The sequence below is a fragment of the Telluria sp. PB2R4 genome (assembly GCF_059685695.1).
The window spans coordinates 55,434-166,660 of the sequence record NZ_JCASIC010000006.1 but is presented as its reverse complement, the minus strand read 5'-3'; the positions used below and the strand labels follow the sequence as shown (position 1 = coordinate 166,660).

Genomic DNA, 111,227 nt, shown 5'->3' with positions numbered 1-111,227 from the left:
GCCATGGCAGGGCGAGCATGGCACTGACCGGTCTTGCGCCGGACAGACTGAATTGATCGCCGTACCGGCTTTCAACCGGCCCAGGTCCTTGTCAGCCTGCCGTGCCGAACACCGCCCCCGCCCCATCCAGGATCCGACGCACCGCCGGATGCCGCTCCCGCCGCTCCACCGACACCGCATAGAAATGCTCGACGATGCTGTCGATCGTCCCGATGGCCTCCAGCCCGTTCTCTGAGCGCACGATATCCAACAGCACCGTCGGCGCCACCATGAAGCCGGCGCCGGCGCGGGCAAACGACTTCAGCAGCGCGCCGTCATCGAATTCGCCCACCGTGATCGGGCGCAGCTCGTGGCTCTCGAACCAGCTTTTCAGCTGGGTGTGGATGGCCGCATCCTGGCCCGGCAGCAGGAAGGGCGCGCCGCGCAGGCGCTGCGGGAAGGCGCCGGGCCAGGCGGCGCACAGCTCGGGATGGCCGAACACGGTCAGGGTGCTCGAACCCAGCAAATGGGTGAAGCCGCGTACCGCGCCGCCGGTCGGCAGGCCCTGGTCGGCGATGACGAGGTCGAGCTTGTGCGCAGTGAGCTCGAGCAGCATGTCCTCGAAGCGGCCTTCGTGGCAGATCAGGCGCATCGCCAGGCCGGCTTCGCGCGCCGGCTGCAGCAGGCGGAAGGCGAGCGTCTTGGCGATCACGTCGCAGATGCCGACCCGCAGCGTCTCGTCGCCGTTGAAGGCGCCGCGCCGCACGGCCTGCTCCAGCTCGTTGCCGAGGTCGAAGATCTGCACGGCGTAGCGCAGCACGGTCTTGCCGGCCTCGGTCAGTTCCAGCACCCGTCCCTTCTTCTTGAACAGCTCTTCGCCAAGCTGCTCTTCCAACACCTGCAGCTGCATGCTGATCGCCTGCGCCGTCACGTGCAGCTGCTCGGCCGCGCGGGCCACCGTACCCAGCGTGGCCACGGCGTGAAAATAATGCAGGTGCTTATAGTTGATCATGGAATTCTCAATTAAAACTTACGCTTTACGAAAGATTAATCGATTTTACTTTAGATACGCGCGCTTCTATAGTGACTTCACTACTTTTACAGCGAGGTCCACCATGCACAGTTATCACACCAATAGTCCCGAAGCCGTCAGCCGCATCCTGGCCCTGACCATGATCGTCGATGGCCACGTCAGCCCGTCCGAAGTCCGCGCCATGCACGCATCCCCGTATCTGCAGCAGGTCAGGATCGACGACGACACCTTCGATCGCACCCTGCGCGAGCTGTGTGAAGACTTGCTCGATGCGGCGGTCAACCGGCCTGCCGGCATGGTCGAGATCGACCCGAGGCTGATGGACGCCTTGTTGCAGGATATCCGCGACCCGCTGCTGCAGATCCGCATGTGGAGGACCATGGTCGACATCGTCCATGCCGACGGCCACCTGGACGGCCGCGAGTCGACGCTGGTGCGGCGCGCGGCGCGCGCCTGGTTCGGCCAGGACCGCGCCGAGGATGCCTTCACCACGGCGGCCTTCGCCGCCTGAGGCAGCGAAGCTTTCATCCCCATGTAAACGGAGTCCATCATGGAATTCCTTCACGTACTCTGGTTGGGTACGCCAGCCTGGACCTGGCTGGTGTTCCTCACGATCGTCGTGGTCCTGCTGGCTTTCGACCTCGGCGTCCTGAACAAGAAAGACCACGTCATCGGGGTCAAGGAAAGCCTCAAACTGTCGGCGCTGTACCTGACGGCGGGCCTGCTGTTCGGCCTGTGGGTCTGGCATGAGCTCGGCAGCGAGAAGGGCTTGCACTTCTACACCGGCTTCCTGATCGAGAAGAGCCTGTCGCTGGATAATATCTTCGTGATTTCGCTGATCTTCGCGACCCTGGCCATCCCGCCGCTCTACCAGCACCGCGTGCTGTTCTGGGGCATCATGGGGGTGATCGTCACGCGCGGCATCATGATCGGCGCCGGCACGGCCCTGGTGGAAAGCTATTACTGGACCCTGTACCTGTTCGGCGCCTTCCTGGTCATCACGGGCATCCGGATGTTCTTCGTGGACACCAGCGGCGACGACATCCGCGAAAGCAAGGTGCTGTCCTGGCTCAAGCGTCACCTGCGCGTCACGCCCGAACTGCATGGCAACCACTTCCTGGTGCGCCAGCCAGACCCGGCCCAACCCGGCAAGACGCTGCTGTGGGCAACGCCGCTGTTCCTGGCGCTGTGCATGGTCGAAATCACCGACATCGTGTTCGCGGTGGACAGCGTGCCGGCGATCTTCGCGATCACCAGCGACCCGTTCATCGTCTACACCTCGAACATCTTCGCGGTGCTGGGCCTGCGTGCGCTGTACTTCGCGCTGGCCGCGATGGTGGCGCGCTTCCACTACCTGAAGTACTCGCTGGCCGCGGTACTGGTGTTCATCGGCTCGAAGATCTTCCTGGGCGACTTCGTGTTCGGCGGTAAGGTGCCGCCGGCCCTGTCGCTGGCCGTCACCGGGCTGCTGATCGCCTCGGGCATCGCCTACTCGCTGTGGAAGACCCGCAAGGACCCGCCGGCAATCGTTGGCTAAGTGATCCACCATGGCGGCACCGGAACGGCAGGTTCCGGTGCCGCTAAGCAGTTGACTCTGTACTAAGCCTCAGCCATACTCGGATAAATGCTAGCGCTATCATTTATTGATATATGAATGGTAGTGACTGGTTTCGGCGCGCAAGACGCCTGACGTATAACGATAACCGAGACGACATGAGCAATCAGAGAACGACACCTCCACGGCTGGGAGTCATTGAAAAACTCGGCTACAGCCTTGGCGACCTTGCCGCCAACCTGATCTTCCAGACCCTGCTGACCTTCATCGCCTTCTTCTACACCGACGTGTACAAGGTTCCCCCCAGCGCCGCGGCCTCGATCATCTTTGTGGGCGGCATCGTCGGCGCCTGCTTCAATCCCCTCATGGGCCTGCTGGCGGACCGCACCCATACACGCTGGGGCAAATTCCGTCCCTGGATCCTGTGGACCTCGATTCCGTTCGGACTCACCGCGCTGCTGGCATTCAGCACGCCCGACCTCGGCGAACGCGGCAAGATCATCTATGCCCTGCTGACCTACATCCTCCTGATGCTGGTCTACTCGGCCAATAACCTCCCCTATTCGGCCCTGAGCGGCGTCCTGACCGGCAATATGGCGGAGCGCAACAGCCTGTCGGCCTATCGCTTCACCGCCGTGATGGTGGCCCAGTTCATCATCCAGGTGCTGCTGCTCCCACTGGTACTGATTTCGGGTGACGGCGACAAGGCGCGCGGCTTCGAGAACGTGATGACCGTGTTCGCGATCGTCGGCACCATCTTCTTCCTGGTCACCTTCTTCACGACGCGCGAGCGGATCGTCCCGGCGCCGTCGCAGCGTTCCACCATCCGCCAGGACATCGCCGACCTGCTGGGCAACCGTCCGTGGGTCGTGATGCTGGTGCTGACCATCCTGGTGTTCGTGACGCTCGCGCTGAAAGGCGGCATGTATGTCTTCTACTTCAATGCCTACCTGAGCGAAACGCACGTGGCGGCCTTCCTGAACGACATCGGGTTCAATGCCTTCATCGGCGGGCTGAACGCCCTACTCACGGGCGTCGGACTGACGGCCTTCCAGTGGCCGGAAGACGCCGCCACCTCGGGGTTCAGCCTGTTCAATGCCGTCGGCATCCTCATGATGATCATCGGGATCGGTTTCTCCAAGTCGCTGGCGGACCGTTTCGGCAAGCGCGACGTGTTCGGCGCCGCGCTGCTGGTCTCGACCCTCTTCATGCTGGCCTTGTATTTCTTCCCGCCCGAGTCGATCGGCCCGGTGTTCCTGTGCCAGCTGCTGCACGGCTTCTTCTACGGCATTACGATCCCGCTGCTGTGGGCCATGATCGCCGACGTCGCCGACTACTCGGAATGGAAGAACAACCGGCGCGCGACCGCCCTGCTGTTCTCGGCGATGATCTTCGGCCTCAAGGCGGGCCTGAGCATCGGCGGCGCCCTGGTGGCCGGCCTGCTCTCGCACTACGGCTACGAGGCCTCGCTCGCGGACCAGTCGCGCGAGACGGCGAACGGCATCCTGCTGTCGGTCAGCGTATGGGCCTCGATTCCTTTCCTGCTCGGCGTCGCCATCCTGGGCCTGTACCACATCAGGAAGCCGGTCGAACTGCAGATCGAGCGCGAACTCGGCGAGCGCCGGGCGTCGGTGCAGCACTGAATCCCTTCAACGACAAACCAGGTCAACCATGTCCGAAATCATCGACAAGGAGCGCGTGCGGGAACTGCGCGCGCGCGCCATCTCCGCACCGCTCGTCACGCACCTGTATACCGCCGACCCCTCGGCCCACGTCTTCGACGGCAGGATCTACATCTATCCGTCCCATGACATCGAAGCCGGCATCCCCTTCAACGACAACGGCGACCATTTCGCCATGGAGGACTACCACGTCCTGTCGCTCGCGCATCCCGGCGCGCCAGCCGTCGACCATGGCGTCGCCCTGCATGTGAAGGATGTGCCCTGGGCGCAGCGCCAGATGTGGGCGCCGGATGCCGCCTGCAAGGATGGCAAATACTACCTGTACTTCCCGGCCAAGCGCCCCGACGGCATCTTCCAGATCGGCGTCGCCGTCGGCGACCATCCGGCCGGCCCCTTCGTGCCGGAGCCGCAGCCGATCGAAGGCAGCTATTCAATCGATCCGGCCGTGTTCGAAGACAGCGACGGCCACTTCTACATGTACTTCGGCGGCATCTGGGGCGGGCAGCTGCAGAAGTACCGCGACAACGTGCATGACGCGGCGAACGAAGAGCCGGCGCCCGACCAGGCGGCGCTGGCGCCGCGCGTGGCGCGCTTGAGCAGCGACATGAAAGCGTTCGCCGAAGCGCCGCGCGCGGTGCAGATCCTCGACGAAGACGGCCAGCCCCTGATCGCCGGCGACCACGCGCGCCGCTATTTCGAGGCGCCCTGGCTGCACCGGCGTGACGGCAAATATTATTTCTCGTATTCGACGGGCGACACCCACCTGCTCTGCTATGCGGTCGGCGACAGCCCCTACGGTCCCTTCACCTACCGCGGGCAAATCATGAGCCCGGTGATCGGCTGGACCACGCACCATTCGATCTGCGAGTTCGAAGGCCGCAGCTACCTGTTCTACCACGACAGCAGCCTGTCGGAAGGCGTGACCCACCTGCGCAGCGTGAAGCTCACCGAGCTGCACTACGACGAGCAGGGCAACATCCTTCCGATCTCACCCTACGACGAGCGCTAAGGTGCATTCAATTACCCCGCAAACCGCAAGACCGTCGCACCTGGGGAGGCGCGAACGATGCCGCCGGCATCGTTCGCCCAAGTCATTTACCTAGTAATAACGACCGCAAAATCAAGCGGAGCGGTACCAGCCACACTGCTCCACGCTTCTCCAGACCTTTGCGCTTCAGTGGAGCGTGCGAGGTATTTCGCCGTGCGGAACTGACGCTACGAGCAGCTCATCCGAAATCCTCCCTGCTCTTCGAGCAACAAGCCCCATGCACTGAGCCTGATAGACGTCCGCGTTCGGGTCGGAAGCGGACGCCATGACGGGTTCGCTATCCGCATAAGCAATCCTTCCACCTAAAAGCTTGCCCTGCAAGAATATTCAACCAACATGGCACCATGCTCAAGCTCTTGGTCTCGTAGAGATGTTGCTGCTCTTCTGCAGAAGATAGACAGATAGTGAAGCGATTGGGGTTACTATTCCTTTCGGATTGATCTTTCGCTAGTCTGCGCGTAGTCCCGATCATTGCTACGGAATGATTGCTTACTTTTCGACCAGAAGGCGCATCTATGCTAAGTAGCTTTCTTGCCAATAACCGAGCCGATTTGATCGCTCGATGCGCAGCCAAGGTCGCCGTACGCCCGGCGCGAAATGCCTCTCAAGAACAGCTTGAGACTGGTGTTTCGATGTTTCTTGAGCAGCTGATTCAGACACTCGACGCCGAAGACGAGGGCGATACATCGGAGGGTGTACGAATTTCCGGACCGGCAGGAGGCGATCACGCAGCCGTTTCGGAAATACGTGTGACAGCCTTGGCACATGGTAAAGCGCTCCTCTTGCTTGACTATACCTTCGACCAGGTCGTACACGACTACGGCGATTTATGTCAGGCGGTCACGGACTTGGCCGTTGAACGCGACGCTCCATTCTCGATCGAAGAATATCGAACGCTCAACCGTTGCCTCGACAACGCAATCGCGGCCGCAGTGACGGAGTTCAGTGTGCAGCGCGACATCGCAATCCAGCTGCGTCAAACGAGTGAGGGCAACCAGCGTCTAGGCTACTTGATGCATGAGCTTCGGAATGCGCTGAGTTCCGGCATGCTGGCCGTGGAGGCCATGAAATCAGGAAATTTGTCAGTCAGCGGCGCTACTGGCTCCGTGCTTCAACGTAGCCACGCCGCCATGGCTCGAATAATTAAACGAGCTTTAGATGAGGTGAAAGCCGACAATGCCCAGCTGGAAACCCCGTCCATTTTCCCTGTCGACGAGTTTATTCGCGAAGCCCATGAGGCCGGGCAGCTCGACGCCGAAGCGCGGGGACTTCAACTCGTCGCGTTAGAGGTCGACCCACATCTTGCAGTAGAGGCCCATCGGGATCTTTTGCTTGGGGCGTTGATCAACCTAATTGGCAATGCCTTGAAGTTCACGTTGCCAAATACGACGGTAACATTAAGGGCACATGCGGTGACCGACCGCGTTTTCATCGAGGTGAGCGACCATTGCGGTGGACTGCGCCAAGGCGACGCAGAACGCATATTTGTGCCATTCAGCCAGCGTGGGGACGACAAGACAGGCGTTGGTTTAGGCCTGTCCATCGCAAGAGAAAGTGTGTGTGCCGATGGCGGAACCTTGACTGTACGTAACCTACCCGGTCACGGATGTGTTTTCACGATCAGCCTTCCTATACGTCTGCAACGCCCTGCTAGTACTCCCTGACGTCGCTAATACTACTGATGGTTTCACTTCCACAAAAGTCGTGGCTACATCCGCATGTATCCGGATGGACGCTCACTGAATGCATTGATTAAGTTCAACTTCAATCTCGTCGCCAAGTGCCCGGCGCAGCAAATCCGTCTAGCTACACTGGTCCCCGCAGGATGATCCCCTGAACGATCATCTCGAGAACCCGACGGCGGGGCTGCGCCGGCGGGGTTGGGTTAGCAAGTGTGCAAGGCCGTGCGCATTAGAACTTCATGCGCATGCCCACCGAGAAGGTGCGGCCCGGCTTGTAGCTGGTGAAGGTCGCGTTCGTGAACTGGAAGTAGGTGCGGCGCACGGTGTCGGTCGCATTCACCACGTCGAAGCTCAGGGTCGGCAGGCCGTCGCGATCCAGCAGCTTTTCCAGGTCCAGCTGCGAGGAGAAGTCCAGCTGCTTGAAGTCGTCGCTGTACAGTGCGGCGGCGGCGATACCGTTCTGGTTCAGGCCGGAGACCTGGCTGCCCTGCGAGTAGGAGTGCGACAGGCGCGCCATGAAACCGCGGTTCTCGTAGTAGAGCTGGAAGTTGTTGCTCTTCTTCGGCACGCCCAGCGCGACGAAGCCCTGGGTGCCCTCGCCGGTCGCCTTCTGGTCGATCAGGGTCAGGGTCTCGGAGAAGCCGAAACCGCGCCACGGCAGCAGCTTGTCGAGCGGCTGCACCCAGCCCAGCTCCAGGCCGGTGATCTTCAGCTGGCCGCCCGCATTGCGCTGCGAGGTCATGACCACGTTGGCGCTTGATGGGCCGCCTCTAGCGTCGAGCGCCTGCTGCATGGTCGGGGTGATGCTGTCGTAGGTGACGCCGTACTGCGCAAGGGCGCTGAAGGGCAAGGTGTTGTTCTGGTTGACCGTGAAGCCGTTCAGCTTTTTCTGGAATACCGTCGCCGACAGGTAGCCCTCGCGGCCGGTGTACCACTCCACGCCCAGGTCCAGGTTATCCGAGATGTACGGCGCCAGGTCCGGTGCACCCAGGCTGCCGATGTCGGCCGACGGGTTGGAGAAGTTGATGCCGGGACGCAGGGCTTCCGGGTTGGCGCGGGTCATCGAACGCGAGGCCGAGGCGCGCAGCACCACGTTCTTCGCCAGGTCCAGCGCGGCGCTGGCCGAAGGCAGCGTGTTGTTATAGGTCTTGTCGACGTAGACCCACTGGTTCACGTTCGGGAACGGCGTGGCCCCTAGCGGCAGGCCGGCATTGCGCGGATCGGCCACCGAATTGTAGGCGCCCACGCTCTGCTCGGTGCGCACGTAGCGCACGCCGGCGTTGTAGCGCAGCTGGAAGCCTGCCAGCTGGCTCACGCCGTCGGTCTGCAGGAACACGCCCTTGGTCTTCTCCTGGATGAAACCAGTGGCCGCGCCGGTGTTGGCCGCACCCGTGATCGGCGCCTGATTCAGCAGCTGCTGGTAGTTGGTGTCGCCCGCGAAGCGCTGCCAGTCGACCTCGATCAGGCCGTTCGGGCCGTTGCGCAGGTAGTCGCCGACGCGCGCACCGACCGTGCCGGCGCCCTGGCAGCCAGCGACACCGCCGCAGATCAGGTTCTGCCAGGCGGTCGAGTTGTCGCGCGCGGTGATGCGGCGCAGGATGTCGTCGTAGGCAAAGCCGCCCTTGATGCTGAATTCACGGTCGCCCCAGGTCAGGTCGCTGCGCAGACCCTTGGTGCTGGTCTCGCGCAGCTCCTGCTGCAGGTTGACGCGTGCGCCGTTGGCGGTGTCGAGCCGGTAATTGGCCGGGTTGCTGACGTCGATCGAACTGACGATGCTCGGGACCGGGCCGTTGGTGAAGCTCACGGTATTGCCCGAGTTAACCTGCGTCACCGGCAGCACGGTCGGCGACTCGCGCGAGAATTCGGACTTCGTGTAGTTCAGCTGGGCGTTGAGCTTGAGGCGGTCGCCGAGTTGCCATTCCATGCCCGGGTTGATGCCCTTCAGGCGCACCTTCTCCATGTAGGGGCGGTATTCGGCGAAGAACTGGGCGTTCGCGAAGGTGCCGCTTTCGACCACGCAGCCGGCCGCGCAATCGCTGCGGTCGACCTTCAGGCCGAGCGGGATGATGGCGCCGTTGCGGCCGATCCAGTTGGTGTCGATCCGCTGCAGGTCGTTGTCCTTCTCGCTGTACATCGTGTCGACGTAGAAGTGCAGGTCGGCGCTGGGACGGAATTCGCCGGACAGGATCGCGGTGACCTTGTCCTTGTCGCCGTACTGCGCCATCTGGCGGCCCAGGCGCGGGATCAGGGCGTTGTCGATCTGCTGGATGCTCAGGCCCGGGTTACGCGCCAGCAGCAGGGCCTGGTCGATGGCGGCGCCCGGGGTCAGGCCGTTGCCGGCGTTGCTCGGGACGGTGGCCGGGATGGTCCAGTTGCCGCCGCCGGTATTGTTGCGGGTCGGGCTGTTGCTCTGGGCCGCGGTCAGGTTCGGGTTGGTGAAACCGATGGTCTCGTAGCCGGTGGCCTGCACCTTGGACTTGTTCCAGGCGACGCCACCCAGGATGCCCCAGGTGTTATTGAAGGTCTTGCTGGCCAGGACCGAGCCGCGGTTGCCCCACTTGCCGGCGACCTGGTTGCGGGTGCCGCCCACGTTGGCGGCGACATAGCTGCCCTTGCGGTCGAACGGACGCGCGCTGCGCATGTCGACCACGCCGGCGGCGCCGCCTTCGATCAGCGAAGCCGTCGGGCTCTTGCTGACGGTGAGCTTGGTGAACAGGTCGGTCGGCAGGAGGTCGAGGTCGACCTCGCGGTTGGTGTTCTGGCTGTCGGTGCTGCCGGTGGAGGCCACCGCGATCGGGGAGCCGTTGAGCAGCACCTTGGTGAAGCTGGTGCCCAGCCCGCGGATCTGGATGTTGACGCCCTCGCCCGTGATCTCGCGCGATACCTGCACGCCCGGGATGCGGTTCAGCGATTCGGCGATATTCGTGTCGGGGAATTTGCCGAGGTCTTCGGCGAAGATCGAATCCTGGAAGCCGGTGGCTTCGCGCTTGTCGCGCGCCGAGGTCTCGAGGCTGCCGCGGTAACCGGTCACCTGCACGGTCTGGATCGGGCCGGCCGGTGGCGCCTCCTGCGCGTACGCTGCCGAGATCAGGCTGGCGAGGATCGTCAATTGAATGAAGCGGCCGCCGGAATGCCCGGGGCGCAGGAAGGTGCTGCCTCGCTGCTGGTGCATGGATCGTCTCCTGAATTTATGTAGAACATCTATAGATGATGCTTCCAACGCTTCAATAACATAAATGTTATCGCAATCATTTTTAGTCTAATCCCGGGCTTTTATACTTGTCAACTAATATATTTGCGGCACTGGAAGGCACATGAAAAGGCTGGGAACGCGTGAAAAATCGTTTTCCATTTGAAAACGATTGCGCTAACATCGGCGCTCCCACATACGTTCGGCGCTGCTGGCCGACCTGAAAACGATGGAGACAATCTTGCAGCGATCCCTTGCATTCGTGCTCGTTCGCGTCCTGGCAGCCTTGCTGCTGGGCGCCCTGTTCGCGACCGCCGCGCGCGCCGACGAAGACGGCTACCAGCTCTGGCTGCGCTACCGGCCGCTGCCGGCGGCGCAGGCAGCCTCTGTTCCTGCGTCGGCGATCGTCACGCTGGCGCCCGACACCCCGACCGTGCTGGCGGCGCGCACCGAACTGCAGCGCGCCCTGGGCGGCATGCTGGGCCGGGTCCCGCCGGCCGCTGCGGCCATCCGCGCCGGCAGCGTGGTGCTGGCGCGGAGCGACCGCCTTCCCGCCGGCCTGCCTGCTGCGCTGCGCGCGTCCCTAAGCCGTGTCGGTCCCGAGGGCTACCTCCTTGCACGCACCCGCCTGCAGGGACAGGACGTCACCCTGGTCACGGCAAACACCGACATCGGCCTGCTGTACGGCAGCTTCGCCTGGCTGCGTGCCCTGCAGGACGGCAGTGCCGCCACCCTGGCCCACACCCCGTTGGTGTCGAACCCGGCCCTGCCGCTACGCGTGCTGAACCACTGGGACAACCTGGACCGCAGCGTCGAACGCGGCTACGCCGGCCAATCGATCTGGAACTGGTGGGAGCTGCCGGCCATCGTCGATCCGCGCTACCTGGACTATGCGCGCGCCAACGCGTCGCTCGGCATCAACGGCACGGTGCTGAACAACGTCAATGCCAAGGCCGAGGTGCTGAGCCCCGCCTTCATCGCCAAGGCGGCGGCAGTCGCGAAAGTGCTGCGTCCCTACGGCATCCGGGTGTTCCTCTCGGTGCGCTGGTCGACCCCGCTGGACCTGCGCGAAACCGCCAGCGCCGACCCGCTCGACCCGACGGTGGCAAGCTGGTGGCGTCGCAAGACCGACGAGATCTACCGCAGCATCCCCGACTTTGGCGGCTTCCTGGTGAAGGCCAACTCCGAGGGCCAGCCCGGTCCGCAGGACTATGGCCGCAACCACGTCGACGGCGCCAACATGCTGGCGCGCGCGCTGGCGCCGCATGGCGGCACCGTGATGTGGCGCGCCTTCGTGTATGAACCGCCGCAGGCGAACAAGCGCGCGGATGGCAGCCCCGACCTGAAGCACGACCGCGCGGTCCACGCCTACGACCAGTTCCAGCCGCTGGACGGCAAGTTCGATGCGAATGTGCTGGTGCAGGTGAAGAACGGCGCCATCGACTTCCAGCCGCGCGAACCCTTCCATCCGCTGTTCGGCGCGATGCCGGACACGCGCCTGATGATGGAATTCCAGATCACCAAGGAGTACCTGGGCTTCGCCACCCACCTGGCCTACCTCGGCCCGATGTTCCAGGAAGTCCTGCGCGCCGACACGCGCATTGGAAACAAGGCGCTCACCGTCACCCAGGTGCTGCAGGGCGCCCAACAGGGGCGCGTCGGCGGCATCGCCGGCGTGGCCAACATCGGCAGCAGCCGCAACTGGAGCGGCTCGACCTTCGACCAGGCCAACTGGTATACCTTCGGGCGCATGGCCTGGGACCCGATGCTGGACGCGGGCGCCGTCGCGCGCGAATGGTCGGCCCAGACCTTCGCGCCAGGCCCACGGGTCAGCGATCCGGTGGTGACCATGATGATGGCGTCGCGCGAGGCCGTGGTGGACTACATGACGCCGCTCGGCCTGCATCACCTGATGGGCACCGGCCACCACCATGGCCCGGCGCCGTGGGTGGACAACCTGGAACGCCCGGACTGGAATCCGGTCTACTACCACCGCGCCGGCCGCGACGGCATCGGCTTCGACCGCACGGCGCGCGGCAGCAATGCCGTGGCCCAGTACGCGCCGGAGGTCGCGCGCCGCTTCGCCAATCCTGCCACCACGCCGCCCGAGCTGCTGCTGTGGTTCCATCACCTGCCCTGGGACTACCGCATGCCTTCCGGCCGCAGCCTGTGGGAAGAGCTGGTCGCGCATTACGACCGCGGCGTGCTGGAAGTCGCGCGCATGCAGGAGCGCTGGAACGGCCTGCGCCACGTGGTGGACGCCGGGCGCTGGAACGACACCGCCCAGCGCCTGGCCCAGCAGCGCGTCGAGGCGCAGTGGTGGCGTGACGCCTGCCTGGCGTATTTCATGCACGTTTCGGGACGGGCCTTGCCGGCTGGCGCCAAGCCGCCGGCGCAATCGCTCGAGTATTACCGCGCGCTGAGTTTCCCTTACGCGCCGGGGAATGGCTGACCCAGTGTCTGGTTTTTCGTAGGGTGGGCGGCTATGCCGCCCACGCGTTCAAACCGAGCACGAACAAATGTAAGGGTCCTTTGGAAGCTGGTTGGACGCGTGGGCGGGAGACCCGCCCACCCTACCGTCGGCAGTCCTTCAGCAACTCGAGGGGCACCGCCTCCGCCATCGCCTTGTACCCTTCCATGTTCGGATGCAGCCCATCGTTGTCGTAAGCCTTCAGCAGATGATCCGGCCGCGCCGGATCGCGCAGCGCCGCATCGAAGTCGATCACCCCGTCGAACACGCCCGAGCGGCGGATCCAGTCGTTGTAGGCCTGGCGATCCTGCTCGTTGGGCGCTTTCGGGTGGTAATACGCGCTGCCGGCATACGGCGTGATGGTGGCGCCGATCACGCACACGCCGCGCGCATGGGCGCGCGCCACCGACTGGCGCAGCGCTTCCTGCATGTCGGCCAGCAGCCGCCCGCGCGCGGCCGGGCTGTCGTCGGTGTTGCGGTGCAGGGTGCCGAAGTCGTTCACGCCGATCAGCACGATCGCATGGCTGACACCGGGCCGATCCAGCACGTCGCGACCGAAGCGCGCCGCCAGGTTCGGGCCGAGGCCATCGCGCAGCAGGCGCCCGCCGCCGATGCCCGCATTCACCACCCCGACGCCGGTCATGCCGGCCTGGCGCAGCCTGGCCGCCAGGCCGTCGGTCCAGCGCAGGTTGGTGTCGGGTGCGACGCCATAGCCGTCGGTGATCGAGTCGCCGATGGCCACCACGGCGTGCGTCCCAGCTGCGGCCTGGACGTCGATGCCGGCCAGCTGGTACCAGCGCGTGAAGCTGGCAGCCCCGGGCAGTTCGGCCGCAGCCAGGTGCTGTCCCGGCGCGATGAAACTGGTGGCGCGTGCGCCCGGATGGCTGGTCTGCCGAGCCGGCGCGGCCGGGAAGTGGATCGATACCGCCAGGTCGCTGCCGGCTGCGTGCGGCAGGTCGACCGGGTCGCTCAGGTACTCGGCGCCGGCCGGGATCGAGACCGAGGCCGCGCCGCCGAAGCGCAAGGGACGGCTGCTGGCGGAGTCGATCGTTGAGCGGCCAGGCCCGTTCGAGATGGCCACGGCGGCGCCGCCAATCACCAGGGGTTCGGTGCCGAAGACATTGCTGAGCCTGACGCGCAGCCGCTCGCCGCCCAGCGACACCCGCACCACCTGGCGCATGGTGGCGTCGCGCCACTGGGCAGGCGCCAGCTCGTGCTCGGCGCCCGGCGCCATCTGCGCCGTTCCCCACGATGCTACCCAGCGTCCTTCCTGCGTCGACGGCAGGCTGGACGTGGCACATCCTGCCAGCAGGATGGCAGCCAGGACGGCTGCCGGAATCGATTGACGCACCATCGCAAATCCTTCACACTCGTTATGTTAGCGCAATCATTTTATTTGATACCAATGTTACGAGCAAGCTCCCTCCTTGCTCGCACGGAGACCCCCCCCCCATGATTCCCATCCAGCGACATGCAAGCCCGACCATCACCGAGATGCGGGTGATCCCGGTGGCCGGCATGGACAGCATGCTGCTCAACCTGTGCGGCGCCCACGCGCCCACCTTCACGCGCATCCTGGTGCTGCTGAAGGACAGCGCCGGCAACACCGGCATGGGTGAAGTGCCGGGTTCGGATGGCATCCTGCGGGCGCTGGAGCGCCTGGTGCCGCTGGTGACCGGCAGCCCGATCGCCCGCTACCACCACACCTTGAACACGCTGCGCGCGGCAATCGCAGGGCCGAACCACCAGGTCACATCAAGCGCGGAAGCGGCCGTCCTCGCCCAGCCGCACGAGATCAACCTGCGCCTGGAGAACGTGATCACGGCGGTCGAAGCCGCCCTGCTCGACCTGCTCGGCCAGCACCTGGGCGTGCCGGTCTGCGAACTGCTGGGCAACGGCCAGCAGCGCAGCCATGTGCCGATGCTGGCCTACCTGTTCTACATCGGCGAGCGCCGCCGTACCGACCTGCCCTACCTGGCCGGCAGCGGGTCAAGCGACTGGTACGGCTTGCGCACCGAAGAAGCGCTCACGCCGGAGCAGATCGCCGACCTGGCCGAGGCCAGCGTCGACAAGTACGGTTTCCGCGACTTCAAGCTCAAGGGCGGCGTGATGCGTCCCGACGAAGAGATCGCGGCGGTGGCGGCCATCAAGCGCCGCTTCCCGGATGCGCGCGCAACGCTGGACCCGAACGGCGCCTGGTCCTTGGACGAGGCGATTGCCGCCTGCCGCGGCCAAGGCCACATCCTGGCCTATGCCGAGGACCCATGCGGGCCGGAAGCGGGCTATTCCGGACGCGAGATCATGGCCGAATTCCGGCGCGCCACCGGCATCCCGACCGCTACCAACATGGTCGCCACCGACTGGCGCCAGATGGGCCACTCGCACCTGCTGGGCGCGGTCGACATCCCGCTGGCCGATCCGCACTTCTGGACCATGGGGGGTTCGGTGCGCCTGGCCCAGCTGTGCCACGACTGGGGCCTGACCTGGGGCTCGCACTCGAACAACCACTTCGACGTGTCGCTGGCCATGTTCACGCATGTCGCCGCCGCCGCGCCCGGCGCCATCACGGCCATCGACACCCACTGGATCTGGCAGGAAGGCTTGGCGCGCCTGACCGTCGAGCCGCTGCAGATCGTCGGCGGCCAGGTGGCGGTGCCTGAGCGCCCGGGCCTGGGCATCGAACCGGACATGGCGCGCATCGACGCGGCGCACGACCTGTACAAGAAGGTGGCGGCGGGCGCGCGCGACGACGCCATGGCGATGCGCTACCTGTTCCCGGACTGGCGCTACGAGCCGAAGCGCCCGAGCTACGCGCGCTGAGTTCTCCGGACGGCGCCAAGGACGGCACTCAAACAGCGTTCAGCGCAGCGCCGCCTGCAAGCGGCGCGTCATCCGTCCGACCAGCGCGCGCCACAGGTAACCGCCCATCTTCAGCGGCCGGTGCCGGTCGGCCCCGCGGCGGCCCATGCGCTGCGGCAGGAAAAAGCGCCCGAAGCTCGACAGGCCGCTGCGCCGCAGCGTCCAGAAGCAGCCGCCCGCGTACACGGTGTCGAAACCGTCCTCGGCGCGCAGCAGCTGCAGCGCGGTTCCCGAGAACATCGCCACATGCGCGGCGGTTTCACGGGGCCGCAGGCGGAAGCCGCGCCGGTAGGACAGTTCGACGGTCTGGCGCAGGTCGGGCAGGTGCACCAGCAGGGGCTGCAGCAGCCCGCATGCCTCCAGCAGCCGCGGCAGCACGTGCACCGCCGTGGTGACCCGCTCGTGGTAGCGGGAAAAAGCGGCCTTCAGTTCGCCCAGCGAAGCCTGCGGCAGGCGCGGCAGGGGCGGCGGACGGTTGCGCCAGCGCTCGGTCCAGTGTTGCAGCGCCCGCTCGTGCACCGACGCCAGCGTGCCCGGCGTGTCGCGCTGCAGGTCGATGCTGTTGCCGGGCGCCAGGAAGCGGATCACGCCGCGTACGTTCTCCAGCCGCGACAGCTCGATCAGCTCCGCCGGCGCCAGCCTGCCGCCGTTGAGCCAGACATTGTCGACGCGCGCAAAGCGTGCGAACGAGGCGATCGGCACCACCAGCTTCGGCCGGAAGCACTCGACCTGCAGCGCCAGCCGCTCCACCGCCGCCTTGGCCGCGGCTTCGCGCACCGCGAAGCCCTCCGGGTTGCCGCACCAGCCCATGCTGCCGAAACCGGTGAGCAGCAGGTCGATGCGCGACGCGGCCTTGCCGATGCGCGGCGCCGCCGCATGGCAGGCGGCCGCGGTGGCGAGCGCGCGGTCGCCCAGGTTGAGGATGCTGCGCCCGCCGCAGCCGATCAGGCAGGCGGTGTCGCCGTCGCCGTTGGCAAGCGCGGTCAGGCGCAGGTCGCCGGCCAGCGCCACGGTGACGCCGTCCGGGCACTCGGCCACCGGCAGCCGCTGGCGCCGCAGTTCCTCGGCGATGCGCATGTCGCGCCCCGGGCGGTAGAGAAATGTAGCGATGCCGCGGAAATCGGACCGGAAACGCCGCAGGAAAGCCGGCGAAAAGTGGTCGGGCTGGGCGCGCGAACACCATATATAGACGGGCACCCCGGCGGCGTTGAGCGTGTCGAGCAGGGCTGCGTTGCAGGTGGCGCCGTCGACCAGGTTCCAGGCGCCGTCGAGTACCGCGCCCTCCATCCATGGATCGGACACCAACAGGGCGCCCTCGGTACGCACCATGAAGCTGGCATGGTTCAGGAAAGTCAATGTAGTGCGTGGCATCGCAAGACCCCGGCAGTGGCTGAAGATGGATGGTTTGACCCAGCCTAGCCGCGCGCCACGGCGCGGGCATGATCCCTCACAATCGTGCGCCGGGGCCGCATGTGTCGCAAAAACGCCGGCCCCGTGCCGAAGCTTCGCCAAATCGCAGGAAAGCTCTACAATAGGTTGATGTAAAGAATCTTTTCCTGATCGGACCTCCCTGCCATGCCCCTGGAATCCTTCCTGTTCGCCTCGCCGGCTACACTCGGCGCCACCCTGGTGGCGGCCCTGTTCGGGCTGCTCGTCGGCAGCTTCCTGAACGTGGTCATCCACCGGATTCCGAAGATGATGCAGCGCGAGTCCGACAACTATGTGGCGCAGGAAAGCGGCAAGGAGCCGCCCCATACCGACCGCTACAACCTCATGGTGCCCAGGTCAAGCTGCCCGCACTGTGGCCACCAGATCACGGCCATGGAAAACATCCCGGTCGTCAGCTGGCTGGCGCTGCGCGGCAAGTGCCGCAAGTGCAAGGCGCCGATCTCGTCGCGCTATCCGGCGGTCGAACTGCTCACCGGGGTGCTGGCGGGCGTGCTGGTCTGGACCTTCGGCAGCGGCGTGGCCGGCCTGGCCACCCTGCTGTTCCTGTTCCTGCTGGTGGCGATGACCTTCATCGACATCGACACCCAGCTGCTGCCGGACGACCTGACCTATCCGCTGCTGTGGGCCGGCCTGCTGGTGAACCTGCAGGGCACGTTCGTGCCTCTGCAGGATGCCGTGATCGGCGCCGCCGCCGGCTACCTGGTGCTATGGTCGGTCTACTGGCTGTTCAAGCTGGTCACCGGCAAGGAAGGCATGGGCTACGGCGACTTCAAGCTGCTGGCGGCCCTGGGCGCCTGGCTCGGCTGGCAGATGCTGCCGACCATCATCCTGCTGTCCTCGGTGGTCGGCGCGCTGGTGGGGATCAGCCTGATCGTGTTCGCCAAGCGCGGCCGCGACAAGCCGATTCCCTTCGGCCCCTACCTGGCGGCAGCCGGCCTGATCGCCTTGCTCTACGGCAGCCAGATCAGCGACCAGCTGCAGGCCGTGGTTACCGGCTGAGATCGCCGTGCCCACCCAACTTGCCTTCTCGGTCGGCCTCACCGGCGGCATCGGCTGCGGCAAGAGCACCGTGGCCGACATGTTCGCCGCCCGCGGCGCCTCGGTCATCGACACCGACCAGATCGCCCATGCACTCACCGCCCCGCAGGGCGCGGCAATGCCGGCCCTGCTTGCCGAGTTCGGGGACGATTTCGCCACGCCTGACGGCGCGCTGGACCGGGCCAGGATGCGCGCGCTCGTCTTCAGCGACCATACGGCGCGCGCACGGCTGGAGGCCATCCTGCATCCGCGCATCCGCGACGCCACCGCGGCGGCAGCCGGCATCGCCACCGGCGACTACGTGATCTTCGTCGTGCCCCTGCTGATCGAGTCCGGCACCTGGCGCGAACGCGTCACCCGGGTGCTGGCGATCGATTGCCCGGAGCAGGTGCAAGTGGCACGGGTGATGGCCAGAAGCGGCCTGGCGGAGGCCCAGGTGCGCGCCATCATGGCGGCCCAGGTCACGCGCGAAGAGCGCCGGGCGGCGGCCGACGACATCATCGTCAATGACGACGGACTGGCTGCGCTGGGCCCGCAAGTGGACAATTTGCACGCAATGTATTTATCCCTGAGCAAAAAAACGTAAAAGTACATTGAATTAAGTCAATGCGGGATTTGTAATTTTGCGCAGCATGGTTCAGAATCATGGGGTTGCTCGCCAGCCTACATTCAGAGGAATGTCATTTTGATCGTCTACGAATATCCTTTCAACGAGCGGATTCGCACGTTGTTGCGGCTGGAAGACCTGTACGACAAGTTCAAGTTCTTTGTGCAACAAGAACACCCGATGCAGCACCACGTGGCCCTGGCCACGATCTTCGACATGCTGGAAGTGGCCGGCCGCGCCGACCTGAAGTCCGACCTGCTGCAGGAACTCGAGCGACAGAAGCAACACCTGCTGTCCTACCGCAGCAATCCCAACGTCGCCACCGAGATGCTCGACGCCGTGCTGGCCGAGCTGGACGCCGTGAGCGGCGCGCTGGGAGCAAGCCAGGGCAAGACCGGCCAGAACGTGCGCGACAACGAATGGCTGATGAGCATTCGCGGCCGCACCATCATCCCGGGCGGCGCCTGCGAGTTCGACCTGCCTTCGTATTACGCCTGGCAGCACCACCCCGCGCAGCAGCGGCAAGCCGATATCATGGGCTGGTTCGCCCCGCTGGCCCCGCTGTTCGAGGCGCTGGCCCTGGTGCTGCGCCTGCTGCGCGATTCCGGCGGCCCGGTCAAGATGATCGCCACGGGCGGCAGCTACCAGCAGATGCTGCAGGGGAAGGTGTACCAGATGCTGCGCCTGTCGATCGACGAATCGGTCGGCGCGATCCCCGAGATCTCGGCCAACAAGTATATGCTGTGGGTGCGCTTCACCTCGCACGGCGGCGACTGCAAGCCGAAGGCGCTCGAGGAAGACGTGCCCTTCGACCTGACCCTCTGTAATTTTTAAGTATTGAGTGATTCAGACATGACTGTTGTAGCCTGCCCGACCTGCGGCAAGAAGGTCGAATGGACCCCGGCGAACACCTACCGCCCGTTCTGCTCCGAGCGTTGCAAGCAGATCGACCTGGGCGCCTGGGCCGAAGAGAAGTACACCATTCCCGGCGCGGCGCCGAGCGATCCGCAGGACGACAAGCTGGCCGACGACTGAGGTCCCGGGCGCTTACGCGAAGCGCACTTTGTCCAGCCACTCCAGCAGCGGTATCGTCGCCGGCAGCAGCGGACTGACGCTGTACCCGCCCTGCCACGCAAAGGCCTGCCCTTCCAGGCCTTGCGGCTCGCCCGCCCACTCGCGGCAGATGTAGAAGTAGAGGCGCACGTGGGCGTGCTCGTACACGTGCTCGACGCAGCACCAGGCTTCGCCGCCGAGCACCTTGATGCCCAGCTCTTCGACGAACTCGCGCTGCAGCGCGTGGAAGATATCCTCGCCCGGCTCGACTTTCCCGCCCGGGAATTCCCAGTAGCCGGCATAGGGCTTGCCGTCCGGTCGCTGGCCCAGCAACACGTCGCCGTTGGGTCGCATCAGGATGCCGACTGCGACGTCGACCGGTTTTTCCTTCACTTCTTTATCCATGGGGTGCGCTGTCCGGCAGTCTGCCGGCGTAGTCCTTCGCAAACTGCCACGCCACCCGGCCCGAGCGCGAGCCGCGCTGGAGCGCCCATTGCAGGGCTTCCATGCGTGCGGAGCCGATCTGTTCCGGGGTGCAGCCGAAGCTGGCCAGCCAGTGCCCCACGATGCCCAGGTAGTCGTCCTGCCGGAACGGATAGAACGACAGCCACAGGCCGAAGCGCTCCGACAGCGAGATCTTCTCTTCGACCGTCTCGCCGGGATGCAGGTCGCCATCGTCGCCGTGCGTGTAGCCGGCATTGTCCGACATCTTCTCCGGCATCAGGTGGCGCCGGTTCGAGGTCGCGTAGATCAGCACATTGTCCGACGCTGCCGCGATACTGCCGTCCAGCGCCACCTTGAGCGCCTTGTAGCCCGCCTCGCCCTCCTCGAAAGAAAGGTCGTCGCAGAAGATCACGAAGCGCTCGGGCCGGCCGGCCACCAGCTCGACGATGTCGGGCAGGTCGGCCAGGTCGGCCTTGTCGACTTCGATCAGGCGCAGGCCTTCGCTTGCGAAGCCGTTCAGGCAGGCCTTGATCAGGGATGATTTACCGGTGCCGCGCGCACCGGTCAGCAGCACGTTGTTGGCCGGACGGCGCTGCACGAACTGGCGGGTGTTGCGCTCGATCTGGCGCTTCTGCGCGTCGACGTGCTGCAGGTCCTCTAAGCGGATGGTCGACGCATGCAGCACCGGCGCCAGGTAGTTCCCTCCGCCGTTGGCACGCTTGCGCCAACGGAAGGCAAAGCTGCGCTTCCAGTCCGGCTCGCGCGGCACGGCGGGCGGCAGCACCGCCTCGACCCGCGCCAGCAGGGCTTCGGCGCGGTGCAGGAACTGCTCGAGAGGCGTCACTCGCTTACCCCGGCTTACGAGCGATAGTCCGCGTTGATCGAGACGTAGTCGTGCGACAGGTCGCAGGTCCAGACGGTGGCCGCGGCCTCGCCCCGGCCCAGCGTGACGCGCACGGTGATCTCGGCCTGCTTCATGACGCGCTGGCCGTCTTCTTCCTTGTAGTCAGGATTGCGGCCGCCACTCTTGGCCACCCACACGTCGTCCAGGTAGAGATCCAGCTTGCTCGTGTCCAGGTCGTCCACGCCGGCGTAACCGATGGCGGCCAGGATGCGGCCCAGGTTCGGGTCGGACGCGAAGAAGGCGGTCTTGACCAACGGCGAGTGCGCGATCGAATAGGCGATCTTGCGGCATTCCTCGACATCACGCCCCTGCTCCACCGTGATGGTCATGAACTTGGTCGCGCCTTCGCCGTCGCGGATGATCTGTTGCGCCAGGTTGCGCGAAATGTCGGTCACGGCCGCCTTGAGCGCTTCGTATTCGAAACCGCTCGCGCTGTCCACGTTCAGGCCGCCGGCGCCGGTGGCGACGATGATGAAGGAATCGTTGGTCGAGGTGTCGCCGTCGATCGTGATGCTGTTGAAGGAATGGTCGGCCGCGTGCTTGACGAGTTCGTCCAGCACCGGCTGCGCCACCCGCGCGTCGATCGCCAGGTAGCCCAGCATGGTCGCCATGTTCGGCTTGATCATGCCGGCGCCCTTGCTGATGCCGGTCATGGTCACGCTGTGCTCGCCGATGGTGACCGTACGGGAAGCCGCTTTCGGCTGGGTATCGGTGGTCATGATCGCCTCGGCGGCGTTGAACCAGTTGTCCGCCTTCAGGTTCGCCACGGCGGCAGGCAGTCCGGCCACGAGCTTCTGGATCGGCAGCTGTTCGAGGATCACGCCGGTGGAGAACGGCAGCACCTGCTGCGCTTCCAGGCCGAGCAGCTTCGCCGCTTCAAGGCAGGTGGCCTGCGCGTTGGCCAGGCCCTGCTCGCCGGTGGCGGCGTTGGCATTGCCGGTATTGACCACCAGCGCGCGAATCGGCTTGCCGCCATGCGCAACCGCTTCCAGGTTGGCCTTGCTCACCTGGACCGGCGCGGCGCAGAAGCGGTTCTTGGTGAAGACGCCGGCCACGGTCGCGCCTTCGGCCAGCCGCATCACCAGCAGGTCCTTGCGGTTGGGCTTCTTGATGCCGGCTTCGGCAAAGCCGATTTCAATGCCGTTGACGGGTTTCAGGTCGGCTGCGACTGGAAGTGGGGAATTGACGGCCATGGCGATCTCTTGAAAGAAAAGATAGGTAATCCGATATTGTACGCCGGGCGGCATTTTTCTTTGCTGCCAGCTGTGCGAAGATCGCTTGACCCTCACGCCACGTGAGGCTCCAGACTGCAGCCACGCTCGAAGAACAGGAGAAGCCTCGATGTTGAAAGTGGGAGAACTCGCGGCGCGCGCCGGCCTGACGGTCCGCGCGCTGCACCATTACGACGGCATCGGGCTGCTCTCGCCTTCGGCGCGCTCCGATGCCGGCTACCGCCTCTACAACCGCGACGACGTGGCGCGCCTGCATCAGATCCAGGCCCTGCGCGCGTTCGGCATGGCGCTGGCCGACATCGGGGCTTACCTGGACAGGCCGGATGCCTCGCCTCTGGCCGTCGTCGAACGCCAGCTCGCCAAGCTTGATCGGCAGATTCTCGAGGCGGCGCACATGCGCGATCAGCTGCTGCGCCTGCGTGCAAGGCTGGCCGCCGGCGAGGAAACCGACCTGTCCATCTGGCTAACCACTCTGGAGCAGATGAACATGTACGAAAAATACTTTTCGAAAGAAGAACTGGCGCGGCTGCCGCTGTATCGGAACCGCGAAGCGCAGGCCGAATGGAAGGAGCTGGTGCGGGAGGCGCAGTCGCTGATCAACCGTGGCGTCGCCCCGGATGCGCGCGAGGCCAAGGCCTTCGCCGAGCGCTGGCTGGGCTGCGTGGAGCGCGACAGCGGCGGCGACCCCGCCTTCATCCTGCGCCTGACCGCCATGAGCGGGCAGGATCCGGAGGCGCAAAAAGAAATGGGCTTGACGCCTGCCCTGCTGGCCTACATGCGCACGGCAATCTCCGAACTGCGCTTCGCCATCTACGCGCGCTATCTGCCGGAAGCGACACTGACGCGCATGCGCCGCCACGAAGCATCCCATTCGGACGAGTGGATCGTGCTGGCGATGCAGATTCGCGAATGCATGCAGGCCGACCCGGAGGCGCAGTCCAGCCAGGCCCTGGCGCTCACGCGGCAGTGGTTCGCGCTGTTCCACGACATGGTCGGCGACGATCCCGAGGTGGTGGCGCAGTTCCGCCGCGCGGGCAGCACGGAGCCGATGCTGCACCTCGGCACCGGCATCGGCGACGACCTGGTCGGCTTCTTGCGCAAGGCCATGGGACGCATCCAGGCGCAGGCGCACGCCGGCTGAGCTCTAGCGCGGAATCGACAAGGCCAGCGTTTCCTTCAGCTCCTCCATCACCACGTAGCTCTTCGACTGGCCGGCGTCCGCCACGTGCAGGATCTCGCCCAGCAGGCGCCGGTATTCCGACATTTCCGGGATGCGGGCCTTGATCAGGTAGTCGAAGTCGCCGGATACGAGGTGGCACTCCATCACTTCGGGAATGCCGAGCATGGCGCGGCGGAAGCGGTCGAAGGCTTTTTCCGATTTCTGGTGCAGGGTAATTTCGACGAATACCAGGATCTGCAGGCCCATGGCCTGCGGATTCACGCGCGCGTGGTAACCCGCGATCACGCCGTCGCGCTCCATCCGCCGGACCCGTTCGATGCAGGGTGTCAGCGACAATCCGACCTGCTCGGCCAGGTCCTTCATGACGATGCGGGCATCATCCTGCAAGATGGATAAAATGTGCAGGTCGATCTTGTCGAGCACGCGATGGGAATTTTTCTGGACGCGCATGATTTTTCACTGAAAACGGGCGTAATAACAGAAACCATTATTCCACCCGCGACTGTATCATGGCAATCTTTTCTAAATCCGCCTTTTTTACTTCATTCAGGAGCCAGGAACATCATGCGCGTTCTCGTACTCGGCAGCGGCGTTATTGGCGTCACCACCGCCTACTACCTGGCCAAGGCTGGCCACGACGTCACCGTCGTCGACCGTCAACCCGGCCCCGCCCTCGAGACGAGCTTCGCCAATGCCGGCCAGATCTCGCCGGGCTACGCCTCGCCGTGGGCGGCGCCGGGCATCCCGCTGAAGGCCGCGAAATGGCTGTTCCAGAAGCACGCGCCGCTGGCGATCCGTCCGGACGGTTCGCTGTTCCAGTTGCAGTGGATGTGGCAGATGTACCGCAACTGCACCGCCGACCGCTACGCCGTCAACAAGGAACGCATGGTGCGCCTGGCCGAGTACAGCCGCGATTGCATCCGCCAGCTGCGCGCGGACACCGGCATCGAGTATGAAGGCCGCAGCCTGGGCACGATCCAGCTGTTCCGCACCCAGCAGCAGCTGGACAGCGCGGGCAAGGACATCGAAGTGCTGAAGGACGCCGGCGTCGACTACGAGCTGCTGCTCGGCCATGACCTGGGCAAGGCCGAGCCGGCGCTGGGCAAGCACGGCACCCTGGTGGGCGGCCTGCGCCTGCCGAACGACGAGACCGGCGACTGCCAGCTGTTCACCACGCGCCTGACCGCGATGGCGCGCGACCTGGGCGTGCGCTTCGAATTCGACACCGACATCCAGGCGCTCGACATCAGCGCTGGCCAGATCACCGGCGTACGCACCGGCAAGGGCCAGCTCAGCGCCGACCGCTACGTGCTGGCGCTGGGCAGCTACTCGCGCCTGCTGCTGAAAGACCAGTTCACGCTGCCGGTGTACCCGCTGAAGGGCTACTCGATTACCGTGCCGATCACGGACGCCTCCCGCGCCCCGGTGTCGACCATCCTGGACGAGACCTACAAGATCGCCGTCACCCGTTTCGAAGACCGCATCCGCGTCGGCGGCATGGCCGAGATCGCGGGCTACAGCAACTACCTGAATCCGGCGCGCCGCAAGACGCTCGAGATGGTCGTCAACGACCTGTTCCCGGGCGCCGGCGACACCCGCCAGGCATCGTTCTGGACCGGCCTGCGCCCGATGACCCCGGACAGCACCCCGGTGGTCGGCGCCACCCCGCTACGCAACCTGTTCGTCAACACCGGCCACGGCACCCTGGGCTGGACCATGGCCTGCGGTTCGGCCAGCGTCATCGCCGACCTGGTGAGCGGCAAGAAGCCGGCCATCCGCGCCGACGACCTGGCGGTGTTCCGCTACGCCGGCACGCCGCAGCGCGGCGCGCAGCCGGAACTGGTCAAGGCGTAAGACAGGCATGGTGGATTCGGTGGATGCGTCCCGGGCCGGGGCGCGGTTGACGGTCGACCTGGGCGCGGTGCGCGCCAACTATCGCGCGCTTGCCGACATGGGCAAGGCGGCCTGCGCGGCCGTGATGAAGGCCGATGCCTACGGACTCGGCATGGAACAGGTGGCGCCCGCGCTGGCGCTCGAAGGCTGCCGGGTGTTCTTCACCGCGCACCTGGAAGAAGCCATCCGCCTGCGCCAGCTGGTGCCTGACGATGCCGTCATTTATGTACTGCATGGCCCGCCGCCGGGCACTTCCCGCGACTGCTTCCAGTACGACCTGCGGCCGGTGCTGAACGATCCGGGGCAACTGCAGGAGTGGCGCGGGCTGGCGCGCACGCTCGGGCGCGAACTGCCGGCCGCGATCCAGCTCGATACCGGCATGTCGCGCATGGGCATCGCTCCGTCCGATCTCGCGGCGCTGAGCGCCAGGTCCGACTGGCTGGACGGCGTGCGCCCTGCCCTGGTGATGAGCCACCTGGCCTGCGCCGATGAAGCGGCGCATCCGATGAACGAGGCGCAGCGCCGCAAGTTCGACGAACTGCGCAACCTGTTACCGGGCGTGCCGGCGAGCCTTGCCAACTCCTCGGGCACCTTCCTCGGCCCTGCCTACCACTACGACCTGCTGCGCCCGGGAGCGGCGCTGTACGGCATCAATCCGCAGCCGGGCAATCCGAATCCATTAACGCAGGCGGTGTCGCTGCATGCGCGCGTGGTGCAGGTGCGCAGCGTGTGCGAGGGCGCCGTGGTGGGCTATGGCGCGCATCACGCCTGTGTAGGCGAACGGCGCATCGCGACCGTGGCGGTCGGCTATGCGGATGGCTGGCTGCGGTCGCTGTCGGGGCGCGGCTGCGCGTTCGTGGATGGCGTCAAGGTGCCGGTCGTCGGGCGGGTGTCGATGGACAGCATGGGGCTGGACGTGACCGGGATCGCGCCGGAGCGCGTCGTGCCGGGAGCGGAGGTCGAGCTGATGGGGGCGTCGCACACGGTCGATGATGTGGCGGCGCTGGCAGGAACGATCGGGTATGAAGTGCTGACGCGGCTGGGTGGCCGGTTCAATCGGCGCTACGTGTAGGCATTCAAGATTGGCCGAAATGATGCTGGGGGCATCATGTCGGCCTTCGCCGGAACGAGCTTGTTTTTAGACTGCCGGAGTATCTGGCTACGTGATTTCTACCGCGCCTTTTGAACCGTTCTTTGTTGCTGTGACTGCAAGACCTGACTTCAATCGCTGACGCGGTTTCCATCATTGCGATTTCTCCCACGGATTGATGAGGGGCACCCCGGTTGACTCAAAATCAGCAGTGTTTCGAGTGACCACCGTCATGCCATGCACAAGAGCGCTGGCAGCGATGAGCGCATCGCGCTCGCCGCGCTTGTCGGGGACATGCAGCCGGGCGCAGCGTTGTGCCACGGCGGTATCGACAGGCAGCGTGCGTCCTGAGAACTCAGGCAATACATGCTGCTCCAGCCAGGAACGCAACATGGCCCCCTGGGTGGCGTCCTTTCTCTCGATCGACAGGACGCCAAGCTCCAGTTCCATGACCGTGATAGCCGACACAAAGAGGTCGGCAGCATCGACGCTTTCCGCCCATGCCGTCACATTTGTATCGGCCTTGCCTGCACGCACCTTGCGGAGCTCTGACACCACGTTGGTGTCGAGGACAAACATCATGAGAAATCAGCCGGCCGTGTTCCGATGGTCACACGCGGAGGCTCAAACTCGATGTCGGCACCAGCCGGCATTGCAAGCGCGTCGGCAATGTTGCGACGCTGTTTCGTCAGTCGCTGATAATCCTCAAAGCTCATCAGCACATGGGCCGGCCGGCCGCGGTCCGTGATGAATACCGGCCCCTTGGTTGCGGCACGTTTTGCTTCGCTCGCGCCCTGGTTGAACTCGCGGCTTGATATGGTGGTGATGGTCATGGCAAGGCCTCTTGCACCCAAATGATGTAGTCAGGTTACTACATCGATCGAGCGGGTGCAAGCGTTGTGGACAAACCATTGGTACATCGCTTGTTGCTCGGACGCAGTTGTCCTATTAGTCCATCGACACGCCAAGGCCGCGGGCGCACCCACAACAAAAAGGCCGGGCTTCCACCCGGCCTTTTCATTCTTGCTTGAAGCAGCTTACGCCAGCCTGCCGTGGCACTGCTTGAACTTCTTCCCGCTGCCGCACGGGCAGGGATCGTTGCGGCCGACCTTCACGCCCATATAGGTGCTGTGGTCTTCCGCCGATACCGCCTCGGCGCCGTCGCGGCCCACCGGGTTCGGGTTGAGCAGCTCTTCCGGCGCGGCCGCCGGATTGAAGTCCGCGTGCTGGAAGTTGAGGTTTTCCAGCTGGGTCGCCTGCGCCGCCATTGCCGCTTCGGCCGCCTCGACTTCCTCGCGGGTCTGGATGCGGACCGTCATCACGGTGCGGATCACTTCGTTCTTGATCAGGTCCAGCATGCTGCTGAACAGCTCGAAGGCTTCGCGCTTGTACTCCTGCTTCGGGTTCTTCTGGGCGTAGCCGCGCAGGTGGATACCCTGGCGCAGGTGGTCCAGCGCCGCCAGGTGCTCGCGCCAGTGGGTGTCCAGGCTTTGCAGCATGACGTTGCGCTCGAAGCCGCCGAAGGATTCGCGGCCGACCACGGTTACCTTGGTTTCGTACGACTCCTCGGCCGCCTTGAGCACGCGTTCGAGGATGTCGTCGTCGTTCAGGTTCGGATCGTCGGCCAGCATCTTCTGCAGTGGCACGCTCAAGCCCCACTCGGCAGCCATGGTCGATTCCAGCGTCGCGATGTCCCACTGCTCTTCCACCGATTCCGCCGGCACGTACTGGCGCACCAGGTCGGTGAACACGCCGGCGCGCAGCGAGGAGATCAGCTCGGCCATTTCGATTGACTCGAGCAGCTCGTTACGCTGGGTGTAGATCACCTTGCGCTGGTCGTTGGCGACGTCGTCGTATTCCAGCAGCTGCTTGCGGATGTCGAAGTTCCTGGCCTCGACCTTGCGCTGGGCGGTCTCGATGGAGCGGGTCACGATGCCCGCCTCGATCGGCTCGCCTTCCGGCATCTTCAGGCGTTCCATGATCGCGCGGACGCGGTCGCCGGCGAAGATGCGCAGCAGCGGATCGTCCAGGCACAGGTAGAAGCGCGAGGAACCCGGATCGCCCTGGCGGCCCGAACGGCCGCGCAGCTGGTTGTCGACCCGGCGCGACTCGTGGCGCTCGGTGCCGATGATGTGCAGGCCGCCCGCGCCCACCACGTGGTCGTGCAGCGACTGCCATTCGTCGCGCAGTTGCTGCGACTGCGCCGCCTTGTCGGCGTCCGCCAGCGCGGCGTTCGCTTCGATCAGCTGGATCTGCTTCTCGACATTGCCGCCCAGGACGATGTCGGTACCGCGGCCCGCCATGTTGGTGGCGATGGTGATCATCTTCGGACGGCCCGCCTGCGCGATGATTTCCGCTTCGCGTGCGTGCTGCTTCGCGTTCAGGACGTTGTGCGGCAGGCTGGCCTTGGTCAGGATGCCGGACAACAGTTCCGAGTTCTCGATCGAGGTGGTACCCACCAGCACCGGCTGGCCGCGCTCGTAGCAGTCGCGGATGTCGTTCAACATCGCGTTGTACTTCTCTTCGGCCGACTTGTAGACCTGGTCCTGGCGGTCCTTGCGCTGCGACGGCTTGTTCGGCGGGACGACCACGGTCTCGAGGCCGTAGATCTCCTGGAACTCGTAGGCTTCGGTGTCCGCGGTACCGGTCATGCCGGCCAGCTTGCCGTACATGCGGAAGTAGTTCTGGAAGGTGATCGAGGCCAGGGTCTGGTTCTCGTTCTGGATGCGCACGCCTTCCTTGGCTTCCACGGCCTGGTGCAGGCCGTCGGACCAGCGGCGGCCCGTCATCAGGCGGCCGGTGAATTCGTCGACGATCACCACTTCGTTGTTCTGCACCACGTAGTGCTGGTCCTTGTGGTACAGGACGTGGGCGCGCAGCGCCGCGTACAGGTGGTGGACCAGGGTGATGTTGGCGGCGTCGTACAGCGACGCGCCTTCCGGCAGCAAGCCCCATTCGGTCAGGATCTCTTCGGCGCGCTCGTGCCCGGTCTCGGTCAGCAGCACGGTGTGCGCTTTCTCGTCCTTGGTGTAGTCGCCCGGGACTTCGATCTTGCCCTTGCCGTCCGGGGTCTCTTCGCCGATCTGCTGGGTCAGCAGCGGCGGCAGCGCGTTCAGGCGCTGGTACAGGTCGGTGTGGCTCTCGGCCTGGCCGGAAATGATCAGCGGGGTACGGGCTTCGTCGATCAGGATCGAGTCGACCTCGTCGACCACCGAGAAATTTAGGCTGCGCTGCACGCGTTCGCGCACGTCGTAGACCATGTTGTCGCGCAGGTAGTCGAAACCGAATTCGTTGTTGGTGCCGTAGGTGATGTCCGAGGCGTAGGCCTTCTGCTTGCTGTCGTGGTCGAGCTGCGACAGGTTCACGCCGGTCGTCAAACCGAGCCAGCCGTACAGGCGGCCCATCGATTCGGCGTCGCGCTGGGCCAGGTAATCGTTGACGGTAATGACGTGCACGCCCTTGCCGGACAAGCCGTTCAGGTAGACCGGCAGGGTCGCCATCAGGGTCTTGCCCTCGCCGGTGCCCATTTCCGCGATCTTGCCCTCATGCAGGACCATGCCGCCGATCAGCTGCACGTCGAAATGGCGCATCTTCATGACCCGCTTGGCGGCTTCACGGCAGACGGCGAACGCCTCCGGCAGGATGCCGTCGAGCGTCTCGCCCTTGGCCAGGCGGTCCTTGAATTCGGGCGTCTTGGCTTGCAGTTCGGCGTCAGACAGCTTTTCCATCTGGGGCTCGAGCGCGTTAATCTGACGCACGGTCTTTTGGTATTGCTTGAGCAGACGCTGGTTGCGGCTGCCGAAAATCTGGGTCAGGAATGACATTGCTGTGTTCTAGAAAATTACGCCGCAAAAAGAGCCCGGGGAGAGTCCTTATCAGACCCGCCGAAGACCGCCTATGGCAAAAAGCTACTGATTTTATCATGCGATCCGGCCACACTTGGGGACAATGGGCAGGATAACAAGGCTGCTGGACCGCACAATGTTATCAAATTGCATTTAACGCCACCACTTCGCGACAGTCGCGATGGCTTGCGCCAGGTTGAAACGCGCATGATGCACATTTGATGCGCAGCGCTGGCGCTTTGTGATATGTTGCGGGCATACGCATTCCCGCCTGTTGGTTTTCCTGTTGGCCTTCCTTTTGCTTCCCTGAACCCCTTGCATATCTACGGCACCAAAAACCGGCAGACGTCGATCGTCGCGACCGATTTCCTGCGCAAGAACGACCGCATGGCCAGTCTGCTGCCCGTGGCGATGCGCATGGCGCGCCTGCAGACGGACTGCGCCGCCATCCTGCCCGTCATGGCCGGCAATACCGATGTGATCTCGTTCCAGGACGGGGCACTGGTGCTGGCCGTGCCGAGTTCGGCCGTGGCGGCCAGGATGAAGCAGATGCTGCCCAAGCTGCAGTCGGCGCTGGTGCAGCGCGGCTGGGTGGTGGAGTCGGTCAAGCTGAAGGTGCAGGTGGCGCGCGCGATGCCCGAGAAGCCCGAGATGCGCGTCCTGGCGCTGCCGAAGACGGCGGTGCAGGCTTTCGAAGAGCTGGCGGAATCGCTCGAGGACACCAGCCAGAACAAGGACCTGGTGGCGGCGCTCAGGCGCTTGGCGGAGAAGCGGAAGTAATTTTAGAGCGCTACGCGCCTCACATCTGCGCCCACTCGCGCGTCATCTGCCGCAAATAAGAAGGCGGCGCCTCGCTCAGCGACTCGAACTCCACCCATTCATAGGCATCCGGCGTCGCCAGCAGCTTGCGCAGCAGTTCGTTGTTGAGCGCGTGGCCCGACTTGTGCGCCGTGTAGCTGGCCAGCAGCGGGTGCCCGACGATGTACAGGTCGCCGATCGCATCCAGGATCTTGTGGCGCACGAATTCGTCTTCGTAACGCAGCCCGTCCGCATTCAGGATGCGGTACTCGTCCATCACGATCGCGTTTTCCAGCGAACCGCCGCGCGCCAGGCCCATGCCGCGCAGGGTTTCCACGTCCTGCATGAAGCCGAAGGTGCGCGCACGCGCTACGTCGTGCACGTAGGAGACGTCGCCGAAATCCACGGCGGCGCGCTGCATGGTGCCGTCCACGGCCGGGTGGTTGAATTCGATGAAGAAGTCGAGCTTGAAGCCGTCGTAGGGCGACAGGCGCGCCCACTTCTCGTTGTTGCCGCTGCCCTGGCGGATCTCGACGTCTTTCAGGACGCGGATGAAGCGCTTCGGCACGTCCTGCTCTTCGAGGCCCGCCTGCTGCAGCAGGAACACGAAGGAAGCCGCCGAACCGTCCATGATCGGGATTTCTTCGGCGGTCACGTCGACGGTCAGGTTGTCGATCCCCAGGCCTGCGCAGGCCGACATCAGGTGCTCGACGGTGGAGACGCGCGCGCCATCCTTGATCAGGACCGTGGCCATGCGGGTCTCGCCGACCACGTCGGCCGCGCTCGGGATGGCGACGATCGGGTCGTAGTCGACGCGGCGGAAGGTGATGCCGGCGCCCGGCGGCGCCGGACGCAGGGTCAGTTCGACCTTGGTGCCCGAGTGGACGCCGACACCGGTGGTGCGGACGACCTGTTTGATGGTTCGTTGTTTCAGCATCCGGCGATTATAGCCCAGCGTTTTCAGCTGCGCTGATGGCCCCCGCCAGTTACGGGTGGTCCGACTCCACGTGCACTTTTTCGTGGCGAATCAGATACATACCGCTACCGATGATGATCGCCGCCCCCACCACCGTCCAGCCGTCCGGCAGGGTTTGCCACAGCAACCAGTCCAGGCCCACCGCCCAGGCCAGGGCCGTGTATTCGAAGGGCGCCACGCTCGAGGCGTCGCCCCTGGCGAATGCTTCGGTGATGGCCAACTGGCCGATGAAGCCGCTCAGGGCCAGGCCCAGCAGCAGCGGGATGTCGCCCGTTTGCATGCCGACCCAGCCCGGCGCCGCCAGCAGGCCGGCGCCGATCGACATCATGACCATCAGCCAGAACACCATGTGTTCGCTGCGGTCGGTACGGGCCAGGATGCCGACCGTGATCGCCGAGACGGCGTACATCGAGGCCGCGCCCAGCACCGCCAGGCCGCCGATGGTGAGGAATCCGGCGCCGGTCGGGCGCAGCACCACCAGCACGCCGCACAGTCCAACGGCAATCGCGATCCAGCGCGGCAGGTTGACCCGCTCCTTCAGGAACCAGACCGACAGCGCGGTGATGATCGCCGGTGCGATGAAGAAGATCGTGTAGGCCTCGGCCAGCGACAGCTTGCGGATGCCGAAGGCGAAAAAGCTCAGCATCGCAATGCCCAGCACCGCGCGCAGCAGGTGCAGCGGCCAGCGGATGCGGAAGATATCGCCGTAGCCGACCTTGATGCCGACGTAGATGACGATCAGCGGCAGCGAGGTGAGCGAGCGCAGCGCGGCTACCTGGATCGCCGGGTAGCGCTGCGACAGCAGCTTCATCACCGTGTCCATCAGCGCGAACATGAACACGGCCAGCACCATGGCGTAGATGCTGTACAGGTTACCGGCGGGTCGTTTCAAAGGGTCTTTTCCATGAACAGGCTGAGCGGATCAAGCCTGTAGTCGCTAAAGGGTTCGCAGCGCGTGAAGCCGGCGCGCTCGTACAGGCCGATCGCTTCCGGCTGGTGGATGCCGGTTTCCAGCTTAAGCGCCTGCAGGCCCGACATGCGGGCGAACATCGCCAGCTGGTCGAGCAGCTGGCGGCCCGTGCCGGCGCCGCGGCGTTCCGGGTCGACGAACATGCGCTTGACTTCACCGTAGCCGCCGCGGTTGACCAGGGCCGCGCAGCCGACCGCCCTGCCCTCCACGTCGCGGGCGACCAGGAACAGCACATCACCGGCCAGCAGCGAAGCGATGTCCATCAGGTGGTTCGATTCGGCCGGGTACAGCGACGCGCAGTAGGCGTCGAGCTGTTCCAGCATGGCCCGCACTTCGGGCTGGTCGGGGGATTCGGCGTTGATGATCATGATTGAAAAACGGCGCCGCAGCGCCGTTTGCACAGGGTAGCGGGCAGTTTAGCCCAGTTGTTCCAGCATCTTTTCGGCGCTCGAGACTTCGAAGCCGGCGGTTTCCACGTTCAGCTGCTTGACGACGCCGTCTTCGACCAGCATCGAGTAGCGCTTGCAGCGGGTGCCCATGCCGTGCTTCGAGAAGTCGGCGTCCAGGCCCAGGGCCTTCGAGTAGTCGGCGTTACCGTCGGCCATCATGCGCACGATGCCGGTAGCCTTCTGGTCGCGGCCCCAGGCGCCCATCACGAAGGCGTCGTTCACCGAGATGCACCAGATCTCGTCGACACCCTTGGCCTTCAGCGCCTCGGCGTTCTGGACGAAGCCAGGCACGTGCTGGGCCGAGCAGGTCGGGGTGTAGGCGCCCGGCAGGCCGAAGATGACGATCTTCTTGCCCTTTGCCAGTTCGGTAACCTGGAACGTGTTCGGGCCCAGCGAGCAGCCTGCGGTTTCGGTTTCGATGAATTCCGACAGGGTGCCTTCCGGCAGGCGGTCGCCGATCTGGATGGTCATGAGCTGTTCCTTTATGTGTTTTGAGAATCCGGCAATTATCGCCGATGTCGGACGAGTCTGCAGACGCGCCGGTTTACCGTAGCGTGGGCGGGTCTCCCGCCCACGCGTACAGCCAGTGCAAGCGTCGTCGCGAATCGACCATGAGTTGAACGCGTGGGCAGGAAACCTGCCCACCCTACGAAAAGAAAAAGGCCAGCTTGCGCTGGCCCTTGGGAGTTCACTTCAAACCGGCTTAGTCAGCCTGCTTGCGCAGGAAGGCCGGAATGTCATAGGTCTCGACACCATTGCGCTGCATCGCCTGCACCTGCTCCGATGCCTGCTCGCGGCGCCACACGGCCGGCTGCTTCATGCCGCCCATGGCGTCGCCGCCTGCCTGGCCCATGGTCACGTTGCCGGTCATGGCCTGCGCACCCTGCATCACCGGGGCGTTGTAGGTGCCGGTCTTGAGCATCTGCTGCGGCTGCACCAGCTGCATCTTCTTGTTCTTGCCCAGGCCGGTCGCGACCACGGTCACGCGGATCTCGTCGCCCATCGCGTCGTCGTAGGCGATGCCCTGTGCGATCGACGCGTCCGGTGCGGCGAAGGCGCGCACGGCGGCCATGACTTCCTTGATCTCCTTGCCTTTGAGGCCGCGGCTGGCGGTCACGTTGACCAGCACGCCCTTGGCGCCCGACAGGTCGATGCCGTCCAGCAGCGGCGAAGCCACGGCCTGCTCGGCGGCGATGCGCGCACGGTCCACACCCGCGGCGGTCGCGGTGCCCATCATGGCCTTGCCCTGCTCGCTCATGATGGTCTTGACGTCGTTGAAGTCGACGTTGATGTGGCCCGGGACGTTGATGATCTCGGCGATACCGGCGACGGCGTTGTTCAGGACGTCGTCAGCGTGCTTCATCCACTCCAGCATCGATTCGTCTTCGTAGATGTCTTCCAGCTTTTCATTCAGGATGACGATCAGCGAGTCGACGTGCTTGCTCAGCTCTTCCAGGCCCGCTTCGGCAACCTGCATGCACTTGTCGCCTTCGTAGGAGAACGGCTTGGAGACCACGGCCACGGTCAGCGCGCCCATGGTCTTGGCCACTTCGGCCACGATCGGTGCGGCGCCGGTACCGGTGCCGCCGCCCATGCCGGCCGCGATGAAGACCATGTGCGCACCGCGCAGCGCGTCTTCGATGCGCGAGCGCGACTGCTCGGCGAGCTGGCGGCCCACTTCCGGACGCATGCCCGCACCCAGGCCGGACTCGCCGATCTGGATGATGTTGTTGGCGCCCGAAACCGCCAGCGCCTGTGCATCCGTGTTTGCGGCGATGAACTCGACACCGGACACACCCTTGTTGATCATGTGCTGAACCGCGTTGCCGCCTGCGCCGCCGACGCCGACAACTTTGATCACGGTCCCCAGTGCTGCGTTATCGACCATATCGAACTCCATATGAACTCCCAATTTTCAAGATGCCGCTTCCGTTTCAAGGCTGGTGCCAGGCCCCTGGCAGGGCCCTGAAAACCGGAAGTAGCGATTGTATTTAAAAAAGCTTTACCCGTGGACGATTTGTTGCTGCCGTGCTTAAAAATTTTGTACTAAATGCCCTTGCCTGCTGCCCTGCTTAGAAGTTCCCCGCTATCCATTCCTTCATGCGTTGCCAGACTGCCTTCACCGAACCATCCTGACGCGTGACGATGTGCCCGCGCAGGTACTGCTTCTTTGCTTCCAGCAGCAGGCCGAGCACCGTGGCGTAGCGTGGGCTGCGCACGACGTCGGCCAGCTGGCCGCGGTACTCCGGCGTGCCGAGGCGCGCCGGTTTGAGGAAAATGTCTTCGGCCATTTCGATCATGCCCGGCATGATCGAGCTGCCGCCGGTGAGCACGATGCCCGACGAGAGCACGCCCTCGTAGCCCGATTCGCGCACCACCGTGTGCACCATCGCGAACAGTTCCTCGACGCGCGGCTCGATCACGGCCGCCAGGGCCTGGCGCGACAGCGCGCGCGGGCCGCGGTCGCCCAGCCCCGGCACTTCCAGCGTCTCGCCCGGATCGGCCAGCACCTGCTTGGCCACGCCGTAGCGGATCTTGATGTCCTCCGCTTCGCCGGTCGGCGTGCGCAGGGCCATCGCAATGTCGCTGGTGATCTGGTCGCCCGCGATCGGCAGCACGGCGGTGTGGCGGATCGCGCCGTCGGAGAACACGGCGATGTCGGTGGTGCCGCCGCCGATGTCGATCAGGACCACGCCGAGTTCCTTTTCGTCGGCGGTCAGCACGGAGTCGGCCGATGCCATCGGCTGCAGGATCAGGTCGGACACCTCGAGCCCGCAACGGCGCACGCACTTTACAATATTCTGGACCGCAGACACCGCACCGGTGACGATGTGGACGCGCACTTCCAGGCGGATGCCGCTCATGCCGATCGGCTCGCGCACGTCTTCCTGGTTGTCGACGATGAATTCCTGCGGCACGGTGTGCAGCAATTGCTGGTCGGTCGGGATGTTCACCGCCTTGGCGGTCTCGATCACGCGCGCCACGTCGGTGGCGGTGACTTCCTTGTCCTTGATCGCAACCATGCCGCTCGAATTGAACGAACGGATATGGCTGCCGGCGATGCCAGCATAGACATTGCGGATCTTGCAGTCGGCCATCAGCTCCGCTTCTTCGAGCGCGCGCTGGATCGACTCGACGGTGGCCTCGATGTTCACGACCACGCCCTTCTTCAATCCTTTCGACTCGTGCTGACCGAGGCCGATCACCTCGTGGCGTCCGTCGGACATCACTTCGGCCACGACCGCCACCACCTTCGAGGTGCCGATGTCGAGGCCGACGATCAGGTTCTTCGCGTCTTTAGTCATTGCTGTTGCCTGCTTATGTTTGCTTGGTTGTTTTGTTGGGTTGATTCGGTTTTTTCTTTGCCGGCTTCACCGGCTTGGTGGCGTCTTCAGGCACCGCCAGCGCCGCCGAGGACAGCGCCAGGCCATTCGGATAACGCATGTCGATGGTGTCGATGCGCCCCTCCTGCAGCCGCGCGACCAGCTGCGGGTAGACGCCCACCAGCCGCTGTACGCGTTTTTTCAGCGTATCCCTGTCCTGCTCGCGCCCCAAAGCCACGCTCATGCCGTTGTCCAGCTTCACGGTCCAGGCATACCGGTCGGACAGCGACAGCGCCTGCGGCGCCAGCTCCACTTTCGCAAACAGCGAACGCAGCTCGGTGAAGCGCGCCAGCACTTCCTTCTCGCTGCCCTTCGGGCCCTCGAAGGCCGGCAACGCGTGGTCGTCGTCCGCCTCGGCCAGGTTGGCGGTAAATACATCGCCCTTGACCGACAGCAGGCGGCCATCCTCGCCCCACGTGCCGAGCGCCTCGTGCTCTTCGACCTCGACGATCAGCTGGTCCGGCCATTCGCGGCGCACCGTGGCGCGCCGAACCCAAGGTACCGTCTCGAAGGTGGCGCGCACGCCCTCCAGGTCCGTGGTGAAGAAGTTGCCGCGGATCTTGCCGATCACGCCGTTGCGCACCGTGAGCTCGTTCACATGGCGCAGCGGCAGCTGGTACATGCTTTCCACCGTCACCGCGCGCAGCGAGAACATCGGACGCTGCGACAGCCACCACACGCCGGACGCCAGGACGGCGAGCACGGTCAGCGCCACCAGGCTGCTGGCGCTTGCGTTGAGGGCGCGGACGTCATGCCACATCTGTGCTTATTCCTTTGCTTTTGCCATTTTCAGGCGGGCCGATGCCAGGATTTCCAGGCACAGGTCTTCGTAGCCGATGCCCACCGCGCGCGCGGCCATCGGCACTAGCGAGTGCGAGGTCATGCCCGGCGAGGTATTCACTTCCAGCAGGAATGGACGCATGTCTTCCTTGCGCACCAGCACGTCGATCCGGCCCCAGCCTTCGCAGCCGAGCGCGCGGTAGGCGTGCACGGCGTGGCGCTGGATCTCTTCGGTCAGTGCCGGGTCCAGTTGCGCCGGGCAGTGGTATTTGGTGTCGTCGGTGAAGTACTTGTTCTGGTAGTCGTAGTTGCCTTCCGGGGCGACGATCTCGACGATCGGCAGGGCGCGCGCGGTCTTGCCGGTGCCCAGCACGGCGACGGTGAACTCGCGGCCGGTGACGAATTCCTCGGCCAGCACCACGGGGTCGAAGCCGATGGCCAGGTCGACCGCGGCCTTGAGTTCATCGGCCTTGTTCACCCTGGTGATGCCGATGGTCGAGCCTTCGAGCGGCGGCTTGACGATCAGCGGCAGGCCGAGTGCGACCAGCACTTCGTCGAGGTCGGTGGACGCATCGATCGCCATGTAGTCGGGCGTCGGGATCTCGTCCATCTTCCAGATCTTCTTGGTGGTGATCTTGTCCATGCCGACGGCGGATGCCATCACGCCGCTGCCCGTGTAGGGAATGCCGAGCTGCTCGAGCGCGCCCTGCAGGCTGCCGTCTTCGCCGTAGCGGCCGTGCAGCGCGATGAACACGCGGTCGAATTTCTGCTCGGCCAGCTCGGCCAGGCTCTGGGTGCCCGGGTCGAAGGGATGGGCGTCGACGCCGCGCGATTTCAGGGCGTTGAGGACACCGGTGCCGGACATGATCGAGACGTCACGCTCGGCGGAACGGCCGCCGAACAGCACGCCGACCTTGCCGAAGGATGCCGGGTCGAAGGTAGAGGTGGGAACGTTCTGGGTCACGATGATTCAAGCCTTTGCATTGGTCAGTTGGTGCGGGACGCCGCTGATCGAGCCGGCGCCCATGGTAAGGACGACGTCGCCGTCGCGCGCCACATTCATGATGGCGGCGGGCATGTCGGCAATCGCCTCCACGAAAATCGGTTCCAGCTTGCCGCCGGTGCGCAGCGCACGCGCCAGGGCGCGGCCGTCGGCGGCCACGATCGGCGCTTCGCCGGCGGCATACACGTCGGCCAGCAGCAGCACGTCCGGGGTCGCCAGTACTTTGACGAAGTCCTCGAACAGGTCGCGCGTGCGGCTGAAGCGGTGCGGCTGGAAGGCCAGCACCAGGCGGCGGCCCGGGTAGGCGGCGCGCGCCGCGGCCAGGGTCACCTCGGTCTCGACCGGGTGGTGGCCGAAATCGTCCACCAGGGTGAAGCTGCCGCCCGCGGGGATCGCCACTTCACCGTAGCGGGTGAAGCGGCGGCCGACGCCGCGGAATTCGAGCAGGCCCTGCGCCGTGGCCTCGTCGGGCAGGCCGATCTCGCGCGCGATCGCGATCGCCGAGCAGGCATTGAGCACGTTGTGCATGCCCGGCTGGTTCAGCACGAACTTCGTGTCCGGGTAGCCTTGCTGGCGCACGCTGAAGTGCATGTGCACGCCCTCGGCATGGGCATCGAAGGCTCGCACTTCGGCGTCCGGCGAGAAGCCGTAGGTCGTCACCGGCTTGGTCACCTGCGGCAGGATGGCTGCTACGTGAGGATCGTCGACGCACAGCATCGCGCGGCCGTAGAACGGCAGGCGGTGGGTGAAGTTCACGAACGCCGCCTTCAGCTTTTCGAAGTCGTGCTCGTAGGTCTCCATGTGGTCGGCGTCGATATTGGTGATCACCTCGATCATCGGCGACAGGTTCAGGAAGGATGCGTCCGACTCGTCGGCCTCGGCCACGATATAGTCGCCCGAGCCCAGCTTGGCATTGGCGCCGGCGGCGGTGAGCTTCCCGCCGATGACGAAGGTCGGGTCCAGGCCGCCCTGGGCCAGCACCGAGGCCACCAGGCTGGTAGTGGTGGTCTTGCCGTGGGTGCCGGCAATCGCGATACCGCGCTTCAGGCGCATCAGTTCACCGAGCATGATCGCGCGCGGCACCACCGGCACCTTGGCGGCGCGGGCCGCCACCACTTCCGGGTTGGCTTCGTTGACGGCGGTCGAGGTCACGACCACGTTGGCGCCGATCACGTGTTCGGCCGAGTGGCCGGTGTAGACGCGCGCGCCCAGGTCCGTCAGGCGCTGGCTGGCGGCATTGCTCGACAGGTCCGAACCGGACACGTTGTAGCCGAGGTTGAGCAGCACTTCGGCGATGCCGCTCATGCCGCTGCCGCCGATACCGACGAAATGGATGTTCTTGATCTTATGCTTCATGCGGCCGCCAGTCTTTCGAGTTCATTTGCAATTGCTTCGTTCGCGTCGCGCTTGCCCACCTTGTGCGCCGCCTGCGCCATCGCCAGGCAGTCCGCACGCGTCGTCGTTTGCAGCAGGCTTGCCAGCCGCTGCGGATTCAGTTCGCCCTGCGGCAGGTGCACGGCCGCCTTCTGGCCCGCCATCCAGACCGCGTTGTCGCGCTGGTGGCTGGTGGTGCTGGCCACAAAAGGCACCAGCACGCTGGCCACGCCGGCCGCGGTCAGTTCGGACACGGTGATGGCGCCGGCGCGGCAGATCACCAGGTCGGCATTCGCGTAGCTTGCCGCCATGTCGTCGATGAAGTCGACCACGTTGGCTTCGACGCCGGCCGCGGCATATGCGGCGCGCAACGCATCGATGTTCTTCTTGCCGGACTGGTGGGTGACGACCGGACGCAAGGCCGGCTCGAGCATCGCGAGCGCGGCGGGCACGCTGTCGTTCAGCACCTTGGCGCCCAGGCTGCCGCCGACCACCAGCACGCGCAGCGGGCCGCTGCGGCCTTCGAAGCGTGCGGCCGGCACAGCCAGGTCGAGGATCTGCTGGCGCACCGGGTTGCCGGTAACGACCGCCTTGCCGGCCGCCTTGCCGAAATCGGCCGGGAAGCCGAACAGCACGCGGCCGGCGATCGGGGCCAGGGTCTTGTTCGACAACAGCAGTGCGGCGTCGGCATTGACCAGGGCCAGGGGAATGCCGCGCGTGCGCGCCATCATCCCGCCCGGCACGGTCACGTAGCCGCCCATGCCCAGTACCACGTCGGGCTTGCGCCGGCCGAGGATGCGGCGGCAGGCCAGGAAGCTCGCCGCCATCTTGAAGACGCCGCTGACGGTGTGCATCAAACCCTTGCCGCGCAGGCCGGCGAAGTCGATGCTGTCCATCGGGATGCCGGCTTTCGGCACCAGCTCGGTTTCCATGCCGTGGGCGGTGCCCAGCCAGGACACGTCCCAGCCGCGCGCACGCATGGTCTGCGCGATCGCGATGCCGGGGAAGATGTGGCCGCCGGTGCCGGCCGCCATGATCATCAGCTTCTTCATGTGCGGCCTCCCCGCATGCGCACACGGTTCTCGTAATCGATCCGCAACAGGATCGCCAGGCCGACGCAGTTGAACAGCACGCCCGAGCCGCCGAAACTCATCAAGGGAAGGGTCAGGCCCTTGGTCGGCAGCAGGCCGAGGTTCACGCCCATGTTGATGAAGGTCTGCGCGCCGATCCAGATGCCGATCCCCTTGGCTGTCAGTCCCGCGAAGATCTGGTCGAGGGCGATCGCCTGGCGGCCGATGTCGAAAGCGCGCTTCACCAGCCAGTAGAACATCGCGATCACCACCAGCACGCCGGCCAGGCCGAGCTCTTCGCCGATCACGGCCATGATGAAGTCGGTGTGCGCTTCCGGCAGGTAGAACAGCTTTTCCACGCTGCCGCCCAGGCCCACGCCGAAGAACTCGCCGCGTCCGAAAGCGATCAATGAATGGGTCAACTGGTAGGCCTTGTCCAGCGCATGGCCGTCGGCCCACGGGTCGAGATAGGCGAACATGCGGGCGCGGCGGAACGGCGACAGCGCGATGATCGCGCTGAAGATCAGCACCAGCAGCGCGCCGATGCCGCCGAACCAGACGATGTTGATCCCGCCCAGGAACAGGATGCCCATGGCGATGCAGACGATGACGCCGAAGGCGCCCAGGTCCGGCTCCATCAGCAGCAGGCCGCCGACCAGGCCGATCGCGACCATCATCGGCAGGAAGCCCTTGGTGAGCTTGTGCATGTATTCCTGCTTGCGCACCGTGAAGTCGGCCGCATACAGCACCACCGCGATCTTCATGATCTCGGACGGCTGCAGCAGCATGATCTTCAGCGGGATCCAGCGGCGTGCGCCGTTGACGGAATGGCCGATGCCGGGGATCAGCACGATCACCAGCAGCACCAGGGTCCCGATGAACATCATCGGCGCCCATTTCTGCCACATGGCCACCGGAATCTGGAACACGACGGCGGCGGCCGTCATCGAGACGATGATGTACATCATCTGGCGGTACAGGAAGTATTCGTTCTTGTCGTTCAGGTAGGCGAACTTGGGCGAGTCCGGCAGCGCGATCGAGGCCGAATACACCATCACCAGGCCGAACATCATCAAGAGCACGGTGACCCAGACCAGCGGCTGGTCGTAGTCCATCATTTTCGACGGACGGCTGCGCGCCGCGATGGTCGCGTCGCTGCTCGAGCCCGAAAACTTGAAGGGAAGCTGGAAAGCCATCAGATTTCCTGCCCCCGCTCGAGTGCGATGTCGCGCACGGCATCGACGAACACCTGCGCGCGGTGCGCGTAGTTGGTGAACATGTCGAGGCTGGCGCAGGCCGGCGACAGCAGCACCGCGTCGCCCGGACGCGCCAGGCCGCTGGCCCTGCGCACCGCTTCGGGCAGGCCCGGGAGGTCGAACAGCGGCACGCCGGTCGGATCGATAGCGGCCCTGATCGCGGGCGCGTCGCGGCCGATCAGCAGTACCGCGCGCACGTAACGTGAAGCCGGTGCGGCGAGCGGGCCGAAATCCTGGCCCTTGCCGTCGCCGCCGGCGATCAGGAGTATCTGCTGGTCTTCGCCCGCGAATGCCTTGCCAAGGCCTTCCAGCGCGGCGACCGTGGCGCCCACATTGGTGCCCTTGCTGTCGTCGTAGTAGTCGACGCCGTCGATGTTCGCCACCAGCTCGACGCGGTGCGGCTCGCCCGCGTATTCACGCAGGCCGTGCAGCAGCGGTGCCAGCGGCAGGCCGCAGGCGCGGCACAGGGCCAGCGCGGCCAGCGCGTTCGAGGCGTTGTGCAGGCCGCGGATCTTCAGCGCGTCGGCCGGCATCAGGCGGTGCACGCCGGTTTCCACCGGCGGCGCGATCTCGCCCTTCTTGAGTTTCCTGGGCGGCTCGTCATCCAGCGCCACCGCGTTGGCGAGCCACAGCACGCCGCGCTCGTTGACCAGGCCGAAGCTGTCCGGCGCCGACGGTTCGCCGGTGCCGAAGGTGAAGCCAGGTGCGTCCACGGCCGTCATGCGCATGACGATGGCATCGTCGCGGTTCAGCACGCGCACGGTGTCGCTGCCGAAGATACGGGCTTTGTCGGCGGCGTAGGCATCCATGCTGCCGTGCCAGTCGAGGTGGTCCTGTGTCAGGTTCAGCACGGTGGCGGCGTCGGCCTGCAGGCTGAAGGTGGTGTGCAGCTGGAAGCTCGACAGTTCGAGCACCCAGGCCTGCGGCAGATCTTGTCCGTCCAGGCATTCGCGCAGCACGTCGAGCGCGGCCGGGCTGATGTTGCCGGCCACCCGGGTCGACAGGCCGGCGCGGCGGCACAGCAGGCCGGTTAGGCTCGTGACGGTGGTCTTGCCGTTGGTGCCGGTGATGGCGATGACTTTCGGCGCGTAGCCGGTTTCCTTGCGCAGGTGCGCGAGCGCCTGCGCGAACAGTTCGATCTCGCCCCATACCGGGATGTTGCGGGCGCGCGCGGCCGGTGCAATCTGCGCCAGCTCGCGGTTCGGCGCCAGGCCCGGGCTGACGGCGACGAAGTCGACGCCGTCGAGCAGGCTTTCGCCAAATTCTCCGCCCACGAATTCCGCGTTCGGCACTGCCTGGCGCAGCGCAAACAGGCGCTGCGGCTCGGTACGCGTGTCGGCGACGCGCACGCGGGCGCCGCAACGCGCCAGCCATTGCGCCATCGCCAGCCCGGATTCACCCAGGCCCAGCACCAGTGCGGATTTGCCTTCGTAGGTCATTCTTCAGCGCAGTTTCAAGGTAGACAAGCCGACGAGGACCAGCATCATCGTCACGATCCAGAAGCGGACCACGACCTTGGTCTCCTTCCAGCCTTTTTGTTCGAAATGGTGGTGCAGCGGCGCCATCAGGAACACGCGACGCCCGGCGCCGTAGCGCTTCTTGGTGTACTTGAACCAGGTCACCTGGATGATCACCGACAGGGTCTCGGCCACGAACACGCCGCCCATGATGAACAGGACGATTTCCTGGCGCACGATGACGGCGATGGTGCCGAGCGCGCCGCCCAGCGCCAGGGCGCCGACGTCGCCCATGAACATCTGGGCCGGGTGCGCGTTGTACCAGAGGAAGGCCAGGCCCGCGCCCGCCATCGCGCCGCAAAAGATCAGGAGTTCGCCGGCACCCGGGATGTAGGGGATGAGGAGGTATTTCGAAAAGGTCGCGCTGCCGGTCAGGTAGGCGAACAGGCCGAGCGCGCCGCCGACCATCACGGTCGGCATGATCGCCAGGCCGTCCAGGCCGTCGGTGAAGTTGACCGCATTGGATGAGCCGACGATCACGCAGTAGGTCAGCGCGATGAAGCCCCATACGCCCAGCGGGTAGCTGATCGACTTGAAGAACGGGACGATCAGGTCGGCCTTGGGCGGCAGGGTCATCGAGAAGCCCGACTGCACCCAGGCGTAGAACAGCTGCAGCACTTCCCACGGATTCGCGGCCGAGACCGAGAACGCCAGGTAGAGCGCCGAGGCGATGCCGACCAGCGACATCCAGAAATACTTCTCGCGCGAGCGCATGCCTTCCGGGTCCTTGTAGACCACCTTGCGGTAGTCGTCGACCCAGCCGACCGCGCCGAAGCCCATGGTCACGACCAGCACCGGCCAGATCAGGCGGTTCGACAGGTCGCACCACAGCAGGGTCGAGATGCCGATCGAGATCAGCACCAGCACGCCGCCCATGGTCGGGGTGCCGTGCTTGGCCAGGTGGGTCTGCGGACCGTAGGTGCGCACGGCCTGGCCGACCTTCAGCGCGGTCAGCTTGCGGATCACGGCCGGGCCGCACACCAGGCCGATGGCGATGGCGGTGATGGTCGCGAAGACCGCGCGGAACGTGATGTAGTTGAACACGCGCAGCGGACCAAGGTAGTCCTGGAAATATTGGGCTAGCCAGAGAAGCATGTCAGTGGGCGTCCTTGATGGTGGTTTGTCCGGTCAGGTGCTGGACCACGCGTTCCATCTTCATGAAACGCGAGCCCTTCACCAGCACAGTCGCTTTGCTATTGCCGCCCAGTGTTGAATCCAGTGCTGCCAATAATGCGTCGAACTGCTCGTAATGCCGTGCTCCCGACGCGCCGGGGGTAACCATGTTGCGCGCGAGTTCGCCAGTGGCGAGCACGTGTTCGATGCCACGCTGCTGCGCGTAGGCACCGACTTCTTCGTGAAACTCTTTTCCCTGCGTGCCGACTTCACCCATGTCGCCCACCACCAGGATGCGCGGGGCCGGGTAGGCAGCCAGCACGTCGATCGCGGCGCGCATCGAGTCGGGATTGGCGTTGTAGGTGTCGTCGATGACGGTCGCGCCGTTCACGGCCTGCTTGCGCTGCAGGCGGCCGCCGACCGGAGCGAAGGACTCCAGGCCGCGCACGATGGCCTCTTGCGGGATGCCCGCCGCCAGGGTACTGGCGATCGCCGCCAGCGCATTGCGCACGTTGTGGTCGCCTGCGGCCGCCAGCTTGAGCGTATATTCGGCGCCGCATGCCGTGACGGCCAGTTCGTTGCCGAAGCCGGTGGACGTAAAGCTGGCGCGCACGTCGCAGGCATCGGTCAGGCCAAAGGTCAGCACATCGCACTTGGCCAGTCCGCGCCACAGCTCCGTGTATTCGTCGTCACCCGGGAACACGGCCACGCCGTTCGCCGGCAGCGCCGCCAGCACCGAGCCGTTCTCGCGCGCCACCGCTTCCACGGTGTGCATGAATTCCTGGTGCTCGCGCTGGGCGTTGTTCACCATGGCGACGGTCGGCGCGGCGATCGCCGCCAGGCGGCCGATCTCGCCCGGATGGTTCATGCCCATCTCGATCACGGCCGCGCGATGGCCGGCGCCCAGGCGGAACAGGGTGAGCGGCACGCCGATCTCGTTGTTCAGGTTGCCCCGGGTCGCCAGGCGGCCGTCCTCGCCGAAGGCCGCGGCCAGGATCGAGGAGATCATCTCCTTGACCGTGGTCTTGCCGTTCGACCCGGTCACGCCGATCACGGGGATCGCGAACTGCGTGCGCCAGAAGTTGGCGATGCGGCCCAGCGCCACCAGGGTATCCGGCACCACGATGGCGGGCAGGGTCCAGCCTGGCGGCAGGACATGCAGCTGGTGGACGACCACGGCGGCCACGCCGCGTCCGGCAACCTGCTCGAGGAAGTCGTGGGCGTCGAAGGTCTCGCCCTTGAGTGCGACGAACAGCGCGCCGGCGGCGGCGCTGCGGCTGTCGGTCGACACGCCTTCGAAGGCAAGGTCGCTACCCACCAGGCGTGCGCCCGGGATCGCGGCGACCAGTTGTGCAAGCGTAGCGCGCATCAGTGCGTCCTCATCATGGTGAGCCGCGCGGTCAACGCCAGCGAAGCATGGTCGGCATCGGAGAACGGCATCTTCTTGCCCTTGATTTCCTGATAGGGTTCATGGCCCTTCCCTGCCAGCAGGATCACGTCCTGCTTGCCGGCGTTCTTGACGGCCAGCAGGATCGCGGTCGCACGGTCTTCCACCGCTTGGTACTCCTTGTGGATGCCCGCCACGACCTGCGCGATGATGGCCGACGGCTCTTCGCTGCGCGGGTTGTCGCTGGTGACCAGGATGTAGTCGGCCGCCTGGGCAACGGCGCCCATCTGCGGGCGCTTGCCCGGGTCGCGGTCGCCGCCGCAGCCGAACACGCACCACAGCTGGCCGCCGCGTTCCTCGGCCACCTGGCGCAGCGCGTGCAGGGTCTTTTCCAGCGCGTCCGGGGTGTGCGCGTAGTCGATCACGACCATTGGCGCATCCTGGCCGCCGATCTGCTGCATGCGGCCCGGGGCCGGCACCAGCGCTTCGATGGCGTCCACGGCGTTTTTCAGCGGCACGCCCCTGGCCAGCAGCGCGCCCAGCACCGCCAGCGCGTTGCTGACGTTGAAGTGACCGACCAGCCGGGTCTTCACGCTGGCCGTACCGGCCGGGGTGTCGACCGTGAATTCTGTGCCCGCGGGGCGGCTGCGCATCTGCGAGGCGCGCAGGATGCCGACGCCGTCGATGGCCTGCTGCTGCGCTTCGCTCTTGAGTGTGTAGCCGGTGACCGCCAGTTGCGCGACATGCTTGCGCAGGTACGCCACCAGGCGCAGGCCGGCCGGGTCGTCGAGGTTGACGACGGCGTGCTTCAGGCCTTCCCACTCGAACAGCCGCAGCTTGGCCGCTTCGTAGTCTTCCATCGTGCCGTGGAAGTCGAGGTGGTCGCGGGTCAGGTTGGTGAAGATGGCGACGTCGAAGTGCATGCCGGCGGCGCGGTCCTGCACCAGGCCGATCGACGAGACTTCGATGGCCAGCGCGCCGGCCTCCCTGGCGCGCAGGTCGGCCAGCGTCTGGGCCAGCAGCACGGCGTCCGGGGTGGTGTAGCCGGTGACATCAAACTGCGGCTCGCCTTTGCCTTTGACGATGCCGACACCCAGGGTGCCGATCACGGCGGCGGTCTCGCCGAGGCGCGCGAGCGCCTGACCCAGCCACACGGCGCACGAGGTCTTGCCATTGGTGCCGGTAACGCCGACGGTGAACATGCCGGCATCCGGGTGCTGCAACACGCCATGGGCGATCGGGCCGGCGTTCTTTTTCAGGTCCGTGACAGCCAGGTGCGGGACGTCGTGCGACGCGTCCCATTCGAAGCCGTTTGCTTCGTAGACGATCGCAGCCGCTCCGGCGGAAACCGCCGCGGCGATGTAGCTGCGCCCGTCCGATGCTTCGCCCGGATAGGCGAAGAACACGTCGCCCTGCGCCACGCGGCGGGAGTCGGAAACGAGTCGGCCGCCTGGTGCGGCGGCACGGATCCAATCGCAGATGTTATCGAGGCTCATCGCCATCACAAGCTCTCCTCTACCGGCTCGTCCGGACTGATGATGTCGGTGATCGATGAGTCGGGCGGTACGTTCGCGGCCCGCAAGGCGTTCGAGGCCAGGTCGGCGGCGGTCGGCGCGGCGACGCTGCCGCCTGTCCTGAGGGCGCCGCGCGGGTTGTCGATCATGACCGCGATGACGAAACGCGGCCGGGACATCGGCGCGATGCCGACGAAGTAGCCGATGTTGTCGGTCTTCGAGTAGCGGCCGTTGACGATCTTCTCGGCGGTGCCGGTCTTGCCGCCCACGCGGTAGCCGGCCACCCGGGCTTTTGTTGCGGTGCCGCCCGGCTCCACGACGGATTCGAGCATCGTGCGCACCTGGGCGGCGCTCTTCGGCGAGATCACCTGCTGGCCGATCGGCTCTTCGGTGACCTTCAGGAAGGACAGCGGAATGATGTCGCCGTCGCGCGCAAATACCATGTAGGAGCGCGCCAGCTGCAGCAGCGAGACCGACAGGCCGTGGCCGAAGGACATGTTGGCGTACTCGATCGGCTTCCAGGATTTCCATGGACGCACGCGGCCGGCGACGGCGCCCGGGAAGCCGAAGCGCGGCGCCTGGCCGTAACCGAGCTTGGTGTACAGCTCCCACATGTCCTTCGGCTCGAGCATCTGGGCGATCTTGACGGTGCCGACGTTCGACGATTTCTGGATGATGCCGCTGACCGTCAGGGCGTCCTTGGGGTGCATGTCGCGGATCGGGCGGCCGCCCACGACGATGCGCCCGCCCGAGGTGTCGAACACGGTGTCGGGCGTGATTCTCTTCTTCTCCAGGCCGAGCGCCACGGTGACCGGCTTGAGCGTCGAGCCGGGCTCGAAGGTGTCGGTGATGACGCGGTTGCGCAGCTGCGCGCCGGTCAGCCTGGTGCGGTCGTTCGGGTTGTAGGTCGGGTAGTTGGCCATGGCCAGCACTTCGCCGGTGTGCACGTCCAGCACCACGGCGCCGCCGGCCTGGGCGTTGAACTTCTCGACCGCGTTCTTCACGCTGGTGAAGGCGATGTACTGCAGCTTGCTGTCGACCGACAGGGTCAGGTCCTTGCCATGGTGCGGCTCGCGGAACATGCCGAGGTCTTCGGCGATGTGGCCGAGGCGGTCGCGGATGACGCGGCGGCTGCCCGGCACCCCCATCAGGTCCTTCTGGTGGAACAGCTCCATGCCTTCCTGGCCGCGGTCTTCGACGTTGGTGAAGCCGACCATGTGGGTCATCACTTCGCCCTGCGGGTAGTAGCGCTTGTATTCCTTGCGGGTGTCGATGCCGTCGATCTTGAGCTTTTCGATTTTCTCGACCGTGTCCATCTCGACCTGGCGCTTGAGGTAGACATAGCTGCGCTTCGGATCGAGCTTGGCGCGCATCTCGGCTTCGGGCATCTCGAGCAGGCGGGCCAGCTCGGCCAGCTTGTCGGCGGGTTCCTTCAGCACTTCCTTCGTGAAGGCGGCGACCGCCTTCACCGGCAGCGACGAGGCCAGCACCTGGCCGTTGCGGTCCATGATCTTGCCGCGCGCGGCCGGCAGTTCGACCAGGCGCTCGTAGCGGCTCTTGCCCTGCTTTTGCAGGAACTGGGTGGACACGCCCTGCAGCCAGAGCGCCCGCACGGCCAGCGCGGCGAAGGCCGCGAACAGCACGAACAGCACCAGCCGCGAGCGCCAGCTCGGCACGTTCACGGCCAGGACCGGGCTCTTGGAGAATGCCACGCCCTTGGAAGCGGCCACCCGCGCCGTACCGCGACGTTCGGCTCGGCTCATTTGGCGTCTTCCGTCAGGTATTGGGTACGGGCCGGGCTCAGCGGGGACATGTTGAGGCTGGTGCGTGCGATCTGCTCGATGCGCTCGTTCTTGCCGAGTGTCGACTGGTCGAGCTGGAGCTGGGCCCAATCGATCTCGAGCTGGCGTGCGTGCTGGTTCAGGCGTTCGAGTTCGATCAAGAGGTGGCGCGACTGGTAGCGCGCATTCACCACCGACAGCGCGCAGGCGACCACGGCCGCCGTGAGCACGATGTTCAGCTTGACGCTCATAGGCCGCCCCCGAGGCGCTCGGCCACACGCAGCACCGCCGAGCGGGCGCGCGGGTTGCCCTCGACCTCGCGGCTCGAGGGCTTGGTCTTGGTGATCAGTTTCATCAAGGGCTGCGGCAGGTCGACGGCACGGATCGGCAAGCGGCGGTCCGGCTGCTCGACTTTCGCCTTGGAGGCGAGGAACTGCTTGACCATGCGGTCTTCCAGCGAGTGGAAGCTGATCACGGACATGCGCGCCCCCGGCGCCAGCACCGCATAGGCGGCACTCAGACCTGCTTCAAGGTCTTCAAGCTCTTTATTGATGAAAATCCGGACAGCCTGAAAGGTCCGGGTTGCCGGATCTTTGCCCTTTTCGCGAGTCTTGACCGCGTTTGCCACGATTGCGGCAAGCTCTCGTGTGGTCGAAATTGGCTGGACTGCGCGGCGAGCAACAATCGCCTTTGCAATCTGGAAAGCAAACCGTTCTTCTCCATAATCCCGAATAACCTTTTCCAATTGTTGTTCCGTCGCGATGGCCAGCCATTCGGCCGCCGACATCCCGCGCGTGGTGTCCATGCGCATGTCGAGTGGACCATCCTGGCGGAAACTGAATCCGCGAGTGGCGTCGTCCACCTGGGGCGACGAAATACCAAGGTCCAGCAAGATGCCGTCCACCTGGCCGATGCCGCGCGCGGCAAGCGCGTCGATCATCGTGGCAAAACTGTCGTGCACGATCGTGAAGCGGGGATCATCGATGCCTTCCGCGGTCGCGATCGCCTGCGGATCCTTGTCGAAGGCGACCAGGCGGCCGTGCGGGCCCAGTCGCGACAGGATCAAACGGCTATGGCCACCGCGGCCGAAGGTGCCATCTATATAAGTACCGTTGCTGCGCTCGCCGGTCAGGTCGAGCGCGTCGACTGCTTCATCCAGCAGCACCGTGCGATGCTGGTAATCCATCGATCCAGGCACCGTCATTGTTTCCGTCATCGGCGCCTCAGAAGGAGAAATTGGAAAGGACATCGGGCATGCCGCCGGCCACGGCCTCGGCTTCGCTTTCGGCAAGCTTGGCGGCATCCCAGATCTCGAAGTGGGTGCCCATGCCCAACATCATGACTTCCTTCTCCAGTCCCACGGCGGCGCGCAGCTCGGGCGAAATCAGCACCCGGCCGGCGCTGTCCAACTCGACATCGCAGGCGTTACCAAGGAAAATACGCTGCCACGCCCGGGCCGACATCGGCCAGGCGGCGATCTGCTCGCGATGCTGTTCCCACACCGGACGCGGGAAGAACAGCAGGCAGCCGTGCGGATGCTTGGTCAGCGTCATCCGGCCCTCGCACTGGACCGTGAGGGCGTCACGATGCTTTGCCGGAATCGACATCCTGCCTTTTGCATCGAGATTGATCGCTGACGCGCCCTGGAACACTGCTTTACCTAGCTTGGAGAATTAGCAATTTAGAATTTTTTGGCCGCTTGGGGTTACGAAAACCTCCCACAATTCGACACTTTTTCACACTGTTTCCCACTTTATTGGAATCAATGTTGGTGGTCAAGCGAATTCACGCTTGGCAAAACCTAATTTTTCTAATGAAACCAAGGACTTAGCGGCAGGTATTGAGCGAACGTCAAGCTAAAATGTCTCCTAAATCAGTCACTTAGGAAACAGAATGAAGGTTGGACCTCACTTGTAAAGACAATCTTTCTGTTTGATCAAGCTCACACCAAAACGCTGCATTTCACCTTGGAAACTAAAGTTTCCTTGCGGAATTGCAAGGCCATGCATTGGCGGCGCTCGACTGGAAGCGGTAGGATCGGAGCCAAGCGAAGACCCATCCAGCCAGGAGGAACCGTGAGCATCACACTTGCCCGTACCCGCCCGGTCTACGACCTGACCGACGTCCAGGAGGCGCTCGACCGCAGCCGCGGCCGCTCGCCGGAACTCGAGGCGTTCTACGAACGCATGCTGGAGACCGGGGCCGAGCGCTTCGTCACCAAACCCTCATCGCTCGACGCCCTCGACCCGCTATTCGAGGAATGCCCCAACTTCGACGAAGTCCTGGACGATCTCGCCCGCTACCTGGGATTGGCGCATGCCGGCAACCGCGGCTTCAATGTCATGCCGATCCTGCTGCTGGGCGGCCCCGGCGTGGGCAAGACCCACTTCGCCCGGCGCCTGGCCCGGGTGATGCAGACCGAATGCGAACTGATCAGCATGAATGCGCTGTCGGCCGGCTTCGTCATCACCGGCAGTTCGGCCAGCTGGCGCGGCGCCAAGTGCGGCAAGGTGGCCGAGCGCCTGGTGCGCGGGCAGTACGCCAATCCGGTGATCGTGCTGGACGAGGTGGAAAAGGCGAGCGGCTCCTCGCAGTCCGACCCGCTGGCCGCCCTTTACCAATTACTGGAGCCGGAAACGGCCAGCAGCTTCCGCGACGAATTCATCGACGTCGAGATCGACGCCTCGCAGATCTTCTGGGTCCTGACCGCCAACTCGGTCGCGGGCATTCCCCACCCGCTGCTCAACCGCATGGCGGTGTACGAAGTGCCGACGCCGACCCCGGCGCAGGCGGCCGGGATCGCGCAGCGCATGTATGCCGGCCTGCTCGACGAACTGAACCTGGCGGCCTTCGACCCGCGCCTGGGGGATGTGGTGCTCGACTGCCTGGCCGGCGTGTCGCCGCGCGACCTGCGCAAGACCCTGCTCGACAGCCTGGGCCACGCGGTGGCGGCCGGGCGCGAACATGTGCGGGTGGAGGATATCCGCCTCAAGCCGACGCCGGGCAAGGGACGGATCGGATTCTGACGCGCGGGACGCGGCGCTTAGTCTCGCTCCCAGCCCTTCGCATGCGCCACCGCCCTGCCCCAGCGCGCCATCAGTTCGGCGCGGCGTCCCGGCGCCATCGCCGGCTCGAAGCGGCGCTCGACCTGCCACTGGCGCGCGATGTCGTCCACGCCTTCCCAGTAGCCGACCGCCAGCCCGGCCAGATAGGCCGCGCCGAGCGCCGTGGTCTCGGTAACGCGCGGGCGCAGCACCGGGATGCCGAGCAGGTCGGCCTGGAACTGCATGAGCAGGTCGTTGCGGGCGGCGCCGCCGTCGGCGCGCATCTCCGTGACGGCGCAGGCGGCGTCCTTCTGCATCGCGGCGAGCAGTTCGGCGCTCTGGTAGGCGATCGCCTCGACCGCGGCGCGGGCGATGTGGGCGCCGGTGGTCCCGCGCGTCATGCCGACGATGGCGCCGCGCGCGTACTGGTCCCAGTGCGGCGCCCCAAGGCCGGTAAAGGCCGGCACCAGCATCACGCCGCCGCTATTTGGCACGCTCAGGGCCAGCGCTTCGACATCCATGGACTGCTTGATGATGCCGAGGCCGTCGCGCAGCCACTGCACGGTGGCGCCGCCCATGAAGACGCTGCCTTCCAATAGATAATCGGTCTTGCCCTCGATGGTCCAGCCGACGGTGGACAGCAGGCGGTTATGCGACACCGGCGGCGTGGCGCCGGCATGCATCAGCATGAAGCAGCCGGTGCCATAGGTGTTCTTGACCAGCCCCTTGCGGTGGCAGGCCTGGCCGAAGGTGGCGGCCTGCTGGTCGCCGGCGATGCCGGCAATCGGCACCGCCGCGCCAAACCATTCCTCGGCCGCCAGGCTCACGACCTCGGAACTGGCGACGACTTCCGGCAGCACTGCGGGCGGGATGTCGAACAGGGCCAGCAGCTCCTCGTCCCAGCGCAGGCTATGGATATTGAAGAGCATCGTGCGCGCGGCGTTGCTGGTGTCGGTGACGTGACGGCCGCACAGGCGGAACACCAGCCAGCTGTCGACCGTGCCGAAGGCCAGCTCGCCGCGTTCGGCGCGGCTTCGTGCGCCCGGCACCTCCTCGAGCAGCCATTGCAGCTTGGTGGCGGAGAAGTAGGCGTCGACTTCGAGGCCGGTGCGCTGCTGGATCTCCAGCGCCCTGCCCTCTTCGCGCAGGCGGTCGCACATGGCGGCGGTGCGGCGGTCTTGCCAGACGATGGCGCGCGCGACCGGCTCGCCTGTGGCGCGGTCCCACAACACCGTGGTCTCGCGCTGGTTGGCGATGCCGATGGCGGCCAGCTGGCGGCCGTCGATGCCGGCCTGGCGCAAGGCTTCGCGCGCGCAGGCGAGCTGGCTGTGCCAGATGTCGAGGGCGTCGTGCTCGACCCAGCCGGGCCGGGGGAAGTGCTGGGGATATTCGTGCTGGCTGCTGGCGACCGGCTGGCCGGCGCGGTCGAACACGATGGCGCGCGAACTGGTGGTGCCCTGGTCGAGGGCAAGGATGTATTTCTGCATCGTCGACTCGCGAGGGCGGGCCGTGGACGACCCTGAATTCGTGTGTAAAGCAGGCCGATAGGCCGGATTCTGTGTAGTGGTTTCCCTTGCGGGACGCCCCTATGACAACCATTCCTCTAGGCGCTGGATTACTCCAGCGCTCAAGCTTCCTACCCGCACGCTCCGCGAGCAACATCAACGCGTGCCTATTTGGAATTGCTCCGAGTGGAGGTTACCGCGTTTCACCGTAACTTAATACGCTCGTCTCTGTGGCCCTATTCCTCGCCTTATACCTTGCGGCTTTCAGCGGACGGCCGTTAACCGTCACCCTGCTCTATGGAGTCCGGACCTTCCTCCCGCCATCACCCGAAAGTGACGGCCAGCGGCTGCCTGGCCTGCTTCACGGGGGCATTGTAACCGATTGGGCGCGCGCAACCTGCCCACGTTTTCTGAAATTTCGTGTCGCCATTTCAAAATCCTTCCCCACCTCATCCACATAGAATGCCTGGATAACAACCTGCAAGGATGACCGACACCATGACGCACCCTTCCCGCACCGGCGGCCAGATCCTGGTCGATGCACTGCATACCCACGGCGTGGACACCGCCTTCGGCGTGCCCGGCGAAAGCTACCTCGACGTGCTCGATGCGCTGCACGATTCGGATATCCGCTTCGTGATCAACCGGCAGGAAGGCGGCGCGGCGTTCATGGCGGAGGCCTATGGCAAGATGACCGGCAAGCCGGGCATCTGCTTCGTCACCCGCGGCCCGGGCGCCACCAATGCCTCGATCGGCGTGCACACCGCCTACCAGGATTCGACCCCGATGATCCTGTTCATCGGCCAGGTCGGCAGCGACTTCATCGACCGCGAAGCCTTCCAGGAAATCGACTACCGCCGCATGTTCGGCCAGATGGCGAAATGGGTCACCCAGATCGACCGCGCCGACCGCATCCCCGAATACCTCGCGCGCGCCTTTCAGGTCGCCACCAGCGGCCGTCCCGGCCCGGTGGTGCTGGCCCTGCCGGAAGACATGCTGGTCACCAAGGCGGCAGTACCCGACGCGCGCCCTTACCAGCCGGTGCAGGCCGCCCCGTCGGCGCAACAAATCGCAAGCCTGCGTGCGATGCTGGCGGAAGCAAAGCGCCCGATCGTGCTGCTGGGCGGCGGTTCCTGGTCCGATCAGGCCTGCGCCGACCTGGCGCGCTTCGCCGAAGCCAACCGCCTGCCGGTGGGCTGCACCTTCCGCTTCCAGGACCTGCTCGACAACGACCACCCGAACTACGTGGGCGACGTCGGCATCGGCATCAACCCGAAGCTGGCGGCGCGCGTGAAGGAGGCCGACCTGGTGATCGCCATCGGCCCGCGCCTGGGCGAGATGACGACCAGCGGCTACTCGCTGCTGTCCTCGCCCGTGCCGCGCCAGAAGCTGGTCCACATCCATGCCGACCCGGACGAACTGGGCAGCGTCTACCAGGCCGACCTGATGATCGCCAGCGGCGCGCCGCAGGCGTGCGCCATGCTTGCCGCGATGGAACCGGTCGATTCCTCGGCCTGGGCTGATACCGTGGCAGAGGCCAAGGCCGAGCTGGCGGCCTGGCAGGCGCAGCCGCCGATCTTCCGCGAAGGCGGCGCCCCGCTCGACCTGTGGCAGGTGGTGCAGGAGCTGATGAAGCAGGCGCCGCGCGACACCATCATCACCAACGGCGCCGGCAATTACGCGACCTGGGCGCACCGCTTCTACCGCTACGGGGGCAAGCGCACCCAGCTGGCGCCGACCAACGGCGCCATGGGCTATGCGGTGCCGGCCGGCGTGGCGGCCAAGATCATCGATCCGCAGCGCACCGTCGTGACCTTTGCCGGCGATGGCGAATTCATGATGACGGGGCAGGAACTGGCGACGGCGGTGCAGTACGGGGCGGGCGTCGTGCTGCTGGTATTTAATAACAATATGTTCGGCACCATCCGCATGCACCAGGAACGCGACTACCCGGGCCGCGTGTCGGGCACCAGCTTGCACAACCCGGATTTTGCGGCGCTGGCGCGCGCCTATGGCGGCCACGGCGAGGTGGTCGAGAAGACCGAGGAATTCGCGCCCGCCCTGCAGCGCGCGCTGGCGCATGCGAACGAGCGCAAGCTGCCGTCCGTGATCGAACTGCGCTACGACGGCAACCTGATTACGCCGAATGCGACCTTGGAGACGATTCGGAAGAACGCCGAGGCGGCCAAGGCGAACCCCTGATTTTGTAGCGTGGCCGGCTGCGCCGCCCACGCGTTCAAATCACGTGGAAACAGACAGCGCGGCTGATCGTAAGCCGGTTGAACGCGCGGGCGGGAAACCCGCCCACCCTACGAAAGGCCAGCTCGCTACTGTCCCAAACCCAGCTCGGCTGGCAAGGGAATCGGCTTGTCGAAGAAACTGACTGGTTCACCATTGGTCAGGAACAATGCGACGAGGGCGATGAACGCCCACACGATAATGTTGCGCATGTTTGCAGCGCTACCATCGGTGGCGTTGTCGCCGTAGATGAGGCGCTTCAGGAAATTTGTGAGTTTCACGGTGTGCCCCGTTGTGTTTTGTGGTTTTCTCTCTGTGTTCAATTTAACGCAACTCGCCAAGTTTTTCCAGAAGCGCACTGTTGAGTAGCCAATCGGTTTCAGCAATAACACAACAAATAGTTCCTCCGGCGCATCTTCCAACACCGCCATGCGGCGCCGGGGGAAGCATCTTGCTGCTCTGGTAAAATATTGGCACTCTTTTTCATCGCCGGCGCCCCGCCGGCACCGTGCCCAGGATTCGCCCCCACATATGTTTAGTTTCTTCAAAAGAAAGAAGCCTGAGACCGAGGTCCCGGAGCCGAGCCAGCCCGCGTCTGCCCTGGAAGCAGCAGCGGCGCCGATGTTCGTCCCCGGCGCACTCGACACCCCGGCGCCAACGCTTGCGCCAACCCCCGCACCAACTCCTGCCCCGGTCACGGCGGTGGCGGCCGACATCGGCGAGCTGTTCCCTGAAACCGCGGAACGCCCGACCACCGACGCCGAGAAGAAGCAGTCCTGGATGACGCGCCTGAAGGCTGGCCTGTCCAAGACCTCGAGCAACCTGTCGCTGCTGTTCGTTGGCGCGCGCATCGATGAAGACCTGTACGAGGAACTCGAATCGGCGCTCCTGATGTCCGACGCCGGCATGGACGCCACCCAGCACCTGCTCGACTCGCTGCGCCGCAAGGTCAAGGAAGACAAGCTGCTGGACGCCGCCCAGGTCAAGGCCGCACTCAAGGGCCTGATGATCGAAATGCTGCAGCCGCTGCAGAAGCCGCTCGAACTGGGCCGCCACGAACCGCTGGTGATGATGATCTCGGGCGTGAACGGCGCCGGCAAGACCACCACCATCGGCAAGCTGGCCAAGCACATGCAGCGCTTCGAGCAGTCGGTGCTGCTGGCCGCGGGTGACACCTTCCGCGCCGCCGCGCGCGAGCAGCTGATGGTCTGGGGCCAGCGCAACAACGTCACCGTGATCTCGCAGGCCTCGGGCGATCCGGCCGCCGTGGCTTTTGATGCGGTCCAGTCGGGCAAGGCGCGCGGCACCGACGTGGTCATGGTCGATACCGCCGGCCGCCTGCCGACCCAGCTGCACCTGATGGAAGAACTCAAGAAGATCAAGCGCGTCATCGGCAAGGGCATGGATGGCGCCCCGCACGAGGTGCTGCTGGTCATCGACGGCAACACCGGCCAGAACGCGCTGGCCCAGGTCAAGGCCTTCGATGACGCGCTGGGGCTGACCGGCCTGGTGATCACCAAGCTGGACGGCACCGCCAAGGGCGGCGTGCTGGCCGCGATCGCGCGCACGCGTCCGGTGCCGGTGTACTTCATCGGCGTCGGCGAGAAGCTGGACGACCTGCAGCCCTTCGACGCCGAAGAATTCGTCGAAGCCCTGCTGGGCTAAGGGTACAACCAGGAACAGCCCGCGATGATCGAATTCCAGTCCGTCTCCAAGCAATATTCCCATGACGCCTACGCGCTGCGCGACGTCTCCCTCAATATCGCCAAGGGCGAGCTGGTCTACCTGGCCGGCCCGTCCGGCGCGGGCAAGTCGACCCTGATGAAGATGGTGGCCGCCGTCGAGCGGCCCACGGGCGGCGTGGTGACCGTCAACGGCCAGGACATCGGCCGCATCCGCAAGGCCGGCATTCCCTTCCTGCGCCGTAACCTGGGCCTGATCTTCCAGCACCAGCGCCTGCTGAACGACCGCAACATCCTCGGCAACGTGATGCTGCCCCTGCTCGTCACCGGCGCCCACAAGGCGCAGGCCGAGGGACGCGCCAGAGCAGCCCTCGACAAGGTGGGCCTGCTGGATCGCGCGAAAGCGATGCCGCTGGAACTGTCCGGCGGCGAGCAGCAGCGCGTGGCGATCGCGCGCGCCATCGTCAACCGCCCGCAGATCATCCTGGCCGACGAGCCCACCGCGAACCTCGACCGCGCCGCGGCCGACCGCGTGCTCGACGCCCTGCGCGCCTTCCACGCCGCCGGCGTGACCTGCGTGATCTCGACCCATGACGAGCAGGTGCTCGACAGTGCGGCGCGGGTGATCCGCCTCGAGCACGGCCAGCTTGTCGGTGCCGGCCACCCCGGAGGTGCGGCATGAGCCCGTGGTTCCGCCAACACCGCTTCGCGCTCGGCGCGGCGCTGTCGACCGTGCGCAAGTCGCCGGGCAGCTTCCTGTTCAACGTGCTGGTGGTCGCGTTTGCCCTGATGCTGCCGCTGGCCGGCATCACCCTGCTCGACAACGTGCGGCCGCTGTCCGACCAGCTGTCGGTCGATCCCGAGATCAGCCTGTTCATGAAGCTCGAGTCCACGCGCGAGGATGCCACGGCCCTGCAGCCGCGCATCCGCGCCATCCTTGCCCCGAGCGGCAAGGCCGCGGTCGAGTTCGTGCCGCGCGAACAAGCGCTGGCCGCCATGAAGGACACGAGCAGCCTGGGCGACGTGATCGACACCCTGGGCGAGAACCCGCTGCCGGACAGCTTCAGGATGCGCCTGGAGGGCAGCGGCGCCGCCAGCCGGGTCGACGCGGTCACCGAACAGCTGCGCGCGCTGCCGGGCGTCGATGTGGTGCAGGTCGATTCGGCCTGGGTCAAGCGCCTGGCTGCGATGCTGGCCATCCTGCGCCTGGCCCTGCTGCTGCTGGCGGTCACGCTCGGCATCGTGGTGATCGCGGTGGTGTTCAACACCATCCGCCTGCAGGTGCTGACGCAGAAGGAGGAGATCGCCGTCTCCAAGCTGCTGGGCGCGACCGACAACTTTATCCACCGTCCCTTCTACTACACGGGCGCCCTGCTCGGCCTGTGCGCCGGCGCGGTGGCGCTGGGCGCGGTGCTGCTGGCGCTGAACCCGCTGAACGGTGCGATTGCCGATTTCGCACGGCTGTACGCCTCGGAATTCCAGCTGGTGCCGCTCGGCGCGGCGGAAACGGCGGGCGTGCTGGCGATCAGCGCAGGACTGGGCCTGATCGGGGCGATGCTGTCGGTGCAGCGCCACCTGGCGCGGGTTCGCTAAGTTGGTATTTGTGCATCGTGCGGGCAGGTCTTCCTGCCCGCTGACCCGCCATACCCTACGCTCAGACGAGCGCTCCTCCTACAAGCTGCCTCCGCCCTGCGTGCGCCATTCAACAGAAGGCCGCTCTTGGGACCTTTAACCTGTCCTTGACAGGTTTTCCAGCCGTTTTTTTGTCAAATTTGAGCTAAATCAATCGAATCAGAGTCGCCTGCACTACAGTTTAAACGGTGCGATTTTAATTCCCAAGGGCAATACTTTAGCCAAACTTAATCGATTTCGACAAATCGATGGTCGCCTAGCACTCGATGGTGGAGAGTGCTAATATATGTCTCGAATACAGCGAAATCAAGGAAGGCATCCAGTCACAAGCAGTACGCTGGTGTCGCGCGACATGGGTCGGCGGCACGCAGGATGCAGCAGGATTACTACAAGGGAAATGAACATGTCCGCACAATCCGCATTGGTCCCTGCCGGCAGTCGCGCCCTGAACCTGGGTTTTACCGGCAATCTCGGCAATATTGACGCCTATATCTCGGCCGTCAACCGCCTGCCGATGCTCACCCACGAAGAAGAAGTCTCGCTGGCGAAATCGCTGCGCGACCAGAACGATCTCGACGCCGCGCAAAAACTGGTGCTGTCGCACCTGCGCCTGGTGGTGTCGATCGCGCGTGGCTACCTCGGCTACGGACTGCCGCACGCCGACCTGATCCAGGAAGGCAATATCGGCCTGATGAAAGCCGTCAAGCGCTTCGACCCGAACCAGGGCGTGCGTCTCGTCTCGTACGCGATGCACTGGATCAAGGCCGAAATGCACGAATACATCCTGAAGAACTGGCGCCTGGTGAAGGTCGCAACGACCAAGGCCCAGCGCAAGCTGTTCTTCAACCTGCGCAGCAACAAGGTGGGTCTGGACACCATGACCCCAAGCCAGGTCGACGAGCTGGCGAAGATGCTCGACGTCAAGCGTGAAGAAGTGATCGAGATGGAAACCCGCCTGTCGGGCCGCGACATCGCCCTCGAATCGCCGACCGACGACGACGACGACAAGTTCGCCCCGATCGCCTACCTGTCGTCCGAGAAGCAGGAGCCGACCCGCGTGCTGGAGGCCGAGCAGGTCGACCGCCTGCAGTCGGAGGGCCTGGAAACCGCGCTGGGCAAGCTGGATCCGCGTTCGCGCCGCATCATCGAAGCGCGCTGGCTGGCCAACGACGACGGTTCGGGCGCCACGCTGCACACGCTGGCCGAAGAATTCGGCGTGTCGGCCGAGCGTATCCGCCAGATCGAATCGGCTGCGCTGAAGAAGATGAAGGGCGCGCTGGCGGCTTTCGTGTAAGCCTGCCTGGTCCCAAACAGAACCCCGCCTCGGCGGGGTTTTCTTTTTCCGGGGCCGAAAACGCATTCCGCTCACCCCGGCTAGAATGCTGCTTTGATCCTGCATGTCCAAGGAGAACTTGATGACCGACGAGTACGTCCCACCCAAAGTCTGGACCCCGCCCGCCTCTTCCGGCGGCACCTTCGCCAACATCAACCGCCCGGTCGCCGGCCCGACCCACGACGCCCCGCTCCCGGTCGGCAAGCACCCACTGCAGCTGTATTCGCTGGCCACGCCCAACGGCGTCAAGGTGACCATCATGCTGGAAGAGCTGCTGGCCCTGGGCCACAAGGGGGCCGAGTACGATGCCTGGCTCATCAAGATCAACGAGGGTGCCCAGTTCTCCAGCGGCTTCGTCGACATCAACCCGAATTCCAAGATCCCGGCCATGGCCGACCACAGTGGCCCGGAACCGGTGCGGGTGTTCGAATCCGGCTCGATCCTGGTCTACCTGGCCGAGAAGTTCGGCGCCTTCTTGCCGACAGACGGTGCGGCGCGTACCGAAACCATGAACTGGCTGTTCTGGCAGATGGGTTCGGCACCCTTCGTGGGCGGCGGCTTCGGCCACTTCTACGCCTATGCGCCGGAGAAACTGCAATACCCGATCGACCGCTACGCAATGGAAACCAAGCGCCAGCTCGACGTGCTGGAGCGCCAGCTGGCCCACCACCGCTATGTCGCCGGCAACGAGTTCACGATCGCGGACATGGCGATCTGGCCATGGTACGGCGGCATGGTGCGCGGCGAGCTGTACGAGGCGGGCGAATTCCTGTCCGTGCACGAGTACGAGCACGTGCGCCGCTGGGCCGACGAGGTCGCGGCGCGCCCGGCAGTGATTCGTGGACGCAAGGTCAACCGCGTGCGCGGCAATCCGGAAGAACAGGTGCCGGAACGCCATGACGCGTCCGACCTCGACTGATCCTTCCTGAGCCAGACCCGGGCAGCTACCGGACGGCCACGTGATTGCGTTATGCTGACGCGCGATGTTCTCGATTGATTTGCCAACGATTGGAGAAGCCATGGTCAGTAAAAACACGATTTGCCTCTGGTTCAACGGGTCGGCGCTGGAAGCGGCCCAGTTCTACGCGGCGACCATCCCCGATAGTAGCGTCGGCCAGGTCTTCCGCGCGCCGAGCGACTATCCCGCGGGCAAGCAGGGCGACGTGCTGACGGTCGCCTTCACCGTGGCCGGCATTCCGTGCATCGGACTGAACGGCGGCCCGGTGTTCCCGCAGACCGAAGCCTTCTCGTTCCAGATCGCGACCGACGACCAGGAGGAAACCGACCGCCTGTGGAACGCCATCGTCGGCAACGGCGGCCAGGAAAGCGAATGCGGCTGGTGCAAGGATAGGTGGGGCCTGTCGTGGCAGATCACGCCGCGCGTGCTCACCGATGGCATCGCCGACCCCGACCCGGCCGTGGCGAAACGCGTGTTCGAAGCGATGATGACGATGCGCAAGATCGACGTGGCGAAGATCGAAGCGGCGCGGCGCGGCTGAAACTGGCTTCCTGCACTATACTCTTGCCTCCCGGGCGGCAGGCAAGCACGCCGCCGCCCACTCCACGATCCAGTACGACGCAATACGAAAGAGCAGCATGCAAGGTGAAACGATCTTCAAGAAGGTCCGGTCCATGGTCCGCTCCCTGCCGCCTGGCGGCATCACGCTGAGCGAACTGATTCACCGCGTCGGCAACGAAGGCCTGCTGATGCTCACAGCACTGCTCACCCTGGTGTTCCTGATCCCGGTATCGATTCCGGGTGTGAGTACCGTATTCGGCGCTGCGATCCTCCTGATCGGCATCAGCCGCCTGTTCGGCCGCGAACTCTGGGTTCCGGCAAAGCTGAAGCACCGGATGATCTCCACCAGCAAGCTGCGCCCGGCGCTGCGCAAGGCGCTACCCTGGCTGTACCGGATCGAACGCGTCTGCAAACCCAACCGCATCCAGTGGCTGGTGGAAAACGGTCCGATCCAGCATTTCAATAACGCCGGCCTGATCCTGGGCGCCGTGCTGCTGATGATGCCTTTTGGCCTGATCCCCTTCAGCAATACCTTCCCCGCGGTTGCCCTGCTGTTCCTGGCGATCGGCCTGCTGCAGCGCGACGGCGTCAGCGTGCTGCTGGGCCACATCAGCAACGTCGTCACCATCCTGTACTTCGCCCTGCTCATCGGCGGCGGCGGGCTGGCGGTGCGCGAGGTGTTCCAGCGCATGACCGGCTGAACGCTTATTCTCTAACTTCTGGCACGACAGCCTGCAATGCCACACAGGCAATTTTTGTAAATACGCCACCAAAACATCAACTTGTCGAAAACTCTTACGAATTCACTTTAAGTGTATTTATCGCTCTGTTAGCATCCTTCGCTCGCATGAAAGGAAGCACATGGTGGAGCAAAGCAGAAACGATGCACGCACCGACAAGGTGACCGCCGGCCAGGTCGATGAAGGGCTCAAGCTGTGCGCCCGCTACGGCGTCCACCCTGCCCTGCTGTTCATGGAACAGGTCGGGGTGCCGCGCCCGGTGGCGCTCAGGGTACTGTGCTCCCCCGAACACTACCGCCAGCGCGACCGCCGCCGGAAACCCCGGCCCGTGCGCTGACAGCGTCAGGCGCCGGCGTCCGGCGCCTGCGGATCCTGGCGGCGTATGCCGACCCGCACGATGCGCCGGTCTTCCACCGCAAGAATCTCGAAGCGCAGTCCGCTCACCTCGACCGACTGGCCGGCGGCGGGCAGGGTTTCGAAGCGCGCCAGCAGGAAGCCGGCCAGCGAGTTGTAGTCGGCCTCGCTGTCGACCAGCGCATCGGTCTGCAGTTCCTGCTCGAGCAGGTGCAGGTCGGCCGTGCCGTCGGCCTCCCAATGCCCCGGCCCCTGCTGCCGGATGGCCGGCTGTTCGTCCTCGTCCGGGAATTCGCCGGCGATCGCCTCCAGGATGTCGATCGGGGTCAGCAGGCCCTGGATGACGCCATATTCATCGGCCACCAGCACCAGCTGGCCTCGGGCGCGCTTGAGGGTCTCCATGGCGCCGAGCACGCCCGCGGTGTCGGGCAGGAAGATCGGCGCGCGCAGCATCCCTGCGTCGGACGCATCGATGTGCCGGTGCAGCAGGAGCGCGCCGATCAGGTCCTTGGTCCGGGCCACCCCCACTACCCGGTCGATGTCGCCATGGCAGACCGGCAGCCGGTTGTGCGGGGTTTCCTGCAGCTGCTGAAGGATGATGCCCGCTTCCTGCTCCAGATTCACCCAGGACATCTCCGCGCGCGGCGTCATGACCGAACGGATCGAGCGGTCGCCCAGGGTCAGCACGCCGCTGACCATGTTGCGCTCCTCGACCGCGAAACTGTCGTCCTGCGGCCGCACCTCTTCCGGCGTTTCTTCCGCGGCATACCGGGGTTTCCCGAGCAGGCGCATGACCGTGTCGGCGGTGCGCTCGCGGAAGGGCATGCGCGCTTCGTTCTTCAGGAAGTTACGGCGCGCGAACTGGTTCAGGGTCTCGATCAGCACCGAGAAACCGATGGCGGCGTACAGGTAGCCCTTCGGGATATGGAAGCCGAATCCTTCGGCGACCAGGCTCAGGCCGATCATCAACAGGAAGCTCAGGCACAGCACCACCACGGTCGGGTGCGCATTGACGAAGCGGGTCAGCGGCTTCGAAGCCAGGATCATGACGCCGATCGAGATGATGACCGCGGCCATCATCACGCCCAGCTCGTCGACCATGCCCACGGCCGTGATCACCGCGTCGAGCGAGAACACGGCGTCGAGCACCACGATCTGCGCCACCACGGCGCCGAAACTGGCATACACCCTCGGACCGGACTGGACGAGGGCAACACCTTCGAGGCGTTCATGCAGCTCGATGGTGGCCTTGAACAGCAGGAAGAAGCCGCCGATCAGGAGAATCAGGTCGCGCCCGGAAAAATCGAAGATCCCGACGGAGAACAGGGGCGTGGTCAGGGTGACCAGCCAGGAGACGATCGTGAGCAGGCCGAGGCGCATCGCCATGGCCAGGGACAGGCCCAGCAGGCGCGCCTTGTCGCGCTGGTGCGGCGGCAGCTTGTCCGCCAGGATCGCGATAAAAATCAGGTTGTCGATGCCCAGGACGATTTCCAGGAACACCAGGGTCAGCAAACCTACCCAGATAGTGGGGTCGAATAGCCATTCCATATTGCTTGCCTTGTCAAATGTGGTGAAACGTCCGGCCGCGGGCACGCGCGCAGCGCATGCCGGCAATGACCGGAGCGATGACGGGAGTGGGGCGAGCGCCCCGTCTCAGGCGAGGCGGGGTGGCTTGATGGGGGGCGGGAAGGAATGGCAGGTCGGCGCCGCATCGTGCGGCGGCACCGCGCCGGCATGGAGGCCGGCCAGGTGCAGGCAGCGTTCCTGGTTCACCAGGTCGTGCAGCTCGGCCACCGAGGGCGGCTCGTCGGGATCGATGTCCGATTTGGTGTCGCCCGCGAAGGCATCGCCGGCCGGCGCCGCCACGGTGACCTGCGCGGCCGCACTATCCGGCTGCGACTGCGGCAGCGCCACGGACATCGACAGCGCCAGTACGTTCAGGGGGAACAGCAGGATCAGGAAGATGACGAGGAGTCGTCTCATACGATGGAGGAACACATGACGAAGCCAGTATAGCATGGGCACCTGCCGCTCCCTGCCGCAGCTGGCGCCCGAACTCAGTGCGACAGGTGCTCGATCAGGATCGTCGTGCCGACCAGCACCAGCACCACCCCGCCGATGCGTTCGGCATTGCGTCCGACCGCCGCGCCCAGGCGTCGCCCGAGCAGCACGCCGATGGTGACCATGACCGTGGTGGAGATGCCGATCGCCACCGCCGCATGCACGATCGAGACGTCAACAAAAGCCAGCCCGACTCCGACCGCCATCGCATCGATGCTGGTCGCCACCGCGGTCAGCACCAGCACCAGCAGGTTCTGCGAGCCCGCGCTTTCCTCGTCTTCATCTTCGCCGAACGACAGCCAGATCATGCGCCCGCCCAGCCCGAGCAGCAGGAAGAACGCGATCCAGTGGTCCCACTGGCGGATGGTGTCGGCGGCCAGCGAGCCGAGGGCCCAGCCGATCACCGGCGTGATGGTCTCGATGCAGCCGAACAGCAGGCCGATGCGCAGCGCCTGCGGCAGGCCGGGATTGCGCAGGGCGGCGCCCTTGGCGATCGCCGCGGCAAAGGCGTCGGTCGACATCGCGAGGGCGAGGAAGATGAGGGCGGTGAAGGTCATGCGGGTCTTTCGGTCGAGCGCGAGACAATAGCATATCCGCAACCTTCCCCACCAGCATCGGCCGGTTCAGGCCGCGGCGGCCACGTCGAGCAGGAAGCGGCGCCGCATCATGGCTTCCATGTCGCCAGCCGGCACCGGGCGCGCAATGTAGAAGCCCTGCACCTCGTTGCAGTCAAGGCCGCGCAGGATATCGAGCTGCTCTTCGGTCTCGACGCCCTCGGCCACCACCGACATCCCGAGCGCGTGCGCCATCGACACGATCGCCTGGAAGAACACCTTGCCCTCCTTCGAGTTGCCGAGCTCCATGGTGAAGGCGCGGTCCACCTTCAGCACGTCCATCCTGAGGCGCTGCAGCTGCGACAGCGAGGAATAGCCGGTGCCGAAATCGTCGACGTGCAGCTTGACGCCCAGCGCGCGCAGCGCGGCCAGTTCGGCCAGGATGTCGTCGTGGTCGCCCATCATGGCCGATTCGGTGATCTCGACCTCGATCAGGCTGGCCGGCACGCGGTGGCGCGCCATGGCGCAGCTCAAGTGGCGCTGCACGCCGCCGCGCCCGAACTGCTTGGGCGAGACATTGATGGATACCGGCACCAGCCGCAGTCCGGCGTCGCGCCAGGCCGCCAGCTGGGCGCAGGCCTTGTCGATCACCAGGTCGCCGATGGCGCGAATCAGGCCGGTGCTTTCCGCCAGCGGGATGAATTCGCCAGGGGACACCACGCCCAGTTCAGGATGGCGCCAGCGGATCAGCGCCTCCATGCTCAGCAGCTCGCCGCTGCGGGCGTCGACGCGCGGCTGGTAGTACAGGGTGAACTGGTCGTGCTCGATCGCCTCCAGCATGCGCTGCTTCAGGCGGGCGCGCGAATTCAGGCTGTTCGAGAGCGCCGGGTCGAAAAAGCGGTACTGGCCCTTGCCCTCGTTCTTCCCGGCGTACATCGCGATGTCGCTGTGGCGCACCAGGGTCTCGGCATCCTGGCCGTCGCGCGGGAACATGCTGATCCCGATCGACGCGCCCACCGCGTGCAAGTCGTCGCCGATCAGGAAGGGCAGGCTGAAGGCCTCCACGATGCGCGCGGCCACCGAGGCGGCCTGGCGCTCGCCGTCGCCGGGGTGCAGCAGCACCAGGAATTCGTCGCCGCCGAAGCGCGCCACCCGGTCGCTCGGGCGCAGCAGCGACAGCAGGCGTCCGGCCGCCGACTTGAGCAGCTGGTCGCCGGTGGCGTGGCCGTGGGTATCGTTCACGTGCTTGAACTCGTCGAGGTCGATGAACAGCAGCGCCAGCCCCGCCCCGCTCGCACGCGCCTGCGCCAGGATGGCCGGCATCGCACCCAGGAACGCATGGCGGGTGGCCAGGCCGGTCAGCACGTCCTCGTTGGCCAGGCGTTCCAGCTGGGTCTCGTGGGCCTTGCGCTCGCTGATGTCCTGCAGCGTCACCGCCAGGCCGTTCCCGACCCGCACCAGGCGCCGCCGTCCCCAGCTGATGTTCAGGCAGTTGTCCACCGGCATGCGGCGGTCGTCTTCATGGAAGCCGGTCTCCATCGCCTTGCGGTAGGTGTCGAGCAGCTCCTCGCCGAACAGGCCGCTGTCGATCTTCGACAGGCTGCTGCCGACCAGCGCGGCGCGCGTCATCCCGTAGAAGAAGGCGCCGCGCTCGTTGCAGTCGACGATGCGGAAATCGACGATCTCGCCTTCGCGCGTGCGCACCGCCGCCGCCATGTAGAAGCCGTCGTTGCCGCTTTCGGTGGCGGTGCGGTAGGCGCGCTGTACTTCTTCCTGCTCGCGCTCGCGCAGCACGGCGCGGCGCGCCAGCACCGCACCGGCGGCGCCCAGCAGCAACAGGCAGGCGCCGATGGCGAGGGCACGATCGCGGCTCTCGATCCAGGATGCGTGCGCCGCCTCCAGCGCGGTCCCGTACGACAGTCCGACCAGGGCCACCAGCGGATAGGCGCGCGAGTGGCGCCAGCCGAGCACGCGGGCCTGGCCGTCGGCGAAACCATCACGGCCCTCCAGCAGGCGCACGCCGCGTTCGCCCAACCACAGGCCGGCGCGGGGCGGCAGCAGCCTGAGGCCGCCCTCGACGAAGGCGGTGCCGTCGCTGCGCTGTTCCGCGCGCAGGCGGCTTTCGCTGCCGGCCAGCGCCACCACGCCGCCCGCGCCCAGCGTGGCCGGGCTGACGAAGGAGGTGAAATAGCGCGCGTCCACCGCCATCAGGACGATGCCGTCGAATTCGTCGTCGCGGGTGTCGAGGCGGCGCGTGAACAGCACAAGGTCGCCATTGCCGCCATTCGCGCCGGTGGCGCCGAACGCCGGTGGCGCCGCGCCGATGCGCAGCGCGGTCGAGATATGGTCGCGGTGCTGGACGAATGCGGGCCCGGACGACAGGTCGCTGCCGAGCAGCGCCGGCCGGGTCGATGCCCGGACCACGCCGCCGCGGTCGACGATGGCGACCAGGCTGAAGGCGCTGTCGGTGAACATGCCGTCGCGGCGCAGTGCGTCGAGCAGCCCGGGGTCGCGTCCCTTCTCCCAGCTGAACTTCAGCTGCATCGTGATCTGGTCCATCTGGCCGACCGAGCGCGTGATGTACTGCTCGTAGGCTTCGGCGTAGGCGCCGGCGTCCTTGCGCGCCTGGTTTTCGGCGCGCGCGGAATCCAGGTCGGCGCGCACGATGGTGACGATCCATAGCGCCGCGCACAGGAGCAGGGCCAGGGCCGGCCATATGACGACGAGGGTGCGGTTGGTGCGGGAAGTGGTGCGAACGGCGGCGTGGATGCTCATGCAGACTGGGTCAAGGGCACAGAATTGCCGCCAGTCTACTTATCAAAGATGTCAGCGCGATGACACGGCGGTCTCAGGCCGGGGACAGCATGTAGCCTGCGCCGCGCACGGTCTTGATCAGCGATTTGGCGCGTCCCAGCGCCTTGCGCAGGCGCAGCACGTGGACGTCCACGGTGCGCTGGTCGAGGGTGTCATGCGATTCCCACAGGTGCGCGAGCAGCTGGGCGCGCGAGAATACCTGGCCCGGATGGCACAGCAGGAAGCGCAGCAGCCGGTATTCGGCGTGGCGCACCTCGACCTTGTGGCTGCCGACCCGAACGCTGCAGCTGAGCGGGTCCAGTACCAGGCGGCCGGAGCGCAGCAGGCGCTCGTCCGGCGTTTCCTCGGGCGGCGGCTGGGGGATGAATTCGGGGACCGGGGGCAGCACGCTGCGTTCGCCGTCGCTGCATTCGGCGGCCAGCAGGATCACCGGCCGCTCGCGCAGGCGACGATCGCCGCGCAGGCGCGCCAGCAGGCGCATGCCGCCTTCCTGGCGCAGCATCGATTCCTGCAGCAGCAGTTCGGGCCGTTCACGCCCGATGAAATCCCAGGCCTGCGCCAGGTTCGGGACGCTGTGCCAGATCCACTCGTCTTCGTGCAGCGAATACTTGAGCAGCTCGGCGATGGCCGGCTTGTCGTCGACCACGAGGACGATGGTGTTGGCGGTAGTCATATTGTAGGGTGGGCGGGTTTCCCGCCCACGCGTTCAAGTGGCATATGCATGTCGTACGGCTAATCGTAGGCAAGTTGAACGCGTGGGCGGCAGAGCCGCCCACCCTACGTGTCAGCGGTGCGTCGGACGATCAATAAATCGCCTTGCCCGATGCATCCTTCAGGTTGGCCTTCCAGTTGGCCTGCACCAGCTTGACGACCGATGCCGGCATCGGCACGTAGTCCAGCTCGGCGGCAGACGGGGCGCCATTCTTGAAGGCCCAGTCGAAGAATTTCACGACTTCGGTGCCCTTGGCGCCGTTGGCCTGGCTCTTGTGCATCAGGATGTACGAGACGCCGGTGATCGGCCAGCTACCCTTGCCCGCCTGGTCGGTCAGCACCACGCCGAAGCCCGGGGCCTTGGTCCATTCGGCGCCGGCGGCGGCGGCCTTGAAGGCCTCGTCGTCAGGCTGCAGGAAGCTGCCGTCCTTGTTCTTCAGCTGGGTATGCGACAGCTTGTTCTTCTTGGCATAGGCCCACTCGACGTAGCCGATCGCGCCCTTGATGCGCTGCACGTTGGCGGCGACGCCTTCGTTGCCCTTGCCGCCCACGCCCACGGCCCACTTCACGGTGGTGCCGGCGCCGACATTGCTCTTCCACTCCGGGCTGGTCTTGGCCAGGTAGTCGGTGAACAGGAACGAGGTGCCCGACGAGTCGGCGCGGTGCACGACGGTGATGTCGGCATCCGGCAGCTTGACGCCCGGGTTCAGCGCGGCGATCGGCTGGGCGTTCCACTTGGTGATCTTGCCCAGGTAGATGTCGGCCAGCACGGGACCGGTCAGCTTCAGCTGGCCCGGGGCGACGCCCTCGACGTTGACCACGGCGACCACGCCGCCCATGATCGCCGGGAACTGCATCAGGCCTGCTTCTTCCAGCTCTTCGGCCTTGAGCGGCATGTCCGAGGCGCCAAAGTCCACGGTCTTGGCCTTGATCTGCTTGATGCCGGCGCCCGAACCGACCGACTGGTAGTTCAGGCCGTTGCCGGTGGCTGCCTTGTACGACTCGGCCCACTTGGCGTAGATCGGGTACGGGAAGGTCGCGCCGGCGCCGGTCATGTCAGCGGCGTAGGCGGTCGACATCGCGAGCACGGCGGCAGTCGTGGCTGCAGCGGCGAGGATCTTCTTGAACATTGGCTTGTTATTCCTATTGCTGGTTGAGGGGGATGTAAAGTTCATATCGGGACCACGCGGCAAAGTCTAGTCCGCGAATGTGACCGCAATGTGACCGCGCGTGCGCGACCGCAGCCGGCAGGTTTGCTATGATGGGCATTCCAAAAAAACAACTGGACGACATCGCATGCATACCCTGCTCCGTGTCTTCACCCTGGGCTGCGCCGCAGCCTTGCTGGGCGGCTGCGGCACCGCCCACGACCGCCTGCACGAGGCGCGCTACACCCTGAGCGAGCGCCAGGTGCTGCCGCTGGCCAAGCGCCTGAACATCACCTACGAAGGCGCGGAAGACAGCCGCTGCCCCGACAACGCGCGCTGCATCTGGGCGGGCCGGCTGGCTTACCGCTTCACCATGCGCATCGGCAGCGTGGCGCAGGGCTTCTACCTGGTGCAGGGCCAGCCGGGCTATATGTCGCCGGTGCTGAAAGGCTCGCGCATCGAGCTCGATCACCTGACGCCGCCGCCGCCGCGCGGCATGGCGGGGTCTGGTCCGGCGTCGTATCCGGTCAGCCTCAACATCTACGCGCAGTAAGCGCCCGACCGGGGACACACCTCATGAAAAAAGCGACGCTGCTCGCTTGCGGGCTGACTTTGTCCATCGTCCTGAATGCCGCGCCCGCCGCTGCGAAGACGCCGGTGGCCACCGGGACGGGTGGCGCGGTCGCCACCATCAGCCAACAGGCCTCGCAATCGGCGATGTCGATCCTGAACAAGGGCGGTAACGCCATCGACGCCGCGGTCGCCGCCGCGGCCACGCTGGGCGTGACCGACCCGTTCAGCTGCGGCATCGGCGGCGGCGGCTTCATGGTGATCTACCTGGCCAGGGACAAGCGCGCCATCACCATCGACCACCGCGAGACCGCGCCGGCCGGTTTCACACCCAAGGTGTTCCTCGAGGACGGCAAGCCGGCCGACTTCGACACGCTGGTTGCGAGCGGCGCCTCGGTGGGCGTGCCCGGCACCGTGCGCGGCTGGCACGAGGCGCTCGCGCGCTACGGCAGCATGACGTTCCGGCAGGTGCTGGCGCCGGCCATCGAGGTGGCCGACAAGGGCTACCGGGTGACTGAAATATTCAGTCATTTAACGGCCCAAAATGAAAGAAAATTTCAGCTCTACGCGCCCACCAGTGCGCTCTACCTGCGCAAAGGCAAGGCTGTCCAGCCGGGTGAGCTGATCCGCAATCCCGGCATGGCCAGGGCCTACCGCGAGATCGCCGTGGGCGGCGTCAAGGCCTTCTACGAAGGACCGATCGCGCGCGCCATCGTCGACGCCGTCAACAAGCCGCCTTTCGCCCCCGGCCGGAGCGCACGCGCCGGCCGCATGAGCATGGCGGACCTGGCCAACTACGAGGCGCGCATCCGGCCGCCGCTGCGCACCAGCTACCGCGGCTACGAGATCATCGGCATGCCGCTGCCCAGCAGCGGCGGCGCCACCGTCGCCGAAGCGCTCAACATCCTGGAAGGCTACGACCTGCGCAGGATGCCGCGCGCCCAGGCCGAACACCTGTACCTCGAAGCCAGCCGGCTCGCCTTTGCCGACCGCAACGCCTACCTGGCCGACCCCGAATACGTCGACGCGCCGGTGGCCGGCATCCTGTCCAAGGACTATGCGGCGCAGCGCCGCAGGCTGATCGGCCAGCGGGCCGCGCGCAGCGTGGCGGCGGGTAACCCCTACGGCTACCAGGACGACCAGAGCGTGCCGCTGCCCCCGCGCTCCGCGCGCATGCAGATGGAAAACGCCCACACCACCCACCTGACCGTCTCGGACAAGGACGGCAATGTGGTGTCCTATACCTTCACCATCGAATCCTGGGGCGGCAGCGGCATCGTGGTGCCGGGCTACGGCTTCCTGCTGAATAACGAGCTGACCGATTTCGACTTCAGCGGCCCGCACCCGAACGTCCCCGAAGCCGGCAAACGCCCGCGCTCGAGCATGGCGCCGACCATCGCGCTCAAGGATGGCAAGCCGGCGTTCACGATCGGCAGCCCGGGCGGCTCGACCATCATCACCACGGTGCTGCAGACGATTGTCAATCATGTGGACTTCGGCATGCCGATGGACCAGGCCGTGAACGCCCCGCGCCTCTCGGAGCGCAATGGCGAGGCCACCTCGATCGAGCCGGACTTTGCCGGCAGCGAAGCGGCACGCGCGCTGGAACGCTTCGGCCACCGGTGGGAGGCGACGCCGGAAGAGATCGGCGCGGCCAATGCGCTGGTGTTCAATCCGGACGGCACGGTCACCGCCGTCAGCGAAGGCAAGCGCCATGGCGTCGGCACGGCGCTGGTCCAGCGCCGCGGCCACTGAACGCTCCTGCCTGTTGGACATTCAACACATGTTCAATATCTTTCGTAGTTAGAAAAACAAGTTCTTGTAGGAATGATCTTACGTTGGGATAACATGCGGTAATCAGCACCCTTGCTTATCGTTATGCCTTCGTCCTACGTCGTGCCAGCCCTGCCGCTCCGCCGGAGCGCCACCACCCTGGCCCTCGCGCTCGTCATCATCGCAGCAATGAGTCTCTTTTTCGTCGGCGAGGTCCTCGACCTGCGCAAGACGATGGCCCAGCTCCGGCAGAACGATGCGGCGCGCATCCAGGTCCGCAATGTGCTGATGAACCTGATCAATGCCGAGACCGGGCAGCGCGGCTTCCTGCTCACCGGCGACCCCACCTACCTGGAACCCTACCAGCTCGGACGCAACAGCGTCCGCGACAACCTGGCACAGGCGCAACAGTCGGGCTATCACGACCCGCAGTTCCTGGCCAATGTGCGCGCGCTGGCGCTCATCACCGAGAGCAAGCTGGACGAGCTGGAACGCACCGTGCAGCTCGCGAAGCGCGGCGACGCCGCCGGCGCCCTGAATATCGTGCGCGAAGGCTTCGGCCGGGCCAAGATGCGCGAAGCCCGGATGCTCATCCACGCCGAAGTGGCGCGCCTGCACGTGCTCAGGGACGGGGTCATGGACGACTTCAACGAGCGCCTGCTGCGCGCGGCGCTGATCCTGGTCCTGATGCTGTGCACCGTCATCGCCATGACCGTCCACGCCTGGCGCTCGCTGTCCGCAGCCGCGCGCCGCAACAACGAACTGGCCAAGCGCCTGGCCATGGAAGCCTCGCACGATGCCCTCACCGGCCTGCCGAACCGGCGCTTCTTCGACCGCTGGGCGCGCCGCCAGGTGGCGCGCAGCCAGCGCAGCGGCAAGCCCTTCAGCCTGCTCGCCATCGACCTGGACCGCTTCAAGGAGGTCAACGATACCCACGGCCACGCGGTCGGCGACGGGGTGCTGAAGGAAGTGGCGAACCGCTTCCAGTCGGCCCTGCGCGGCGGCGAGTTCCTGGCGCGCGTGGGCGGCGACGAATTCGTGGTGCTGGTGGAAGGCGACATCTCGCGCAACGAGGTCACCGGCATCGGCAGGCGCCTGATCGACTGCCTGTATCCCGCGCTGCGCCCGGGCCTGGCGGCCAATGCCGTCGGCGCCAGCATCGGCGCCGCGAGCTTCCCCCTGAACGGCACCGACCTCGAAGGCCTGATGCAGGCCGCCGACAATGCCCTGTATGTGTCCAAGCACGGCGGGCGCGGCATGTTGTCCTTCGCGCGCACCGAACTGGCGCCGGCGTCGGCTTCCCCGTCCGGCAGCGCTGCCCAGGCCGCGACGCGCGACGCTGCCCCCACCGCAGGGGCTGTTTCCTAGCGCGGCGCGACGCTACAGTCATATCCGCCCCCCCTGCGGAGGACCGGTATGACCCAGCGACGCTTCTCCCCTGCCCTGCTGCCGGCGCTGTTCGCCGCGCTGCTGGCGGCACTGTTCACGGCCCAGCCGGCATCGGCCAAGGACTTGCTCGACAGGCTGGCGAGGCAAGCAGTGGGCAGCGCCGTGCAGGCGCTGGCCAACGGGGTGGCGTCGTCGTCCCCTCAGCCCGCAACGGCCGCGGCCAGGGCCCCTTACGTGCGCGCCGGTGCGCAGCCGCCCCGCATGCGCCTGGAGGACGGCACCGTCTTCTACGCCGACTACATCGCGGATTACTGGAGCCGGCCGGATGCCGTGACGCGCGGCGGCACGCCGGATCTCGACGCGCCCGGCCACGTCATTCCCCGGCCCGCGAAGTTCGGTTCCAGCAAGAAGCAGCCAGAGTACGCCGCGCTGCAGCGCAAGCTCGAGCGGGTCATCGCACGCGTGATGGAGCACCCGGCGCTGGTCGGAATCCGCGGCGCGAGCCTGCGCTGGGCCGCGGATTTCGGCTACGACGGCGGCAAGCAGCCCCTGGTGGCCAAGCTGTCGATGATCGCCTATCCGATCACCCTCGACGACCGGGACACCACACGCTTCCCCGACGGCACTTTCCATACCCCTGGCGAAGGGCCGATCCTCCGGATCACCGTCAACGATCCGGAAGAAATCGGCACGCGCCAACCCTCCGGCGGCCACAAGGGCATGACGGTCCTGCGCAGCGGCTACATGTTCGTGGTGCCCAATACCGACCGGCCACTGTTCATCGACGCCGACGGCATGAAGGCGGTCAACCCGGACCTGCTCGACGCGTCGCGGCCGCGTTCGGACATCCAGTTCATGACGGTCTACGTCGGCGCCGCCGGGCCCACCATGAGCAACCTGACCCACAAGCGGGTCGACCCGGTCGGCAACACGGGGCGCCTGATCGGCGTCCTGTACAACACCGACTGGCGCGCCATCCTGCAGGAGGCCAACGCGCTTCCCTGAAGCGCATGGTTTGCGGCAGGTCGCATTTTTTTTGAAGTCTCCAGCTCATCCAGGCACTACACTGTCTTGACGGCGCAGCCATGCCCCACCGGGCATAGGTGGCCGCAACAACGACAATAACGGAGACGATGCATGAGCAATTTCATTACCCTGTTGCCCACCCTGCTGATCGGCGCACTGGCGCTGATCATGTTCGGGCTGGGCCTGTCCCTCACCCTCGGCGACTTCCGGCGCCTGCTCGGCCACCCGAAGGCCGTGGTCCTCGCCCTGGTGCTGCAGGCCATGGTGCTGCCCGCGATCTGCTACGGGCTGGTCAATGGCCTGGACGTGGCGCCGGTCTACGCGGTCGGCCTGATGCTGCTGGCGGCCTCGCCCGGCGGCGTATCGGCCAACCTGTTCAGCCACCTGTTCGGCGGCAATGTGGCGATGAACATCTCGCTTACCGCGATCAATACCGTGCTGTCGATCGTCAGCCTGCCCCTGATCGCCAACTTCGCCATCGACACCTTCGCGAAGAGCGGCCAGGTGGTGCCGATGCAAACCGCGAAGGTGATCGAAGTCATCGTCATCGTGCTGATCCCGGTGGCGATCGGCATGTTCGTCAAACACCGCGCGCCGGGCTTCGCCGCGCGCATGGACAAGCCGATGAAGCGTTTCTCCATGGCCGTGCTGGCCCTGCTGGCGGTCATTGCCATCGCCAAGGAATGGACCGCGATCACCACCTCCTTCGCGTCGATCGGCCTGGCCGTCATCCTCTTCAACATCCTCAGCCTGGGCCTGGGCTACTACGTGCCGCGCCTGCTCGGCCTCGACAAGCCGAACGCCATCGCGATCGGCTACGAGATCGGCATCCACAATTCGACACTGGCGATCTTTGTTGCGGTGTCGGTGCTGGGCGACTTCCAGCTGATGCTGCCGGCGGCGATCTACTCGGTCAGCATGTACGTGTTCGCCACCGCCTTCGGTTTCCTGGTACTGGGCCGCAAGCACGCGGCCGGCGTGGTGGCGCCGGCTTCGAGCTGAGGGCTTCTCAATCCATGCGTGCTGCCGGGAAGGCGCAGGGCGCAAGCGCCATTGTGCACAGCGGCGCACGGCGACACTACCCGACCGTTCGGCTCAACGAAATTCAGGTAGGTCGCTTGGCTAGGCGTGCGAGTTTGTTTTGAAGGGCGCGGACAGGGTTGGCGTCCCAGGCCGGGCCTGAAACCGACCCAAGTAGGCCCAGCGTTCCACGGCGGAGCTGGAAGGCGTCTGCTGACAGCTGCCCGCCGCTGCCAGTCGTGCGGGTGACGACAATAATCTCGGGCGAGCGGTCCTCGTGTACTGGCATCACAGTTCCTGACGCTAGTGCGTTGACTTCGCTGAGCGAAGCACTTACAGGCAGTCGTGATGAGTTCGCTTCAGCGACAACCTGAAGGTCTTACGGTCTGGAGGGCTAATCGAATCCTCAACTCTGAACTTGCGCCCAGTGCTCGGACGACATGGCTAGCGATCCTCATCGTCGTACTGCACCACCCAAGTGCATCCGAGTCAACAAAAGGAACTGCGGAATTTCTTGAACACCAGACTGCTTAAATCCCGGTTGATGTCTACGTCCATCGCCGCGCAGGTCTGAAGAATCTCTGGAAATTGTGTAGCAACCGGCGGCGGTTGGACTGGAAGAAGATTCCGCTGGCAGTTCACGAGAAATATTGGCGATCCGATACCGAGTTTTTGCAGAGACGTCCGGCCCGCCTTTTATGCGGTGCAAGCGTCGGGATACATGTGCGGTGACACCCGGGAACATGCGATTTCTGGCTCGATGCGCTCGAGCGCGCCACGGCGCCGGCGTAATCCGCTCCCGGCGAGCCCGCGCGCGTGAGAAGCGGGATAGTAGATGGGCGCTCAGTGCGCTGCCACCACCTCCTTGCGCCACCAGTCCTCGACCATCTGCTTCTCGTGCGAGTACATCTCGTGGGTGTAGCGATTAACTCCCATCAGGTAGTTGGGATTGGAAAGCTTGGCTTCCCCGGTGCGCACTGCCTGCCCGTCTTGCTCGATGGTGTAGCGCAAGTGCAGACGCGGCCAGTCGGCGCGACCCTTCAGCACGCGCACATCACGAATCGCCACGCGCGGAAACTCGTCCCCGGCCAAGTCGATATCGAGCATCTCGACCTTCAGGTTCTGCCCCGCCGGCAACTGTTTCGACAGGTGCGCGAAATGCTCGCTAAAGTGCCACTCCATGTTTTCCCGGTCGATGGCCGAGCGCGGCACGTCTGCCATGTTTGCAGGATGGGCGAACGTCACGATTGCCTCGGCCGATACATTCGATGAAACGATCGTCACCGCCACTGCCAGCGCGCCTTTGTAGATGAGCTTATTCATTGCGAACCCCTTTGCGTGTTCCTATTCATTCAATCGATAAATATACCCTTATTTGGAGGCGTCGGTCTCATTCACAATGCCCGCTCTTTGTAGACCAACTGAGGGCTTTTCAATCCATGCGCCCTGCCGGGAAGGCGCAGGGCGCCAGCGCCATCATGCGCAGCCGGCGCATGGCGACGACCACGGTAAAGGCTATGCACACCAGCGCCGCCACCGGCAGCACCGGCAGGTAGCTGAAGGCGTTCACCACGCCGCCGGCGATCAGGCTTTCCACGGTCGAGATCAGGAGCAGCGTCGCCGCAGCGGCAGCGGCGCTTTGCGTGCGGCTGGCATGGTCGCGCAGCGGTACCGCGACCACCGGCAACACCATGCAGCACAGGCTGGCCGTACGCAGCAGCGCTGCGCCGTCCGCCCCGCCGAGCGCCGCCAGCAGCACGGCGCCGCCGGCGCCGAGCCCCCAGGCCGCCAGCGCGTGCAGCAACAGCGACCTTCCCAGGTGGGCGTTGAATGCCGCCGCGCCGGCCGGCGCCGCCGGCGCCAGGCGCACCAGGGCCTGCTCGGCAGCCAGGTTGCTCGGCAGCTGGCCGAGCCGCACGCAGTAGAGCAGCGGCACGGCCAGCAGCAGGCAGGCGAACAGCCAGCCGATTCCCGCCGCAATCTCCGGATCGAGGCGCCAGGTCGTGAAGATGCCCAGTACGATCACGACCGCCGCAATCAGGGCAATGCCCACCGCGACCTCGCCCAGGTGATGGTTGGGGCCGAGCGCATGCAGCATCAGGCCCCTCGCCTTGCGCCGGGCGCTGTCGCGGCGCAGCGAAGCGGCGTACCAGCCCCTGCTGTAGACCGCGGCCATACGGTCGGCCAGCGGCTCGGACTTGCCTGCGGCGGCGTCCGACCAGCGGGCGCGCCGGGCCAGCATGTCCCAGTGGCGCTCTCCCCCTTGCGGGAACATGGCGCGCACCGCCACGACAATGACGCCGGCGTACAGCGGCAGCGACAGCAGGACCACCAGGGGATGGGACAGCATCGCCACCAGGCCTGCCGGCACCCTTTCCAACAATATCCAGGCGAAGCTCGCCGCGACGATGATCGCGCTGCCTGCCCGATGGCCAGCGGTGGCAAGCCCGGTTCCCGCGACCAGGGCCACGACCCAGAACAGCCAGCCGCCCAGCACGCTCGTGTCGGCATACGGCGCGCTGGCAATGCCGGCGACACCCAGGATGCACATCAGGCAGGACAGTTCCACCAGGCGCCCCCGCATCTGCGGCACCAGCGCCGCATTGGCCGGCGTGGCGAGTTTCACCGCCCCGGGCATAAAGCGCCAGGCCCAGTCCAGCAGGAGCCAGGCGGAGGCTGCGCACCAGAACCAGGCCAGGGCCGCGCGCGGGCCGTCGTTATACGCCTCAGACGTGCCCATCACCAGCACCAGGAAAACCCCGCCCCAGCGGAAGATGCCGGACAGGCGTGGGCGGGCATGCGTCGTGGCGGCGCGCCACAGCATCCGGTAGTCGCGCAGGCGCGCATGCATCGCCGCATTCACCGGGCTGCTCATGCGCTCACCTCGCGCGTTACTTCGATAAACAGGTCTTCCAGGCTGACCGGCTCGGCACGCCGCCCTCCGGTCGTGCTGCGCGCGCCTTCGAGCAGCTCGTCCAGCGGTCCCTGCAGCGCGATGCGGCCGTCCTTGAGGAAGGCGACGTCCAGCGCCACCCGCTCCAGGTCGGTCAGGATGTGGGTCGAGAACAGCACCGTGGTGCCGCGTTCGATGACGCCGTCGACCAGCTCGGAGAGAAAAGCGCGGCGGCCGGCCGGATCCAGTGCAGACACCGGCTCGTCCAGCACCAGCAATTCCGGATCGTGCGCCAGCGCGCGGATGATCGACAGGCGCTGCTGCTCGCCGCCGGACATGCGGCCGATGGGCTTGCCCAGCTCCAGCGGGCCGAAGCCCCAGCGCTCGAGCAGCGCGTCGACCTTCACCGTGTTCCAGCGCGGGTACATGGCCTTGAAGTAGTCGAACATCTGCCTTGGGGTCATCCACTCGAACAGGCCGTGCTTCTGCGGCACGTAACCGATGCGGGCGCGGGTCGCGTCGGACAGCGCGGCCATGTCCTCGCCGAACAGGCGCACGCTGCCGCCATCGAGTTCGCGCAGGCCGAGCAGGCATTCCATCAGGGTCGACTTGCCGGCGCCGTTGCGGCCCAGCAGGCCGATGACCTGGCCCTGCCCGACTTCCCAGTCGAGGCCACTTAACACGATGTTGGCGCCAAAGTACTTGGCGACGCCGTGCAGCTGGATGATGGGTGCGGTCACGATGGTTCCTTCAGGATGTGGGTGAAAAGGGAAAGGACGGTATCCGGGTCGAGTTCGAGTTCGCGCGCCTCGCGTGCGGCGCGCTCCAGGGTCGGGCGCAGCAGCGCGCTGCGCTCGGCCTGGCTGCTGGATCCGACCCGTGCACGCGGACGCTCGGCCACCAGCATTCCGAGCCCGCGCCGGCGCGCCAGCACGCCCTCGGTCTCGAGCAGGCCGTAGGCCTTCGATACGGTCATCGGATTGACGGCGAGGCTGGAGGCCACCTCGCGCACGGAAGGGAGTTCGTCGCCCGGCGCCATCTGGCCGCCGGCGACCAGGCGCCGCACCTGCTCGACGAGCTGGCGGTAGATCGGCTCGGTCGAGCCGGGCGTGATCGAAAACAGCTGGGCGGTATGGGTCGACATCGTGTCTATGAGTATGTGTATTTGTGTATTAGTTAATTAATACAGTAGATGCAATCTGCTTGCCTGTCAAGCTGCCGACACAAACGATGCACATTGGCCTTGTACTGAAAACAAAGAAATGCACGACAGAAACGAATATGTGACATCATTCGCAGTCAATCGGCCCGGGCGGCCCCTTCTCCAGACAACGCAGACCTTCCATGCCGCACAGTTCAGACCCGGTCGGGGCTTCCGACACGGACCTTCAAGCCAATCTCGAAGTACGGTTCCAGGAACTGTTCGAACAAGGTCCCGGCAGCATCCAGATCCTGGATCCTGCCGGCTACACGGTACGCGTCAACCATGCCTGGGAAATGCTGTGGCATATCCACGAAGGCAGCGAGGCCAAGCGGTACGTGCTGAGCAGGGACTACAACGTCCTGCGTGATCCGCAGGTCGTCGCGGCCGGCGTCACGACCTATCTCGAGCGTGCCCTGGGTGGCGAATCGGTCGCGATCCCGGCGATCCATTACGACACTGCCGCCCTTGGCCTGCCCGGCAGGACGCGCTGGGTTACCGCACGTGCCCACCCCATCAAGGACAAGCGGGGCAAGGTCGTCGAAGTCATGCTGATGCACGAAGACATCACCGACCGGGTCGAGGCCGAGACCGCCCTCCGCGCGCGCGAAGAGCGCTTCCGTACCTTGGCGATGGCCACTTCGCAGATCGTCTGGACCAATACCTCCGATGGCCGGGTCCAGGAAGATTCGCCTTCGTGGCGCGCATTCACGGGACAGACCTACGAGGAATGGAAGGAATTCGGCTGGCTCGACGCGGTGCATCCGGACGACCGCGAACCGACCCGGCGGATATGGCTGCAGTGCGTCGCGCACCGTTCGGTCTTCGAAACCGAATACCGCCTGCGCCGCGCCGACGGCGTGTACCGCTGGACCGCCGTCAAGGGTATTCCGATCCTCGACCGCAAAGGCGAAGTACGCGAGTGGGTCGGCGCCAACCGCGATATCCACGACAGCATCACCGCGCAGGAAGGCCTGGCCATGCGGCTGGACCGCGAGCAGCGCCAATCCGCGCTGCTGGCCAAGGTCGCCAGCGCCTCCCGTACGCTGCACACGGTCCTGTCGGCGCCCGACATCGCCGACGTCCTGGTGCAGGAAGTGCGCGCCATCCTCGACGTGCACCAGGCGGTCGTCTCCCTCACCGAAGGCGACAACTGGGCACAGGCCATCAACGCGGTGTCCCTGTCGGATAAATACGCCGGGTATGGCGACTTCAATGCCCGGACCGACGGCAGCGGCATCTACGCCGAGGTGTGCCGCACCAACGCGCCGATACGCCTCACCCAGGCGGAACTCGAAGCCCATCCGGCCTGGAAGGGTTTCGGCCGGCACGCCGCCAGCCATCCGGCCATGCGTGGCTGGCTGGCGGTGCCGCTCATCAACCGGAAGGGCCGCAACATCGGGCTGATCCAGGTGTCGGACAAGCACGAGGGCGAGTTTACCGAACAGGACGAAGCCATCCTGGTGCAGCTGGCCTCGATCGCGGCAAACGGCTTCGAGAACGCCCGCCTATACGGTTCGCTGCGCGAACAGGACCGGCGCAAGGACGAATTCCTGGCCATGCTCGCCCACGAGCTGCGTAATCCGCTCGCGCCGATCGCCTCCGCGGCGGAACTGCTCAAGATCTCCACCAGCCCGGAGCGCATCCGCGCGTCGAGCGAGGTGATCGCCCGCCAGGTGCGGCATATGACCTCGCTGGTGGATGACCTGCTGGACGTATCGCGGGTCACCCGCGGGCTGATCAAGCTCGACAGGGCCCCGGTCGCGATCGCGCCCGTTCTGGCCAATGCGGTGGAGCAGTCACGGCCGCTGGTCGCCGCGCGCGGCCATCATTTGAGCGTCGAAGTGGCGCCCGATCTCGCCGCTTCCCGGGTCCTCGGTGACAAGACGCGCCTGGTGCAGGTCATCGCCAACCTGCTCAACAACGCCGCCAAGTACACCCCGGGCGGCGGCGCCATCGGCCTGCAGGCCGCGCGCGACGGTAGCCGCGTGAAGCTGAGCGTGAGCGACAACGGCATCGGCATCGACACCGCCCTGCTTCCACACGTCTTCGACCTGTTCACCCAGGCCGAGCGCACGCCGGACCGTTCCCAGGGCGGCCTGGGCATCGGGCTGGCGCTGGTCAAGACCATGGTCGCGCTGCACGGCGGCGAGGTGCAGGCGCACAGCGAGGGGCTGGGCAAGGGCTGTACATTCACGGTCTGGCTGCCGCTGGCCTGAGCCGCAATAAAAAAAGCCGGGCAAGCCCGGCTCTTCGTACCATCAATCGACGATCACAGGTGCGGCGTGATCAGCGGCATCAGGTCATCAAACGTGCGGCCGGAGCCGTTTTCGCCGATCGCGTGCATCTTCCATTCACCGTTGTGGCGGTACAGCTTGGCCATGATCTGGGCCGTGTGCGAGCCCTGCACCGACAGGTTGAAGCGCGCCACTTCCTGGTTGTTGCCCGCGTTGATCAGGCGGCAGTAGGCATTTTCCACGGTCGAGAAATTCTGGCCGGTGAAGCTGTTCACGGTGAACACCAGCGACTTGACGTTGGCGGGCACGCGCGACAGCTCGACCGAGATCTGCTCGTCGTCGCCGTCGCCGGCGCCGGTGCGGTTGTCACCGGTGTGGGTGATGCTGCCGTCCTTGCTCTTGAGCTGACGGAACCAGACGGTGTCGACCGGACGGTTCGATTCGTCGAACATCACGACCGATGCGTCCAGGTCGACCGCCTGGCCCTGGCCGCCGCCGAAGCCGAAGAAACCCTTCGACTTGGCCACGTCCCAGCCCAGGCCCATCGTCACGCGGCTCAATGCGCCGCCCGCTTCCTTGTCCAGAGAGATCTTCTGGCCCTTGCTCAGATTGACTGACATGTGTTTCTCCCTAATTGGTTAACGTTCAGCGCGCCGGCTGCTGCATCCAGGCTTTGAATGCATTCCGGTTGCGCGAACATACATAAACTTTCCCTTTGCCCGAGAAGCGCAATACCATGCCCTCGCCGCTGGTCTGGCTGTTGATCAGGTTGCCCAGGAAGCCGCCGCTCTGGCCGGTCGTGATCGAGATCTCGTAGCGCAGCCCGCTGTCCCAGCACACCACGTGCGCGTTGTCGATGATCGCATCCTTGCCCGGTTCCACATCGAGCACCGACATCGAGCCGAAGCCCGACACCACCACCTGGCCGCTGCCGGTGGTCTCGGTGACGAAGAAACCGCCGCTCTGCGCAAACAGGGCGTTGCCGATGTTCTGGGTCCGCACCTTCAGGTCCACGCCGGAGGTGGCGGCGACAAAAGCGCCGTCGCTGATGATGTACTGGTTCGGGCCGCAGTCGACGGTCTGCATCGCACCGGGCAGGGTCGGCGACAGCAGGCAGTCGCCATCGCCGCGGGTCGCTTCGATGTGCTGCTGGAAGAACGACTCGCCGTTGGCGAAGGTGCGCATCAGCGCGCTGCCCAGGCCGCCCTTCATCTTGCCCTTCAGGTCGAGCGTCGATTCCATCATCACCATCGCATCCGATTCGCAATAGATGGTTTCTCCGCGCCGCATCGAAACATGCAGGAAGGGATCGACATCCCCGGTCACGGTAAATACTGGCATTTGGCTTCCTTTTTTCAGATACGGCCCGCGTGCGCGGGCCGCATGCGGGGAGGGTTAGACGTTGACGCCGTAGTTCTTGGCGAGGGGCCCGAGGCCGCCCGCGAAGCCCTGGCCGATGGCGCGGAACTTCCAGTCGGCGCCGTTACGATACACCTCGCCGAAGATCATCGCCGCTTCGGTGGAGCTGTCTTCCGACAGGTCGTAGCGCGCGATCTCGGTGTTGTTGGCGGCGTTGAGGCAGCGGATGAAGGCCTTGCCGACCATGCCGAAATTCTGGCGGCGCGCTTCCGCGTCGTGGATGGTTACGCCCAGCACGACCTTGTCGACGTCGGCCGGCACCTTGGACAGGTCGATGTTCACGGTTTCGTCATCGCCCTCGCCCGCGCCGGTGGTGTTGTCGCCCGAGTGGACCACCGAGCCGTCGGCCGACTTCAGGTTGTTATAGAAGATGAAGTCGGCATCCGAACGCACCTTGCCCGACGAATTCAGCAGGAATACGGCGCCGTCGAGGTCGAACGCTGCGCCGTCGGTGGCGCGGGTGTCCCAACCGAGACCGACCTTCAGATTGGTCAGGCCTGGAGCTTCTTTCGACAGGTTGACGTTGCCGCCTTTTTGCAGACTGATTGCCATGATTGTGACTCTCCTAAAAAATACTGCTTGAACACCGGGGTAGTAGCACAGCGAGCTGGTGTTCTGCCGCTCGCCGTGCGGTTCGTTACATGCACCGGTTTCGGTGCCGCATTTGCCGTTGCAGGGTGGGCGGGTTTCCCGCCCACGCGCTCAACCAGCGCGTGCCTTACTGCTCATCGCTTAACTATCACCGCGTGGGCGGCAGAGCCGCCCACCCTACAATTACTTAAGCTGCCGCTGCGCCGTGCAGCTTCTTGTGCCTCAACGAGCTCCACAACGAGGCCAGGATGAAGGCCACGCCGATGCCGCCGGTGATCAGCTCGGGCACGTGCATGTGCATGCTGAGCAACATGATCACGGCCAGGATACCGATCGCATAGTGCGCGCCGTGCTCCAGGTAGACGTATTCGTCGAGCGTGCCCTGGCGTACCAGGTAGACCGTCATCGAACGCACGAACATCGCGCCGATCGCCAGGCCCAGCATGATGATCACGACGTCGGTGGTGATCGCGAAGGCCCCGATCACGCCGTCGAAGCTGAACGATGCGTCGAGCACTTCGAGGTACAGGAAGCCGCCGATACCGCCCTTCTTGACCATGTCGCCGACGTTGCTGTTCTCGTCCGACTCGCTCTTCTCGAGCAGGCTGGAGATCATGTCGACACCGATGTAGACCAGGATGCCCCACAGGCCGGCCACCAGCACGACCATGCGCTGGGCGTCCGGCACGTAGCTGGTCGCGAACATCAGGGCGCCCAGGGACACCAGCACCGCGATCGAGGACACCTTGCCGAGCGAACCGAGCTTCTTCTCGACGTTGCCGAGCCAGTGGGTTTCCTTCTCGTCATCGAGCAGGAAGTTCAGGAACACCAGCAGCAGGAACATGCCGCCGAAGGCTGCCACTTCCGCGTGGTGGTTGGTCAGGTGCAAGGAGAATGCCTTCGGATCGCTCAGCGCCAGGTTCCACACCTCCATCATGCCGAGGTCGGCCGCCACGGCGACGATCACCAGCGGGAACACCAGTCGCATGCCGAACACGGCAATGATCATGCCCAGGCCCAGGAACAGCTTGAGCCAGAATTCGTTCCAGCCTTTCAGCACCGAGGCGTTCACCACCGCGTTGTCGAAAGACAGTGAAACTTCCATGACCGACAGAATGGCGCAGACGCCAAGCGCCGTGACCATGCCGGCGATGCCGCCATGATCGTAACCCCACCAGCCTGCCAGCGCCATGCAGACGGCGGTCACGATGAATGACCAGGTAAAGTGCTTCATGTTGTTGTTTCCCCTTGTTGTCGAGTTAAGTTGTCAAATAGTGTGCGCTGAGTTACCAGCTTGTTCAATCAACACATGCACTATACGGGCTGGTGCGATATTGAAAAAGCGAAGATAATCGAAGAGTTACTTCGATAAAACAGAAGAAATGAACCATAGCCCCCCGAATTTCCGTCACCTGTATTACTTTTGGGTCGTCGCCAAGGAAGGCAGCATCACGCGCGCCGCCGACCGCCTTGGGCTGGCGATCCAGACCGTCAGCACCCAGCTGGCACAGCTGGAGCTGTCCATGGGCAAGTCCCTGTTCACCCAGCAGGGCCGGCGCCTGACTTTAACCGAGGCCGGGCGCCTTGCCTTATCCTACGCCGACCAGATCTTCCTTTTGGGAGAGCAAATGCAGGAAGCGCTGGCCGAGGCCGACAGCGCCCGCACCCGCCTGACCGTCGGCATTTCCGATTCCCTGCCCAAGCTGACCGCCTACCGCCTGCTCGAGATCGCGACCCGGCTGCCGCGCCCGGTGCGCCTGGTGTGCTACGAAGGCGAATTCGACGAGCTGCTGGCCGACCTCGCGCTGCACAAGCTCGACGTCGTGCTGACCGACCGCGCGGTGCGCTCTGGCACGACGCTGCGCGTGTTCAGCCACCTGCTGAGCGACAGCGAAACCATCGTGGCCGGCGCCCCGGAACTGTACAAGGACTGGGGCGGCGACTTCCCGCGCTCGCTCAACGGCGCGCCCTTCCTGCTACCGACCCGCAATAATGCCTTGCGCGGCAAGATCGACGAATGGTTCGAACTGAGTGGCGTGCGCCCGGATGTTGTCGGCGAATTCGAGGACAACGCCCTGCTCACCACCTTTGCCCGGCGCGGCCTGGGCCTGTTCTTCGCGCCGGCGGCCCTGGCCCACGACATCGAGGAACAGTTCAACGCGCTGCTGGTCGGGCGCGTGCCGCAGGTGCGCGAGCACTTCTATGCCGTCTCGAACGAACGCAAGATCAAGCATCCGGCCGTGGAAGCCATCCTGTCGGCGGTCCACAAGGGCATCCTGGCCGGCACATGACGGTACAATGGCGTCGGCTATTGCCTTTTTTTAACTAAATCTCTTCAATGGAAAACCTTTTATTCGTCGCTCTCGCCCTGTTCCTGGTGGCGCTGAACGGCTTCTACGTGGCGGCTGAATTCAGCATCGTCACGTTGCGCAAGACCCGCGTCCACGCCATCGCCAAGACCAGCGGCCTGCGCGGACGCATCCTGGGAAAGGTCCACGACAAGCTCGACGCCTATCTCTCCGCCTGCCAGCTCGGCATCACCCTGGCCTCGCTCGGCCTGGGCTGGGTCGGCGAACCGGCCTTCGCCAGCCTGCTCGAACCGGTGTTCGCCATGCTGGGCGTCACCTCCCCCGAACTGATCCACGGCGTCTCCTTCGTGGTGGCCTTCTCGGTCATCTCCTTCCTGCACATCGTGGTCGGCGAGCTGGCGCCCAAGTCGCTCGCGATCCGCCTGCCGGAAGCCGTGGCGCTGTGGTGCGCCATTCCGCTGTACGCCTTCTACTGGGCAATGTACCCGGCAATCGCCCTGCTCAACGCCAGCGCCAACATGGTGCTGCGCATCGCCGGCCTGGCCGGCGCCGGCGGCCACGACACCCATTATTCGGTCGACGAGCTGAAGCTGATCCTGCGCACCAGCAAGCCGGGCGAGAAATTCAACAGCGACGAACGCAACATCCTGGCGCAGTCGCTCGACTTCAGCCAGCTCGCCGTCTCCGACCTGATGCGGCCGATCAACGAGGTCAGCGCGCTGTACGCCGGCCGCACGCTCGCGGAGAACATGGAGACGGTGCGCCGCAACCGCTTCTCGCGCTACCCCTGGTTCGACGAGGAAGGCGAGGAAGTGCTCGGCGTGATCCACCTGAAGGACCTGTTCTTCGCCCAGCAGGCCGGCCGCGCCATCACCGACCTGACCCAGTACCTGCGTCCGGTGGAAACCATCTCGGCGCGCACCAAGGCCCAGGATATCTTCCGGCGCTTCCGCAGCGGCGCGCCGCACTTCGCCCTGATCGGCGAAAAGGGCAAGCGCCCGGTCGGCTTCATCACGCTCGACAACCTGCTGGGGGCGATGGTGGGCGAGATCCGCGATGAGTTCCGGATGAACGAGAACGACTGGATGTCCCAGCCCGACGGCACGTATATCGGCAAGGCCAGCCTGCCGATCTTCTCGCTCGAGCGCCTGCTCGGGATCGACATCGACAACGAGGCGATGGGCCTGGACGACGTCGAGTCGGTCGGCGGCCTGCTGATGGCCAAGCTCGGCGACATCCCCAAGCAGGGGCAGCGCATCGGCTTCCCGCAGTTCGATGTGGTGGTCAAGAAGATGAACGGGCCGCGCATCCTGCTGGTCAAGGTGTATCCGAAAGGCGAACGCGCCGACGGCCACGACGAGCGTGACTGAAACCTTTCCATCGCCTGAATACACAAAGTTGTTGCGCGTACAACACTCCTGACGCATACTCGGGGACGAGGGAATTCCGTCCAGTGGCAACCAGGAGGAGCAACGATGGCTGTGCAAGTCCACAACAACGAGCCCTTCGCGACTGCGCTGTACGACGACGCCCCCTGCGGCCTGCTGCTGGCCGACGCCGACGGCCTGCTGCTGCATGCCAACGCCACCGCCTGCGGCTGGCTCGGCTTCTCGCCGGCCGAACTGGCCGGCATCGTGCGCATCCAGGACCTGATGACCGTGGGCGCACGCCTGTTCCACCACACCCACTGCGTGCCCCTGCTGCAGGTGCGCGGCTCGGTGGCCGAGCTGCAGATCGACCTGCGCCACCGCGATGGCACGCGCCTGCCGATGCTGGTCAACATCGTGCGCCGGCACGTGGGTGATCAAATGAGCGGCGCTGTGCGCGACCAGCTGGCCCTGTTCATGGCCACCGAACGCGAGTCCTACGAGCGCGAGCTGCGCGAGGCGCGCCGCGCCGCCGAAGAAGCCCTCGACGCGCGCCGCGACGCGGAACAGCAGCTGCAGGCCGTGAACGCCGCGCTGTCGGCGGCCGACCGCCGCAAGGACGAATTCCTGGCCACGCTGTCGCACGAACTGCGCAACCCGCTGGCGCCGATGCGCAGCGCGCTCGAGGTAATGCGCCATGCCCCGGCCGCCGAGGGCCCGGGCGCGCGCCTGCTGTCGGTATTCGACCGCCAGCTGCACCACCTCACCCACCTGGTCGACGACCTGATGGAAGTCTCGCGCATCACCCAGGACAAGATGGAACTGCGGCGCGAAACGGTGGACCTGGCCCAGCTCGCGCGCGCCGCCGTGTGCGACACTGCCGGCCTGATGGAGCATGCCCGCCACCGCCTCGAGCTCGATCTGCCGCCGCACCCGGTCACGGTCGATGCCGACCCCACCCGCATCAACCAGGTGGTGGTCAACCTGCTGACCAATGCCGCCAAGTACACGCCGGACGGCGGACGCATTGCGCTGAGTCTGGCGTGCGAGGATGGAACGGCAGTGCTGTCGGTGCGCGACAACGGCATCGGCCTGCCGCAGGACGCGCTGGCGACGGTGTTCGACATGTTCTCGCAGCTGGCGCCGGCGCTGGAGCGTTCGCGCGGCGGACTGGGGATCGGACTGTCGCTGGTGCGCGGCATCGTCGAACTGCATGGCGGGACCATTGCCGCCGACAGCGCCGGCGAAGGCCTGGGCAGCTGCTTCACGGTGCGCCTGCCGCTGGCCCCCAGCGCCGCGCTGCCGGAAGCGGCAGTGCCGGTGGCGCCGGCGCCGGCCCGCATCCTGGTGGTGGACGACAACGCCGATGCCGCCGAGATGCTCCTGATGGCGCTCGAACTGTTCGGCTGCGAGGTGCGCGCGGCGCACAGTGCCGGCGCGGCGCTGGCAATGGCGCAGGAGTTCGCGCCGGAGGTCGCCCTGCTCGACATCGGCCTGCCCGACCTGAACGGCTACGAGCTGGCGCGGCGCCTGCGTGCGCTCGACGTGGGCCGCGACATGCGCCTGATCGCCGCCACCGGCTGGGGCCAGGAAAAGGACCGCCAGCGCGCCTTCGACGCCGGCTTCGACCATCACCTCACCAAGCCGATCGACTTCGAGCGGCTGCGCAGCGTGCTCGCACCAGGCGGCTCATCCTGAGAGAGTTCCATGGAATACGATCCCCAGAACCCGTTCGCCAGAATACTGCGCGGCGAACTGCCCTGCGTGAAGGTCTACGAAGACGATGCCACGCTCGCCATCATGGACATCATGCCGCAGGCCGCCGGGCATGTGCTGGTGTTGCCGAAGGAGGCGGCCGTCGAATTGTTCGGCCTGTCCGATGCATCCGCCGCGGCCTGCATCCGCACCACGAAGAAGGTGGCCGCCGCAGTCAAGGCGGCGATGGGGGCGCCGGGCATCATGGTCGCCCAGTTCAACGGCAGCGCGGCGGGCCAGACCGTCCCGCACGTGCATTTCCATATCGTTCCGCGCGAACAGGCGGCGGCGCTCAAGCCGCATGCCGCGGTGCCGGCGGATGGCGAGCAGCTGCGCGAGATCGCCGCGCGCATCATCGCGGCCCTGGGTTAGCCAGACGTGCCGGGCCCGGCGCCATGTGCTGATACCATGGCGTTTTCCACAAGGGAGTGCGACCATGGAACTGCTGGCCGACCCGAACGTCTGGATCGCCTTCCTCATGTTGAGCGCCCTCGAGATCGTGCTCGGGGTCGACAACATCATCTTCATTTCGATCCTGGTCGGCCGCCTGCCGCCGGAGATGCGCGACAAGGCAAGGCGCCTGGGCCTGGGCTTCGCCATGGTGTCGCGCCTGCTGCTGCTGTTCTCGCTGAGCTGGGTGATGGGCCTGACGGCGGACCTGTTCAACGTGTTCGGCCAGGGCATCAGCGGACGCGACCTGGTGCTGCTGTTCGGCGGTTTGTTCCTGCTCTACAAGGCCTCGCACGAGATCTTCGTCGAAGTCGAAGCCAAGGACGCGGCCGGGCCGCAGGAAGTCGTGGGCAGCGCCGCCGCGGCAGCGGCGACGAACAAGCTGTTCTGGGGCATCATCGGCCAGATCGCGGTGATCGACATCGTGTTTTCGCTCGACTCGGTCATCACGGCGGTCGGCATGGTGGACGAGATCAGCGTGATGGTGGCGGCCGTGATCTTTTCGGTGCTGGTGATGCTGGTCGCGGCCAAGCCGATTGGCGACTTCGTCGACCGTCACCCCTCGGTCAAGGTGCTGGCACTGGCCTTCCTGGTCATGGTCGGCATGGCGCTCACGGCCGAAGCCTTCGATGCCGACATCCCCAAGGGCTATATTTACGCCGCCATGGCCTTCTCGCTGGCGGTGGAAGCGCTGAATATCCGTGCGCGCGCCAGGCGCCAGGCCCTGCTGCCGAGGATTTAGCACGCCGCTACTGATTCGGCATTGCCTCTCCAGGGCGCAGGGTCAGCACCTGCACGCCGTTCCGCGTCACGGCGACCGTGTGCTCGAACTGCGCCGACAGCAGCCCATCGACGGTGACGACGGTCCAGCCGTCATCCTCGGTGCGCACCGCATGGCGCCCCTCGTTGAGCATCGGCTCGATGGTGAAGGTCATGCCTTCGCGCAGCACCATGCCGGTCCGTGGCCGGCCCCAGTGCAGCACCTGGGGCGGTTCGTGCATTTCGCGCCCGATGCCGTGGCCGCAGTAATCCCGGACCACCGTGTAGCCATGCTTGCGCGCATGGCGCTCGATCGCGTGGCCGACGTCACCCAGGCGCGCACCGGGACGCACGGCGCGGATGCCCTTCCACATCGCCTCGTAGGTGGCCTGCACCAGCCGCCTGGCCGAAGGCGACACCTCGCCGACCAGGTAGGTCTTGCTGGAATCCGCGATGTAGCCGTTCTTCTCGAGCGTGATGTCGAGGTTGACGATGTCGCCGCCCCGCAGGATCTCGGTGGGTGATGGCACCCCGTGGCAGACCACCTGGTTGCGCGAGGAATTCAGCGCGTAGGCGTAGCCGTACTGGCCCTTGCTGGCCGGCCGCGCCCCGAGCGACGCCACGATGTAGCGGTCGACCAGGTCGTTGACCGCCATGGTAGACATGCCGGCCAGGTCCAGGCTGTCGAGGTGGGTGAAGACGCTCGCCAGCAGCCGCCCCGACTCGGCCATCAGGGCGATTTCTTCTGGCCGCTTGATCACGCCGCTGACGCCTTCACGGCTGCCGGCGGTCCCCCTGCCGCCCTCACCGCCTCGGGCGCAACGCCGGCGGCCTTGAGTTCGCGCCCGACGACCTCGTTGAAGCTCAGCGTCGGGTTCATTTCACACAGCATGCCGATCTTGATCCAGAACGCGGCTTGCGCGTTGATCGAACGGCACGAGACGCTGCTCGCCTTGCGGATCTGGTCATGCACTTCGTCGTCGATGTTAACGATGCCCATTTTTCTCTCAATATATGAATCGTATATGGATTATATATAGATTTCGAACGGGCGCAAACGATTCTGATCAACAAGACCAGGCAAGCCTGTCGGGAAGATGTGAGCGCTCCGCCTCAGGCGTCCACGTCCTGGCGGATGACCCGGTCCGGCGTCCCGGTCCAGTCGGTCATCAAGGAATAGCCGACCGCCAGCAGGGTCGGCCCGATGAACATGCCGATGAAACCGAAGGCGATCAAGCCGCCCAGCACGCCCAGCAGGGTGAGCAGGAAAGGCAGGCTGCTGCCGCGGCTGATCAGCATCGGGCGCACGATGTTGTCGACGCCGCTGATCAGGACCGCGCCCCAGATCGCCATGAAGATCGCCCAGCCGGTTTCGTGCTGCAGGAACAGCCAGAAGGCGGCGCCGCCCCAGATGAGGGGCGGGCCCACCGGGATAAGGGACGCGATGAAGATCATCACCGACAGCAGCGGCACCGCCGGCACGCCGGCGATGGTGAAGCCGATCGCCGCCACCAGCGCCTGCGCCAGCGCGGTGCCGAGCAGGCCGTACATGACGCCGCGCACGGTCTGGCTCACGGTTTGCGAGACCGATTCGGCGCCCTCGCCCATCACGCGGCGCATGGTCACGGCGACGACCTCGAGCAGGGCCTTGCCGTCGCGGTAGAAGAAGAAGCTCACGAACGCGGCCAGGCTGAGCTGGACGACGCCGGTGCCGAGCATCAGGCCGCCCGCGAGCAGGTAGCGCCGCGCCGGCTCCAGCATGCGCTGGGCCAGCGCGATCATCTGCTCGCGGCTGGCGACCAGCTGGCGCAGGTAGTTGTCGATCGTCTCCCCCACCAGCGGGAGCTCGCGCACCCAGGGCGGCGGTATCAGCTCGCGGTGTTCGATGGCGGTGCGCAGTTCGGTGAAGCCCCTGGCGACGTCGTCGACCAGGTTGTAGGCGACCATCGCCAGCGGGATGATGACCAGCAGCGTGAGCGACAGGGTCATGGTCAGCGCCGCCAGCGTGCGGTGGCCGCGCATGGCGACCTGCAGGCGCAGGTACAGCGGCCAGGAGGAAATCACGACGCAGGCCGCGAACAGGATCGCGGCCAGGAAGGGCTTGAGGACGTAGAGACAGCCCAGCGTCAGCAGGACGACAATGGCGATGCGTGTGTAGTTCCTGCCCTGGCGTTGTTCCATGCCGTCCCTATTATGTGGTGTTTACACCATCATAACAGCAGACCGATATGGCTGACGTAGGGTGAGCGGCTTCGCCGCCCACGCGGTGATTGTTATCGGCTCCGTGATCGCGCCGGATGATCTTGCTGTCAACTATCACCGCGTGGGCGTTCGTGTTTCAGGCCACTGGCCTGAAACACCCCGCCCACCCTACGGCGCTGCTTACAGCAGCTGGCGCAGGTCGGACGCGATCGCCCCCGGTTCGCTATCGTGTTTCAACAACAGGCGCACCCTGCCCTCGCGGTCGAACACATAGCTGCCGGCCATGTGGTCCACGGTGTAGTTCTTCGGATCGTCGCCGGACGGGGTCTTGGAATAGAACAGCTTGAATTCCTTGGCCGTGCGCGCGGTGGCTTCCTTGTCGCCGTACAGGCCGATAAAGCTCGGATGGAAGGCCGGCACGTAGGCGGCCAGCAGCTCCTGGGTGTCGCGCTCCGGGTCGAGCGTGACGAACAGCACCTGCACGTCCTTGGCGGCCGGACCGAGTTCCTTCAGCACGGTGGCCATCTTGGCCATCGTGGTGGGGCACACGTCCGGGCACTGGGTATACCCGAAGAACAGCACCACCAGCTTGCCCTTGAAGTCCTGCAGGGTGCGCGGCTTGCCGGTGTGGTCGGTCAGCGAGAAACCCTTGGCGTAATCGAGGCCGGTGATGTCGGTATGGACGAAGGCCGGGGTTTTGGAAGACAGCTTGTCGCAGCCGGCGCCCAGCACCGCCACGGACAGCATCAGTGCGGTCAGCAGTTTTTTCATGGTCAAAACTTGAAGTAATGGTCGACCAGCAGCGCGGCGAACAGCAGCGACAGGTAGACGATCGACCAGGTGAAGGCGTTGCGCGCGGCCAGGTCGCTGTAGTTCTTGTGCACCCGCCACGAGTGGCGCAGGAAGACCGCATTGAGCACGACTGCGGCGGCCAGGTAGATCAGGCCGCTCATGCCGACGGCGAAGGGCAGCAAGGTGGTGGCCGCCAGCGCGATGGTATACAGCCACACCTGCAGGCCGGTGTACTGCATGCCGTGCGTGATCGGCAGCATCGGCAGGCCGGAACGGGCGTAGTCCTCGCGCCGGTACATGGCCAGCACCCAGAAGTGCGGCGGGGTCCAGACGAAGATGATGAGCACCAGCAGCCAGGCTTCCATCGGCACGGCGTCGGCCACCGCGGCCCAGCCCAGGGCCGGCGGCATGGCGCCCGACAGGCCGCCGATGACGATGTTCTGCGGCGTGGCCGGCTTGAGCAGCATGGTGTAGATGAAGGCGTAACCGACGAAGGTCACGAAGGTCAGCCACATGGTGAGCGGATTGACGAGAAAATACAGGATGCCCATGCCGAGGCCGCCGATGATCGCCGAGAAGATGATCGTCTGGGTACTGCTGAGCTCGCCCATCGCAGTGGCGCGGCGGGCCGTGCGCGCCATGCGCGCGTCGATCTCGGCCTCGACCAGGCAGTTCACGGCGAAGGCGGCGCCCGCCAGCAGCCAGATGCCGGCGGTGCCGGCGACCAGCACTTGCCAGCCCGGGAAACCATCGGTGGCGAGGAACATGCCGATGACCGCGCAGAACACGGCCAGCTGCGTGACCCGGGGTTTGGTCAGGGCCCAGTACTGGGCAACGCGGCTCGGGGGTTTATGGAGGGCTGTCTGGGTTGTCATCAATGGGCTGCGTGCAGGCGCGCTTGATTCGCTGCTCATCCTGCGCGGTTCACTTCAAGTTGGTGCTTCACCCGGTAGTTTAACATGGTCACCAGCAGTACCAGCAGGGCTGCCCCTGCGTTATGCATTACCGCAATGGCGAGCGGGAAGTCGAGGTAGACGGTGGCGACCCCGGTCAGCAGTTGCACGACGAGTAGCAATGCCAGCCAGCGCGCGTGCTTCGCCAGGTAGGCATGGCGCCATGCGCGCCACGCCAGCAGGCCGACGACGCCGACGACGACAATGGCGAAGTTGCGGTGCACCCAGTGGATGGCCACCAGCGCCGGGAACGGCAGGTAGTGGCCGGCCGCCGTCTTGCCCAGTTCGCGCCACAGGTGGAAGCCATGCTCGAAGTCCATCTCGGGCACCACCCGGCCGTCGCACAGCGGGAATTCGTCGCAGGCAAGCGTGGCGTAGTTAGTGCTCACCCACCCGCCCAGTGCGATCTGCACCGTGATGACGACTGCCGCGACCAGCGCCAGCGTGCGGATGCCGCGCAGTGCGGCATCGCCGCCGGCCGGGGCCGGTTTATGCATCAGGTAATCTTCGCGCCCGCCGAGCCAGGCCAGCAGGGCCAGCAGGCCCATGCCCAGCAGCAGGTGGATCGTCACGATCGCGGGCTGCAGCTTGAGGGTGACGGTCCAGGCGCCGAAGGCGCCCTGGATGCACACGAAAATGAACAGCGCCAGCGGGATGCCCGGCTTGAATGCCTGCATTTTCGTTTTGCGCCATTGCACGGTCGCGGTGATGAGCAGGGCCATGATGATCACGCCGATGCCCATCGCCAGGTAGCGGTGGATCATCTCGATCCAGGCCTTGGCCACGGTGACCGGTCCGGTCGGCATCGCCGCCTCGGCAGCCGCTATCTGCTCGTGCGCCAGGAACGGGTTGGCCATGCCGTAGCAGCCCGGCCAGTCCGGGCAGCCGAGACCCGAATCGGTCAGGCGCGTGAACGCGCCGAACACGATCAGGTCGAAGGTCAGGAACACGGCCACCCAGACCAGCTTGCGGAACTTGTTCGGATCCGACGACATCCACACCATCGACAGCGGCAGGATCGCCACCAGCACGCCCATCAGGGCCAGTTGCAACAGGGTAGAAGCTTGCATGATGTTGCGCCCTAGCCGACCGCGGAAGCCTTGAGCAGCTTGGCGATGTCCTTGTACACCTTGCGCGGATCCGGGTCAGCCGGGAAGCGCATCATCAGGTTGCCGAGCGGGTCGATCAGGTAGATGTGGTCGGCCGGCTGCGTGCCCTTGTCGGCCGGCAGCCACTGCGTGACGGTGTCCTGCGGTGCGCGCAGCAGGTGCATGCCGTCGTACTGGCGGATCGTCATGGTGTCGAGCGGCTGGCTGTCCGTCACGAGCCAGACCCGTTCGACGCGGTCCATGTTCTTGCCCTGCATCAGGCGCCACTGCCGCATCGCAAACAGCTGCTTCTGGCAGGCGTCGAGGCATTCGCCGCCGCCGACCTTCAGCATGATCCACTTGCCCGCGTATTGCTTCAGCGTTTCCGGACGGCCGTCGAGCGTGGTGCTGGCCATGGCCGGGATCGGGCGCTCGCGCGGATCGATCAGGGTGCCGTAGTTGGTGCGGCCGGTGGGCTTGATGACGTAATAGGTCAGGTAGGACAGGATGATGGGCGCCGCGCAGACCAGCAGCACGGCAAACAGTTTCCAACGGCCCGAGCGCCTGGCTTTGACCGGATCAGTTGCTTGCGTCACTTGTTGCTGTTTCACGTTTTCCTGCATCACGTTGTTTCGATCCACTTCGGAATCCCGTTATCACAAAGAATAAGATGGCCATGGCCGCCAGCGCATACCACTGGAAGGCATAGCCGCGATGCTTGTCGATGCCGCTCGAGGGCGAGGGCCAGACGCGCAGCAGTGCGCCGTCGATATCGCCTGGCTCGTCCGGCCCGGTCTGCTGTATGAAAAAGCTCTGCAGCGACAGTCCGGCCGCGCTCGCTACCGGCGCCGGGTCGATGTTCTGGAGGAAGGCGCCAGGGGCCAGCGGCGTTTGCTCGCCCAGTTCCATCGCATGCCCGGCGGAAGCCACGACCGTGCCCTCGATGGTCACGATACCGGTCGGCGTGTTGAAGGCCGGCAGCTTGCCGTATTCCGCTTCGCGCGGCAACCACCCGCGCAACACCAGCACCGACATTGTCGAGTCCGCGATTGTAAACGGCATCACGAGGTAGTAGCCAGGCCGTCCGGCCATCGGGCGGTTGGCCAGGAACAAGGGCCAGTCGGCGACGAACTCGCCGGTGACGCGCACGCGGCGGTATTCGAGTGTCTTGGCGAGGGGCGCAGTCGCGCCGGCGATGGCGACCCGCAGCGGCACCGGCGCCTGGCTGGCGCGGGCGGTCAGCTTTTCCTGCACGGCTGTTTTCTCTGCGGCCCTGCCCGCTTGCCAGTTACCCAGTGCAATACCCAGCACGGCAAGAAGGAATGTGGCGATGAAGGGAATACGGCGAAAATGGAAGGGGAAGCGCATTACAATGATGCCTCAACTTTTCCCGGGCCGACCATGAAACTGTTCGTTGCGATTGCCTTCATCCTAATCCTTGCCAGCCTCGCGTCGGCTCTTTTCTTCCTGATGCGCGACAAAGGCCAGAGCAACCGGACGGTGCATGCGCTGGCCATGCGGGTCGGCCTGTCGATCACCCTGTTCCTGTGCCTGCTCGGCGCCTACAAGATGGGGTGGATTGCGCCGACCGGTATTCGCTGACGCACCACCATAACGTAGGGTGGGCGGCTCCGCCGCCCGCGCGTTCAACCTGCGTATGAAAAGCCACGGAGCGGGCCAGGATACGTGATTTGAACGCGCGGGCGGGAAACCCGCCCACCCTACGAAGCGGCCAGGCCGCCTGTTGATCTTACAGCCAGTACACCACCACGTACAGCCCCAGCCACACGACGTCGACGAAGTGCCAGTACCAGGCCGCACCTTCGAAGCCGAAGTGATTGTCCGCCGTGAAGTGGCCCTTGAGCACACGGTACAGGATCACCGACAGCATGATCGCGCCCATGGTCACGTGGAAGCCGTGGAAGCCGGTCAGCATGAAGAAGGTCGAGCCGTAGATGCCCGAGGTCAGCTTCAGGTTGAGGTCGGCATAGGCGTGCATGTATTCATAGACCTGGAAGCCCATGAAGATCGCGCCCAGCAAAATGGTGGCGAACAGCCAGAACGCGGTCTTCGAGCGGTGGCCGGCGCGCAGCGCATGGTGCGAGATCGTCAGCGTCACGCCCGACAGCAGCAGCAGCGCGGTGTTGATGGTCGGGATCGGGAACGGACCCATGGTCTGGAACCCGTCGACCACGCCGGCCGGGCCGGTGCCGCCCCAGGTCGGCGTGAAGTCCGGCCACAGGATCTTGTGGTCGAGGTCGGCCAGCCAGGGCATGGAGATGACGCGGGCGTAGAACAGCGCGCCGAAGAAGGCGCCGAAGAACATGACTTCCGAGAAGATGAACCAGCTCATCGACCAGCGGAAGGAGGAATCGATGCGCTTGCCGTACATGCCCGACTCGGATTCCTGGATGGCGTCGCCGAACCAGAAATACAGCACCACCAGGGTGGCGGCGATACCGGCCAGGCACACTGCAGGGCCCCAGGGGGCGCTGTTGACCCAGCCGGAGGCGCCGATCATGGTCACCAGCAGTGAAATGCCGGCGAACATCGGCCAGCGGGACGGGCCTGGCACGAAATAATACGGCGCGGCGGTGTGTGGCGAACTCATTTTGATCTCCTCAACTCTTCGAATTATCGGTAACTCTGAATCGCGAAACTTGGGCCCCGGCCTTCGCCGAGACGACGTCATTGTATGCTGCCATGTTGCTCAGGCGCCGACTTCGGCCCCGCGCCACATCACCCTACTGCGAAACTGCGAAGCGCACCGCCAGCACCAGCAGCCCGATGAAGATCGCCGCCCCGATCAGTCCCGCGATGATCACGTGGACCGGGTTCAGGTTGGCGGCGTCCTGTTCGTAGTCGCGGCGTTTGCGCACGCCGAAGAAGGACCAGAACACTGCCTTCATCGTGGCAAGGAAACCTCCCTTGCGCTTGTGTACTTGCGGTTCATTCTCCATTTACTTCACCGCCGCGGTGCCGGCCGAGGCCGTCTGCACCGCGCCGCCGATCTCGAAGAAGGTGTACGACAGCGTGATGTTCTTCACCTCGCGCGGCAACGCCGGATCGATGAAGAAGACCACCGGCATCTGGCGCGCCTCGTTCGCGGCAAGCGTCTGCTCCTGGAAGCAGAAGCATTCCACTTTCTTGAAGTGCGGCGTGACCAGCTGCGGCGCATAGCTCGGGATCGCCTGCGCCTTGACCGCCCTGCCCTGCGTGTTGACCACCTCGTAGGTCACGGTGGCCAGCTCGCCGGGATGCACTTCGATCGTGCGCTGGGTCGGGCGGAATCTCCATGGACCCTGCGCATTGCCATCCAGTTCGACGACGATCTTGCGCGTCTTGTCGATCTGGGAATTCACGGGCGCCGCGACGAACTCGCCCGGCTGGGTCAGCACGTTAATGCCGAGCACTTCGCAGATCTGGCGGTACACCGGCACCAGCGCATAGCCAAAACCGAACATCATGACCGCCACCACCACCAGTTTTCCCAGGGTGGAGCGGTTCAGGCGCCGGGTTCGGCTACTGAGTCGGCTGCTCAAGGGCGTCATCTCAGCCCAGCAGCGTGAACTTGGCGAATACGCTGGCGAAGAACAACAGCGCGATTCCGCCCAGCACCAGCGCGGTCTTCAGGTTGCTCTTCTTTTGCGCTTGGGTAGCCATGATTACTTCACCAGCGGCGGGGTTTCGAAGGTGTGGAACGGCGCCGGGCTCGGCACGGTCCACTCCAGGCCTTCCGCGCCTTCCCATGGCTTGGCTTCCGCCTTCTTGCCGCCACGGATGGTCGGCAGTACCACCGCGAACAGGAAGTAGACCTGCGACAGGCCGAAGCCGAAGGCGCCGATCGACACGATCATGTTGAAGTCGGTGAACTGGGTGGCGTAGTCCGCATAGCGGCGCGGCATGCCGGCCAGGCCCAGGAAGTGCATCGGGAAGAAGGTCACGTTGAAGGTGATGAGCGAGAGCCAGAAGTGGATCTTGCCGCGGCCTTCCGGATACATGTGGCCGGTCCACTTCGGCGCCCAGTAATAGTAGCCGGCGAACAGCGCGAACAGCGAGCCCGCCACCAGCACGTAATGGAAGTGCGCCACCACGTAGTAGGTGTCGTGGACGATGATGTCGATCGGGGTCACCGCCAGGATCAGGCCGGTGAAGCCGCCCATCGTGAACACGAAGATGAAGCCGACCGCGAACAGCATCGGGGTCTCGAAGGTCATCGAGCCCTTCCACATGGTGGCGACCCAGTTGAACACCTTCACGCCGGTCGGCACGGAGATGAGCATGGTGGCGTACATGAAGAACAGCTGCGAAGTCACCGGCATGCCGGTGGTGAACATGTGGTGGGCCCAGACGATGAAGGACAGGATCGCGATCGAGGCGGTCGCGTAGACCATCGAGGCGTAGCCGAACAGCGGCTTGCGGGCAAAGGCCGGGATGATCTGCGACACGATGCCGAAGGCCGGCAAGATCATGATGTAGACCTCGGGGTGACCGAAGAACCAGAAGATGTGCTGGTACATCACCGGGTCGCCGCCGCCGGCCGCGTTGAAGAACGAGGTGCCGAAGTGGCGGTCGGTCAGGGTCATGGTGATGGCGCCCGCCAGCACCGGCATCACGGCGATCAGCAGGAAGGCGGTGATCAGCCAGGTCCAGCAGAACATCGGCATCTTCATCAGGGTCATGCCGGGAGCGCGCATGTTCAGGATGGTGACGATGATGTTAATCGAGCCCATGATCGACGACGCGCCCATGATGTGCATGGCGAAAATCGCCATGTCCATGCCCGGGCCCATCTGGGTCGACAGCGGTGCGTACAGCGTCCAACCCGCTGCGGTGGCGCCGCCCGGCGAGAAGAACGAGCCCGCGAGCAGGATCGCGGCCGGCGGCAGCAGCCAGAACGAGAAGTTGTTCATGCGCGCGAAGGCCATGTCGGAGGCGCCCACCTGCAGCGGGATCATCCAGTTGGCGAAGCCCACGAAGGCCGGCATGATCGCGCCGAACACCATCACCAGGCCGTGCATGGTGGTCAGCTGGTTGAAGAACTCGGGTCGGAAGAACTGCAGGCCCGGCTGGTACAGCTCGGTGCGGATCATCAGCGCCAGCACGCCGCCCGAGAGCAGCATGATGAACGAGAACCACAGGTACAGGGTGCCGATGTCCTTGTGGTTGGTAGCGAACAGCCAGCGGCGGTAGCCGCTCGGATGGTCGTGCGCGTGATCGTGGTCGTGGTCGTGCGCGTGATCGATGGTGCTGGTAGTCATGTCGATATCCCTGAAGCTAAATAGCTAATCACTTGCTGCGTGCAGCCAGCACTTCGGCCGGTTGGACAATGTTTTCCGCAGCCTTGTTCGACCAGGTATTGCGGGTGTAGGTGATCACGGCGGCGATCTCGGTGTCGGACAGTTGCTTCCAGGCCGGCATCGCCGACGGGTAGGCCGGGGTATCCTGGCCGTTGAGCAGCACGTCGACGTTGTGCGCCTTGGCGCCGTTCACCACTTGCGAACCGTCCAGCGCGGCGAAGGCGTTCGGCACGCCCTTGCCGTTGGCCTGGTGGCAGGCCACGCAGTTGGCGTTGTAGACCTGCTCGCCGCGGGTCTTCAGTTCATCGATGGTCCAGACCTTGTTCGGGTCGTCGGCCAGGGCGGCCATTTTCTTCTTCTCGCCGGCGACCCAGGCAGTGTAGTCCTCGGCGGAGACGACGCGCACCACGATCGGCATGAAGGCGTGGTCCTTGCCGCACAGTTCGACGCAGTTGCCGCGGTAGACGCCGATCTTGTCGGCGGTGAACCAGCCGTCGCGCACGAAGCCCGGGATCGCATCCTGCTTGATGGCGAAGGCCGGGATGGTCCAGGCGTGGATCACGTCATTGGCGGTGAACACCATGCGGATCTTCTTGCCGACCGGGACAACCATCTCGTTGTCCACTTCCATCAGGTAGTTTTCGCCCTTGGTTTCGGTCGCTTCCTCGCCCGGCAGGCCGATCTGGGCGCGCGGGGTAGCCAGGTTCGACAGGAAGGAAATGCCTTCGCCTTCACCGTTCAGGTAGTCGTAACCCCACTTCCACTGCATGCCGGTGGCCTTGATGGTGATGTCGGCGTTCGAGGTGTCCTTCAGGGCGATCACGGTCTTGGTGGCCGGCAGGGCCATGCCGATGACGATCAGGAAGGGAACGACGGTCCAGGCGATCTCGACTGCGGTGGACTCGTGGAAGGTGGCGGGCTTGTGGCCGAGCGACTTGCGGTGCTTGAACACCGAGTAGAACATGACGCCGAACACGGCGACGAAGATCACCAGGCAGATGATCATCATCAAGTTGTGCAGATCGTAGATGTCGGTGCCGACGGTGTTCACCGGGGTCTGCATGTTCAACTGGTGTTCCACCGGCCGGCCCGTGATGTCCGGAGCCGCCCATGCTGGGATGCCGGCCGTTGCTGCGAGGCCGAACAGCATGGCCCCAAGTCGCGTTGCGTATGTCATGTTGTCCCCAACCACCCAAAATAAAATATTTTTAACGGTCGACAATTCCATGAACGAACTGCCGCCGCTCCGAAACATGTTCGCAGAACGGTTCATACCCTATCCGCGAACTGCGCTGCGGAAACGGTGGGGAACCTGCGCGCGGGCGGCGCCCGCGGCTCTGCTGATGCTGCAATTCATTCTCTTTTTGCGCCGGACTGCTGCTTTTTTCAGCGTTTTCCTCGTCCAAGCGACAAAAATAGCCACTGATTATAATCAAACCAGTAATTTTTATTCAAGGAAAATCGGGCGCTGTTGTTGCCACACGTTATTGAGGCTTGCGCGGCTGGAAACGCACGATCGCTTCTCCGGCAGCGGTGGTCTTCGGCGCCGGACGAAACGCGTGTCCGTAGATGACCTCGAAGCTCAGCGCGAGCTTGCCGTCCGGGCGGCGCTGGGCCTCGAAGGCATCCAGCATGCGCTGCCATGCCGCCCGCCCGACCAGCCCGCGCCGGCGCGTGGCCAGCGGGTTGCCGCCGAGCGCGCGCACGTCGGCCAGCAGTGCCGTTACCGTGTCGTAGGTGACGGTGATGCGCTCCATGTCCATGACCGGAGTGGAAAAGCCCGCCTCGACCAGCTGGTCGCCGAAGTCGTGCATGTCGACGAAAGGCAGCGTGTGCGGGGTGTCGTCCAGCGCGGCAAAGGCGGTGCGCAGCTCGGCAAAGGTGTCCGGGCCGAAGTTCGAGAACATCAGCAGGCCGTCGACCCGCAAGGTGCGGCGCCATTCGGCGAACACGCGGTCGGGCTGCGGATGCCAGTGCAGCGCCAGGTTCGACCACAGCAGGTCGAGCGAGTTCGTCCCAAACGGCAGGTTGCCGAAGTCGCCGCACAGGATGTCGACGCCGGCCTTGGCCGGCAGCAAACGGCTGAGCATCTGGTTCAGCGAACGCATCGCCGGCGCAGCCGACGGCTGGCTGGCCGCGCTCGCCATCGCGGGCGCGGCGTCGATGCCCAGGATCTGGGCTGCCGGATAGGTTTTCTGCAGCAGGGCCAGGTCTCTGCCTTCGCCGCAGCCGGCGTCGAGCACCTGTTTCGGGGCGATCTTCACGAGCTGCAGGCGCTCGTGCATGCGCTGGGCGATCTCGCGGCGCAGGAAGTCGGATGACTGGACGCGGCCGGGCTGGGCGAACAGGGAACGGACGCGCGCCTGATCGATCGGCGCGCTCATCCGGGAAGGTTGCGGTGAAGCCATGGTGATGAAACGGATGGTGAGATAATGGCGGAGTGTACATGCTCCCGTGGTTTCGCGTAGATGGCCCGCCCCTCCTCCTCGCTTTCCCGCTCCCTGCTCGATGCCCTGCTCCCTTCCAGCTGCGTGCTGTGCGGCGCCCTGGGCGCGGAAGCGGTCTGCCGGGCCTGTTCGCAGGCCTATGTGGGTGAGGTCCAGCCGCGCTGCTCCCGCTGCGCCAACCCGGCCGGCGCCGAGGACGGCGAACGACCTTGCGGCGCCTGCCTGGCCGATCCGCCGTCCTTCGAGGCCACCGTCACCGCCTGCGCCTATGCCGAGCCGGTCGACCGGCTGATCCTGCAGCTGAAGTTCGGCAGCCGGCTGGCTTTGGCGCCGTGGATGGCGGGCCGCTTGCGCGACGCAGTGCTGTCACGCACTGCGTCCCGGCGCCTGGCGTTGCCGGACCTGCTGTGCCCAGTGCCGCTGGGGCCGCGCCGCCTGGTAGAGCGCGGCTACAACCAGGCGCTCGAGATGGCCCGGCCGCTGTCCGCCGCGCTCGGCATCGCGCTGGCGCCGCGCCTGCTCGAACGGCGCGTGGAAACGGCCGCGCAGTCGGGCGTGGCGCCCGGCGAGCGCCGCCGCAACGTGCGCGGCGCCTTCGCCGTCGCCGGCAGCCAAGGGAGCTTGCAGGGACGGCACGTCGGCGTGGTCGACGACGTCATGACCAGCGGCCATACACTCGATGAAATTGCCGGCGTACTCAAGTGCGCCGGCGCGGCGCGCGTGACCAATTTCGTGTTCGCCCGCACGCCGCCCCACTGAACTGTCGTCACTGTAGTAAGAGAGGAGAACCCCTTGTTTCATGTCGTCCTGGTCGAACCGGAAATCCCGCCGAATACCGGCAACGTCATCCGCCTGTGCGCCAACACCGGCGTCCAGCTGCACCTGGTCGAGCCACTCGGCTTCCCGCTCGACGATGCCAAGATGCGGCGCGCCGGGCTGGACTACCACGACTACGCCTCCATGAAGGTGCACAAGAACTGGGAAGCGTATCTAACCGATGCCCAGCCCGACCCGGCGCGCATGTTCGCCCTGACCACCCATGGATCCTCGTCCTTCGCCGATGCGGCATTCAAACCGGGTGACGTGTTCGTGTTCGGCGCCGAATCGCGCGGCCTCGACCCAAGCCTGCGCGAAAGCTTCCCGCCCGCCCAGCGCATCCGCCTGCCGATGATGCCGGACAACCGCAGCCTGAACCTGTCCAACACGGTGGCGGTGGTCGTCTACGAGGCATGGCGCCAGAACGGCTACGCCGGCGGCGCCTGAATCCCATCCTCGGCATTCCTCACAGCAATGTTACTTATTGTCGCGCAGGCACGACACAAATTGGAAATTTCCACAAGTTAGCGCGACAGTATCCGGCGAACAGGAGTAGGCTGATTATGTGTCCCGATCGGAATTTCCTGTTTTGCCCGAGGTTTCAAATGAAGAAGTTTCTCTCTACCGGCGCCCTGCTTCTGTGCTGCAGCGCCGCCCACGCCGCACCTGGCTCCCCTTCCTCCGATACCATTTCCTGGGGTTTTTCCTTCACCGGCTTCTACGACAGTGTGTCGAACAGCTTCCTGCCCGAGGAAATCATTTCCGGCTCCTTCCGCGGCAATGACCTCGACAGCGACGGCCTGCTCGAAAAAGATGAGCTGCTGAGCCTGGTCGTTGGTGAGCTCGACTACGTAGCCTGCGCCGCCGCCAGCAACGCCTATTACACCTGCGGCGCAAGCGGCTTTTCGTTCTCCCGGGATGCGGGCCTGCACTTCAGCGTCGGCAGCTACGGCAGCGACCCCGAAGGCTGGGTCGGCGGCGGCCGCTTGATCACCACCGGCGACCAGCACTATGCCTACGAGTTCAACCCCGGCATGACCACCGAGCGCCACCTGTACTGGACCAGCGACACCCAGCTGAACATCATGTCGCAGGCGCCCGAACCGCACACCTGGGCGATGCTGGTTGCCGGCCTGCTCGGGGTGGGCTGGCGTGCGCGCCGTACCCGGCAGTAGAAGGATGTGCTAGGGTTCGGGTTCACCATGAACCCACGAACCGACATCGCAGTACTGCGCGCCCCACGCCGGATGCGCGCATGAAGACACTGATCCATCCCGCCCGGGCGGTCGCCCTGGCCTTCCTGCTGGCGATCCTGGCCGGCACGCTGCTGCTCACGCTGCCGGCCGCGCGCGCCGACGGGCTGCCGGCGCCGCTGCTGGTCGCTTTCTTCACCGCGGTGTCGGCGGTGTGCGTGACCGGCATGGCCATCGTCGATACCGGCAGCTACTGGTCCGGCTTCGGCCAGGCCATCATCATGCTCCTGTTCCAGCTCGGCGGATTCGGCCTGATGACGGCCGCGACGCTGCTCGGGCTGATGGTCAACCGTTCGCCGCGCCTGCGCACCCGCATGATGACCCAGACCGAAACCCGCCTGCTCGGGCTCGGCGACATCTCGAGCGTGGCGAAGATCGTGTTCAAGGTGGCCCTGGCCTGCCAGCTCCTTTTGTTCGCAGTCCTGACGCTCAGACTGCACCTGGGCCATGGTCTCGACTGGGGCGATGCCGCGTGGAGCGGGCTGTTCCATGCTGCGTCCAGCTTCAACAATGCCGGCTTCTCGACCCATGCTGACAGCCTGGTGCGCTACGCCGGCGACGCCTGGATCCTGGTGCCGGTCATGTTCGCCATCGTCATCGGCGGCATCGGCTTCCCGGTGCTGCACGACCTGCGCCACCGCTTCCGCGACCCGCGCCACTGGTCGCTGCACACCAAGCTGACCCTGGCCGGGACGCTCATCCTGCTGCTGGGCGGCTTCGTCGCGGTGGTCGCGCTGGAATGGAACAATCCACGCACCCTGGGCCCGTTCTCCATGCTGGATAAACTCTTGAACAGCATGTTCATATCGGTGGCCGCGCGCACCGCCGGCTTCAATACGGTCGATATCGGCGCCTTGACGCAAGAGACCTGGGCCGTGCACTATCTGTTGATGTTCATCGGCGGCGGCAGCGGCGGCACCGCGGGCGGCGTCAAGGTCGGCACCATCGCCGTGCTGGCCCTGCTGGTCATCGCGGAAGCGAAAGGCCACCCCGATTCAGAGGCTTTCGGGCGGCGCGTCGGCGCCTCGGTCCAGCGCCAGGCCATCACGGTGCTGGTCCTGGGCAGCATCATCGTGGCGCTGTCCACCGTGGTCCTGCTGCGCATGACCGACCTGCCGATCGGCCGCGTCATTTTTGAAGTGATCGCGGCCTTCGGCAGTACCGGCCTGTCGACCGGCATCACGGCCGACCTGCCCGCCGAAGGCCAATTGCTCCTGACCCTGCTGATGTTCGTCGGCCGGGTTGGCACCATTACCCTGGCCACCTCGCTCGTGCTGGGGGAACGCCGCATGCCTTATCGTTATCCGGAGGAACATCCAATTGTTGGGTAGGATTTTTACTGAGCAGTTCGCCTTTTCGGCGAGCGACAGCGTGGTCGTGATCGGCCTCGGACGCTTCGGCGGCGCCGTGGCCCAGTCGCTGATGCGCATGGGCCATGACGTCATGGGCATCGACAACAAGGACGACCTGGTGCAATTCTGGGGCGACCGCCTGACCCATGCCGTGCAGGCCGACTCGACCAACGAGAACATCATGCTGCAGCTGGGCGTGGCCGATTTCTCCCATGCCATCGTCGCGATCGGCTCGAACCTGGCCGCCAGCCTGATGACCCTGATGGTGCTGACCGAGCTCGGCATCAAGGATATCTGGGTCAAGGCGCAGACCCCGGAGCATGGCCAGATCGCCCAGCGCATCGGGGCGCACCACGTGATCTTCCCCGAGGCGGACATGGGCGCGCGCGTGGCGCACCTGATCACGGGCCGCATGATGGACTTCATCGAATTCGAAGATGGCTTCGCCATCGCGAAGATCCGGGCGCCGGCCCATACCCATGGCCTGACGCTGGCCGAGTCGCATGTGCGCTCGCGCTTCGGCGTCACGGTCGTGGGCATCAAACGTGCGAACGAGGATTTCGAGCATGCGCTTCCCGAGACGCGGGTGCTGCCGGCCGACCTGCTGATCGTCTCCGGCCCGACCAAGAAGATCGAAGTCTTCGCCGGCGGCAAGGACAAGGAAAAGCGCCGCTAGCGCCGGCGCGGCGGCGGCAGCAGCACCAGGCGCGCGCCCGGTGACTTGGTGCGGGTGACCAGCCAGGCCTGCGCCCGCTCGACATCCGCCTTCCCGAGCGCGCGCCTGCAGCTGGCCGTGAGGGTCGGCACGTCGGCCATCTTTCCGTCCGCGCCCGCCACCAGGGTCACGCCCATCAGCACTTCCGCGCAATCCGGATGCTGGGCGACGAATTCGGCGCCGACGTCGGCGGCGATCTCGCGCCAGGCATCGCGCCGCGCCAGCTCCTGGCGCAACCCGGCAATGGTGGCGTCGCGCTCGCGCAGGCCTTCCTGGGTGTCGCGGTAGATCTCGGCCAGGATGTCGGCCTTCAGCACGCCGACGTCGACCCGGCTGTCCTCGGCCTGGTGTACCACCAGCGAACTGCCCTCCAGTCCGGCCTGGGGGAGCCGCTTCTCGATGGCCTGGATCGCCGCGGCCGGCATGCGCGGGCCGATCAGGGTCAGCTCGATCTTGCGCTGCAAGGGACTCAGGCGGGTGTCGACCACGTGCGTGGGGCCACCGCCGAACTCCTCGCGCACGAACTGGCGCGCGCGCTTGCCGAACACCTCGTTGTCCACCAGCTGGATCGCCAGGTAGATGCTGGGAAGACCGGTCAGCAGGACGACAACGAGCAAGGTACGCTTGACGCGGCGCTCGACACTGCCGTCGACGAACTTGCGGTGCGGCAGGCGCAGGTATTCGATGACGATCACGGTCGAGACCGCGATGAAGACGCAGTTGATCGAGAACAGGTAGAAGGCCCCGCCGAACACCGCCCAATCGCCATTGGCCAGGCCGTAGCCGGCCGTGCACAACGGCGGCATCAGCGCGGTGGCGATCGCCACACCGGGAATCACGTTCGATTTTTCGCGCCGCGTCATGCCGATGATGCCGGCCAGGCCGCCGGCCAGCGCGATCAGCACGTCCCACAGGGTCGGGGTGGTCCGCGCCAGCAGCTCGGACTGCGCCTCGTCGAGCGGCGTGACCAGGAAATACAGGGTCGAGGTCGCCAGGCTGATGAGGGCGGCGATCCCGAGGTTGGCCAGCGAGCGCCGGATCAGCGGGAAGTCATAGATGCCGATGCCGTAGCCGATCCCGACGATCGGGCCCATCAGCGGCGAAATCAGCATCGCCCCGATGATCACGGCCGGCGAATTGATGTTCAGGCCGATCGACGCGACCAGGATCGCGAACATCAGGATCCAGGGCGTGGCGCCGCGCAGCTCGACGCCGGAGCGCAGGCTGCTGTCGATGACGTCGTCGTCGGCCTTGTCCAGCAGCAGACTGAAGCGGTGGGTAACGCGCCCCGCTGTCTGGGGCGCGAACATGTTGTCGGATTCACTCATGGCTTGGTCTTTTCGGCACGGCGCTTGCGCGCCTCGGGCGCGGACATGATACCAGCACAGTCCGGCTTTCCGCGCTGTTGCCTTTCGAGTTGGAACATACATTTGTTCAAATGTATTATTTCGGGTACACTGAATGCTCGACACATTTCAGTTCTGCGCCGGTGTCCCGGTGCTCTCCTCCTTCCCGGCCATCGCTCATGAGGGCGAACCGCTCTCCGCCGACCGCGACAGCACTGCAACCGACGCATCGCGCGTGCGCCGCACCGTGCCGGGCTTGTGGCAACCTGAACAAGAATCGCGCATGGAAAGGAAAGCTATGAATTATGTTTTTTGGGGCAACGACCTGCTCACCTGGTCGATTGCCGCCGGCATCGCCCTCGCCACCTGCGTGGTCTTGTACGCGGCTAACAAGCTGATCGTCCGGCGCCTGCAAAAAATCGCCTCGCACACCGCGACCTGGGTCGACGACCTCGCCATCCGCGTGCTGTCGGCCACCAACCTGCTGTTCATCCTGGTGATGGGCATCTACGCCGGGTCGCAGTGGCTGACGCTGCCGGCCAAGAACACGACCCTCCTGTCGCACCTGGCGGTGGGCGCATTCCTGCTGCAGGTGGCGCGCTGGGGTGACGTCGCCGTGCATGGCTGGCTGCATTACTACCGCACGCGGCGTACCAGCGGGGATGCCGCGGCCACTACCTCCACCGCCGCGCTCGGTTTCGTTGCACGCACCGTGATCTGGGCCGTGATCATCCTGATGATCCTGGATAACTTCGGGGTCAATATCACCACGCTGGTGGCCAGCCTCGGCATCGGCGGTATCGCCGTGGCATTGGCGCTGCAGAACGTCCTGGGTGACCTGTTTTCGTCGCTGTCGATCGTGCTCGACAAGCCTTTCGTGGTGGGCGATTTCATCTCGGTGGACGACTTCTCGGGTACCGTCGAGTACGTTGGCCTGAAGACGACCCGCATCCGCGGACTGGGCGGCGAGCAGATCGTGTTCTCGAACAGCGACCTGTTGCAGAGCCGGATCCGCAACTTCAAGCGCATGCAGACCCGCCGCATCGTGTTCGGCATCGGCGTCACCTACGAGATCAGCAAGGCGCAGCTGCGCGCCATTCCCGGCATCCTGCGCGAGGCGGTCGAAGCGCAGCCCGACGTGAAATTCGACCGCGCCCACTTCAAGTCGTATGGCGCTTCTTCGATCGACTTCGAGGTCGTCTACATCGTGCAAAAGCCGGATTACAGTGTCTACATGGACATCCAGCAGGCGATCAATTTCGCCC

At 65.4% G+C, this 111,227-nt stretch carries 106 protein-coding genes and 1 other RNA gene (1 of these 107 only partly in view); 43 read left to right on the top strand and 64 right to left on the bottom strand.

The annotated features are described in order from the left end of the window. Positions 1 to 91: 91 nt before the first annotated feature. Positions 92 to 991 (bottom strand): LysR family transcriptional regulator, encoded by a 900-nt coding sequence (locus tag AC56LU_RS12350; protein WP_497175897.1) that lies wholly within the window; start codon positions 989 to 991, stop codon positions 92 to 94. A gap of 103 nt (positions 992 to 1,094) precedes the next feature. Between AC56LU_RS12350 and AC56LU_RS12345 the strand changes: the two genes are divergently transcribed. From AC56LU_RS12345 to AC56LU_RS12325, 5 genes are all read left to right on the top strand, one after another. After that, positions 1,095 to 1,523 (top strand): tellurite resistance TerB family protein, encoded by a 429-nt coding sequence (locus AC56LU_RS12345; protein WP_497175896.1) that lies wholly within the window; start codon positions 1,095 to 1,097, stop codon positions 1,521 to 1,523. 39 nt (positions 1,524 to 1,562) lie between these two features. Continuing rightward, positions 1,563 to 2,549, top strand: a complete 987-nt coding sequence (locus tag AC56LU_RS12340) for a TerC family protein (protein WP_497175895.1) — start codon at positions 1,563 to 1,565, stop codon at positions 2,547 to 2,549. 176 nt (positions 2,550 to 2,725) lie between these two features. Next, the gene (locus tag AC56LU_RS12335) at positions 2,726 to 4,210 is read left to right on the top strand and encodes an MFS transporter (RefSeq protein ID WP_497175894.1); all 1,485 of its coding nucleotides are present in this window, start codon (positions 2,726 to 2,728) and stop codon (positions 4,208 to 4,210) included. 28 nt (positions 4,211 to 4,238) lie between these two features. Next, positions 4,239 to 5,258, top strand: a complete 1,020-nt coding sequence (locus AC56LU_RS12330; RefSeq protein WP_497175893.1) for a glycoside hydrolase family 43 protein — start codon at positions 4,239 to 4,241, stop codon at positions 5,256 to 5,258. Positions 5,259 to 5,812: 554 nt separating this feature from the next. Continuing rightward, positions 5,813 to 6,961: a sensor histidine kinase gene (locus AC56LU_RS12325; protein ID WP_497175892.1), complete on the top strand. Its 1,149-nt coding sequence runs from the start codon at positions 5,813 to 5,815 to the stop codon at positions 6,959 to 6,961. A gap of 247 nt (positions 6,962 to 7,208) precedes the next feature. Here AC56LU_RS12325 and AC56LU_RS12320 read toward each other — a convergent pair whose 3' ends face one another. Beyond that, entirely contained in the window at positions 7,209 to 10,151 is a 2,943-nt protein-coding gene (locus tag AC56LU_RS12320; protein ID WP_497175891.1) for a TonB-dependent receptor, read from the bottom strand. A gap of 259 nt (positions 10,152 to 10,410) precedes the next feature. On the opposite strand from AC56LU_RS12320, the gene AC56LU_RS12315 reads away from it, so the two are divergent. Beyond that, entirely contained in the window at positions 10,411 to 12,621 is a 2,211-nt protein-coding gene (locus AC56LU_RS12315) for an alpha-glucuronidase family glycosyl hydrolase (RefSeq protein ID WP_497175890.1), read from the top strand. Positions 12,622 to 12,742: 121 nt separating this feature from the next. On the opposite strand, the gene AC56LU_RS12310 is transcribed toward AC56LU_RS12315, so the two are convergent. Further along, positions 12,743 to 13,993, bottom strand: coding sequence for an SGNH/GDSL hydrolase family protein (locus AC56LU_RS12310; RefSeq protein WP_497175889.1), 1,251 nt, complete (start codon positions 13,991 to 13,993; stop codon positions 12,743 to 12,745). Between the two features lie 98 nt (positions 13,994 to 14,091). Between AC56LU_RS12310 and AC56LU_RS12305 the strand changes: the two genes are divergently transcribed. Next, entirely contained in the window at positions 14,092 to 15,459 is a 1,368-nt protein-coding gene (locus AC56LU_RS12305; RefSeq protein ID WP_497175888.1) for an enolase C-terminal domain-like protein, read from the top strand. A 39-nt stretch (positions 15,460 to 15,498) separates the two neighbouring features. On the opposite strand, the gene AC56LU_RS12300 is transcribed toward AC56LU_RS12305, so the two are convergent. Beyond that, positions 15,499 to 16,869, bottom strand: coding sequence for an MBL fold metallo-hydrolase (locus tag AC56LU_RS12300; RefSeq protein ID WP_497175887.1), 1,371 nt, complete (start codon positions 16,867 to 16,869; stop codon positions 15,499 to 15,501). A 204-nt stretch (positions 16,870 to 17,073) separates the two neighbouring features. Between AC56LU_RS12300 and AC56LU_RS12295 the strand changes: the two genes are divergently transcribed. From AC56LU_RS12295 to yacG, 4 genes are all read left to right on the top strand, one after another. Further along, the gene (locus tag AC56LU_RS12295) at positions 17,074 to 17,946 is read left to right on the top strand and encodes a prepilin peptidase (RefSeq protein WP_497175886.1); all 873 of its coding nucleotides are present in this window, start codon (positions 17,074 to 17,076) and stop codon (positions 17,944 to 17,946) included. A gap of 1 nt (position 17,947) precedes the next feature. Continuing rightward, complete coding sequence (coaE, locus tag AC56LU_RS12290; protein ID WP_497176015.1) at positions 17,948 to 18,571, top strand: dephospho-CoA kinase; 624 nt, start codon at positions 17,948 to 17,950, stop codon at positions 18,569 to 18,571. A gap of 99 nt (positions 18,572 to 18,670) precedes the next feature. Next, entirely contained in the window at positions 18,671 to 19,426 is a 756-nt protein-coding gene (gene zapD, locus AC56LU_RS12285; RefSeq protein WP_497175885.1) for a cell division protein ZapD, read from the top strand. Positions 19,427 to 19,444: 18 nt separating this feature from the next. Beyond that, on the top strand, positions 19,445 to 19,627 hold the full coding sequence (yacG, locus tag AC56LU_RS12280) for a DNA gyrase inhibitor YacG (RefSeq protein WP_497175884.1): 183 nt from the start codon (positions 19,445 to 19,447) through the stop codon (positions 19,625 to 19,627). A 12-nt stretch (positions 19,628 to 19,639) separates the two neighbouring features. Here the strand turns inward: yacG and AC56LU_RS12275 are convergent, their stop codons facing one another. From AC56LU_RS12275 to argJ, 3 genes are read right to left on the bottom strand one after another with little or no spacing between them, the layout of a single operon-like run. Then, entirely contained in the window at positions 19,640 to 20,050 is a 411-nt protein-coding gene (locus AC56LU_RS12275; RefSeq protein ID WP_497175883.1) for an NUDIX domain-containing protein, read from the bottom strand. Then, positions 20,043 to 20,933: an ATP-binding protein gene (locus AC56LU_RS12270; RefSeq protein WP_497175882.1), complete on the bottom strand. Its 891-nt coding sequence runs from the start codon at positions 20,931 to 20,933 to the stop codon at positions 20,043 to 20,045. Before AC56LU_RS12270 ends, AC56LU_RS12275 begins: the two co-directional genes overlap by 8 nt. Positions 20,934 to 20,947: 14 nt before the next feature. Further along, positions 20,948 to 22,186, bottom strand: coding sequence for a bifunctional glutamate N-acetyltransferase/amino-acid acetyltransferase ArgJ (gene argJ / locus AC56LU_RS12265; protein WP_497175881.1), 1,239 nt, complete (start codon positions 22,184 to 22,186; stop codon positions 20,948 to 20,950). A 148-nt stretch (positions 22,187 to 22,334) separates the two neighbouring features. On the opposite strand from argJ, the gene AC56LU_RS12260 reads away from it, so the two are divergent. Further along, positions 22,335 to 23,366 carry a MerR family transcriptional regulator gene (locus AC56LU_RS12260; protein ID WP_497175880.1) on the top strand — a complete coding sequence of 344 codons (1,032 nt, stop codon included), beginning with the start codon at positions 22,335 to 22,337 and terminating at the stop codon, positions 23,364 to 23,366. 3 nt (positions 23,367 to 23,369) lie between these two features. Here the strand turns inward: AC56LU_RS12260 and AC56LU_RS12255 are convergent, their stop codons facing one another. Continuing rightward, a complete protein-coding gene (locus AC56LU_RS12255; RefSeq protein ID WP_497175879.1) occupies positions 23,370 to 23,855 on the bottom strand; it encodes an Lrp/AsnC ligand binding domain-containing protein in 486 nt (161 codons plus the stop codon). A gap of 114 nt (positions 23,856 to 23,969) precedes the next feature. Here AC56LU_RS12255 and AC56LU_RS12250 point away from each other — a divergent pair, with 114 nt between their 5' ends. Next, positions 23,970 to 25,259, top strand: a complete 1,290-nt coding sequence (locus AC56LU_RS12250) for a D-amino acid dehydrogenase (RefSeq protein ID WP_497175878.1) — start codon at positions 23,970 to 23,972, stop codon at positions 25,257 to 25,259. A gap of 7 nt (positions 25,260 to 25,266) precedes the next feature. Then, on the top strand, positions 25,267 to 26,370 hold the full coding sequence (gene alr / locus AC56LU_RS12245; RefSeq protein WP_497175877.1) for an alanine racemase: 1,104 nt from the start codon (positions 25,267 to 25,269) through the stop codon (positions 26,368 to 26,370). Between the two features lie 171 nt (positions 26,371 to 26,541). Here the strand turns inward: alr and AC56LU_RS12240 are convergent, their stop codons facing one another. The 3 genes from AC56LU_RS12240 to secA all read right to left on the bottom strand — a co-directional run bounded on the left by AC56LU_RS12240 (position 26,542) and on the right by secA (position 30,212). After that, the gene (locus tag AC56LU_RS12240; protein WP_497175876.1) at positions 26,542 to 26,970 is read right to left on the bottom strand and encodes a type II toxin-antitoxin system VapC family toxin; all 429 of its coding nucleotides are present in this window, start codon (positions 26,968 to 26,970) and stop codon (positions 26,542 to 26,544) included. Then, on the bottom strand, positions 26,967 to 27,221 hold the full coding sequence (locus AC56LU_RS12235) for a type II toxin-antitoxin system Phd/YefM family antitoxin (RefSeq protein WP_497175875.1): 255 nt from the start codon (positions 27,219 to 27,221) through the stop codon (positions 26,967 to 26,969). The genes AC56LU_RS12240 and AC56LU_RS12235 overlap by 4 nt, the downstream gene beginning before the upstream one ends. Positions 27,222 to 27,425: 204 nt before the next feature. Further along, positions 27,426 to 30,212, bottom strand: coding sequence for a preprotein translocase subunit SecA (secA, locus tag AC56LU_RS12230; RefSeq protein ID WP_497175874.1), 2,787 nt, complete (start codon positions 30,210 to 30,212; stop codon positions 27,426 to 27,428). A gap of 336 nt (positions 30,213 to 30,548) precedes the next feature. On the opposite strand from secA, the gene AC56LU_RS12225 reads away from it, so the two are divergent. Next, on the top strand, positions 30,549 to 31,013 hold the full coding sequence (locus AC56LU_RS12225; protein WP_497175873.1) for a DciA family protein: 465 nt from the start codon (positions 30,549 to 30,551) through the stop codon (positions 31,011 to 31,013). A 19-nt stretch (positions 31,014 to 31,032) separates the two neighbouring features. Here AC56LU_RS12225 and lpxC read toward each other — a convergent pair whose 3' ends face one another. From lpxC to mraZ, 19 genes are all read right to left on the bottom strand, one after another. Then, a complete protein-coding gene (gene lpxC / locus AC56LU_RS12220) occupies positions 31,033 to 31,968 on the bottom strand; it encodes a UDP-3-O-acyl-N-acetylglucosamine deacetylase (RefSeq protein ID WP_497175872.1) in 936 nt (311 codons plus the stop codon). Positions 31,969 to 32,017: 49 nt separating this feature from the next. Continuing rightward, entirely contained in the window at positions 32,018 to 32,860 is an 843-nt protein-coding gene (locus tag AC56LU_RS12215; protein WP_497176014.1) for a DMT family transporter, read from the bottom strand. Positions 32,861 to 32,895: 35 nt separating this feature from the next. Then, a complete protein-coding gene (locus AC56LU_RS12210; RefSeq protein ID WP_497175871.1) occupies positions 32,896 to 33,345 on the bottom strand; it encodes a GNAT family N-acetyltransferase in 450 nt (149 codons plus the stop codon). 48 nt (positions 33,346 to 33,393) lie between these two features. Continuing rightward, entirely contained in the window at positions 33,394 to 33,897 is a 504-nt protein-coding gene (locus tag AC56LU_RS12205) for a peroxiredoxin (protein ID WP_497175870.1), read from the bottom strand. Between the two features lie 232 nt (positions 33,898 to 34,129). Then, complete coding sequence (gene ftsZ / locus AC56LU_RS12200; RefSeq protein WP_497175869.1) at positions 34,130 to 35,326, bottom strand: cell division protein FtsZ; 1,197 nt, start codon at positions 35,324 to 35,326, stop codon at positions 34,130 to 34,132. A gap of 172 nt (positions 35,327 to 35,498) precedes the next feature. Beyond that, positions 35,499 to 36,731, bottom strand: coding sequence for a cell division protein FtsA (gene ftsA / locus AC56LU_RS12195; protein ID WP_497175868.1), 1,233 nt, complete (start codon positions 36,729 to 36,731; stop codon positions 35,499 to 35,501). A gap of 13 nt (positions 36,732 to 36,744) precedes the next feature. Beyond that, positions 36,745 to 37,569, bottom strand: a complete 825-nt coding sequence (locus AC56LU_RS12190; RefSeq protein ID WP_497175867.1) for a cell division protein FtsQ/DivIB — start codon at positions 37,567 to 37,569, stop codon at positions 36,745 to 36,747. 6 nt (positions 37,570 to 37,575) lie between these two features. Further along, a complete protein-coding gene (locus AC56LU_RS12185; RefSeq protein ID WP_497175866.1) occupies positions 37,576 to 38,553 on the bottom strand; it encodes a D-alanine--D-alanine ligase in 978 nt (325 codons plus the stop codon). A gap of 6 nt (positions 38,554 to 38,559) precedes the next feature. Continuing rightward, on the bottom strand, positions 38,560 to 39,948 hold the full coding sequence (gene murC, locus AC56LU_RS12180) for a UDP-N-acetylmuramate--L-alanine ligase (protein ID WP_497175865.1): 1,389 nt from the start codon (positions 39,946 to 39,948) through the stop codon (positions 38,560 to 38,562). Further along, the gene (gene murG, locus AC56LU_RS12175; protein ID WP_497175864.1) at positions 39,945 to 41,018 is read right to left on the bottom strand and encodes an undecaprenyldiphospho-muramoylpentapeptide beta-N-acetylglucosaminyltransferase; all 1,074 of its coding nucleotides are present in this window, start codon (positions 41,016 to 41,018) and stop codon (positions 39,945 to 39,947) included. The genes murC and murG overlap by 4 nt, the downstream gene beginning before the upstream one ends. Next, positions 41,015 to 42,232: a putative lipid II flippase FtsW gene (gene ftsW / locus AC56LU_RS12170; protein WP_497175863.1), complete on the bottom strand. Its 1,218-nt coding sequence runs from the start codon at positions 42,230 to 42,232 to the stop codon at positions 41,015 to 41,017. The genes murG and ftsW overlap by 4 nt, the downstream gene beginning before the upstream one ends. Continuing rightward, a complete protein-coding gene (gene murD, locus AC56LU_RS12165; RefSeq protein WP_497175862.1) occupies positions 42,232 to 43,731 on the bottom strand; it encodes a UDP-N-acetylmuramoyl-L-alanine--D-glutamate ligase in 1,500 nt (499 codons plus the stop codon). Before murD ends, ftsW begins: the two co-directional genes overlap by 1 nt. 3 nt (positions 43,732 to 43,734) lie before the next feature. Then, a complete protein-coding gene (gene mraY / locus AC56LU_RS12160; protein WP_497175861.1) occupies positions 43,735 to 44,904 on the bottom strand; it encodes a phospho-N-acetylmuramoyl-pentapeptide-transferase in 1,170 nt (389 codons plus the stop codon). Position 44,905: 1 nt separating this feature from the next. Beyond that, positions 44,906 to 46,291, bottom strand: a complete 1,386-nt coding sequence (locus AC56LU_RS12155; protein ID WP_497175860.1) for a UDP-N-acetylmuramoyl-tripeptide--D-alanyl-D-alanine ligase — start codon at positions 46,289 to 46,291, stop codon at positions 44,906 to 44,908. After that, a complete protein-coding gene (locus AC56LU_RS12150) occupies positions 46,291 to 47,811 on the bottom strand; it encodes a UDP-N-acetylmuramoyl-L-alanyl-D-glutamate--2,6-diaminopimelate ligase (RefSeq protein WP_497175859.1) in 1,521 nt (506 codons plus the stop codon). The genes AC56LU_RS12155 and AC56LU_RS12150 overlap by 1 nt, the downstream gene beginning before the upstream one ends. Beyond that, positions 47,811 to 49,586 carry a peptidoglycan D,D-transpeptidase FtsI family protein gene (locus AC56LU_RS12145; protein ID WP_497175858.1) on the bottom strand — a complete coding sequence of 592 codons (1,776 nt, stop codon included), beginning with the start codon at positions 49,584 to 49,586 and terminating at the stop codon, positions 47,811 to 47,813. Before AC56LU_RS12145 ends, AC56LU_RS12150 begins: the two co-directional genes overlap by 1 nt. Next, positions 49,583 to 49,855: a cell division protein FtsL gene (gene ftsL, locus AC56LU_RS12140; RefSeq protein ID WP_497175857.1), complete on the bottom strand. Its 273-nt coding sequence runs from the start codon at positions 49,853 to 49,855 to the stop codon at positions 49,583 to 49,585. The genes AC56LU_RS12145 and ftsL overlap by 4 nt, the downstream gene beginning before the upstream one ends. Continuing rightward, positions 49,852 to 50,841 (bottom strand): 16S rRNA (cytosine(1402)-N(4))-methyltransferase RsmH, encoded by a 990-nt coding sequence (rsmH, locus tag AC56LU_RS12135; RefSeq protein WP_497176013.1) that lies wholly within the window; start codon positions 50,839 to 50,841, stop codon positions 49,852 to 49,854. The genes ftsL and rsmH overlap by 4 nt, the downstream gene beginning before the upstream one ends. Next, the gene (gene mraZ, locus AC56LU_RS12130; protein WP_497175856.1) at positions 50,828 to 51,256 is read right to left on the bottom strand and encodes a division/cell wall cluster transcriptional repressor MraZ; all 429 of its coding nucleotides are present in this window, start codon (positions 51,254 to 51,256) and stop codon (positions 50,828 to 50,830) included. Before mraZ ends, rsmH begins: the two co-directional genes overlap by 14 nt. Before the next feature lie 423 nt (positions 51,257 to 51,679). On the opposite strand from mraZ, the gene AC56LU_RS12125 reads away from it, so the two are divergent. Continuing rightward, entirely contained in the window at positions 51,680 to 52,630 is a 951-nt protein-coding gene (locus tag AC56LU_RS12125; protein ID WP_497175855.1) for an AAA family ATPase, read from the top strand. 17 nt (positions 52,631 to 52,647) lie between these two features. Here AC56LU_RS12125 and glpK read toward each other — a convergent pair whose 3' ends face one another. Continuing rightward, complete coding sequence (gene glpK / locus AC56LU_RS12120; protein WP_497175854.1) at positions 52,648 to 54,135, bottom strand: glycerol kinase GlpK; 1,488 nt, start codon at positions 54,133 to 54,135, stop codon at positions 52,648 to 52,650. A 42-nt stretch (positions 54,136 to 54,177) separates the two neighbouring features. Next, positions 54,178 to 54,516, bottom strand: an RNA gene (rnpB, locus tag AC56LU_RS12115) — RNase P RNA component class A. Between the two features lie 135 nt (positions 54,517 to 54,651). On the opposite strand from rnpB, the gene AC56LU_RS12110 reads away from it, so the two are divergent. After that, positions 54,652 to 56,355 (top strand): thiamine pyrophosphate-binding protein, encoded by a 1,704-nt coding sequence (locus tag AC56LU_RS12110; protein WP_497175853.1) that lies wholly within the window; start codon positions 54,652 to 54,654, stop codon positions 56,353 to 56,355. Between the two features lie 125 nt (positions 56,356 to 56,480). Here the strand turns inward: AC56LU_RS12110 and AC56LU_RS12105 are convergent, their stop codons facing one another. After that, on the bottom strand, positions 56,481 to 56,822 hold the full coding sequence (locus AC56LU_RS12105) for a hypothetical protein (RefSeq protein ID WP_497175852.1): 342 nt from the start codon (positions 56,820 to 56,822) through the stop codon (positions 56,481 to 56,483). 100 nt (positions 56,823 to 56,922) lie between these two features. Here AC56LU_RS12105 and ftsY point away from each other — a divergent pair, with 100 nt between their 5' ends. The 8 genes from ftsY (at position 56,923) to AC56LU_RS12065 (ending at position 63,634) form a co-directional block, all read left to right on the top strand. Further along, the gene (ftsY, locus tag AC56LU_RS12100; protein WP_497175851.1) at positions 56,923 to 58,056 is read left to right on the top strand and encodes a signal recognition particle-docking protein FtsY; all 1,134 of its coding nucleotides are present in this window, start codon (positions 56,923 to 56,925) and stop codon (positions 58,054 to 58,056) included. A gap of 24 nt (positions 58,057 to 58,080) precedes the next feature. Further along, entirely contained in the window at positions 58,081 to 58,755 is a 675-nt protein-coding gene (locus AC56LU_RS12095; protein WP_497175850.1) for a cell division ATP-binding protein FtsE, read from the top strand. Then, positions 58,752 to 59,666, top strand: a complete 915-nt coding sequence (gene ftsX, locus AC56LU_RS12090) for a permease-like cell division protein FtsX (RefSeq protein WP_497175849.1) — start codon at positions 58,752 to 58,754, stop codon at positions 59,664 to 59,666. The genes AC56LU_RS12095 and ftsX overlap by 4 nt, the downstream gene beginning before the upstream one ends. Before the next feature lie 442 nt (positions 59,667 to 60,108). Beyond that, a complete protein-coding gene (gene rpoH, locus AC56LU_RS12085; RefSeq protein WP_497175848.1) occupies positions 60,109 to 60,999 on the top strand; it encodes an RNA polymerase sigma factor RpoH in 891 nt (296 codons plus the stop codon). Positions 61,000 to 61,120: 121 nt separating this feature from the next. Then, positions 61,121 to 61,957, top strand: coding sequence for a glutathione-dependent disulfide-bond oxidoreductase (yghU, locus tag AC56LU_RS12080; RefSeq protein WP_497175847.1), 837 nt, complete (start codon positions 61,121 to 61,123; stop codon positions 61,955 to 61,957). Between the two features lie 100 nt (positions 61,958 to 62,057). Beyond that, entirely contained in the window at positions 62,058 to 62,537 is a 480-nt protein-coding gene (locus AC56LU_RS12075; protein ID WP_497175846.1) for a VOC family protein, read from the top strand. Between the two features lie 133 nt (positions 62,538 to 62,670). Then, positions 62,671 to 63,258, top strand: coding sequence for an exopolysaccharide biosynthesis protein (locus AC56LU_RS12070; RefSeq protein ID WP_497175845.1), 588 nt, complete (start codon positions 62,671 to 62,673; stop codon positions 63,256 to 63,258). A gap of 160 nt (positions 63,259 to 63,418) precedes the next feature. Then, positions 63,419 to 63,634 (top strand): hypothetical protein, encoded by a 216-nt coding sequence (locus AC56LU_RS12065; protein WP_497175844.1) that lies wholly within the window; start codon positions 63,419 to 63,421, stop codon positions 63,632 to 63,634. A 5-nt stretch (positions 63,635 to 63,639) separates the two neighbouring features. On the opposite strand, the gene AC56LU_RS12060 is transcribed toward AC56LU_RS12065, so the two are convergent. From AC56LU_RS12060 to pstS, 6 genes are all read right to left on the bottom strand, one after another. Further along, entirely contained in the window at positions 63,640 to 65,199 is a 1,560-nt protein-coding gene (locus tag AC56LU_RS12060) for a TerC family protein (RefSeq protein ID WP_497175843.1), read from the bottom strand. Between the two features lie 105 nt (positions 65,200 to 65,304). Further along, on the bottom strand, positions 65,305 to 65,634 hold the full coding sequence (locus AC56LU_RS12055; protein ID WP_497175842.1) for a hypothetical protein: 330 nt from the start codon (positions 65,632 to 65,634) through the stop codon (positions 65,305 to 65,307). 74 nt (positions 65,635 to 65,708) lie between these two features. Then, entirely contained in the window at positions 65,709 to 66,269 is a 561-nt protein-coding gene (locus AC56LU_RS12050; protein WP_497175841.1) for a manganese efflux pump MntP, read from the bottom strand. A 66-nt stretch (positions 66,270 to 66,335) separates the two neighbouring features. Beyond that, positions 66,336 to 69,041, bottom strand: a complete 2,706-nt coding sequence (locus AC56LU_RS12045; RefSeq protein ID WP_497175840.1) for a bifunctional diguanylate cyclase/phosphodiesterase — start codon at positions 69,039 to 69,041, stop codon at positions 66,336 to 66,338. Between the two features lie 73 nt (positions 69,042 to 69,114). Continuing rightward, positions 69,115 to 69,753, bottom strand: a complete 639-nt coding sequence (locus AC56LU_RS12040; protein WP_497175839.1) for a winged helix-turn-helix transcriptional regulator — start codon at positions 69,751 to 69,753, stop codon at positions 69,115 to 69,117. 130 nt (positions 69,754 to 69,883) lie between these two features. Further along, positions 69,884 to 70,921, bottom strand: coding sequence for a phosphate ABC transporter substrate-binding protein PstS (gene pstS / locus AC56LU_RS12035; protein WP_497175838.1), 1,038 nt, complete (start codon positions 70,919 to 70,921; stop codon positions 69,884 to 69,886). Positions 70,922 to 71,087: 166 nt separating this feature from the next. Here pstS and AC56LU_RS12030 point away from each other — a divergent pair, with 166 nt between their 5' ends. The 5 genes from AC56LU_RS12030 to AC56LU_RS12010 all read left to right on the top strand — a co-directional run bounded on the left by AC56LU_RS12030 (position 71,088) and on the right by AC56LU_RS12010 (position 76,699). Next, positions 71,088 to 71,492: a hypothetical protein gene (locus AC56LU_RS12030; protein WP_497175837.1), complete on the top strand. Its 405-nt coding sequence runs from the start codon at positions 71,088 to 71,090 to the stop codon at positions 71,490 to 71,492. Between the two features lie 23 nt (positions 71,493 to 71,515). Next, entirely contained in the window at positions 71,516 to 73,264 is a 1,749-nt protein-coding gene (gene ggt, locus AC56LU_RS12025) for a gamma-glutamyltransferase (RefSeq protein ID WP_497175836.1), read from the top strand. 123 nt (positions 73,265 to 73,387) lie between these two features. Continuing rightward, positions 73,388 to 74,650: a GGDEF domain-containing protein gene (locus AC56LU_RS12020; protein ID WP_497175835.1), complete on the top strand. Its 1,263-nt coding sequence runs from the start codon at positions 73,388 to 73,390 to the stop codon at positions 74,648 to 74,650. Between the two features lie 48 nt (positions 74,651 to 74,698). Then, complete coding sequence (locus tag AC56LU_RS12015; protein ID WP_497175834.1) at positions 74,699 to 75,676, top strand: hypothetical protein; 978 nt, start codon at positions 74,699 to 74,701, stop codon at positions 75,674 to 75,676. 132 nt (positions 75,677 to 75,808) lie between these two features. Then, a complete protein-coding gene (locus tag AC56LU_RS12010) occupies positions 75,809 to 76,699 on the top strand; it encodes a bile acid:sodium symporter family protein (protein ID WP_497175833.1) in 891 nt (296 codons plus the stop codon). A gap of 103 nt (positions 76,700 to 76,802) precedes the next feature. Here AC56LU_RS12010 and AC56LU_RS12005 read toward each other — a convergent pair whose 3' ends face one another. The 5 genes from AC56LU_RS12005 to AC56LU_RS11985 all read right to left on the bottom strand — a co-directional run bounded on the left by AC56LU_RS12005 (position 76,803) and on the right by AC56LU_RS11985 (position 80,754). Beyond that, positions 76,803 to 77,006 (bottom strand): PliI family lysozyme inhibitor of I-type lysozyme, encoded by a 204-nt coding sequence (locus tag AC56LU_RS12005; RefSeq protein WP_497175832.1) that lies wholly within the window; start codon positions 77,004 to 77,006, stop codon positions 76,803 to 76,805. A 554-nt stretch (positions 77,007 to 77,560) separates the two neighbouring features. Further along, positions 77,561 to 78,040 carry a DUF3016 domain-containing protein gene (locus AC56LU_RS12000; RefSeq protein WP_497175831.1) on the bottom strand — a complete coding sequence of 160 codons (480 nt, stop codon included), beginning with the start codon at positions 78,038 to 78,040 and terminating at the stop codon, positions 77,561 to 77,563. A 109-nt stretch (positions 78,041 to 78,149) separates the two neighbouring features. Continuing rightward, entirely contained in the window at positions 78,150 to 79,592 is a 1,443-nt protein-coding gene (locus tag AC56LU_RS11995; RefSeq protein ID WP_497175830.1) for a hypothetical protein, read from the bottom strand. Beyond that, positions 79,589 to 80,350: an ABC transporter ATP-binding protein gene (locus tag AC56LU_RS11990; RefSeq protein WP_497175829.1), complete on the bottom strand. Its 762-nt coding sequence runs from the start codon at positions 80,348 to 80,350 to the stop codon at positions 79,589 to 79,591. Before AC56LU_RS11990 ends, AC56LU_RS11995 begins: the two co-directional genes overlap by 4 nt. After that, entirely contained in the window at positions 80,347 to 80,754 is a 408-nt protein-coding gene (locus tag AC56LU_RS11985) for a GntR family transcriptional regulator (RefSeq protein ID WP_497175828.1), read from the bottom strand. Before AC56LU_RS11985 ends, AC56LU_RS11990 begins: the two co-directional genes overlap by 4 nt. A gap of 200 nt (positions 80,755 to 80,954) precedes the next feature. Here AC56LU_RS11985 and AC56LU_RS11980 point away from each other — a divergent pair, with 200 nt between their 5' ends. After that, a complete protein-coding gene (locus AC56LU_RS11980) occupies positions 80,955 to 83,030 on the top strand; it encodes a PAS domain-containing sensor histidine kinase (RefSeq protein WP_497175827.1) in 2,076 nt (691 codons plus the stop codon). A gap of 53 nt (positions 83,031 to 83,083) precedes the next feature. Here the strand turns inward: AC56LU_RS11980 and AC56LU_RS11975 are convergent, their stop codons facing one another. The 4 genes from AC56LU_RS11975 to AC56LU_RS11960 form a co-directional block, all read right to left on the bottom strand. Beyond that, positions 83,084 to 83,668 (bottom strand): TerD family protein, encoded by a 585-nt coding sequence (locus AC56LU_RS11975; protein ID WP_497175826.1) that lies wholly within the window; start codon positions 83,666 to 83,668, stop codon positions 83,084 to 83,086. A gap of 25 nt (positions 83,669 to 83,693) precedes the next feature. Further along, positions 83,694 to 84,389 carry a TIGR00266 family protein gene (locus AC56LU_RS11970; RefSeq protein WP_497175825.1) on the bottom strand — a complete coding sequence of 232 codons (696 nt, stop codon included), beginning with the start codon at positions 84,387 to 84,389 and terminating at the stop codon, positions 83,694 to 83,696. Positions 84,390 to 84,443: 54 nt separating this feature from the next. After that, a complete protein-coding gene (locus AC56LU_RS11965; RefSeq protein ID WP_497175824.1) occupies positions 84,444 to 85,019 on the bottom strand; it encodes a TerD family protein in 576 nt (191 codons plus the stop codon). A 226-nt stretch (positions 85,020 to 85,245) separates the two neighbouring features. Continuing rightward, a complete protein-coding gene (locus tag AC56LU_RS11960; RefSeq protein ID WP_497175823.1) occupies positions 85,246 to 86,292 on the bottom strand; it encodes a DUF475 domain-containing protein in 1,047 nt (348 codons plus the stop codon). Positions 86,293 to 86,440: 148 nt separating this feature from the next. On the opposite strand from AC56LU_RS11960, the gene AC56LU_RS11955 reads away from it, so the two are divergent. From AC56LU_RS11955 to AC56LU_RS11935, 5 genes are all read left to right on the top strand, one after another. Next, positions 86,441 to 87,349 carry a LysR family transcriptional regulator gene (locus AC56LU_RS11955; RefSeq protein ID WP_497175822.1) on the top strand — a complete coding sequence of 303 codons (909 nt, stop codon included), beginning with the start codon at positions 86,441 to 86,443 and terminating at the stop codon, positions 87,347 to 87,349. 47 nt (positions 87,350 to 87,396) lie between these two features. Next, on the top strand, positions 87,397 to 88,737 hold the full coding sequence (locus AC56LU_RS11950) for a hemolysin family protein (protein ID WP_497175821.1): 1,341 nt from the start codon (positions 87,397 to 87,399) through the stop codon (positions 88,735 to 88,737). A gap of 105 nt (positions 88,738 to 88,842) precedes the next feature. Next, a complete protein-coding gene (locus tag AC56LU_RS11945; RefSeq protein ID WP_497175820.1) occupies positions 88,843 to 90,432 on the top strand; it encodes a hybrid sensor histidine kinase/response regulator in 1,590 nt (529 codons plus the stop codon). A 9-nt stretch (positions 90,433 to 90,441) separates the two neighbouring features. After that, a complete protein-coding gene (locus AC56LU_RS11940) occupies positions 90,442 to 90,861 on the top strand; it encodes an HIT family protein (RefSeq protein ID WP_497175819.1) in 420 nt (139 codons plus the stop codon). A gap of 64 nt (positions 90,862 to 90,925) precedes the next feature. Beyond that, positions 90,926 to 91,681 carry a TerC family protein gene (locus tag AC56LU_RS11935; protein ID WP_497175818.1) on the top strand — a complete coding sequence of 252 codons (756 nt, stop codon included), beginning with the start codon at positions 90,926 to 90,928 and terminating at the stop codon, positions 91,679 to 91,681. Positions 91,682 to 91,688: 7 nt separating this feature from the next. On the opposite strand, the gene map is transcribed toward AC56LU_RS11935, so the two are convergent. From map to AC56LU_RS11895, 8 genes are all read right to left on the bottom strand, one after another. Next, positions 91,689 to 92,459 carry a type I methionyl aminopeptidase gene (gene map / locus AC56LU_RS11930; RefSeq protein ID WP_497175817.1) on the bottom strand — a complete coding sequence of 257 codons (771 nt, stop codon included), beginning with the start codon at positions 92,457 to 92,459 and terminating at the stop codon, positions 91,689 to 91,691. Continuing rightward, entirely contained in the window at positions 92,456 to 92,698 is a 243-nt protein-coding gene (locus tag AC56LU_RS11925) for a ParD-like family protein (protein WP_497175816.1), read from the bottom strand. The genes map and AC56LU_RS11925 overlap by 4 nt, the downstream gene beginning before the upstream one ends. A gap of 113 nt (positions 92,699 to 92,811) precedes the next feature. Beyond that, positions 92,812 to 93,879, bottom strand: a complete 1,068-nt coding sequence (locus AC56LU_RS11920; protein ID WP_497175815.1) for an AI-2E family transporter — start codon at positions 93,877 to 93,879, stop codon at positions 92,812 to 92,814. Positions 93,880 to 94,080: 201 nt separating this feature from the next. Beyond that, entirely contained in the window at positions 94,081 to 94,671 is a 591-nt protein-coding gene (locus AC56LU_RS11915; RefSeq protein ID WP_497175814.1) for an SCO family protein, read from the bottom strand. Between the two features lie 2 nt (positions 94,672 to 94,673). Next, entirely contained in the window at positions 94,674 to 95,567 is an 894-nt protein-coding gene (gene cyoE, locus AC56LU_RS11910; RefSeq protein ID WP_497175813.1) for a heme o synthase, read from the bottom strand. Between the two features lie 35 nt (positions 95,568 to 95,602). Then, positions 95,603 to 96,715 carry a COX15/CtaA family protein gene (locus AC56LU_RS11905; protein ID WP_497175812.1) on the bottom strand — a complete coding sequence of 371 codons (1,113 nt, stop codon included), beginning with the start codon at positions 96,713 to 96,715 and terminating at the stop codon, positions 95,603 to 95,605. A gap of 11 nt (positions 96,716 to 96,726) precedes the next feature. Then, positions 96,727 to 97,356 carry an SCO family protein gene (locus AC56LU_RS11900; RefSeq protein ID WP_497176012.1) on the bottom strand — a complete coding sequence of 210 codons (630 nt, stop codon included), beginning with the start codon at positions 97,354 to 97,356 and terminating at the stop codon, positions 96,727 to 96,729. Beyond that, entirely contained in the window at positions 97,313 to 98,101 is a 789-nt protein-coding gene (locus tag AC56LU_RS11895; protein ID WP_497175811.1) for an SURF1 family protein, read from the bottom strand. Before AC56LU_RS11895 ends, AC56LU_RS11900 begins: the two co-directional genes overlap by 44 nt. 33 nt (positions 98,102 to 98,134) lie before the next feature. On the opposite strand from AC56LU_RS11895, the gene AC56LU_RS11890 reads away from it, so the two are divergent. Next, entirely contained in the window at positions 98,135 to 98,335 is a 201-nt protein-coding gene (locus AC56LU_RS11890) for a twin transmembrane helix small protein (protein WP_497175810.1), read from the top strand. A 148-nt stretch (positions 98,336 to 98,483) separates the two neighbouring features. Here the strand turns inward: AC56LU_RS11890 and AC56LU_RS11885 are convergent, their stop codons facing one another. The 7 genes from AC56LU_RS11885 to AC56LU_RS11855 all read right to left on the bottom strand — a co-directional run bounded on the left by AC56LU_RS11885 (position 98,484) and on the right by AC56LU_RS11855 (position 104,417). Next, on the bottom strand, positions 98,484 to 99,344 hold the full coding sequence (locus tag AC56LU_RS11885; RefSeq protein ID WP_497175809.1) for a cytochrome c oxidase subunit 3: 861 nt from the start codon (positions 99,342 to 99,344) through the stop codon (positions 98,484 to 98,486). 133 nt (positions 99,345 to 99,477) lie between these two features. Next, positions 99,478 to 99,693: a DUF2970 domain-containing protein gene (locus tag AC56LU_RS11880; protein ID WP_497175808.1), complete on the bottom strand. Its 216-nt coding sequence runs from the start codon at positions 99,691 to 99,693 to the stop codon at positions 99,478 to 99,480. After that, positions 99,694 to 100,284 (bottom strand): cytochrome c oxidase assembly protein, encoded by a 591-nt coding sequence (locus tag AC56LU_RS11875; RefSeq protein ID WP_497175807.1) that lies wholly within the window; start codon positions 100,282 to 100,284, stop codon positions 99,694 to 99,696. Between the two features lies 1 nt (position 100,285). Further along, complete coding sequence (locus AC56LU_RS11870; protein ID WP_497175806.1) at positions 100,286 to 100,396, bottom strand: cytochrome oxidase small assembly protein; 111 nt, start codon at positions 100,394 to 100,396, stop codon at positions 100,286 to 100,288. A gap of 2 nt (positions 100,397 to 100,398) precedes the next feature. After that, the gene (gene ctaD / locus AC56LU_RS11865) at positions 100,399 to 101,994 is read right to left on the bottom strand and encodes a cytochrome c oxidase subunit I (RefSeq protein WP_497175805.1); all 1,596 of its coding nucleotides are present in this window, start codon (positions 101,992 to 101,994) and stop codon (positions 100,399 to 100,401) included. A gap of 28 nt (positions 101,995 to 102,022) precedes the next feature. Next, positions 102,023 to 103,210 carry a cytochrome c oxidase subunit II gene (gene coxB / locus AC56LU_RS11860; RefSeq protein WP_497175804.1) on the bottom strand — a complete coding sequence of 396 codons (1,188 nt, stop codon included), beginning with the start codon at positions 103,208 to 103,210 and terminating at the stop codon, positions 102,023 to 102,025. Between the two features lie 307 nt (positions 103,211 to 103,517). Next, positions 103,518 to 104,417, bottom strand: a complete 900-nt coding sequence (locus tag AC56LU_RS11855; protein ID WP_497175803.1) for a methyltransferase domain-containing protein — start codon at positions 104,415 to 104,417, stop codon at positions 103,518 to 103,520. Between the two features lie 84 nt (positions 104,418 to 104,501). Here AC56LU_RS11855 and AC56LU_RS11850 point away from each other — a divergent pair, with 84 nt between their 5' ends. From AC56LU_RS11850 to AC56LU_RS11830, 5 genes are all read left to right on the top strand, one after another. Further along, entirely contained in the window at positions 104,502 to 105,239 is a 738-nt protein-coding gene (locus tag AC56LU_RS11850) for a ComFC family protein (RefSeq protein WP_497175802.1), read from the top strand. A gap of 33 nt (positions 105,240 to 105,272) precedes the next feature. Further along, entirely contained in the window at positions 105,273 to 105,743 is a 471-nt protein-coding gene (trmL, locus tag AC56LU_RS11845; RefSeq protein WP_497175801.1) for a tRNA (uridine(34)/cytosine(34)/5-carboxymethylaminomethyluridine(34)-2'-O)-methyltransferase TrmL, read from the top strand. Between the two features lie 158 nt (positions 105,744 to 105,901). Beyond that, positions 105,902 to 106,471, top strand: coding sequence for a PEP-CTERM sorting domain-containing protein (locus AC56LU_RS11840; protein ID WP_497175800.1), 570 nt, complete (start codon positions 105,902 to 105,904; stop codon positions 106,469 to 106,471). Positions 106,472 to 106,551: 80 nt separating this feature from the next. Then, positions 106,552 to 107,880, top strand: a complete 1,329-nt coding sequence (locus AC56LU_RS11835; protein ID WP_497175799.1) for a TrkH family potassium uptake protein — start codon at positions 106,552 to 106,554, stop codon at positions 107,878 to 107,880. Then, positions 107,870 to 108,577 (top strand): potassium channel family protein, encoded by a 708-nt coding sequence (locus AC56LU_RS11830; protein WP_497175798.1) that lies wholly within the window; start codon positions 107,870 to 107,872, stop codon positions 108,575 to 108,577. The genes AC56LU_RS11835 and AC56LU_RS11830 overlap by 11 nt, the downstream gene beginning before the upstream one ends. On the opposite strand, the gene AC56LU_RS11825 is transcribed toward AC56LU_RS11830, so the two are convergent. After that, positions 108,574 to 109,944, bottom strand: coding sequence for a DUF389 domain-containing protein (locus AC56LU_RS11825; RefSeq protein ID WP_497175797.1), 1,371 nt, complete (start codon positions 109,942 to 109,944; stop codon positions 108,574 to 108,576). The two genes, AC56LU_RS11830 and AC56LU_RS11825, sit on opposite strands and share 4 nt — an antisense overlap. Positions 109,945 to 110,260: 316 nt before the next feature. Here AC56LU_RS11825 and AC56LU_RS11820 point away from each other — a divergent pair, with 316 nt between their 5' ends. Beyond that, a protein-coding gene (locus tag AC56LU_RS11820) for a mechanosensitive ion channel family protein (RefSeq protein ID WP_497175796.1) crosses the window boundary here: on the top strand, positions 110,261 to 111,227 show its 5' portion. 152 nt of this gene lie beyond the right edge of the window; 967 of the gene's 1,119 nt are visible here — the first part of the coding sequence; its start codon is at positions 110,261 to 110,263; its stop codon lies beyond the right edge, outside the window.

Excerpts from the sequence above, each read along its gene's own strand:
- AC56LU_RS12350 (WP_497175897.1), bottom strand. The coding sequence starts at position 991 with ATGATCAACTATAAGCACCTGCATTATTTTCACGCCGTGGCCACGCTG.
- AC56LU_RS12345 (WP_497175896.1), top strand. The coding sequence starts at position 1,095 with ATGCACAGTTATCACACCAATAGTCCCGAAGCCGTCAGCCGCATCCTG.
- AC56LU_RS12340 (WP_497175895.1), top strand. The coding sequence starts at position 1,563 with ATGGAATTCCTTCACGTACTCTGGTTGGGTACGCCAGCCTGGACCTGG.
- AC56LU_RS12335 (WP_497175894.1), top strand. The coding sequence starts at position 2,726 with ATGAGCAATCAGAGAACGACACCTCCACGGCTGGGAGTCATTGAAAAA.
- AC56LU_RS12330 (WP_497175893.1), top strand. The coding sequence starts at position 4,239 with ATGTCCGAAATCATCGACAAGGAGCGCGTGCGGGAACTGCGCGCGCGC.
- AC56LU_RS12325 (WP_497175892.1), top strand. The coding sequence starts at position 5,813 with ATGCTAAGTAGCTTTCTTGCCAATAACCGAGCCGATTTGATCGCTCGA.
- AC56LU_RS12320 (WP_497175891.1), bottom strand. The coding sequence starts at position 10,151 with ATGCACCAGCAGCGAGGCAGCACCTTCCTGCGCCCCGGGCATTCCGGC.
- AC56LU_RS12310 (WP_497175889.1), bottom strand. The coding sequence starts at position 13,993 with ATGGTGCGTCAATCGATTCCGGCAGCCGTCCTGGCTGCCATCCTGCTG.
- AC56LU_RS12305 (WP_497175888.1), top strand. The coding sequence starts at position 14,092 with ATGATTCCCATCCAGCGACATGCAAGCCCGACCATCACCGAGATGCGG.
- AC56LU_RS12300 (WP_497175887.1), bottom strand. The coding sequence starts at position 16,869 with ATGCCACGCACTACATTGACTTTCCTGAACCATGCCAGCTTCATGGTG.
- AC56LU_RS12295 (WP_497175886.1), top strand. The coding sequence starts at position 17,074 with ATGCCCCTGGAATCCTTCCTGTTCGCCTCGCCGGCTACACTCGGCGCC.
- yacG (WP_497175884.1), top strand. The coding sequence starts at position 19,445 with ATGACTGTTGTAGCCTGCCCGACCTGCGGCAAGAAGGTCGAATGGACC.
- AC56LU_RS12275 (WP_497175883.1), bottom strand. The coding sequence starts at position 20,050 with ATGGATAAAGAAGTGAAGGAAAAACCGGTCGACGTCGCAGTCGGCATC.
- argJ (WP_497175881.1), bottom strand. The coding sequence starts at position 22,186 with ATGGCCGTCAATTCCCCACTTCCAGTCGCAGCCGACCTGAAACCCGTC.
- AC56LU_RS12260 (WP_497175880.1), top strand. The coding sequence starts at position 22,335 with ATGTTGAAAGTGGGAGAACTCGCGGCGCGCGCCGGCCTGACGGTCCGC.
- AC56LU_RS12255 (WP_497175879.1), bottom strand. The coding sequence starts at position 23,855 with ATGCGCGTCCAGAAAAATTCCCATCGCGTGCTCGACAAGATCGACCTG.
- AC56LU_RS12250 (WP_497175878.1), top strand. The coding sequence starts at position 23,970 with ATGCGCGTTCTCGTACTCGGCAGCGGCGTTATTGGCGTCACCACCGCC.
- alr (WP_497175877.1), top strand. The coding sequence starts at position 25,267 with ATGGTGGATTCGGTGGATGCGTCCCGGGCCGGGGCGCGGTTGACGGTC.
- AC56LU_RS12240 (WP_497175876.1), bottom strand. The coding sequence starts at position 26,970 with ATGATGTTTGTCCTCGACACCAACGTGGTGTCAGAGCTCCGCAAGGTG.
- AC56LU_RS12235 (WP_497175875.1), bottom strand. The coding sequence starts at position 27,221 with ATGACCATCACCACCATATCAAGCCGCGAGTTCAACCAGGGCGCGAGC.
- secA (WP_497175874.1), bottom strand. The coding sequence starts at position 30,212 with ATGTCATTCCTGACCCAGATTTTCGGCAGCCGCAACCAGCGTCTGCTC.
- lpxC (WP_497175872.1), bottom strand. The coding sequence starts at position 31,968 with ATGCTGAAACAACGAACCATCAAACAGGTCGTCCGCACCACCGGTGTC.
- AC56LU_RS12215 (WP_497176014.1), bottom strand. The coding sequence starts at position 32,860 with ATGGTGCTGGCCGTGTTCATGTTCGCGCTGATGGACACGGTGATGAAG.
- AC56LU_RS12210 (WP_497175871.1), bottom strand. The coding sequence starts at position 33,345 with ATGATCATCAACGCCGAATCCCCCGACCAGCCCGAAGTGCGGGCCATG.
- AC56LU_RS12205 (WP_497175870.1), bottom strand. The coding sequence starts at position 33,897 with ATGACCATCCAGATCGGCGACCGCCTGCCGGAAGGCACCCTGTCGGAA.
- ftsZ (WP_497175869.1), bottom strand. The coding sequence starts at position 35,326 with ATGGAGTTCGATATGGTCGATAACGCAGCACTGGGGACCGTGATCAAA.
- ftsA (WP_497175868.1), bottom strand. The coding sequence starts at position 36,731 with ATGACTAAAGACGCGAAGAACCTGATCGTCGGCCTCGACATCGGCACC.
- AC56LU_RS12190 (WP_497175867.1), bottom strand. The coding sequence starts at position 37,569 with ATGTGGCATGACGTCCGCGCCCTCAACGCAAGCGCCAGCAGCCTGGTG.
- murC (WP_497175865.1), bottom strand. The coding sequence starts at position 39,948 with ATGAAGCATAAGATCAAGAACATCCATTTCGTCGGTATCGGCGGCAGC.
- murG (WP_497175864.1), bottom strand. The coding sequence starts at position 41,018 with ATGAAGAAGCTGATGATCATGGCGGCCGGCACCGGCGGCCACATCTTC.
- ftsW (WP_497175863.1), bottom strand. The coding sequence starts at position 42,232 with ATGGCTTTCCAGCTTCCCTTCAAGTTTTCGGGCTCGAGCAGCGACGCG.
- murD (WP_497175862.1), bottom strand. The coding sequence starts at position 43,731 with ATGACCTACGAAGGCAAATCCGCACTGGTGCTGGGCCTGGGTGAATCC.
- mraY (WP_497175861.1), bottom strand. The coding sequence starts at position 44,904 with ATGCTTCTCTGGCTAGCCCAATATTTCCAGGACTACCTTGGTCCGCTG.
- AC56LU_RS12155 (WP_497175860.1), bottom strand. The coding sequence starts at position 46,291 with ATGCGCGCTACGCTTGCACAACTGGTCGCCGCGATCCCGGGCGCACGC.
- AC56LU_RS12150 (WP_497175859.1), bottom strand. The coding sequence starts at position 47,811 with ATGGCGATGAGCCTCGATAACATCTGCGATTGGATCCGTGCCGCCGCA.
- AC56LU_RS12145 (WP_497175858.1), bottom strand. The coding sequence starts at position 49,586 with ATGAGCCGAGCCGAACGTCGCGGTACGGCGCGGGTGGCCGCTTCCAAG.
- ftsL (WP_497175857.1), bottom strand. The coding sequence starts at position 49,855 with ATGAGCGTCAAGCTGAACATCGTGCTCACGGCGGCCGTGGTCGCCTGC.
- glpK (WP_497175854.1), bottom strand. The coding sequence starts at position 54,135 with ATGCAGAAATACATCCTTGCCCTCGACCAGGGCACCACCAGTTCGCGC.
- AC56LU_RS12110 (WP_497175853.1), top strand. The coding sequence starts at position 54,652 with ATGACGCACCCTTCCCGCACCGGCGGCCAGATCCTGGTCGATGCACTG.
- AC56LU_RS12105 (WP_497175852.1), bottom strand. The coding sequence starts at position 56,822 with ATGGCGGTGTTGGAAGATGCGCCGGAGGAACTATTTGTTGTGTTATTG.
- ftsY (WP_497175851.1), top strand. The coding sequence starts at position 56,923 with ATGTTTAGTTTCTTCAAAAGAAAGAAGCCTGAGACCGAGGTCCCGGAG.
- AC56LU_RS12095 (WP_497175850.1), top strand. The coding sequence starts at position 58,081 with ATGATCGAATTCCAGTCCGTCTCCAAGCAATATTCCCATGACGCCTAC.
- ftsX (WP_497175849.1), top strand. The coding sequence starts at position 58,752 with ATGAGCCCGTGGTTCCGCCAACACCGCTTCGCGCTCGGCGCGGCGCTG.
- rpoH (WP_497175848.1), top strand. The coding sequence starts at position 60,109 with ATGTCCGCACAATCCGCATTGGTCCCTGCCGGCAGTCGCGCCCTGAAC.
- yghU (WP_497175847.1), top strand. The coding sequence starts at position 61,121 with ATGACCGACGAGTACGTCCCACCCAAAGTCTGGACCCCGCCCGCCTCT.
- AC56LU_RS12075 (WP_497175846.1), top strand. The coding sequence starts at position 62,058 with ATGGTCAGTAAAAACACGATTTGCCTCTGGTTCAACGGGTCGGCGCTG.
- AC56LU_RS12070 (WP_497175845.1), top strand. The coding sequence starts at position 62,671 with ATGGTCCGCTCCCTGCCGCCTGGCGGCATCACGCTGAGCGAACTGATT.
- AC56LU_RS12065 (WP_497175844.1), top strand. The coding sequence starts at position 63,419 with ATGGTGGAGCAAAGCAGAAACGATGCACGCACCGACAAGGTGACCGCC.
- AC56LU_RS12060 (WP_497175843.1), bottom strand. The coding sequence starts at position 65,199 with ATGGAATGGCTATTCGACCCCACTATCTGGGTAGGTTTGCTGACCCTG.
- AC56LU_RS12055 (WP_497175842.1), bottom strand. The coding sequence starts at position 65,634 with ATGAGACGACTCCTCGTCATCTTCCTGATCCTGCTGTTCCCCCTGAAC.
- AC56LU_RS12050 (WP_497175841.1), bottom strand. The coding sequence starts at position 66,269 with ATGACCTTCACCGCCCTCATCTTCCTCGCCCTCGCGATGTCGACCGAC.
- AC56LU_RS12045 (WP_497175840.1), bottom strand. The coding sequence starts at position 69,041 with ATGAGCATCCACGCCGCCGTTCGCACCACTTCCCGCACCAACCGCACC.
- AC56LU_RS12040 (WP_497175839.1), bottom strand. The coding sequence starts at position 69,753 with ATGACTACCGCCAACACCATCGTCCTCGTGGTCGACGACAAGCCGGCC.
- pstS (WP_497175838.1), bottom strand. The coding sequence starts at position 70,921 with ATGTTCAAGAAGATCCTCGCCGCTGCAGCCACGACTGCCGCCGTGCTC.
- AC56LU_RS12030 (WP_497175837.1), top strand. The coding sequence starts at position 71,088 with ATGCATACCCTGCTCCGTGTCTTCACCCTGGGCTGCGCCGCAGCCTTG.
- ggt (WP_497175836.1), top strand. The coding sequence starts at position 71,516 with ATGAAAAAAGCGACGCTGCTCGCTTGCGGGCTGACTTTGTCCATCGTC.
- AC56LU_RS12020 (WP_497175835.1), top strand. The coding sequence starts at position 73,388 with ATGCCTTCGTCCTACGTCGTGCCAGCCCTGCCGCTCCGCCGGAGCGCC.
- AC56LU_RS12015 (WP_497175834.1), top strand. The coding sequence starts at position 74,699 with ATGACCCAGCGACGCTTCTCCCCTGCCCTGCTGCCGGCGCTGTTCGCC.
- AC56LU_RS12010 (WP_497175833.1), top strand. The coding sequence starts at position 75,809 with ATGAGCAATTTCATTACCCTGTTGCCCACCCTGCTGATCGGCGCACTG.
- AC56LU_RS12005 (WP_497175832.1), bottom strand. The coding sequence starts at position 77,006 with ATGCCAGTACACGAGGACCGCTCGCCCGAGATTATTGTCGTCACCCGC.
- AC56LU_RS12000 (WP_497175831.1), bottom strand. The coding sequence starts at position 78,040 with ATGAATAAGCTCATCTACAAAGGCGCGCTGGCAGTGGCGGTGACGATC.
- AC56LU_RS11995 (WP_497175830.1), bottom strand. The coding sequence starts at position 79,592 with ATGAGCAGCCCGGTGAATGCGGCGATGCATGCGCGCCTGCGCGACTAC.
- AC56LU_RS11985 (WP_497175828.1), bottom strand. The coding sequence starts at position 80,754 with ATGTCGACCCATACCGCCCAGCTGTTTTCGATCACGCCCGGCTCGACC.
- AC56LU_RS11980 (WP_497175827.1), top strand. The coding sequence starts at position 80,955 with ATGCCGCACAGTTCAGACCCGGTCGGGGCTTCCGACACGGACCTTCAA.
- AC56LU_RS11975 (WP_497175826.1), bottom strand. The coding sequence starts at position 83,668 with ATGTCAGTCAATCTGAGCAAGGGCCAGAAGATCTCTCTGGACAAGGAA.
- AC56LU_RS11970 (WP_497175825.1), bottom strand. The coding sequence starts at position 84,389 with ATGCCAGTATTTACCGTGACCGGGGATGTCGATCCCTTCCTGCATGTT.
- AC56LU_RS11965 (WP_497175824.1), bottom strand. The coding sequence starts at position 85,019 with ATGGCAATCAGTCTGCAAAAAGGCGGCAACGTCAACCTGTCGAAAGAA.
- AC56LU_RS11960 (WP_497175823.1), bottom strand. The coding sequence starts at position 86,292 with ATGAAGCACTTTACCTGGTCATTCATCGTGACCGCCGTCTGCATGGCG.
- AC56LU_RS11955 (WP_497175822.1), top strand. The coding sequence starts at position 86,441 with ATGAACCATAGCCCCCCGAATTTCCGTCACCTGTATTACTTTTGGGTC.
- AC56LU_RS11950 (WP_497175821.1), top strand. The coding sequence starts at position 87,397 with ATGGAAAACCTTTTATTCGTCGCTCTCGCCCTGTTCCTGGTGGCGCTG.
- AC56LU_RS11945 (WP_497175820.1), top strand. The coding sequence starts at position 88,843 with ATGGCTGTGCAAGTCCACAACAACGAGCCCTTCGCGACTGCGCTGTAC.
- AC56LU_RS11940 (WP_497175819.1), top strand. The coding sequence starts at position 90,442 with ATGGAATACGATCCCCAGAACCCGTTCGCCAGAATACTGCGCGGCGAA.
- AC56LU_RS11935 (WP_497175818.1), top strand. The coding sequence starts at position 90,926 with ATGGAACTGCTGGCCGACCCGAACGTCTGGATCGCCTTCCTCATGTTG.
- AC56LU_RS11925 (WP_497175816.1), bottom strand. The coding sequence starts at position 92,698 with ATGGGCATCGTTAACATCGACGACGAAGTGCATGACCAGATCCGCAAG.
- AC56LU_RS11920 (WP_497175815.1), bottom strand. The coding sequence starts at position 93,879 with ATGGAACAACGCCAGGGCAGGAACTACACACGCATCGCCATTGTCGTC.
- AC56LU_RS11915 (WP_497175814.1), bottom strand. The coding sequence starts at position 94,671 with ATGAAAAAACTGCTGACCGCACTGATGCTGTCCGTGGCGGTGCTGGGC.
- cyoE (WP_497175813.1), bottom strand. The coding sequence starts at position 95,567 with ATGACAACCCAGACAGCCCTCCATAAACCCCCGAGCCGCGTTGCCCAG.
- AC56LU_RS11905 (WP_497175812.1), bottom strand. The coding sequence starts at position 96,715 with ATGCAAGCTTCTACCCTGTTGCAACTGGCCCTGATGGGCGTGCTGGTG.
- AC56LU_RS11900 (WP_497176012.1), bottom strand. The coding sequence starts at position 97,356 with ATGCAGGAAAACGTGAAACAGCAACAAGTGACGCAAGCAACTGATCCG.
- AC56LU_RS11895 (WP_497175811.1), bottom strand. The coding sequence starts at position 98,101 with ATGCGCTTCCCCTTCCATTTTCGCCGTATTCCCTTCATCGCCACATTC.
- AC56LU_RS11890 (WP_497175810.1), top strand. The coding sequence starts at position 98,135 with ATGAAACTGTTCGTTGCGATTGCCTTCATCCTAATCCTTGCCAGCCTC.
- AC56LU_RS11885 (WP_497175809.1), bottom strand. The coding sequence starts at position 99,344 with ATGAGTTCGCCACACACCGCCGCGCCGTATTATTTCGTGCCAGGCCCG.
- AC56LU_RS11880 (WP_497175808.1), bottom strand. The coding sequence starts at position 99,693 with ATGGAGAATGAACCGCAAGTACACAAGCGCAAGGGAGGTTTCCTTGCC.
- AC56LU_RS11875 (WP_497175807.1), bottom strand. The coding sequence starts at position 100,284 with ATGACGCCCTTGAGCAGCCGACTCAGTAGCCGAACCCGGCGCCTGAAC.
- AC56LU_RS11870 (WP_497175806.1), bottom strand. The coding sequence starts at position 100,396 with ATGGCTACCCAAGCGCAAAAGAAGAGCAACCTGAAGACCGCGCTGGTG.
- ctaD (WP_497175805.1), bottom strand. The coding sequence starts at position 101,994 with ATGACTACCAGCACCATCGATCACGCGCACGACCACGACCACGATCAC.
- coxB (WP_497175804.1), bottom strand. The coding sequence starts at position 103,210 with ATGACATACGCAACGCGACTTGGGGCCATGCTGTTCGGCCTCGCAGCA.
- AC56LU_RS11855 (WP_497175803.1), bottom strand. The coding sequence starts at position 104,417 with ATGAGCGCGCCGATCGATCAGGCGCGCGTCCGTTCCCTGTTCGCCCAG.
- AC56LU_RS11850 (WP_497175802.1), top strand. The coding sequence starts at position 104,502 with ATGGCCCGCCCCTCCTCCTCGCTTTCCCGCTCCCTGCTCGATGCCCTG.
- AC56LU_RS11840 (WP_497175800.1), top strand. The coding sequence starts at position 105,902 with ATGAAGAAGTTTCTCTCTACCGGCGCCCTGCTTCTGTGCTGCAGCGCC.
- AC56LU_RS11835 (WP_497175799.1), top strand. The coding sequence starts at position 106,552 with ATGAAGACACTGATCCATCCCGCCCGGGCGGTCGCCCTGGCCTTCCTG.
- AC56LU_RS11825 (WP_497175797.1), bottom strand. The coding sequence starts at position 109,944 with ATGAGTGAATCCGACAACATGTTCGCGCCCCAGACAGCGGGGCGCGTT.